Raw genomic sequence first — 109,445 nt, forward strand, 5'->3', positions numbered from 1 at the left:
GGCGAAGGCGAGGTGGACCACCCGTTCGCGCCACTCGGGGCGCTGCTCCAGGAGCGTGCGGTACGCCAGCAGCCCGCGCACGATGTTCTTGGACAGCTCCGTGCGGTCCACGCGGACGATCGTCTTGCGGTCGGGACCGATCTGCTCCCGCAGCGCCGCCATCCGCTCGTCCACGTCCGCCCGCCGCGACCGCTCCCGCAGGAAGTCCGCGTCCGCGCCCAGCCCGTGCACGCCCAGGTACGTCCGCCGCCGCTGGTGGCCCGGGATGCGGTACTCGAAGCTCGGCTCCTGGTCCCGGGGCCAGTACGCCATCCCGTCGTAGTGGCCGAGCACCACCTGGCAGCAGTCCTGGAAGGCGCGCCGCCACCGCGAGGTGAGGAAGCCGAGGCGGTCCGCGCCGAGCATGCCGAGCAGCAGCTCCTCGGCGATGTCGTCGGGCAGCATCCGGAAGTACTCCGGCGGCGCCCACGGCGTGTGCGAGAAGTGCCCGATCCGCAGGTCGGGACGGAGCTCGCGCAGCATGCCGGGGGCGAGCGCCAGGTGGTAGTCCTGGATGATCACCGTCGCGCCCCGGTCCGCCTCCGCCGCCAGCGCCGCCGCGAAGGCCCGGTTGTAGAGCCGGTACGCGTCCCACTGGCGCCGGAACTCCGCGTCGTACACGGGCTCCAGCGGCGTCTGGTACAGCATGTGGTGCACGAACCACAGCACGGAGTTCGCGATGCCGTTGTACGCCGCCGCGTGCGTCGCCGCGTCGATGTCGAGCATCCGCACGCCGGGCTCGCTGATCCCGCGCCGCACCGCCTCGCGGTCGCCGTCGCTCAGCGCGGCGCACACCCACAGCGCCCCCGCGTCCGGACCGATCGCGGACAGGCCCGACACGAGCCCGCCCCCGCCGCGCCGGGCGTCGAGCGTGCCGTCCGCACGCGGCACGTAGCTGACCGGACCTCTGTTCGAAGCAACGAGAATCTGGGGCGCCATGGAGACGAACCTAGCCCGTAGCCGAAACGCTCAAACGTACGCCCGTCACGCCACGCGCCGCCGCCGTGTGTACTCCGCCACACTCGCCATCGGAGGCCGTTCCTCCGTGTCCACCGCGTGCGTCCGCGGCACGAACCCCGCCTCGCCCCGGTCGAACTGCGTCAGCCGCGGCCGCACCAGGTGCCCCCGCGACAGCCGCAGCTGCGCCGTCCGGTAGATCGCCGCCGCCATCCGCCCCAGCGCCCGGTCGTCCTGGTGCCGGTGCTTGCGCACCCCCACGTCCACCTGGGCGAGGGCGTCGAGCCCCACCGTGTGCAGCGCGTCCACCAGCAGGCCCAGTTCCACCCCGTACCCCACCGGGAACGGGAGCCGCTCCAGCAGCGAGCGCCGCGCCGCGTACTCGCCGCCCAGCGGCTGGACGAACCCGGCCAGCTGCGGCCAGTGCAGGTTCAGCAGCGGCCGCGCCACCAGCTCCGTCACCCGCCCGCCCTGGCCCGGGGAGCCCTGGCCTGCGGGGCCCGCCATCGGCCGGTCGTACATCGCCTTCACGAAGTGCACGGACGAGTTCGTCAGCAGCGGCCCGACGATCCCCGACACGAAGTCCGCCGAGAAGTCGATCAGGTCGGAGTCGACGAAGCACACGATGTCGCCGCTCGTCACGAGCAGCGACCGCCACAGCACCTCGCCCTTGCCGGGCAGCGCCGGTATCCGGGGGAGTATCGCGTCCCGGTGCTCCACCCGCGCCCCGGCCGCGCGCGCCACCTCCGCCGTACGGTCGGTCGAGCCCGAGTCGATCACCACCAGCTCGTCCACCAGCGGCACGGCCCTCGACATCAGCTCGCGGCGGATCACGGTGACGATCTCGCCGACCGTCGCCTCCTCGTTGAGCGCCGGCAGCACCACGCTCACGGTCGTCCCGCCTTTCGCCGCGAGCAGCTGGTCGAGCGGTCGCTCCGAAACGGACCAGGACCGCCGGTCCAGCCAGCGCTCCACCTCTTCCAGCACGTGATCTCCATCTCGCGTATCGGACGACCATCTCAAGCGTCCAGGGGTTCGGTTACAGTCTTGAACAACGCGGACGGCCGACACATGTCGGGTCCCCCGCGCACACAATCGAATACCGCTCATCCAGAGGGGCAGAGGGATACGGCCCGTTGAAGCCCCGGCAACCCTCCAGTCGGCACTCGCACATCTGCGCAACGCGAGGCCCCGGCTAGGGAAGGTGCCAAATCCGTCTCATGGCGAAGTGCGCCATGAGGAAGATGAGGAGAAAGGGCCTCGCCTCCATGGCTGTACAGACTGTCTCCCCCTCGGACGCCGCTCCCGGCACCGCCGCCGACACCAGCAAGAACGTCGACCTCGGGCCCGCGTCCGCCCTCTCCTGTCGCGAATGCGGCGAGCGCTTCGCCCTCGGCCCCATCTTCGCCTGCGAGCACTGTTTCGGGCCGCTCGAGATCGCGTACGACCTGCCGAGCGGCGACCCCGAGGCCCTGCGCAAGCGCATCGAGGCCGGGCCCGCCAACATCTGGCGGTACGCACCGCTGCTGCCCGTCCCCGCCGACGTCGCGGACAAGCCGAACCTGAACCCGGGCTGGACCAAGCTCGTCCAGGCCGACAACCTCGCCCGCGAGCTCGGCGTCGAGCCCGGCAAGCTCTTCGTCAAGGACGACTCCGGCAACCCGACGCACTCCTTCAAGGACCGCGTCGTCGCCCAGGCCCTGGAGGCCGCCCGCGCCTTCGGCTTCACCACCCTGTCCTGCTCCTCCACCGGCAACCTGGCGGGCGCGGTCGGCGCCGCCGCCGCCCGGGCCGGCTTCCGCTCCTGCGTGTTCATCCCGCACGACCTGGAGCAGGGCAAGGTCGTCATGGCCGCCGTGTACGGCGGAGAGCTCGTCGGCATCGAGGGCAACTACGACGACGTCAACCGCTTCTGCTCCGAGCTCATCGGCGACCCGCTCGGCGAGGGCTGGGGCTTCGTGAACGTCAACCTCCGCCCGTACTACGCCGAGGGCTCGAAGACGCTCGCGTACGAGATCTGCGAGCAGCTCGGCTGGAAGCTGCCGGACCAGATCGTCATCCCGATCGCCTCCGGCTCGCAGCTGACGAAGATCGACAAGGGTCTGCAGGAGCTCATCAAGCTGGGCCTGGTCGAGGACAAGCCGTACAAGATCTTCGGCGCCCAGGCGGAGGGCTGCTCCCCGGTGTCGGCGGCCTTCAAGGCCGGTCACGACGTCGTACGGCCCCAGAAGCCGAACACCATCGCCAAGTCGCTCGCCATCGGCAACCCCGCCGACGGCCCGTACGTCCTGGACATCGCCCGCCGCACGGGCGGCGCGGTCGAGGACGTCGACGACGAGCAGGTGGTCGACGCGATCAAGCTGCTGGCCCGTACGGAGGGCATCTTCGCCGAGACGGCGGGCGGTGTGACCGTGGGCGTGACGAAGAAGCTGGTCGAGGCCGGTCGGCTCGACCCGTCCCTGACCACGGTCGTGCTCAACACGGGCGACGGCCTGAAGACCCTCGACGCCGTGGCCGACACCTCGCAGGCGACCGCCGTCATCCGCCCGAGCCTGGACGCGTTCCGCGACGCGGGCCTGGCCTGACCGCCCCCCACTCCGTACCGGGCTCGTACCGCTCGTACTGAAAGGCATCACGACATGAGCGTCAACGTGCGCATCCCCACCATCCTCCGCACGTACACGGGCGGCCAGGCCGAGGTGAAGGCGGAGGGCGCGACCCTCGCCGAGGTCATCGAGTCGCTGGAGAAGAACCACCCGGGCATCGCCGCCCGCGTCCTGGACGACCAGGGCAAGCTGCGCCGCTTCGTCAACGTGTACGTCAACGACGACGACGTCCGCTTCGAGCAGGGTCTGGAGACCGCCACGCCGGACGGCGCGGGCGTGTCGATCATTCCCGCCGTGGCCGGCGGCTGCTAGTTCGCTGATAGCGCTTTCCGGAATTGCCCCCTCCGCACGCTGTGCGCAGGGGGCATTTCTGCATGGTTGAGCGCGGTAGAGTTGGGGAAGCCCCCGCCGCCGGTCATGTCACGCGCATATGAATTCACGCCCCGGCGCGACAAGATGCAGTCAAAGTACCCGTGCCTGATGCGCCGAATGTGCGCTTTGCCGGGCCCGACTTGCCCGGGGTTCTGGCGAATTCCGCCTAATTTTCCGTTCACGCGTGCTCGGAATTCTCGTCCGATTGACCTGTTGCAGACGGCAGTTGGACAGATACATTCAGCGGCGGTCGACGCGTTCCGGCGCACGCCCGTTCCTGTCAGCGGGTGAGGTCTGACCCGGGTCCGCGAAGTGCGGTCCTGTGCAAGGGCCAGTAATAGGGGAGTTAGGCATGGCTCAGGGCACCGTCAAGTGGTTCAACGCGGAGAAGGGGTACGGCTTCATCGCGGTCGACGGTGGTGCGGATGTATTCGTCCACTACAGCGCGATCCAGATGGACGGCTACCGCACCCTGGAAGAAGGTCAGCGAGTCGAGTTCGAGATCTCGCAGGGCCAGAAGGGTCCGCAGGCGGACATGGTCAAGCTCGCCGGCTAGTAGCAGGCGCGATTCGGCCAGCGACTTTCACAGTGGTGCCGAGGGGCCCGCATCCGCACAGGATGCGGGCCCCTCGCGCGTGCGCGTACGCGCACACGCGTAGTGGATCGAAGGCTCCCGATCCACGGGAGGAGCTTGCACTCGCAGGGGTCGAGTGCTAATCATTGGCGTTAGCACTCTGAAGGTGAGAGTGACAACGAAGGACCGAGTCGGTGAGGTCCGCAGGCCGGTGGGGCAAGGAACCACAGGGGCATGCAGGCCGTCCGTCGCGGGCGCCAGCGCGGTCCGGAGCATCCACCCCAGTCCGGGAGGACCACTTCACATGGCCAAGATCATCGCGTTCGACGAGGAGGCACGGCGCGGCCTCGAGCGCGGCATGAACCAGCTCGCCGACGCCGTCAAGGTGACCCTGGGCCCCAAGGGTCGCAACGTCGTCCTCGAGAAGAAGTGGGGCGCCCCCACGATCACCAACGATGGTGTTTCCATCGCCAAGGAGATCGAGCTCGAGGACCCGTACGAGAAGATCGGCGCCGAGCTGGTCAAGGAAGTCGCCAAGAAGACGGACGACGTCGCCGGTGACGGCACGACCACCGCGACCGTCCTCGCCCAGGCGCTCGTCCGCGAGGGTCTGCGCAACGTCGCCGCCGGCGCCAACCCGATGGCGCTGAAGCGCGGCATCGAGAAGGCCGTCGAGGCCGTCTCCGGTGCGCTGCTCGACCAGGCGAAGGAGGTCGAGACGAAGGAGCAGATCGCCTCCACCGCCTCCATCTCCGCCGCCGACACCCAGATCGGCGAGCTCATCGCCGAGGCCATGGACAAGGTCGGCAAGGAAGGCGTCATCACCGTCGAGGAGTCCCAGACCTTCGGTCTGGAGCTGGAGCTCACCGAGGGTATGCGCTTCGACAAGGGCTACATCTCGGCGTACTTCGCCACCGACATGGAGCGTATGGAGGCCTCGCTCGAGGACCCGTACATCCTGATCGTCAACTCCAAGATCTCCTCCGTGAAGGACCTCCTCCCGCTGCTGGAGAAGGTCATGCAGTCGGGCAAGCCGCTGCTGATCATCGCCGAGGACGTCGAGGGCGAGGCCCTGTCGACGCTGGTCGTCAACAAGATCCGCGGCACCTTCAAGTCCGTCGCCGTCAAGGCCCCGGGCTTCGGCGACCGCCGCAAGGCCATGCTGAACGACATCGCCATCCTCACCGGCGGCACGGTCATCTCCGAGGAGGTCGGCCTCAAGCTGGAGAACGCCGGTCTCGACCTGCTGGGCCGCGCCCGCAAGGTGGTCATCACCAAGGACGAGACCACGATCGTCGACGGTGCCGGTGACAGCGAGCAGGTCCAGGGCCGCGTCAACCAGATCCGCGCCGAGATCGAGAACTCCGACTCGGACTACGACCGCGAGAAGCTCCAGGAGCGCCTCGCGAAGCTGGCCGGCGGCGTGGCCGTCATCAAGGCCGGTGCCGCGACCGAGGTCGAGCTCAAGGAGCGCAAGCACCGCATCGAGGACGCCGTTCGCAACGCGAAGGCGGCCGTCGAGGAGGGCATCGTCGCCGGCGGTGGCGTGGCCCTGATCCAGGCCTCCTCCGTCTTCGAGAAGCTGGAGCTCGAGGGCGACGAGGCCACCGGTGCCAACATCGTGCGCCTGGCCCTGGAGGCCCCGCTGAAGCAGATCGCCGTCAACGGTGGTCTCGAGGGCGGCGTCATCGTCGAGAAGGTGCGCAACCTTCCCGTCGGCCACGGCCTGAACGCCGCGACCGGTGAGTACGTCGACATGATCGCCGAGGGCATCATCGACCCCGCCAAGGTGACCCGCTCTGCCCTGCAGAACGCGGCCTCCATCGCGGCGCTGTTCCTCACCACCGAGGCCGTCGTCGCCGACAAGCCGGAGAAGGCGTCCGCCCCGGCCGGTGGCGGCATGCCGGGCGGTGACATGGACTTCTGATCCCTTCGCGGATCGGTAAGCCCGGTTACGGAACCGAGGGCGGCACTCCCAGCAGTGGGGGTGCCGCCCTCGGGCGTTCTGCCGCACCGTCGTGTGCCTGGAGGTGCCGATGACCCGCACCATGATCGACCTGGAGATCCTCTTCAGAGGCGTCCATCCCAGATCTGCTCATCGCGGCCACGGCCGAGCGTCACGGGGTCACGGTGCTGCACTACGACGGGGACTTCGACCACATCGCTGCCATCACGGGCCAGCCGGTGAAGTGGGTGGTCGAGCGCGGCTCCGTGCCATAGGCAGGTGAGGGCTCGACTTCGGCGCGAGTGCGTACGACGCCGTAATGGCCCGCGCCCACGACAAATGATCAGTACGTTCGGTCGAGGATCACTACCGGGATATCGCGGCTGGTCGCCTCCTGGTAGCCCTGGTACGACGGAACGGCCGCCACCATGAGCGCCCACAGCCGCGGTTTCTCCTCGGGCGTGGCGGTCCTCGCGGCCGCGGGGAAGGTTTCCGCGCCGATCTGGACGGTGACGTTCGGGTTGGCGGTCAGGTTGAGGTACCAGGCCGGGTGCTGATCGGCTCCGGCGTTGGAAGCGGCGACGATGTAGCGGTCCTCGCCATCCCGCACGTAGACCAGGGCCGTGCGGCGCAGCTTTCCGGACTTGCGGCCGCGGGTCGTCAGGAGCAGGTCGTTCATGCCTGGTCTGGCTTGGCCGTTCGTCTCGAGGTAGTGGCGGATGTGCTGTGCCACCCACTCGTTCGGGCTGTCGGTGATTTCCTCCTGCCTGTCCATCAGCCGGCCTCGACGCCGACGTGCGTGCGGTGATGCCGCGGATCGTCGATCTCGTCGAGCAACGCGATCGCGAAGTCGGCGTAGGAGATACGGCTGCTGACCTCGGCCGGCGCCGTCCGGTACCTGCCGGTGCGGGCACCGCCGTGGTCGAAGTCGCCCGCCGGGCTGAGGACCAGCCAGTCCAATCCAGAGGTCCCAGAGGCCACGGTGCGCAGCACGTCCGTGCCTGCCGCGTGTCCCAGGAAGAAGGCACGGTAGTCCTGGGGATAGCCAGGCGTGTCCATGAGGAGGGCTCCGGAGGCGGTCTCCAGCACCGAGGCGAGGCCAACCCCGACCAGTCGGTTCACGTCGGCTTCCGCCAGGCCGTCGAGGAGGGCACGCGATGCGTGGGCGAAGAAGGCTTCGGGCTGCGCGGCGGCATCGTAGACCGCGCTGATCGCGGCATCGTGTCCGACGGACAGCCGGGCGACGCTGGGGGCATCGGTGACATCGCCCGCGACGGTCCGTACGCCGTCCACAGCCCGCAGATCGGGGTACTTGGCCGGGTCACGCACGACCGCGGTGACCTGGTGGCCACGGCCGCGGGCCTCTGCGACGGCGGCCCGACCGGCCCTGCCGCCGGCGCCGAAGATGATGATCTGGCTCATGGCTTCCCCTCGAACATCTACGGGCCGGGCCTGAACGCCGACCGCTTCCCCGGACGATAGAAAAGGCCCTGGTTACCAAGGAGATACCGGCTACTGTGTGGCGGTGCCTGAGCCACTGGATCCCGACATGTTCGACCCGGTCTGCCCATCCGACCTCTCACCGATCCGCTTCGGTGACAAATGGTCAGGGATGATCATCCGCTGCCTCGAACAGGGACCCCGCCGGTTCTCGGAGCTGCGGATCCCGCTGCACGGCATCACGGCCAAAGTGCTGACGCAGTCGCTCCGTACGCTGGAGCGTGACGGCCTCGTCACACGCACGGTCCACGCCGAGCCGGTGCGCCGGGTCGCATACGACCTGACCCCGCTCGGCCGCAGCCTCCTCGTCCCGATGGCCGCAGCCTGCACCTGGGCGGCGGAGCACTGGGACGAGCTCATCGACGCACGGGAAGCGGCCTCGCCGCTTGGCAATACCGGCTAGGGCCCCGCTCTCGGTGCCCAGGTGCGTCTCTGGGTCAACGGCGTGGACGTGGTGAGGCAGGCGGGGGGGCGTGGGCCTCTCGCGGCGGAAGCGCTGCCCGTCAGGCTCCCCAGTCCGTTGCGGGCGACGTCCGAGCCGCGCCGGGTGGAGCTGGGCGAGCCGGAGTGCACCGGGGGTGCTGTGGTTTCCTCTCCGTGGTCGTGCAGCGCATAGGCGATGTCGTCCAGTGGTCGGACTGGCAGGTGCCCCATGGTGAGGTCCGACCGCTGGAATTCGACTTCGACGCGAGTGCGTACGACGTACCCGTACGCAGTCATGGAGGTCGGTTCGTACGCCATGACGGGCGGCTCGCCCGCGCTACCTGGATCCGGTCCGGCGCGCCACGCGGTGGCGGAGGTAGACGACCCCTGAGGTGAAGGTGCGGGTCTCGACGAGTTCGAGATCCACCCGGCGCTCGTGCCGGGGGAAGAACGGGATGCCACCACCGACCAGCACCGGGTAGACCATGGCCCGGTACTCGTCGATCAGTCCCAGTGCGGCCGCCTCGGCGGCGAGGGTCGCGCCGCCGATCGCGATCTCGCCCTCTCCCGGCTCGGCCCGCAGCCGCTTGATCTCGTCCTCCAGGCCACCGGAGGCCAGGCGGGCACAGCCCTCGACCGCCGACAGCGTGGTGGAGAACACCACCTTCGGCAGCGGCTTCCAGAGCGCGGTCCACTCGCGCATGGCGTCGTCGAGCGTGGGGTCCTGGTCGGCCGTCTCCCAGTACAGCATCGTCTCGTACAGCCGCCGTCCCAGCAGGTGGACGTCGACCTGGCGGATGTCGTCGATCCAGAAGCGGAAGACCTCCGCGTCGGGAGCCGTCCAGTTGAAGTCGCCGTCCGGCCCGACGATGTAGCCGTCGAGCGAGACGCCCATCGAATAGGTCACGCTGCGCATCAGGAGTCCTCCTCAGCCCGCGTAGTCCTTGAGCTTCTCGGTTGCGAGCGTGATGGCGACGGGGTCGGGCAGTTCGACGGTGTCGCCGTACTTGTAGGTGACCTGCTTCTGATACGTGCCGTGTGCCGGTTCGCTGTGCACGACGAGGGTGTCGGAGTCGCGGTCGATGAGGAGGAAGACCGGGATGTCCGCCTGGGCGTATCCGGCTCCCTTCTCTTTCCGGTCCCGGAGGTCGGTGTCGGAGTCGTACGAGGTGATCTCGACGGTCATGAGGACGCCTGACGAGTCCGCCCATTCACCATGTCCGGCGAAGTGCTCCACGGGGGCGAGGGCGCCGTCGGGCCTGGCTCGTCCCTTCCGGTATCCCTCGACCACGAGGCCCTGCTCGGGATGGAGGTCCAGGTCCGGGCGGTGGTGCATGCACTGCCGGAGGAGCCACATGAAGATTGATCCGTGGTCGCCGTCGGGCACGGGCTTGACCTTCAGCTTTCCGTTGACGAATTCGAGCGTGACGGTTTCCGGGGCTCGGCGGGCGAGCTCCTCGAACTCCTCGACGGACATCTGCGGGCGCTCTGCGGTGCCAGGGGTCATGGTGTCGCCTCCTCCCCTACAGAGTGCCCCGCCTCTGGTGCGGCTGAGCTGAACTGTCATGCATGGCTCCTTTCGGGTCGCAGACCGGCCGCCGCCTTCGCCGCCGCCGCGCGGGCGTGGACCTCGGCCGGGGGCAGGGTCGTGCGGGGGCGCGGTACCGCCTCGCCTCGGCAGGGGCCGCATTCGCCGTCGCGGAGGGCCTCCGGGCGGGCCGGGTCGCCGCAGCGGGCGCACTCCAGGATGCGGAGCGGTGGGCGGTACGGCTCCGTCCGGGGCGGCGGGATCTTTGTCGTCAGGCGGGTCCGGGCCAGGGCGAGCGGGCGGTGGACGACCTCCGGGAGCCCGGCCGTCAGGGCGATCCGGACCTGCTGCTCGGTCGCCCCGCGCTCGAACCACTCGTTCACCAGCGGCGCCAGCACCGAGCACTCCACGGCGGACAGCGACATCATCGGCGCCTCGCGCCCCAGCGCCGCCAGCAGGACGTACGCGCGCGACAGCTTCTGCCGCGGCGGCTTGTCCTCCGGTACGTCTCCCCGCTGGAACGCCGCCCACCACTCGTCGTCCCGCGCCGTCCGGGACCACCACGTCCGCGTCACCCACTGCTGGGGGCCATCGCCCAGCGTGTGCTCCCGCCCCCGGCGCAGGTGGCCCGCGCGGACCAGGTTGTTCAGCGCCGTCCGCAGCGCGCACTGCCCGTACGCCGGGAGCACCTTCGCCAGCGTCTTCACGGAGATGTCCGCGCCGTCCGTCAACCTGTCGATGTACCCGGCGATGGACGCCTCGCGCGGCGGCAGATGCGCGAAGTCACTGCTCGTCGGCGGTTTCTGGCCAGGCGCGGAACGCTTGCCGTAGCCGGGGCTCGCGAGGGGGTGCGCGGCAACACTAAGCTCTTCGTCATCCATGGGATCGCTCGATTCGATCTCGATGGCTAGACCCCCGCAGGTGTTGCTAGCACCTCGCGGGGGTTGTTCGTTATGCGGGCACGCTAGAGCGTCGCCACGCTGCGTGGCAAATCGCATGCGGAGGGTCAACGCACCGGGTGGGTGGGCGGGTTCAAAGCCAGACCCATAGACCCAATCCTGTGAAGAAAGCTCGGACCTCGCGGCTCAAGCCTCGGGCCTACGCTGGAGATATGGCCGTCGACGTCCTGACGGAGATCGTGATCGACGCGCCGTGCGACCTGGTCGCCGCGTACGCCGCCGATCCCTCGAACGCGCCCGAGTGGTACGCCAACATCGTCTCTGTTGAATGGCAGACGCCGCCGCCCTCTGCGGCCGTCGAGGTCGGCTCCCGCGTCACCTTCATCGCGCGCTTCCTCGGACGGCGCTGGGTCTACACGTACGAGATCGTCGCGTACGAGCCCGAACGGCGCCTCGTCATGCGGGCCACCGAGGGCCCGTACGACATGGAGACCACCTACACCTGGGAGCCGTACGGCTCCGAAGGCACCCGCACCCGCATGACCCTGCGCAATCGCGGCGGCCCGGGCCACCGCTTCGCCGAGCCCGCGGTGCGGTACGCGAACCGCAAGGACCTGCGGAACCTGAAGGCGTTGTTGGAGTGGCGGATGGACCCCGACGCCTGACGGCCGGCCTCGGGGCCCTCCGCTTACTGCTTGAGGTCCGCCACGAAGGCCGACCAGGCCGCCGCCCGGAACACGAGCTTCGGGCCGTGCGGGTTCTTGGAGTCGCGGACGGGGACGAGGTCGGGGTTGTCGTCGGCGACTTCGAGGCAGTCACCGCCGCTGGGACCGCTGTAGCTGGACTTGCGCCACTCAAGGGTGTCGATCTTCATGGGCGTAATCCTCCGCCACTGATTCGATCAGGGCCAGGGATTCATTGGGTGACAGTGCGCTGGCCCCAACCAGATCGTAGGTCAGTTCGTGGTGTCGGACAGTGGCCGGGTCGTCTTCCAATCGGCCAGTGCCCAGCGCCTGGAGATAGGCGAGCGGCGGGGCATCGTCGAAGGACATCAGCTTGAGGGCTCCTTCGATCGCCATGTGCCCGCCTGCGGAGAACGGAAGTACCTGCACGATGATCCGGTGGCGCCGCGCGAACTCCGCGACGTAACGAAGGGCTTCCGCCATCACCGCGGGGCCGCCCACCTCGCGGCGGAGCACCGCTTCGTCCAAGACGGTCCAGAACACCGGCTTTGTTGGATCACCGAGCACGTGGGCGCGTTCGAGTCGGACTTGGGTCAGGTGGTCGATGGCGTCTTCGGTGGCGGTGGGGCGTCCGCCACGGAACACCGCCCTCGCGTACGCCTCCGTCTGCAACAACCCCGGAATCAGCTGTGGCGCGTACTCCTTGATCGCCACCGCGATCGCTTCCGCCTCCGCCGCCTCCGCGAAGTGGTCCGGGTACTTCGACTTGCTCGGGGCGCCGCAGTTGCGGACGAAGAAGCCGTTCGTCTTCAGGATCTCGTCGAGGCGGACCGCCATCTCCGGCTGGATCCGGCGGATGCCCAGCTCCAGCTGGCCGATGAACGATCCGCTCACGAAGAGCAACTCACCCAGCGAGTCCTGGCTGTGACCTGCGGCTTCGCGCAGGTGGCGCAGCTCCTTGCCGATGAGTGCGCGGGGCGAGGAGAACGGATCCAGATCCTTCGGACGGGGCATGTGTCAACTCCCGTTAGCACAGATGGGGTTGTTGGGCCCCATATATGTTCAGGCTAGCCCCAAGTCGACCACTCTGTGTACAGAAGCCGAATACACAGCGTGGAGGTGGCAGGTCATGGAGTTGCGATCGGCGGAGCGGCTGCGGGCGGCCGAGGAAGTGGTGGACCAGCTGCGGAGCGAGCTGCGGGGACTGGGGGTGGTGCTGCCGTCCCTGGGGGTGGACCCGGTCACCGCGTCGAGTGAGGCGCCGTACCCGCTGGTGGATCTGGGGCGCTGCAACCTCGATGCGGCGATGAGGCTGGTCGCCGTTCTCCACGAGGTGCGCCGGTGAAGGCGGGGGAGTACGTGATCGACGGCCGGAGCGGGCGCGTCGGTCAGGTGATGGGCCACGTCGGCGGTTACGTACAGCTGCGTCCGCCGGGAGGGGGCCGGGAGTGGGACTGTCCGCCCGAGGTGCTGAGCCCGGCGCCGCCGAGAGAGGTGCTGAGAGAGCGGGTGCGGCAGCTCAACCGGCAGTGGAGACTGGCGCCTTAGGTCTCAGCGGCGGGCGCTGGCCGCGCGGCTGCGGTTGCGGGAGCGGCGCTTGAGCGCTCGACGTTCGTCCTCGCTCAGGCCGCCCCATACGCCGCTCTCCTGGCCGTTGTCCATCGCCCACTGCAGGCACGGTTCGCGTACCGGGCAGCCGTGGCAGATGGACTTGGCGGCTTGGGTCTGGAGCATGGCCGGCCCGCTGGTCCCGATCGGGAAGAACAGGTCGGGGTCTTCGTGCCGGCAGGCCGCGGCGGTACGCCAGTTGTCCATCAGGGTCTCCCTGAGAGTGTCGTTGAGAGTTCGTCGGGGGTTTCTCTTCGGGTGACCGCCCTCCTGCCGCTGAAACGGCAGACTCGATTCCTCTTCTCCACTTCTTTTCTTCTCATCGGACTCTCATCGCGGGCTTAAGCCTTCATCACCCGCGGTTCTTACGTTCGTTGGCATGTTCTTCACTTACCTCCGGCGCGAGGTGCGCCGCCGAAGGAAGGCGGCGCTCGTCGTCGCCTCCGGACTGGCGCTCGGGATCGCGCTGGTGATCGTCGTGAGCGCGGTCGCCGCCGGGATGAACCAGGCCCAGGGCAAGGTCCTTCAGTCCCTGTACGGGCTCGGGACCGACATGACCGTCACCAAGGCCGCCGCTCCGCCGGGGGAGGGGGACACGGTACGGAAGCCGCGGTTCGAGTTCGACGCCGGGGACGAGCGGCAGAGCCGGGACGTCGTCATGGTGCAGGGGCTCGAGACCCTGGCGTCTTCGGTGGTCGCGCAGGTCGGGAAGCAGGATGGGGTCGCGGAGGCCGTCGGCGGGTTGAGCCTGCGCGTGATGAAGGTGGACGGCGAGTTCAAGCGGGGTGAGATTCGGCCCGAGGGACCGCCCGGAGGCGCGGGCGGCGGTGGTGGTGCCGGGGGCGGCAAGGTGCAGGGCGGCGGGGCGGCGTTCGGCGTCGACTCGTACAGCGTGTACGGCACCGACGTGGCGCACTTGGGGCTCGGGCCGCTGACGTCCTCGAAGATAACCTCCGGGCGGACGTTCATGGCGAGCGAGGCGAACTCCAAGGTCGCCGTCGTCGACTCGGCGTACGCCAAGGAGCAGAAGCTCGGCGTGGGTGGGAAGCTCACGGTCTCCGGGACGGCGTACGGCGTCATCGGGATAGCGACCGCCGACAGCGGCGACGCCGCCGCCAACGTCTACCTGCCGCTCGCGCAGGCGCAGAGCCTCGCGGACGCCAAGGACAAGGTGACGACCGTGTACGTCCGGGCGGCCGACTCGCAGCGGATCGAGGAGGTCAAGGGCACGATCCAGCAGAACATCCCGGGGACGACGGTGACGACCTCCGCCGACCTCGCGAACACGGTCTCCGGGTCGCTGTCCACCGCCTCCGACCTGGCCTCGGGCGTGGGCACATGGCTCTCGGCGGTCGTGCTGGCGGCGGCGTTCCTGGTGGCGGGGCTGCTGACGTCGTCGGCGGTGAGCAGGCGGGTGCGGGAGTTCGGCACGTTGAAGGCGCTGGGGTGGCGGAGCGGCCGGGTGACGCGGCAGGTCGTCGGCGAGGCGCTGGTGCACGGGCTGATAGGCGGCGTGCTCGGCATCGGCGTGGGGCTGGCCGGGGCGTGGGCGATCACGGCGTTCGGGCCGACGCTCACGGCGGAGCTCGGCGCGGTGGGCGCGGGGCGCGGGCCCGGGCCCCTGCGCGGTGAGGCGGGCACGCGGGCGCTCGACATCGCGCTCACCGCTCCCGTGTCGGCCGCGACCGTGGCGCTCGCCGTCGGCCTCGCCGTCGCGGGCGGGCTCGTCGCGGGCGCGTTCGGCGGGTGGCGCGCGGCCCGGCTGCGGCCGGCGGACGCCTTGCGCCGCGTCGCGTAACCGCACCACCTTCCTTACGTTCGACTGGAGTTGACAGTAGATGTACGAGCTCAGGGGCGTCACCAAGCGGTACCGGCGCGGCAAGGAGACCGTTCAGGCGCTGGACGGTGTGGACCTGGTCATCGAGGACGGCGGGCGGCTGGTCATCCAGGGGCCGACGGGCGGCGGCAAGTCCACGCTGTTGCAGATGCTCGGCGGCCTGGACCGGCCGACGGAGGGCAGTGTGGTGCTGGACGGCATCGACCTGGCCACGCTGCCGGAGGCGCGGCTGACGCGCGTGCGGGCGGAGAAGATCGGGTTCGTGTTCCAGAGCTTCAACCTCGTGCCGACGCTCACGGCGCAGGAGAACGTGGAGACCGCGCTCGTCCCGCTGCCCGGCCTGCGGGCCCGCGAGCGGCGCGAGCGGGCGGCGGAGGCGCTGGCGTCCGTGGGGCTCGGGGAGCGGCGCGGACACCTGCCCGGGGAGCTGTCGGGCGGGCAGCAGCAGCGCGTGGCCATAGCGCGGGCACTGGTGAAGCGGCCCGCGGTGCTGCTCGCGGACGAGCCGACCGGCAATCTCGACGAGTCGACGCGCGACGAGATCATGGACGTCCTGGAAGGGCTGTGGGAGGAGAACGGCCTGACCTTCGTGATGGTCACCCACGACACGGCACTGGCGCGGCGGGCGCCGAGGGTCGCGACGATCAGGAAGGGGCGCGTGGCGATCAGGGAGCAGGTGGTGGGGAAGGCACCGTAAGCGGGCGCCACCTGGGGCAGGATAGGTGGCAACGGCGAAGGGGGAGGCGTGTCGATGGCCGACGACATCGAGTTGACCGAGGCGGTACGAGCGCTGCGGGACGAGCTGGCTGCCGCCGCGGTGGCGGCGGACGGCGAACGGATCCGGTTCGAAGTCGACGACATCACCCTGGAGTTCGAGGTTGAGCTCCGGCGGGATGCCAAGGCCAAGGCGGGCTTCAAGGCGTGGGTGGTCTCGGGCGACCTGGAAGGCAGCGCCGGGAAGCGGCGGACCCAGCGGGTCTCTCTGACCTTGAAGGCCAAGGACGTGACGACGGGCGGGTCAGTGCGCATCGGCAACGACAGGGAAGCCGACCTGAGCGCCTTCGAGCCGGCTCCGGGCGGGCGGTCGCACGGATAAGGCGGGGGACCTGTCGTGATCCTGAAGCAGCGGCGTATCGCCCTGGTGGACGCGGGGGCGCGGGGCAGTGGGTTCCTGCTGACCGGTCGGCTCGTGCTGACCGCAGCCCATGTCCTCAAGGAGGGGGCGCAGCCAAAGGCCGGGGTGCCCGGAGGCACGGGACTCCAGCGCTGCGAGGTGGTCTGGTCACGCGACGACGACCGGTGCGACGCCGCTCTGCTCCTCGCCGAGGCCGACCTGGTCGACGCGGAGACCGCGGCTTCCTTGCCCGCCGTGGTGTGGGGCCGGGTGACCACCCTGGACCCCCGCCCGGGCTGCCAGGCCATCGGATACCCGGACGCCGCGTGGGCCGGTGGCCGACCCGATACGGAGCAGCTCGTCGGCACCCTCAAACCGGGCAGCTCCCTGCTCCGCGGGCGATACGTCCTGGACAACGTCCACGGTGCTCCGGCCCCGGGGGACGGCCCCTCGCCCTGGAGCGGCATGTCGGGCGCCGCGCTGTTCGTGGACGGGGTGCTGGTGGGGGTCGCCTCCGGGGACCCGGTCGCCTGGGGTCACGGGCGGGTGGAGGCGGTGCCCGCCCACGTCCTCGTCGATGACGCGGGGTTCATGGCCGCCCTGCGGCGGTATACGGGGCGGCCGCCCGCGGTCGCGACGATCGCGGGCTCGGGGGCGGGCGACGACGGGCGCGCCGACGGCGGTGACGCCTTCGGGTGGGGCGGTGTGGACGCCGCCGACCCGGCCGGGTTCGGCGTCCACCGGCTGCTCGAAGCGGCGGGTCTGCCGGACCACATCGACTACGTCCCCCGTGACTGCGACGAGGAGCTCGACGCCAGGATCGGCCGGCTCGCCCGTACCGGGGGGATGCTGCTGGTGACCGGCGACTCGGCGGCGGGCAAGACGCGGGCGCTCTTCGAGGCCATGCGGCGCACGCTCGCGGGCTGGTCGATCTGCCATCCCGACCCGGATGCGCCGCTGACCGGGCTCGCCGCCTCGGTGGCACAACGGGGCGACGGAGGCCATGTCCTGTGGTTGGACGACCTCCAGATGTACCTGCGACCCGACGGGCTCACGCCACGGCTGCTGCAGGAGCTCACGGAGCTGGGGTGCGTCGTCCTGGCCACGATGCGCTCCGAGTTCTACCGGCCGCTGGTGAGGACCGGCTCCGCGCGGCAGGGCGCAGCGGACGTGGGGACGCAGCACAGTGCCGCCCGGGTCGTCCGCGCGAGCAGTCACCTGCTCCTCCAGCGGACGTGGACCGAGCCGGAGCGCACGCGGGCGCGGAAGGCCGCGGCCGACCCGCGCATGGCGGAGGCCCTCGCCGCCGACGCCGTACACGGCGTGGCCGAGTACCTGGCGGCAGGCCCGCAGACCTGGAACCTGTGGAAGGAGGCCGCGCAGGCGAACGCCAACCCGCGCGGGGCCGCGCTCGTCGCCGCGGCCGTGGACCTCGCGCGGACCGGGCTGCGCAGCGCCGTCGACAAGAGCGTCCTCGAAACCCTGCACGGCCACTACCTCGACGCGCTCGGCGGCGCGGCGCTGCGGCCCGAACCGCTGGAGGAGGCCTGGGAGTGGGCCACCGAGGTGCTGCTCGGCGTGACCAGCCCGCTGATCCCCGCCCGCGAGGGTCGGTGGCGGCCCTTCGACTACCTGGTCTCCGCCACGGCGCGTACCTCCTCCATCGAGGAGCTGCCCGAGGAGACCTGGCGGGTGGCCGTGACCCTGGTCGGGGACGCGGACTGGGACATCATGTCGCTGGCGGCGCAGGCGGCCGCCCGCGTCGACGTGGCCATCGACCTGCTGATCCCCCGGGCCGAAGCGGGGAACGTGGACGCGATGGTCAACCTGGGCGGCGCGCTGCTGCGCGCCGACAGGCGTACGGAAGCGGAACGCTGGTGGGTCGAGGCGGCCGGGCGTGGCGACGGGATGGCCGCGCACAACGTCGGTTGCCTAGAGGTGGAGGGCGGCAACCTGACAGGGGCCCGCGGTTGGTTCCTGCGCGCGGTGGAACGGGGGGTGACGGAGTCCTTCGGGGCGCTCGGCCGCGTGGCCGAGCTCATGGGCGAAGAGCAGGAAGCGGTCGAATGGTGGCGGAAGGGGAGCGAGCTCGGAGACGCGGGCAGCGCCCTCAGCTATTCGGACGTCCTGCGCCGGGACTGGAACCACGCCGAGTCCCTCGACGCGCTGCGCGTGGCGGCGGAGGCCGGGATGCCGTACGCGGCCCTCTCGTACGCCGGTGTGCTGCTGTGCCGGGATGAGGTGGACCAGGCGAACGCGTTCCTCGGTCGCGCGTATGCCGGTGCGCGCCGCGACGCCATGCTGTTGGGCGACCAGACCGGGATGCTCGTTGCCTCCGTGGTGGCGATGGCGCTCGGTGATCTGGAAACCGGCCGGGACTGGGAGCGCAGGGCGGCGGACGCGGGAAGCCTTGTGGACTGGACCGTCCTCGAACGGGAGGGGACGGAACGCGGGCTGCGGGCCGTGGCGGTGGACCAGGGCACTCTGGAGAGGCTGGGCGACAGCGGGGTGCGCTCGGTGATGGCGCACCTGTGGGCGAAGGACTGCATGGACTGCGGCCACCCGCTGGGAGAGGGAGTGCCGGCATTGTGTGTCGACGAGGCCATGGCGGGACTCACCTTCGCGAAGATCTTCCACTTCGGCATGTGCCGCTTTCCGCGGTGGAACGACTCCGGCCTGGTGAACCTCATCTCGGGAAGCGGTGCCTCGTGGTGGTCGGAGGCGGTGATGATCGGGGACCGGCCGGAGGACCAGCACGTCGTCATGGTGGTGAACCCGTCCGCCGAGTATCTCCATCTCGAACCCGAGGACCGCGGATCCCGCCGGTGGCGTGTGGCGGGGCCGGTGACCGCCGGGGCGGACACCGTGCTCAAGCCGCTGAACGCACCCGGGGCGATGGACGCGCGCGGGCGTCTCACCGTCGAGATGCGAGGCGCGCCGAGGGCCGCGCGGCTCGTGGACGACGGGCTCCTCGTCCAGGTGGGCCTGGATACCTGGGGGGTTGGTCTGCCGCCGGCATTCGAGCAGTGCGTTCGTCGGCGCGGCGGGTTTCTCCTCGTGGTGACGTCCGGACTCGGGCCCCCGCCTCATGACAACTCCGACATCGAAGCGGCGCTGGAGGCCGTCGGCACGCTCGCGGGATGGATCTCCCTGGTCACGTGAGCACGTGCTTGCCGAGGCCGAAGAAGTAAGTGGCGAGGAAGCCGGTGACGTAACCGGTGAGGAGGCCGGCCGTGTAGATGGCGACCGTGGTGAGCGCGGCCGGGCCCTGGTCGCCGTTGAGCAGCGGGAACAGCGCCCAGCCGGAGGGGCCGATGGCCGTCGAGCCGACCTTGGCGCCGAGCATGCCGCACAGACCGACGACACCGCCGCCGAAGGCGCCGCCGACGCAGGCGGTGATGAAGGGGCGGCCGAGGGGGAGGGAGACGCCGTAGATGAGGGGTTCGCCGACGCCGAGGAGGCCCGCGGGCATCGCGGACTTGATGGTGCGTCGGAGGTCGGTGCGGTGGCGCAACCGTACGTACACGGCCGCTGCCGCGCCGACCTGGCCCGCGCCCGCCATGGCGAGGATGGGGAGCAGGACGGTGTAGCCCTGCTGCTCGATGAGGGTGGTGTGGATGGGGATGAGGGCCTGGTGCAGGCCGAGCATGACGAGCGGGAGGAACAGGCCCCCGAGGACGAATCCGGCGGCGGCGCCCGCGTGGGTGAGGAGCCAGTCCGCGAAGGTGCCGATGGCGTTGGAGACCGCGCCCGCGAGCAGCATCAGGCCGAAGAGGGTGACGAGACCGGCGACGAGGACGGTGAGGGTGGGGGTGATGAGGACGTCGAGGGCCTCGGGGACGCGGCGGCGGCACCACTTCTCGACGCGGGTGGCCAGCAGCGCGGCGGCGAGGGCGCCGAGGACGCCGCCCTGGCCCGGGGCGAGGGCGTGGCCGAGGACGTGGACGTTCGCGACGCCCGCGTACACGATGATCGCCGCGACCGCGCCGCCGAGGACCGGGGTGCCGCCGAACTCCTTGGCGGTGTTGATGCCGACGAAGACGGCGATCAGCGCCATGAAGCCGGAGGCGATGGCGGCGAGGGCGGGGGTGAGGGCGGGGAGCAGGCGGAGGTTGATGAGGAGGCCGTTGAGGCCGGCGATGATGCCGCAGCCGATGAGGGCGGGGATGAGGGGAACGAAGATGGCGGCGACGCGGCGGAGGAGCAGCTTGAGGGGCGTGGCGTTCCTCGCCTTCTGCGCCTCCTTGATCGCGGTGCCCCGGGCCTGGACGAGGAGGGCCTCGAACTCGGGGGTGACGCGGGCGACGGTGCCGGGGCCGAGCACGATCTGGTAGCTGTCGCCGTCCTCGACGACGCCGAGGACGGCGGGGTGCTTCCTGATCTCCGCGTCCTGGACGGGGGCGCGGTCGCGGAGCGTGAGGCGGAGGCGGGTCATGCAGTGGGCGACGGAGGTGATGTTGGTGGCGCCGCCGAGGAGGGGGAGCAGAGCCTCGGCCGTGGTGCGGGGGCTGGCGGGTGCGGTCATGCGCGGATGGTGCCAACTCGGTCGGCGTTCGCACGGCGGCTGCACGCCGGGGGTGGGTTGCGCCCACCCGTTCCGCCCCTAGGAATGGGCGTCGAGCGCCGCGCGGAGGTGGCCGTCCGTCTCCTTCAGCAGGCGGACCGCCGTCTCCGCGTCGACGTCCGCCAGGAGGGTCAGGATCGCGGGCTTCACCTCGCCGTCCGTGGCCGCGAGGGCCGCGTCGATGGCGGGGGCCGGGGCGCCGGTCGCGAGGGCGACGATGCGGTGGGAGCGGGCGCGGAGCTTGGCGTTGGAGGCGCGGACGTCGACCATGAGGTTTCCGTACGTCTTGCCCAGGCGGATCATCGTGATCGTCGAGATCATGTTGAGGACGAGCTTCTGTGCCGTGCCCGCCTTCAGGCGGGTCGAGCCCGTCACGAACTCCGGGCCCACGACGACCTCGATGGCGTGGTCGGCGGCGGCCGCGAGCGCGCTGCCCGGGTTGCAGGAGAGGCCGATCGTCAGGGCCCCCGCCGTACGGGCGTGTTCGACCGCGCCGACGGCGTACGGCGTACGGCCGGAGGCGGAGACGCCGACCACCGTGTCGTCGGCGCGCAGCTCCAGGGCCGCGAGGTCCTCGGCGGCCAGGTCCTTGGAGTCCTCGGCGCCCTCGACCGCCTCCGTCATCGCCGCACGGCCGCCCGCGATGAGGCCGACGACCTGGCCGGGGGCGGTGTTGAAGGTGGGCGGGCACTCGCTGGCGTCCAGCACGCCGAGGCGGCCGGCCGTGCCCGCGCCCGCGTAGATCAGGCGGCCGCCGTGGGCCATGCGGGCGGCGGTGGCGTCGATGGCGGCGGCGATCCGGGGGAGCTGCGTGGCGACGGCGGTCGGGACGGACTGGTCCTCGGCGTTCATCAGGCGGGCGATCTCGGCGGTGGGGAGCCGGTCGACGTCCGCGAGGTCGGGGCGGAAGGCTTCCGTGGTGAGGGTGGCGAGTTCGGAGGGGTTCATCTGATCGTGCTCTGCTCTTTCAGCGGGTGCGGGGGGTGTGGCGGTGGGCGAGCGCCTCGTACGACGCGGCGAGAGCGGGGGCGGCCGTCTCGTACGTGCGCTGTGTGACGCCCGTGAAGAGGCAGTCCACGACGAGCAGTTGGCTCGTGCGCGACGACATGGCGGCCGGGCGCAGCTCGCTCTCGCGGGCCGTCGAGGTGGTGAGTATGTGGTCGGCGTACTGCGAGACCGGTCCGTCCGGGCGGCCGGTGATGGCGACGGTCGTCGCGCCGTGGTCGAAGGCGACGCGGAGCGGTTCTATGACGTCGCCGGTGGAGCCCGAATGGGTGATGGCGATGGCGACGTCACCGGAACGGAGCTGGACGGCGTTGGTGACGGCGAGGTGCGGGTCACTGTGCGCGTGGGCGACGAGCCCGATGCGCAGCAGCTTCTGCGCCAGGTCCTGGGCGACGAGGCCGGAGGCGCCGACGCCGTAGATGTCGGTGCGGCGGGCGGCGGCCAGCGCGGTGACGGCGGCGCCGAGCTGGACGGTGTCGAGGCCCGCGGCGGTGTCGGCGAGGGTCTGCTGCTCGTCGTACGCGAGCTTCGCGACGACGTCCGCGAGGGGGTCGTCGACCGCGATGTCGGCGGTGACGGACGGGGCCCGGCCGGACTGCTGCTGGGCGGCGAGGCCGGCGAGCGCGAGGCGCAGGTCGCGGTAGCCGGGGTAGCCGAGCAGGCGGGCGGTGCGGACGACGGTGGCCTCGCTGGTGCCGGTGAGCTCGGCGAGGCCGGTGACCGTGAGGGCGGCGCAGCCGGCGGGGTCGGAGGCGACGGCTTCGGCGACGCGCTGCATGGAGCGCGTCATGGAGGGGGCGAGGGTGCGGACTTTGGCGGCGAGCGCGGCGGGGGCGGGGGCGGCCGCCGCGGTGCTGGTGGGGGCCGTGGGGACGGCGGCGGTGAAAGTTTCCTTCACATGGCTGGTCACCTTGTGAAAGGTATTTTCACTGTCTGAGGTCGTCAACCCTTCCCCACCCGGTGGCCGGTGGGGCTTCAGGGGCGACAATGGCTCCATGAACGCGCTAGACCCCCTTGAGCAGGCCCTGCACGCCGCCCGCGCGCGGGTCCTCGCCGACCTCGTCGCGCGGGAGGTCGCCCAGGCCGAGGTCGTCTCGCTCGTCGAGGACTCGGTGACGCACCGCCGCTGGTGGGTCGAGCAGTGGCCCGAGGGCGTCGGCTATCTCGCCGGGCTCGTCGCCCAGGACGTCCAGGACGCGCTGCTGGAGCGGTACGGCCGCTGGCCGCTGTGCCCGGTCTGCGACGCGGGCGACCCGCACGCACTGGACGTCGAGCCGGAGCTGGGCCCCGACCCGCACTGGGTCTGCGCCAAGGCGGGCGTGGTGGTGGCGCCCGTGGGCGGCCTCACGTGACGGTCTACATCGACCCGCCGAACTGGCCGGGCCATGGCCGCATGTGGTCCCACATGATCAGCGACGTCTCCTACGACGAGCTGCACGCCTTCGCCGAGAAGATCGGCGCCCCGCGCCGTGCCTTCGACCGCGACCACTACGACGTCCCGTCGTCGCGGTACGCGGACGCGGTCGCGGCCGGCGCGGTCGAGATCGGCTCCCGGGAGGTCGTACGCCTCCTCAGGAAGTCGGGCCTGCGACGTCCGAAGCGGCACTCGGGGTCGGGGACGGGCTGACGGCGCGGTCCGCGCGGTCGCCGACGGCGGGTCGGCGGGTGCGCTACGGCCCTTCGGTGTTCCCGTCGTCCGGTACGACTGAGACGATCGCGGCAGTCGGCGGTGCGGGGTGCGGCAGGTGAACGTAGGTCACGGATAGCGCCGGGACGTCGGCGCGCGCCTCGATACGCGTCACCCAGACCTCCGCGTGATCGCCGAGAACGCGCACGCGACGGCCGAGCGTAGGCGTCTGCTCCAGTTCGGCACGGAGTTCCTCGACGGCGGCCGCCGCCCCAGGGCCGAGCTGCTCGACACGCTTCCGGGCCGCGTGCGTCACCTCGACGATGACCGCTTCGCTGCTGTCGCTCAACGGTCGCCTTCCCGCTTCAGCGCGAGAGCCAGGTCCACGCCCTCGGCGAGAGCGTCCTCGAATCCGGGGTCGCAGCGTGTCAGCACGTGCCCCCGGTACGCGGCGATGATCGCGGAGACCTCACGCAGGTCGGTGTAGTCGACGCGGTCCAGGGTCGCGGCGAGCTCCGCCTCCATGCGCGCCAAGTCGCCGGGAAAGCCGAGCCCGGCGGCGAGCGCGGCCCGCACCTCGCCGAGGGTCCGCATGGGGGGCGGCTCCGCCGGTGCCACCGGCTGGATGGGGTTCTCGCTCACGACGCCGATTCCTTCCCTCGTCCGTCTCGGCCTCTGCCCATGACGCTACCCGGTTCAGGTGAACCAGCCCTCCGCTTCGTGGCACATGCCGAGCTCGGAGGCTGCCAGGGCCACCTCGCGAAGGGGCTTGGCGACGGTCATGGCGACGAGGGCGAGGGTGGGGAGGGAGACCCGGACGCCCGTTGGGGCCCTGGTGGCAAGGCTCAGTGGACGGAAACGTTCGCGCTCTCCACCTGCCCCTTCGCGCCCGTGACCAGGCGGGACGAGGACGTACGGCCGTGGAGGCGCAGGGCCACGGCGACCGTGGCCAGGGCCAGGAGGGTCATCGCCGCGCCCGCCCAGGCCGGGGAGGCGAAGCCCAGGCCCGCGTCGATGACCGTGCCGCCGAGCCAGGGGCCGCCGGTGTTGCCGAGGTTGAAGGCCGCCGTCGTCGTGGCGCCCGCCAGGGTGGGGGCCGCGCCCGCGACGTTGAACATGCGGGCGTTCAGCGCCGGGGCCGTATAGAAGGCCGAGACGCCCAGGAGGAAGGAGAGCGTGATCACGGCGACCGGGCTGGAGGCGAAGAGCGCGAGCGCCACCAGGAAGACCGTCGACGCCGCGATGCCGCTCAGCAGCACGCCGAAGAGGTGCGCGTCGGCGACGCGGCCGCCGATCGTCGTCCCCACCAGCGCGCCGACGCCGAAGAGCGCCAGCACCGTCGGCACCCAGCCCGCGTCGAGTCCGGCGACGTCCGTCAGCAGCGGGGCGAGGTAGGAGAAGGCGCAGAACACGCCGCCTGCGGCGAGCGCGGTGATCGCCACCGCCAGCCAGACGTGGCGGTCGCGGTAGATGGCCAGCTCCCGGCGCAGCCGGGGCCGCACCTCGGGGCGCGGGATGCGCGGGATGAGCGTCACCACGCCGACCAGCGCGATCGCGGACGCCAGGGCCACCGCCCAGAACGCCGACCGCCAGCCCAGGTGCTCGCCGAGGAAGGCGCCCGCCGGGACGCCCAGGACGTTCGCGATCGACAGACCGCCGATCATCACGGCCATCGCCCGGGCGCGCGCCCCGAACGGCACCGTCGCGATCGCGACCGCCGCGCCCACCGCCCAGAACCCGGCGCAGGCGAGCGCGCTGATCACGCGGGACGCGAAGAGCACGCCGTACGAGGGCGCCAGCGCGCCGGCGACCTGGCCGAGGCCGAACACCGTGATCAGCGTGACCAGCGTCGTCTTGCGCGGCAGCCGCAGCGTGGCCACCGCCAGCAGCGGCGCGCCGATCACCATGCCGATCGCGAACGCCGAGATCAGCAGGCCGGCGCGCGGAATGGACACGTCCATGTCGGCGGCGATCGGCGGCAGCAGCCCCGACAGCATGAACTCGCTCGTACCGAGCGCGAAGACGGACAGGCCGAGGATGTAGACGGCCAGGGGCATGCGGGTGCGGTCGGTGCCGGCGGTGCGGTCGTCGGTATGAGGCGGCATGACAGGGACCAACACCTGTCACGTGGCTTACATTCCTGTCTCCAGCAGCGAGAGCTCCGTCGTCAGGTTCTGCCGCGCCCGCTCCTCCCACTCCCGGCGGCCGTGCGGCGTGCGGAAGAGGTGCGGCAGGCCGAGTAGCTGCCGCAGGACCGCCGCGCGGCCCTCGCGGAAGGCGTCGTCGGGGACGAAGCCGTACTCCTCGCGGACCGCCGCCGCGTACGCCGCGTACCGCTCCGGGTCGGCGGCGAGGATCGCGAGGTCGGCGTCGCAGAGGACCTCGCCGTTGCGGTCGCCCTCGGCCGGGTCGTGGGTGATCGTCAGGCGGACGAGCCGGGCGACCTCGCGCGTACGGGCCTCGTCGATGTCGAGCTCCGGCAGGGCGCGCTCGGCGAGGCGGGCGCTGCGCTCCTCGTTGGTGGAGCGCTCCGGGAGGTAGACGGCGTCGTGGAACCAGGCGGCGAGGCGGACGAGATCGGGGTCGTCGGCGTACGCGGCCAGCTCGTCGATCCGGTCGAGCACCGCGATCAGGTGGTCGGTGGTGTGGTAGCGGCGGTGCGGCTCGGCCCAGCGGGCGAGGAGGTTCGCCGCGTAGCGGTTGGGCGACGTCATGCAGTCGTCGGTGTCGCGGGCAACGTGGACGGCCAGCGTCCAGCGCATGAGCAGGTCGTCGTGGGCCGGGTGGCGGGGCGTGGAGGGTGCGGCCATGAAGTCATTGTGCCGGGGCGCCGCCGGGCGGTTGCCGTGGAGGGCCATGGGCGGTTTGCTGGGGCCATGACCGACGTACGTGATCCAGAGCTGCCCGGGCTGTTGCTGCGTACCGAGCGTGACGCCCTGATCCCCTTCCTCCGCAAGCTTCCTGACGAGGCGTTCGCCGTCCGCACCTGCTGTCCCGGTTGGACGGTACGGCATGTGCTCGCGCACTGCGCGGCGGCGCTCACGCGGGTCGTGGAGGACCGGTTCGAGGAGGGCGTCTTCAGCCCCGAGGCCAACGACCGGGACATCGAGGAGCGCGCCGGGCTGGCGAACGCCGAGATCGTCGACGAGCTGGAGCGCGGCATGACCGACGCGGGGCCGGTCATCGCGAAGGCGGCCGACGGGCGGCTCGACGGGATCGCCCTCGGGGAGTGGGTGCACGCCGGTGACGTACGCGAGGCCCTCGGTGAGCCGGGGGCGTACGCGGGCGCGAGTCTCGCCCCGGCGCTGGACCTGCTCGCCGCGGTGACCCGCGCCCGCGCCACGCCGCCGCTCCACGCGGACCTCGACGACCTGGACGAGCCGGTGCTGCTGGGCGCGGCGACGGGTGAGCACCCGCCGGCGCGGTACATCGGGCCCGCATCCACGCTCATCCGGCTGTACGCGGCGCGGCCCCTGACGGGTACGCGCTACGACCTGGCGGGGGTGCGGGAAGCGGAGTTGGCGCTGTTCGGCTAGGGGCCTGGAGTCAGGCGGCTCAGCGGACGCGGACGAAGACGTCCGTCTCCGCGTTGGTGTCGCCCGGTACGAGGTCCGTGGCGTACGACGTGAAGGAGACCGTCCGGCCGTCCGCGCTGACGTCGACCGCGTCGCCCTTGTGCGCGGTGCCCGTACCGTCGGCGCGGCTGACGAGGTGCGTGGTCCCCGTCTGGAGGTCGTGGACGAAGGCGTCGAACTCCGCGCCCGTGTCCAGCGGATCCAGGCCCTTCATGGTGGACGAGAAGACGGCGTAGCGGCCGTCCGGGCTGATCACGGGGAAGCGGGAGCCCGGCACCCAGATCTCGGCGGGCGGCTGCCCGGAGCGGCCGTCGCTCGCCACGCTCACGCGGGTCGTGGTTTGCGCCTGGCGGTCGCGGACGAAGACATCCGAGAAGGTGTCGGTGTCGCCGGGCACGAGCCCCTGCGTGCCGGAGCTGAAGTACACGTACCGCCCGTCGGCGCTGATCGCCGTGTCGGTCGCCCCGCTCGCCTGTCGGCCGTCGTTGCCCCGGCTCACGATCTCGGTGGTGCCGGTCTGGCGGTCGTGGACGAAGACGTCGTTCCCGGTGCCGTTGGTGTCGTCCGCCACGATGTCGGTGCGGTGCGACTCGAAGGCGATGTGGCGGGCGCCGGTGCCGAGGGTGACGCCGTAGACGTCGTCCCGCCAGGGGCCCACCCGGGTGAGGGTGCCGGACTGGAGGTCGTACAGGTGGATGCCGCCGGCCGCGTACCCGGCGTAACGGCTGTCGGGGCTGAACGACACGGAGAAGAGGGAGAAGTCGGGCACGGTGCCCGTGATCTTCCGGGTGGTGCGGGTCTGGCGGTCGCGTATGAAGAAGTCGTCCTTGCCGTTCGTGTCGCCCGCCACCAGGTCGGCGGCGGCGGACTTGAACGCGACGTACCGGCCGTCGGGGCTGATCTCCGGGTCGTACGCGGGGGTCTTCGACTGGCCGCCGGACGGCGTCAGGTTGAGGCGCTCGACCGTGCCGGTCTGGCGGTCGCGGACGAAGACGTCGGTGATGCCGTTCGTGTCGCCCGGCACGAGGTCGGCCGAGTGGGAGACGAGCGTGACGTACCGCCCGTCGGCGCTCATCGAGCCGCCGAGCGAGCCCTTCGCGGCCTGCGCGCCGGTGCTGGTGAGGGTCACGCGCTCCGTGCGGCCCGTGGGCCAGTCGGCGGCGGCGGGAGGCGCCGTGGCCGTGGCGAAGGCGACGACAGCCAGGGCCGTCGTCGCCGCGTACCGTAAATTCCGTCTCATCGAGCTCATCGAGATTCGCTCCCAGGGTGGGTGGGGACGTGGTCCGTCCCCCTGGTGAGCATTGAAGGTCAACTTCGGTGCGTACGGGCCTCGGACCTGGCCAAGTAGAGCCAGGTCCGAGTCCCGTTACGAGTCCCGTTACGACGCGGCCTTGAAGCCGCGCAGCCGCAGGCTGTTGCCGACGACGAAGACCGAGGAGAAGGCCATGGCCGCTCCGGCGATCATCGGGTTGAGCAGGCCGGCGGCGGCGAGGGGCAGGGCCGCGACGTTGTAGGCGAAGGCCCAGAAGAGGTTCGAGCGGATCGTGCCGAGGGTCTTGCGGGAGAGGCGGATCGCGTCCGCCGCCGCCCGCAGGTCGCCGCGTACGAGGGTGAGGTCGCCCGCCTCGATGGCGGCGTCCGTGCCCGTGCCCATGGCGAGCCCCAGGTCGGCCTGGGCGAGGGCGGCCGCGTCGTTGACGCCGTCGCCGACCATGGCCACCGAACGGCCCTCCGCCTGGAGGCGCTTGACCACCTCGACCTTGTCCTCCGGCATGACCTCGGCGATCACCTCGTCGATGCCGACCTCGGCGGCGACGGCCTCCGCGACCGCGCGGTTGTCGCCGGTGAGCAGGATCGGGGTCAGACCCAGCGCGCGCAGGCGGCGGATCGCCTCCGGGCTGGTCTCCTTGACCGCGTCCGCGACCTCCAGGACCGCGCGCGCCTCGCCGTCCCACGCCACGGCGATGGCCGTGCGGCCGGCCGCCTCCGCCGCCTCCTTCGCCCGCTTCAGCCCGGCGGGGAGGGCGAGGGACCACTCGGCGAGCAGCTGCTCGCGCCCGACCAGGACCGCGTGGCCCTCGACGATGCCCTGGACGCCGAGACCGGGGACGTTCGCGAAGTCCTCGGGCGCCGGGAGGGCGCCCACCTTGGCGGCGGCTCCGGCGGCGACCGCCTGGGCGATCGGGTGCTCGGAGGCGTGCTCCAGCGCGCCCGCCAGCCGCAGCACGTCCCGCTCGTCGGTGCCCTCGGCGGTGTGGGCGGCCAGGAGCGTCATCTTTCCGGTGGTCACGGTGCCGGTCTTGTCCAGGACGATGGTGTCCACCGTGCGGGTCGTCTCCAGGACCTCCGGGCCCTTGATGAGGATGCCGAGCTGGGCGCCCCGGCCCGTACCGACCAGCAGGGCCGTCGGGGTCGCGAGGCCCAGGGCGCACGGGCAGGCGATGATCAGTACGGCCACGGCGGCGGTGAAGGCGGCCGTGAGGCCGGCGCCGTTGCCGAGCCAGAAGCCGAGCGTGGCGAGCGCGAGACCGATGACGACCGGGACGAAGACCGCCGAGACGCGGTCGGCGAGGCGCTGCGCGGCGGCCTTGCCGTTCTGCGCGTCCTCCACGAGCCGGGCCATCCGCGCCAGCTGGGTGTCGGCGCCGACGCGCGTGGCCTCGACGACGAGCCGGCCGCCGGCGTTGATCGTCGCGCCCGTGACGGTGTCGCCGACGCCGACCTCGACCGGGACGGACTCGCCGGTCAGCATCGACGCGTCGACGGCGGAGGAGCCCTCCACGACCGTGCCGTCCGTGGCGATCTTCTCGCCGGGCCGGACCAGGAAGCGGTCGCCGACCTGGAGTTCGGCGGTCGGGATGAGGGTCTCGCGGCCGTCGCGCAGGACCGTGACCTCCTTCGCGCCCAGCTCCAGCAGGGCCTTCAGCGCCGCGCCCGCCCTGCGCTTGGAGCGGGCCTCGAAGTAGCGCCCGGCGAGGATGAAGGCGGTGACCCCGGCGGCGGCCTCCAGGTAGATGTTCCCGGCGCCGTCGCTGCGGGCGATGGTGAGCTCGAAGGCGTGGGTCATGCCGGGCGTCCCGGCCGTACCGAAGAACAGCGCCCACAGCGACCACAGGAACGCCGCCGACGTGCCGACGGAGATCAGCGTGTCCATCGTCGCCGCGCCGTGCCGCGCGTTCTTCCAGGCGGCGCGGTGGAAGGGCCAGGCGGCGTACGTGACGACGGGCGCGGCGAGGGTGAGCGAGAGCCACTGCCAGTACTCGATCTGGAGGGCCGGGACCATCGCCATCGCGATGACGGGGACGGAGAGGGCGACGGCCGTGAGCAGGCGCTGGCGCAGCGGGCGCAGCTCTTCCCCGTCTTCCGGCTCGGCCGGGCGGTTCGGTGCGTGGGCCGGCGGGGGCGGCGCCGGCTCGTGCGCGGTGTAGCCGGTGGCCTCGACGGTGGCGATGAGGTCCTGGACGGAGACGTCCTCGCCCCGGTAGGTGACCTTCGCCTTCTCGGTGGCGTAGTTGACGGTCGCCTCGACGCCGTCCATGCGGTTGAGCTTCTTCTCGATGCGGGCGGCGCAGGAGGCGCAGGTCATGCCGCCGATGGCGAGCTCGATGTGGGCCGTGGTCGTGGCCGTCGTCGTGGTGGGGGTGCTCATGCCGCTGCCGCTCCTTGTCGTGGGCCTACCTCGTGGAGAGATACCCCTGGGGGGTACTTGCTCTGCGACTCCATGTATACCGGGGGCGGGTATGGGTCCGCAAGTGTCGTCGCACCTTGACTTCATACCCCCAGGGGGTATCTAGTGGGTGGTGTCACGCAGGTCTCGGACCCGTACCAAGGAGTCGGTCATGCACACCGGAGTGAAGATCACCGCCTTCGCGGCGGCACTCGCCGCGACGTTCGGCACGGCGTACGGCGTCGGCAAGGGCGTCGACCCGGTCGTCGGCCCGGTCGTCGCGCCCGCCGCCCATGGGGGACACGCGGCGGCCCCCGACGCCGCAGCGGCGGCGTCCGGGCCCGGCGGGCTCCAGGTCTCCGAAGCCGGGTACACCCTCGCCCTGGAGCCGTCGGCGCTCACCGCGGGCGCGCCCGGCGAGCTGCGCTTCGCGATCACGGACGCGCACGGCCGCAAGGTCACCGCGTACGAGCGCGAACACGGCAAGGAGCTCCACCTCATCCTCGCCTCGCGCGACCTGACCGTGTACCGGCACCTCCACCCGGCGCGCGGGGCCGACGGCACCTGGTCGGCGCCGGTCGAGCTGCCGAAGGCCGGCGACTACCGCGCCTTCGCCGACTTCACGCCCGCGGGGCCCGCCGGGGCCAAGGGCCTCACCCTCGGGGCGGACCTCGCGGTCGCGGGGGCGTACCGCCCGGCGGCGCTCCCCGCGCCGAGCCGGGTCGCCGAGGTCGACGGCTACCGCGTCGAGCTGCGCGGGACCCCCGTACCGGGGCGCCCGAGCGAGCTGACGCTGCGCGTCACCCGGGACGGCGCGCCGGTGACGGACCTCCAGCCCTACCTGGGTGCGTACGGGCACCTCGTCGCGCTGCGCGCCGGGGACCTCGCATACCTCCACGTCCACCCGCACGAGGGGCCGGCCGGGCCGGAGGTGTCGTTCACGGCGACGGCGCCGAGCTCGGGCGCGTACCGCCTCTTCCTCGACTTCCGGCACGAGGGGAAAGTCCGTACGGCTGCTTTCACCGTGCACGCGCATTAGGCTGGTCAATGGACTAGACCTGTCTGCCGGAGCATCGAGGAATGGAGTCCCAGTGAGCGTGAGCAACCGTGCACTCCTGGAGGTGATCGCGCTCGACGCGGACGACGCGATCGCCGCCCAGGCGGGCGGGGCGGACCGCCTCGAACTGGTCACCGACATGGCCGCGGACGGGCTCACCCCGTCCCGCGAGACCTACGGCCGCATCCGCGCCGCCGTGGACATCCCGCTGCGCGTGATGCTGCGCCTCGCGGACGGCTTCGCGGCGGGCGACGTCGACGCGCTGGTGCGGGTGGCGCGCGAGATGCGCGCGGAGGGCGCGGACGAGTTCGTCCTGGGCTTCCTGGACGCCGCCGGGCACGTGGACCTCGTCACCGTCGAACGGCTGGTCGCGGAGCTGGAGGGATGCCGGTGGACCTTCCACCGCGCGCTCGACCGGGCCGCCGACCGCGACGCCGCGCGCAAGCAGCTCGCGGACCTGCCGGGCCTCGACACCTACCTGACCGCCGGCTCGGCGGCGGGCGTCGACGAGGGCCTGCCGACGCTGCTCGCCGAAGCGGCGGCGGCCCGGCGCGACGAGCCCGGGTACGCGCCGACGCTCCTGGTGGGCGGGGGCCTGCGGCTGGAGCACGTACCGGAGCTGCTGGTCGGCGGGGTGACGGGCTTTCACATTGGCGGGGCGGCGCGACCGGCGGGGTGGTCGGGCCCGGTGTCGCCGACGGCGGTACGGGAGTGGCGTGCGGCGCTGGACGCGGGGGCGTAAGGGGCTTCCGGCTCCGGGGATCGCCCGGGGGCTGGGCCCCCGGACGGCCGGGTGGCCCGGTCAGTCCGCCAACTGCTCCGGCAGCTCCGCCGCGTGCACCACCGTCAGGCCCGAGACCGCACGGGTCAGGGAGACGTATAGGCGGCGCAGGCCCGTGCGCTCGTCGGGTTCGGCGTCGACGATGGCCGAGGGCTCGTCGAGGACGACGTAGTCGTACTCGAGGCCCTTCGCCAGCGAGGCCGGGACCAGGGTGAGGCGGGAGTCGGGGGTGGTCTCCTCGCCGGGGGCGAGGCAGGAGAGGCCCGCCTCGGCGAGGGCGCGGGCCAGCGGTTCGAGGCGGGCGTCCGCCGCGATGAGGCCGACCGAGCCCTCGTGCTCCAGGGCGGAGAGGCACGCCGACACGACCGCCGGCGTCGCGTCCGGCACGCGCCGGATCTCCAGGGAGCCCGGCGCCTCACGGACCGACCGGACCTCCGCGAGGCCCGGCGCGATGTGCGGCAGGAGCCGTGACGCGTACGCGATCACCTCGCGGGGCACGCGGAAGCCGGCCGTCAGCTCCTCCACCGCGGCGTCGGGTTTCCCGAGGTGCCGCAGGGCGTCCGCCCAGCTCGCCGTCGCCCACGGCGTCGTGCCCTGCGCGAGGTCGCCGAGGACCGTCGCGGAGCCCGTCGTGCAGCGGCGCCCGACCGCGCGGTACTGCATGGGCGACAGGTCCTGGGCCTCGTCGAGCACCACGTGGCCCAGGGAGTGCGTGCGCTCCACGAGGTCGGCGGCCTCGTCGACGAGGACCGCGTCCGCCGCCGACCACTGCGCGGACTTCACCGAACGCGGCGGCTTCGGCCACAGGACGGCCTTCTGCTCCTCGGCGGACAGCAGCCCGTCCGCGTGCGCGGCGAGGAAGTCCGCGTCGGACAGCAGCCGGTGCACGAGCTTCGCCGGCTCGACGACCGGCCACACCTCCTTGACCGCGGCCTTGACGGCGGCGTTGCGCGCCACCGCGTTCTGCACGCGGTCGTCGGGGGCCTCGCCGGCCTGTTCCATCCGGACCAGCACCGCGTGCGCGATCCGCTGCGGGAGGGCCTCGCGGGCCGCGCCGTAACGGATGTCGCGGTCGAGCAGCTCCCGCACCATCTCCTCGAGTTCGTACGCGGGGACGCGCCAGCGCCGGGAGCCCCGTACGACCATCAGCGGCTCCGTCGGCAGCGTGACGTGCGCGTACAGTGCCCGCCGCAGCACCTCCGCCATCCGGGCGTCGCCCTTCACCACGGCGGCCGCGGCGTCGTCGGCGCCCCGCACCTCCACGCGCGTGCCGACCAGGTCGTCGACGGTCGTCTGCCGCACCTCCAGCTCGCCGAGCGCGGGCAGCACCTGCTCGATGTAGTGGAGGAAGGAGCGGTTCGGGCCGATGACGAGCGTCCCCGTACGGGCGAGCCGCTCCCGGTGCGCGTACAGCAGGTACGCCACCCGGTGCAGACCGACCGCCGTCTTGCCCGTCCCCGGACCGCCCTGCACGCACACCGTGCCGCCGAGCCCGGACCGCACGATCTCGTCCTGCTCCGGCTGGATCGTCGCCACGATGTCCCGCATCGGGCCGACGCGCGGGCGCTCGATCTCCGCCTGGAGCAGCTTCGACGTGCGCTCGGCCTCGTCGGGGTCGGAGAGGTGCTCGTCCTCGTACGCCGTGAGCTCGCCGCCCGTGTAACCGAAGCGGCGCCGCAGCGCCACGTCCTGCGGGTCCTTCTTCGACGCCCGGTAGAACGGCTGCGACACCGGCGCACGCCAGTCGACGACCATCGGGTCGCCGTCCCCGTCGTGGACGTGCCGCCGCCCGATGTAGAAGCGCTGCCCCTCCTGGGTGCCGGGCAGGTAGTCCAGCCGCCCGAAGAACAGCGGGGTGTGCGCGAGGTCCGCCAGCGCCTTGATGCGCTGCTCGATCTGCGCCTCCAGGACGGCGGCGTTGACCCAGTTCGCGGTCACGTCGGTGATGTCGAGCGCCTCGACGTCCTCGCGCATGGCGCGCAGGGCGGCGCGGGAGGCGGCGAGGTGGGCCCGTTCGCGGGCGAGCGGGTCGGGGGAGTCGGGCGGGGCGGTGGGCATGGCGGAGCCTCCGTCGGTCGTACGGGTGGGTCGGCGGGGCCGTCCGGTTGCCGACCGGACGGAGGCGCTCCACGAAGGGGAGGCGGGCAAGGCGGAGGAGTCTAACCACCGGCGGGGCGGCCCTCCACCGAATTACGAGCCGCCCAGCCGCTGGCCGTCCTACGACCCGTAGGGGATGCCGGGCGATGCCCTATGCCTGGAGTCGTACGCGGGCGGCGGCCCGGTTCGCTCTGCGGACCGATGTGCCGCCCGCGCAGGGGAAGGATCCTGGACGCATGACCACCATCACGTACGTCCAAGACGTCCCCGGCCGCCTCGGCAACGCCCTGCGCGCGATCAGGGTCTTCGCCGCGGCGGCTTTCGAGATCGTCCTCCTCGGCGCGTACGCCGAGGGGGCGGAAGCGGCGGGCGTCAGGCGTCGCTGAGGTCGGCGTCCGGGTCCACGTCGCCCGCGTCCCGGCTCCGCAGCAGCTCGTCGGAGTCGACGATCCGGTACGCGTAGCCCTGCTCCGCGAGGAACCGCTGCCGGTGGGCCGCGAAGTCCTGGTCGACGGTGTCCCGGGCGACCACCGAGTAGAAGGTGGCCTTGTGCCCGTCGGCCTTCGGCCGCAGCACCCGGCCCAGGCGCTGTGCCTCCTCCTGGCGGGAGCCGAAGGTGCCGGACACCTGGATGGCGACCGTCGCCTCCGGCAGGTCGATGGAGAAGTTCGCGACCTTCGACACCACCAGCACGCTCAGCTCGCCGTTCCGGAACGCGTCGAAGAGCTTCTCGCGCTGCGCGTTCGACGTCTCGCCCTTGATGACCGGCGCGTCCAGGTGCTCGCCCAGCTCGTCCAGCTGGTCGATGTACTGGCCGATGACCAGCGTCTGCTGGCCCCGGTGCTTCTCGACCAGCGCCTCCGTCACCTTCCGCTTCGTCGCCGTCGTCGCGCAGAAGCGGTACTTCTCCTCCGTCTCGGCGGTCGCGTACGCCAGCCGCTCCGCGTCGGTGAGGTTGACGCGCACCTCGACGCAGTCGGCGGGCGCGATGTAGCCCTGCGCCTCGATCTCCTTCCACGGCGCGTCGAACCGCTTGGGCCCGATCAGCGAGAAGACGTCCGACTCGCGCCCGTCCTCGCGTACGAGGGTCGCCGTCAGACCGAGGCGGCGGCGCGCCTGGAGGTCGGCGGTGAACTTGAACACGGGCGCGGGCAGCAGGTGCACCTCGTCGTAGACGATCAGGCCCCAGTCGCGGGAGTCGAAGAGCTCCAGGTGGGGGTAGATGCCCTTCCGCTTCGTCGTCAGCACCTGGTACGTGGCGATGGTGACCGGCCGGATCTCCTTGCGGGTCCCGCTGTACTCGCCGATCTCGTCCTCGGTGAGGGAGGTCCGCTTCACCAGCTCGTGCTTCCACTGGCGCGCCGAGACCGTGTTCGTGACCAGGATCAGGGTCGTCGCCTTGGCCTGCGCCATGGCCCCGGCCCCGACGAGCGTCTTGCCCGCGCCGCACGGCAGCACGACGACACCCGAGCCGCCGTGCCAGAAGCCCTCGACGGCCTGCTTCTGGTACGGGCGCAGCGCCCAGCCGTTCTCGTCCAGGTCGATGCGGTGCGCCTCGCCGTCCACGTAACCGGCGTGGTCCTCGGCGGGCCACCCCAGCTTCAGCAGCGTCTGCTTGATCTGCCCGCGCTCGGAGGGGTGCACGGCGACCGTGTCGGGGTCGATGCGGTCCCCGACCAGCGGCTGGACCTTCTTGGACCGGAGGATCTCCTCCAGGACCGGACGGTCGGTGGTGGTCAGCACGAGCCCGTGCGTGGGGTGCTTGACCAGCGTCAGCCGCCCGTAGCGGGCCATCGTCTCGGCGACGTCCACGAGCAGCGCGTGCGGCACGGGGTAGCGGGAGTACTCGACGAGCGCGTCCACGACCTGCTCGGCGTCGTGCCCGGCGGCCCGGGCGTTCCACAGGCCGAGCGGCGTGACGCGGTAGGTGTGGATGTGCTCGGGGGCCCGCTCCAGCTCCGCGAACGGCGCGATGGCACGGCGGCAGGCGTCGGCCTGCTCGTGGTCGACTTCGAGCAGGAGTGTCTTGTCGCTCTGGACGATCAGTGGTCCGTTCACGTACGTACATCCCTTCGCACGGGCCAAACATCCAGTGTGCCTCATGCGGGAGCGATCACTTCTGGCCCTGGGGGAGGCGCAGGCCGGCTCCGATCCGCCTGCGTACCCGATCGGCAAGATCAAGCGCGTCGGTGGCCCCCTCCGTGTCACCGGTTTGGTGGTACATCTCGGCGGCGACCTCCAGGTTCTCCAGAGCCTCGGTGTTGTGGCCCTGCTGGAGCAGGGTGACCGCGAGCCCGGTGAACTCGGCGGCCAGAGCATGATCGTCCTTGCTCTCGAGAAATGCCTCCAAAGCGAGGGTGTGCAGCCGCACGGCCTTCCTCCCCTTGCCCTGTTCCCTGCGTATGACGGCCATGTTCCCCAGGACCATCGCCTCGCCACGGCGGTCCCTCAGGCGTCGGAAGGTGTCCAGTGCCTCCTGCTGCGCGGTGAGGGCCGCATCGAAATCTCCGACGGCGGTCAGCGTGCCGGCGAAGTTGGACAGCTCGACCGCCCGCTCATGGGGGAGGAGCAGGCCGTCGGGCATGTCCAGGGCGTGCCTGTGCAGCTTCAGGGCCTGCTTGGCCTTGCCTGCGCTACGTGTCACCTTGGCGAGGCTGCCCAGAGTCTGGGAGTAGAGACGCAGGTCGCCCTGTCTCCGGAAGGTCTTCACGGCCTTGCGCAGGGCCTGGGACGCCTCCTCCACACGGCCCAGCTCGATCAGCGTCTCCCCTGTGTTGCTGAGGGCCTGGGCTGCTCCGCGCCGGTCACTGGCGCGCTTGAACAACTGCGCGGCTTCGGTGTGGGCCGCCACGGCTTCCTCGAACCTGCGCTGCTCGTGGAGCGAGAGGCCGAGGTTGTTCAGCGCGGAGGCCAGGACCCGCCGCTTCTTCAGCCTTCGGCCGATCTTGATGGCCTTGGAGTGCGCGCGGACGGATGCGCGCAGCTTGCGCATGTCTCGCAGCACGACACCAAGGGAGCTCAGCAGGGAGGCCTCGCCGAAACCGTCCTCGCGCCGCCGGCTCGACCGGATGCCCGCCGTCAGGACCAGCCGGGCGTCCTCCAGGTAGCGCATTTCCACCAGGAAGGTGGAGATGGGCATCGCCAGGGCCGCGCACATCAGATCGTCATCGGCACGGTGAGCCCATAGGGCGGCCACGACCAGGCTGTGCCGCTCTGCCTCCAGCCATCGCAGTGCGGCGGCACGATCGGGGAAGGCGGACGTGGCCGTGGGGCTCGGTGCCGAGGAAGCGAAGAGCCTTTCACATGCCAGCGTGCTCCTCTCGTGGAAGTGGATGAGCAGCCGCACAAGGCCTTCGCCCCCGGAGTCGTCGCTTTCGAGGAGCTGCGCGTGGGAGTAGAGGCGTACGAGATCGTGCTGCCGCCAGCGGCCGTAGGGCTCTCGCGACTCGACCAGATGCCGGCGGGCCAAGGCCTGCAAGAGCCGGTCGGTCACCCCGGCGTCCTCGCCGTACAGCTGGGCAGCGGCCTCGGTGGAGAAGTCCGGCCCAGGGCTCAGCGACACCAGCCGGAAGAGGCTGGCCTGTTCTTCGGTGAGTCTCCGGTAGGAGAGCTCGAACGCTGCGGTCACGGCTCGCTCCTCCCGGCTCAGCAAGGGAAGCAGGGAGTGCGCGTCCTGGAGGTCCCGCCGGAGGTGGGACAGAGGCCGGCTCGGTACGTCCACGAGGAGGGACGCCAGGATGCGCAGGGCCAGAGGCAGACCGCCGCACAGTCCGACGAGCCGGTCTGCCTCGCCTGCCTCGGCCGCGACTCGCGCGTCCTCGGGCAGAGCCGCATGGAGGGCACCGTCCAGCAGCTCCCGGCCGTCCTCGGTGGGCAGCTCGCGCAGGGTCAGCGTCAGGGCGTCGAGTTCCGCCAGGGAGTGGCGGGAGGTGAGCAAAGTGGCCGTGTCCGGGTCGCTCGGCAGGAGCAGGCGGATCCTGTCGGTCGGAGGTACGTCGTCCAGGACGACCAGGACCCGCCGACCGGCGCCGGCGAGTGCGACCAGCGCGGAGCGGTAGATACGGGCGCGATCCTCGATCCCGGGCGGAATGTGTTCCGGGGGGATCCCGAGCGCCCGCAGCATGGTGCCGAGTGCCCGTTTCGGTGAGACCCTGCGCGCCGCCGCATCATGGCCATGCAGATCTACGTGGAGGACCCCACCAGGGAACCAGCCCTCTTCCCGCAACGCGCGGTGTGCGGCCTGGAGAACGAGCTCCGTCTTGCCCATCCCTGCGAGCCCGGCCACCGCCACGGCGGCAGCGGCCGTCTTGTCGGCCGAGTCCGGGGCCAGCGCCGCGAGGATGCGGTCCAGCTCGGTCCGGCGCCCCGAGAAGCCCGGCGACTGCCGGGGGAGTCCGGCGAGAGCGGGGTCGGGGCGGTCCGGGAGCGTCAGGTTGACGGTCCGCCCCTGGACCACGAAGCCGAAAAAGACTCCCCCGCTGATGTGGTTCTCGGTTGTCTCGCTCATTCCGAGGCCTGCCGGTGGCGAGCGACGGCCCTGCCGAAGGCGAGCACCTCGGCGGTGGTGAACGTACTCCTGTTCTCCTCGGTGACCACGTACCCGACCTCGCGCCAGGCGTGGAGGAACGCGGGGTCGATGCCCATGTCGGCCGCCCGCTCCGCCATGTCCAGCAGCACGCCGTCGAAGTGCTCCTTGGTGACGGGAGTGGGTTCGTCGGCGTCGGGGTCGAAGAACAACGGGTCGCCCGGCCCCGGGTCGCGGCCGAACTTCTCCCGGAAGGCCTTCAGCTGGCCCTTCATGGCCTTCTTCATCTTCTGCGCGTGCGGGCTGTCGGGCGAGACGCGGATCACGGAACTGCCGTCCGCGTTCCAGAGGCGCTCGACGGGCTGGTCGAACCGGCGGTGCGTGGCCGCCGTCCCCCCGGACTTCTTGCGGATCTTGTGCAGCACCGCCTCGCGTACGGCCTCACGGCGCTCGGCCCATCGCTCGTCCGCCTCGTCCTGCACGTCGTCCGTGCCGTCGGTGCTGTCGGCCGCCTCTTCCAGCAGGGCGGCACTCTCGCGGGCGGCGGACCCCAGGCGCATTCTGGCGAGCGTGCCCGCCCAGTCCAGGAGGTCCGGGGTGATCTCCTTCTCCCGTGTGGACACCTCGGTCATGCCCAGCTCGAACGCCAGGCGCGGCAGAGCGAGACCCGGAGAACCGGTCCACAGCAGGGCTTCCGAGGGGATCGGCTCGGTGAACGCGGGTACGGCGAGGAGATGCCCGAGAGTCTCGGCGACGGACAACTCCCGCTCGGGGGCGACCAGGAGAATGTCGAGCACCGGCACCAGCGGCGACGCCTCGTCCAGGGACAGGGCCCACGCCCAGGCGTGCGCACCCATATCCTCCAGAAGCTCACCGGGCTTCGCCAGGAGCGCCGTGTACAAGGCAGGCAGCAGCAGTCCGGATTCCTTCTTCACCGGCAACCCGGCGTCGTGGAACCGGCGCAGTCCGTCGCGGAGGATCACCAGAGGCGTGTCCTCGCCCCACCACTGCTTCCCGGCGTCCTTCCAGAACCGCTTGACCTGCTCCTTCGCGTCCGCCGGCGGGTCGGGGAGCGGCAGATGGAGAGAGGGACCAAGGACCGCGCGGGATCCCTGGAGGGCCGCCTCGGGCAGCAGCCGCCGGGGCAGGCGGCGCTGGTCGAGCCCGGCCGCTTCGAGTCGGCCTGCGAGCGCCAGCATCAGATGCCCGTCGTCCACCGGGAGCCCCAGCTCCTCGCTCGCCGCGACAGCCTCGCGGACGAAGCGCTGGATGCCCTTGCCGTGCACGGTGCCGCGCAGGAGGCGCAGCCACGCCTCACGCGCGTTGGCGAACTGGAACTCGTTCTCGACGTTCTTGGGCCAGATCGTTCCCAGGAACAAGGCGTCCAGGGGATCGATCTCCTGGTACCAGTGTGGATCGGTCCCTTCCTGCTGCGCGTGTCCCAGGGCCGCGTACCCCCACGCGTAGGCCCCGGCCAGGCTGAGGTTCCCCGGTTGGTTCGACCGCATCAGCCGCCCGAGCGCCTCCTCGCCGAGCGCCTGCGGGTCTCCGTTACGGTCCACGGCTCCGGGTGAACTCGGCGACGCCTCCCGCCGTGCCCGCTCTCCCCGCTTTTTCCTCGATGCCTTGCCCATGTGCCCCTCCCAGGCACAGAGGATGACGCATTGAACCGGACTCGACCCCGGTATCCCGGAAACCCGTTGAGTACGGGCGCTGTGACGGATGAGTACGGGCGCGGGTGGGGCGGACGGGGCCGGGGCGGTGGGATGGAGTCATGCGATCAGCCCAGCGCAACCAGCCGAAGCCGAACCCCTTCCCGCCGCACCTGCTCCCCGTCGTGCCGGTCCCTCCGCCGCCGCGCGCTCCGTACGACCGGCACTGGTGGGTGCCGCCGCTGGCGTCCACGGTGCTCGCCGTGGTGCTGCTGGTCGTGTGCTCGGCTCCACTGCGGGAGGACGGGGAGTGGAACCCCTTCGCCGTCGGCTACCTGGTGCCGCTGGGGATGGTGGCGAGGAGCTGGTTCCTCGACCGGACCACGGCCGGGCGGGGAGCGCGGATCGGGCTGGGCGCGGCCGGGTGCCTGATCACCGCGACGTACGTGATGTTCCTGACCCCCCTGGCGCTGATCGTCTTCTTCGTCATGCTGCTCACGGGCAACGTGACGGCGTGAGCGGTCAGAGCATGATGCTCTGGATCAGGGGGCCCTCGATCTGGAGGTCGCTCAGCGGGCCGCTGATCGGCGGGAGGACCGTGCCGACGGCGACGGTGAGGGTGAGGGTGAGGAAGACGGTCACGGCCGTCAGGGTGAGGGTGAGGCGGCGGATCACGGCGGGTCCTTTCACCGGGGACAGCGGGGACAGCGGACGGGCCCGCACCGGGATGGAGTCGGTGGGGCCCGGCCGCACGGGTCGGGGTGGTCAGACGACGCCGAGGGCGCTCGCGAAGTCGATGGTGATCGCGGCGGCGGGGGCGGAGAGGGCGGAGAGGAAGGCGGCGGTGGTGAGCAGGACCGTGGTGACGCGACGCATAGGACTACCTCTTTTTCCTTGGTGCCTGATTCCCGTGATGGCTGGGGCATGTGACCGGGAACGCCCCCTGGCTGCCCGTGCCACGCCGAGGGGATGCGGCAAGTCCCCCGGGGGTGCGGATTCGCTCACCCCGGAGTGGTAATCCGACCAGCGCGGCGCATGATCGCCGCCGGGCCGCTCAAACGGTCAGAGCTGGTCGTCCGCCACTTCCGCCACACCCGTGATGCGGTGCAACGGGTACGTGCGGACTTCGTCCGCCGTGTGGTCGTACGCCGTGACGAAGCCGCCCTCGACCCGCACCGGGGCGATGACGCGCTGGCTGGCGGCGCCGTCGGCGTTGACGTAACCGATCCAGACGGCGGAGCCGGTGAGGGCGGCGGCCTGGACGGTGGCGAGGGTCTCGGCGGCGGACGTGCGGGGCAGCTTGCCGCCGCGCCGCTCCTGGTCGCCGTCCTGGTCCCCGGTGTCCTTGCGCACCACCGACGACGCCTGGTCCCCGGCGCGGATGGCCCGTACGGCCGCGCCGAGCAGGGTGGCGTCCGGCACCGGGGGGCCGTCCGGGACGGGGGCCGGAGGTGTCCGGGGCGGGGTGCGGCGGGCGTGGGCGCGGGTGACCAGCACGTCTCCCTCCGCCGACTCGGCGGCCGGCGCGAAGCCCATGGACCGCAGGCCCTCCAGCAGCGCCGCCGGATCGGCCTGCGCGGCCAGCACGGTGGGCGCGAGGCGCCGCAGCCGCAGGGACGCCGACCGCTTGTCGGCGAGGATCTCGCCGAGGACGGCGTCGTCGTCGCAGCGCACGTACGCAGAGGCGGCGCCGACGCGCAGGTGGCCGTGGCGGCGGGCGACGTCGTCGATGAGGTACGCGAGCGGCTGCGGCACCGGCGTGCGGGAGTGCGCGGCGAGGAAGGCGTGCAGGTCGGCCGCCGCCTGCCCGGAGTCCAGCGCGCGGCGCACGGAGGCGGGCGTGAAGCGGTACACGGTGGCGCCGCCCTTGGACTCGACGTCCGCGACCACGGCGAGCATCTCGGCGAGCGGCCGCTGGAGGGGCCCGGGGGCCACGGCGGTCAGGTCCGCCTGGAGCAGCACGTGGTCGACGGGCTCGGGCAGCAGCGGCGCGAGCAGCGCGGCGGCCCGCACGGCCCCGGCGGCGGCCTCCGCGACGGACGTCCCGCCCTCCGCGACGGGCATCCCGCCCTCCGCCGCACCTCGCGACTCGGGAGACGGGGCCTCGGGCAGCAGCGCGCGGCCGTGCGTGGACAGCGCGCCCCGGCCCGTCACGCCCAGCGTCTCCGCCTCCGCCAGGGTCCACCGCGCGAGGCGGGCGCGCAGGTCCGACCCGGACGTGGCGGCACCGCGCAGCGGGCGTTCCCAGCGCAGGCGGGCCAGCAGGGTGTCCGCGTCCGGGGACGCCCCGGCCGGGAGCTCCGCCAGCAGCGCCAGGACCCGGCGGCGCACCTCCGGGGCCGCGCCCCGGTCCAGGTCGGGGCCGAGCGCCGAGAGCGTACGGCCCTTGGCGTCCTGGCCGCCGACCAGGCCCGGCGTGCGGGTCGCGGGCAGCCACGCCGCCAGCAGCCGCCCCCAGCGCTCCGGGGACGGCAGCTCCAGCCACTCGTCGAACGCGGGCGTCGGCGCGTACCGTTCGTCCGCCTCGCCGTCGGAGGCGATGAGCCCGGCCGCGTACGCGAGCTCCACCCAGAAGGCGGCCACCGGCTCCGACACGTCCAGCGCGACGGCCGTCCGCTTCAGGTCCCGTACCGAGAGGCCGCCCGCGCGCAGCACGGCCGGACCGCCTTCGTTCCACTCCTTCAGCAGCTCCTCTACGGTCGCCAGCGCCGTGTACGCCTGGCCCGCCGCCGTGTTGTCCACAACCTGTGGACGGTGTTCGACGGCCGGCGCGACCACCGGCGGCACCGGCTCCGGCGTCCGGTGCGCCCGACCCCCGCGCAGATGCAGCGCCGCCTCGCGCGGCAGCACCACCGTGCGCGCGGTCGCCGGCAGCAGCAGCCCGCGCTCCCGCAGCCACCGCACCGGTGGCGCCGGGTGCGGCGTGACCTCGCCGTACGGCGGCCCCCACACCAGGCGGTCCAGCACCGCCAGCGCCTCCATCGGAGCCGTGTCCAGCAGCGCCCCCATCCGGTCCCGGTCGGTGAACAACGCCGTCAACGCCGCCACCGCGGACACCGGATCGTGTGTCGTCGGCAGGCCGGCCGCCGCGAGGATCTCCTGGAGCCGCCCCGGGGACATCCCCGCCGTCGCCTCCGCGACCGTCGGGCCGAGCCCGGTGGGCGACGCGTGCTGCGACGACGGCGCGAGCAACTCCCGCGCCGTGCGCACCAGTCGCAGCCGCTCGTCGTCGCCCCACACCAGCGCCTGGGCGCGCAGCACCCCGACCGCGCCCGGCAGCGCCGCCTCGACGGCGGGATCGCCCTCGTCGCCCGCCATGAGGGCGAGCAGGACGGAGTACGGCGCCGGGTCCGGCGCCACCGCCAGCGCCTCCGCCGTCTGCAGCGCGAACCGGTCCAGCCGCTCCAGCGCGCGGACGACCGAGGCGCGCGTACCGGCGCGCGTGGCGAGCTGGGTCAGGTCGTTCGGTACGGGCACGAGCAGATCCGGCCGAGCGCGCAGCAGCACGGCCAGACCCTCGTCACCGCGCGCGCGGAGCGCCTCCGCGAGGGTGCGCGGAGCCGCCGTGACGCCCTTGCCTTCGTTGCCATCGGTCCCCATCCGCACCACGTTAGCCCCTGCGCGCACGCTAACGTCGGGACGTGGGGATCGAGAGCGACCAACTGGTCTTCGACTACCTGAGCCGGGTCGGTGACCTGGCCCAGCGGCAACAGCTGCCCTCCCAGGCGCGGATGAGGCTCGTGGCGTCGCTGCGCGGCGAGATCGAGCAGCGGCGGGCGAAGAGCGACGGCCCGGAGGCGGTGCGGCGGATTCTGACGCGCCTCGGCACGCCGGACGAGGTGGTGGCGGCGGCGTCCTCGGGGCAGCTGTCGGTGCCGCCGCAGCGGACGGCGGCCGCGCCGGAGCCTTCGGGGAGTCCGCACCTGGCGGGCATGGACGAGGTCGGGTCCGGCGACGTCCAGCCGGACTGGTGGCGCGTGGAGGACGTGCCGGCGGGCTTCCACGGCGGGGTCGAGATCCCGGAGATGCTGAAGCCCCCGCCCGCCGAGGCCCCTGGGGCTCCGGAGGCGCCAGATGCTCACGGGGCCACTGAGACCACGGAAGCCCCCGCGAAGGGCCGCCGCTTCCCGCGCCTGCGCCGCCGTACGCCCCCGGCAGCGGCACCCGCCCCCGAGGCCGTACCGGCGCCCGCGCCCGCACCGGCCCGACTCCGCAACCCGTTCCTGCTGCTCGCCGCCGTGCTCCTCCTCGCGGGCGCGGCCCTCGGCTCCTGGTACCCGCTCGCGGGCGGCTGGCTCCTCGCGTACGGCTCGCGCCGCCTGAGCCGTACGGAGGCGAAGTGGGCGGTCATGGGACTGCCGGGCGTGGTCGCGGCGGGCGCGGTGGTGTGGCTGTGGGGGCGGACGGAGCGCCGCTGGGGCGATCCGATCGCGCAGGGGGCGATGGCGGAGGCCGTGTCGGAGACGTGGCCCTGGGTGGTGCGGGGCGCGGCCCTCGCGTCGGCCCTCTTCCTGATCTGGCGCTCCCGCCGCGCCTGACCCGGCCCCGCGCGCCGGGTGGCCGGAAGCAGCCGCCCGGCACAATGGCCCCCATGCCCTCAGACGCGCACGCCCCGCTCACCGTCGGCTTCGACCTCGACATGACGCTGATCGACTCCCGTCCCGGCATCCACGCCGCCTACCGGGCGCTCTCCGCCGAGACCGGCGTGTGGATAGACGCCGACCTGGCCGTCACCCGCCTCGGGCCGCCGCTCGAACAGGAGCTGGCGCACTGGTTCCCGGCCGACCGGATCCAGGAGATGGGGGACCGCTACCGCGCGCTCTACCCCGCGTACGCGATCGAGCCGACGCGCGCGATGCCGGGCGCGAGGGATGCGATTCAAGCCGTTCGCGCGGCGGGCGGCCGGGCCGTCGTCGTGACCGCCAAGCACGAGCCGAACGCCAAGCTCCACCTCTCCCACCTCGGCATCGAGCCCGACGCGGTCGTCGGCTGGCTGTGGGCCGAGGCCAAGGCGGAGGCGCTGCGCGAACACGGCGCGAGCGTGTACGTCGGCGACCACACCGGCGACGTGCGCGGCGCGCGCACGGCGGGTGCGCTCGCCGTCTCCGTACCCACCGGTCCCTGCGACGCCGAGGAGCTGCGGGCGGTCGGCGCGGACGTCGTCCTGGACGACCTGACGGCGTTTCCTGCCTGGTGGGAGGCTTACAGGGCGGGCTTGGCCGCCGAGTCCGCGGCCGACCTCGCCTGACGGCGCTGCGCCGCGATCGAGCACAGCACCCCTGCCGCGGCGAGGGCGAACCCGACGCCCATCAGCATGCACACGGCGTACGCGACGGGCGGGAACGGGTCCGTGCCCAGGAAGAGGGGCGCCACCGTGACCAGGGTGGCGATGGCGCCGACGATGAAGACGATGCCGCCGGTGCGGACGAGGCCGTCACCGGGGGCGGCGCTGCTCGCAGGGGTTTCACTACGCATTCGGCCAGGGTAGTTCCCCGGCCGGAGGAACAAACCAGAGACGTCTTGTCACCCTGCCCAGGACCATTAGCCTTGGTCATGGCGGGTCGAGCGACCCGCTGTAGTGCTATCCAGAGCCATTTCGTGGCGTCAGACATCGAGTACGAGGACGAGGACAGACGTGCCTACCGGCAAGGTCAAGTGGTTCAACAGCGAGAAGGGCTTCGGCTTTCTCTCCCGCGACGACGGCGGCGACGTCTTCGTGCACTCGTCGGTGCTCCCTGCCGGGGTGGACGCCCTCAAGCCCGGCCAGCGCGTGGAATTCGGCGTCGTCGCAGGTCAGCGCGGTGACCAGGCGCTTTCGGTGATCGTCCTGGACCCGACCCCGTCGGTCGCGGCCGCGCAGCGTCGCAAGCCGGACGAGCTGGCGTCCATCGTCCAGGACCTGACGACGCTCCTGGAGAACATCACCCCGATGCTGGAGCGGGGCCGCTACCCCGACAAGGTCCACGGCAAGAAGATCGCGGGCCTGCTGCGGGCGGTCGCCGACCAACTCGACGTCTGAGCTTTTCCGCGGCCCTCGCACCGCTTCGCGGGCTTCGGGCCGCTGCGCCGGCCTCCGGCCGTCGACGTGGGGTGAAGGTCAGACGAACGTGAGCGCGTCCGGGCCGAGGGGCGGCACCAGCCCCTCGGCCGCCGCGCGGGTGAGCAGGCCCCGCACCGCCGCGTAGCCGTCCTCGCCGAGGCCGGCCGTGAACTCGTTGACGTACAGGCCGATGTGCTGATCGGCCACCGCCGGGTCCATCTCCTGGGCGTGCTCGAGTACGTACGCACGCGACGCCCCGGGGTCGTCCCAGGCCATCCGGACCGAGGCCCGCGCCGACTCGGCGAGCAGCTCCAGGGTCTCCGCGCCCAGGGAGCGCTTGGCGATGATCGCGCCCAGCGGGATGGGCAGGCCCGTCGTGGACTCCCAGTGCTCGCCCATGTCGGCGAGGCGGTGGAGACCGTAGTTCTGGTACGTGAAGCGGGCCTCGTGGATGACGAGCCCCGCGTCGACCTTGCCGTCCCGCACGGCCGGCATGATCTCGTGGAACGGCATCACCACGACCTCGCCGACCCCGCCGGGGACGACGTCCGCCGCCCAGAGGCGGAACAGCAGGTACGCCGTCGAGCGCTCGCTCGGCACCGCGACCGTCTTGCCCGCGAGGTCCGTCCCCGGCTCACGCGTGAGCACCAGCGGGCCGCAGCCCCGGCCCAGCGCGCCGCCGCACGGCAGCAGGGCGTACTCCTCCAGCACCCACGGCAGCACCGCGTACGACACCTTCAGGACGTCGAGCTCGCCGCGCTCGGCCATGCCGTTGGTGACGTCGATGTCGGCGAAGGTCACGTCCAGCGGGGGCGCGCCCGGGACGAGGCCGTGGGCCCAGGCGTGGAAGACGAAGGTGTCGTTCGGGCAGGGCGAATACGCGATCCTCACAGGTCCTCCAGGAAGACAGTGGTGCCGAGCAGTTCGAACGCGTACCGCAGGGAGTCCATCGCCCGGCCGATCTGCCAGGCGGCGCGGTCGCGCGGGCCGACGGTGTTGGAGACGGCGCGGAGCTCGACGACGGGCACGCCGTGCGCGGCGGCCGCCTCGGCGACGCCGAAGCCCTCCATGGCCTCCGCGCCGGCCCCCGGGTGGCGGGCGGCCAGCTCGGCGGTGCGCTCGGCGGTGCCGGTCACCGTCGACACGGTGAGGACGGGCGCGACGACGTGCCGCTGCCCGCCCGCGCGCAGGGCGGCGGCCATGCGCGCGGTCAGCCCGGCGGGCGGCAGATGCGTGGAGCGGCCGAAGCCGAGCTCGTCGAGGGTGAGGTAGCCGTCGGGCGTGTCGGCCCCCAGGTCGGCGGCGACGATCGCGTCGGAGACGACGACGGCCCCGAGTGGCGCGTGCGGCGCGAAGCCGCCGCCGATTCCGGCGGAGACGACGAGGTCGTACGCGTACGGGGCCGAGGCCAGGGCGCTGGTGGCCCCCACGGCGGCGGCCGCGGGCCCGACCCCGGCGGCCACGACGTCCACGGCGGCGTCAGCGGAGGCCGCGGGTGAGCCTCCGGGCGCCGGGACGCCGTACAGGCCGCCCCGCCGCCAAGGGGACACCGCGTGGCCCGACGGCAGGCGGCGCGGCGGGCCCGCCGGGGCGAAGCCCGCCAGGCCGCGGGTGACGGCCTCGGCCTCGGCCGGGACCGCCGTCACGACGAGGACGCGCAACGTCAGGACGTGGCCTTCTTCAGCTCGAAGTGCCAGATGCCCGTCAGCTTCTTGCCGGTCGTCTCGACGATGCTGATCTGCGCGGTGTTGGACATCTCGCCGGTCTGGCTCGACAGGAAGGCGTTCGCCGGAATCGTCCGGTACGTCTTCTTGAAGGGCTCCTGCTCGGCCTGCTGGCCGCCGATGAAGAGCGTCCAGCCGTTCTCGGCGATCTCCGGGTCCACGCCGAAGCGGATCCGGTCGTCCAGAGCGACCTCGATGGTCTTGCCGGACTTCTTGTCCAGGCACTTCTGGATCTCCGACTCCTTGATCGGCTTCCCGTCGTTGTAGCAGGTCGCCTCGGCGTGCACGGAGTCGGACCCGACCGTCACGGTCGCGAGCGGGGTCGGCTTTTCGCCGCAGGCGGAGAGGACGAGGAGTCCCGCGGAGACGGCACCGAGAGCGACGCCGGCCCGGCGGGCCCTACCGGAAATGAACGCAACGGTCATGGCTCGAAGGCTATACGCCACCCCGCATCACGCCACGCGGGGGTGCGGCGTGCCGCCGTGCCGGGCGGCCGAGAGCAGGCCCCGCACCGTGATCAGCGCCCCGGCCGCGAGGATCGCCGCGGCGACGGACATGCCCAGGGAGCCGTTCAGCGGCAGGGCGATGCCGATGGCGCCGCCCACCACCCACGCCATCTGCAGCAGCGTCTCGGACCGGGCGAACGCCGAGGTCCGCACCACCTCGGGCACGTCCCGCTGGATCATCGCGTCGAGCGACAGCTTCGACAGGGCCTGCGACAGGCCGGCGATCGCGCCGAGGACCGCCACCGCCACGCCGCCGAAGAAGACCGCGGCGACGATCGCCGCCGACAGTGCGAGCGTCAGCATGGTGGCGACGATCACTTCGGGCGCGCGGGCCCGCAGCCACGCGCCGATCGCGGTGCCGCAGGCGTTGCCGACCCCGGCCGCGACGCCGACGATGCCGAGCGAGACGGCCGCGCTCTGCCCGGACAGCGGGTGCTCGCGCAGCAGGAAGGCGAGGAAGAAGATCAGGAAGCCGGAGAGGGCGCGGTGCGCGGCGTTCGCCTGGAGGCCGTGCAGGACGGACGGCCCGACCGTGCGCAGGCTGGGCTTGCGCTCCCCGTGGGTCAAAATGTGCGCCTTGCGCTCGCCGCGCGCCGAGTCCACCTTGTGCGGCATCGACATCGCCAGGAACGTTCCTCCGACGAAGAGCACGCACGCCCCGTACAGCGGCCACTGCGGACCGATGAACTGGAGCCCGGCGCCGATGGGCGCGGCGACACCCGTCGCCAGCAGGCCCGCCAGCGTGACGCGCGAGTTCGCCTTCACGAGCGAGAAGCCCGGTGGGAGGAGCCGTGGGACGACGGCGCTGCGGACGACTCCGTACGCCTTCGAGGCCACGAGCACGCCGAGCGCCGCCGGATAGAGCTCCAGGTCGCCGGTGGCGACCGCGCCGGAGATGGCGAGGGCGAGCACCACGCGGGTGAGCATCGCGCCCGCCATGGCGGCGCGGCGGCCGTGCGGGATGCGGTCGAGGAGCGGGCCGATGACGGGGGCGAGGAGCGTGAAGGGCGCCATGGTGATGGCGAGGTACAGCGCGACGCGGCCGCGGGCCTCGTCGGTCGGCACGGAGAAGAAGACGGTGGAGGCGAGCGCGACGGTGATCATGACGTCACCGGCGCCGTTGAGCGCGTGCAGCTCGATCAGCTTGCCGAGGCCCGATTCGCCCGCGCCCTGCGCGTGCGTGGCCCGGCGGATGCCGCGCGCGGTGCCCGTGAAGGGCAGGTGCATGGCACGGCCGATCCGCCCGGCCGCCCGGCGGAGCGGCCCGGCACCGTCGGACGCGTCGGAGGACGACCTCGCGGCTGCCACCCCGTCATAGTGCCCCACGTGCCACATCGATGAACCGGTATGACGGCTACTTGGGGCGGGCAGGTGGGCGGCGGGCGGCGGAGGGGGTAGCGTGCGTAGCGCGCCACCGGCGGCTGTTCTCGGCCGCGCGCCTCTTCGGCATCCCGCAGAATGGATGACGATAGGTGTGCCCGGGAAACGGAAACGTCGGGCGCGGACGTCGATGCGGTCCTCCGGTCCGCTCCGCCCGCTGCCCAACATCGCGACTCGGCCGGCGCATCTGTGAGACGGCGTAGGAGAGAAGCGAGACCTGTGAGTGCTGCGACGACGCGAAGCCGTACTGCGCGTACCCCCGCCCCGGACCGGCTGTGCGCGGAGGCGGTAGACCTCGCCAGGGAGGCGGCCGAGGAGGTCGCCGCCCCGGGCGTCGTCGGGGAGCACGCCGGCGTGGTCGCGGAAGGTGACCGGGTCGTCACGCACTTCTTCGAAAGTCATGAACCCGGTTACCGCGGCTGGCGGTGGGCCGTCACGGTCACCCGCGCCTCCCGCGCCAAGAACGTCACCCTCGACGAGGTGGCGCTGCTGCCGGGCTCGGACGCCCTCCTCGCCCCCGAGTGGGTGCCGTGGAGCGAGCGCCTGCGGCCCGGGGACCTCGGGCCCGGCGACCTGCTGCCCACGGAGCAGGACGACCTGCGCCTGGAGCCCGGCTACACCGGCGAGGACGAGCCGCCGCCGAACTCCCCGGTCTCCGAGGAGGTCGCGGAGCTGGCCGCCGCCGAGGACGCCGATTTCGTCTCCCGTACGCCCTCGCGGGGCGCCATCGCGGCCGTCGCCGAGGAGCTCGGCATGCGCCGGGCGCGCGTGCTGTCGCGGTACGGGCTCCACGTCGCGGCCGACCGCTGGGAGGAGTCCTTCGGGGCGAAGACCCCGATGGCCCAGGCCGCTCCCGCCTCCTGTGCGAGCTGCGGCTTCCTGGTGCCGCTGGGCGGTTCGCTGCGGCTGGCGTTCGGCGTCTGCGCCAACGAGTTCTCCCCGGCCGACGGGCGCGTGGTGTCCCTCGGGTACGGCTGCGGCGGGCACTCCGAGGCCGCGGTCATGCCGAAGCCGCCGCGCCCCGCGCCGCCGGTCCTCGACTCGATGGGCGCCGACGCCTTCCCGCTGCGCCCGGCCCACGACCAGGGCTCCGTCCCGGCGACCTCGCCGGACGCCGCCTCGGAGGACCTGGGCCACAGCTAGAGGCCGAGGCCAAGAGGATTCCCCTCGCTCTCACGCGGTACCTTCGGGCCCCGTACAGGCACAGTCCACGAGAGCGGAGCACGACGTGAGCGTGAGGGCCATGGCGACCGAAGGAGCGGCCGACCCGTTCGGGACCGCCCGGTTGCGGCGCGGGGTGCTCGACGCCTGGGGCGCCGCGCCCGCGCGGTTCCGGGAGGACGCGAACGCCGAGGAGGACCTGGCGCTCGGGGGCTACCGGGACCGCCTGGTGGTCGAGCTCGCGCAGAACGCCGCCGACGCCGCCGCCCGCGCGGGCGTCCCGGGCCGCCTGCGGCTGACGCTGCACCCGGCGGACCCGGCCGGCGACGGCCGCGCGGTGCTGGTCGCCGCGAACACCGGCGCGCCCCTGGACGCGACGGGCGTCGAGTCGCTGTCCACCCTGCGCGCCTCCGCCAAGCGGGAGGGCCACGAGAGCGCGGTCGGCCGCTTCGGCGTGGGCTTCGCCGCGGTGCTCGCGGTGAGCGACGAGCCCGCGGTGGTGGGCCGCCACGGCGGTGTGCGCTGGTCGCTGCGCGAGGCGCGCGTGATGGCGGCCGACGCCGCCAAGGCCAGCCCGGGCCTCGGCGACGAGCTGCGCCGCCGCGACGGCCACGTGCCGCTGCTGCGCCTGCCGCTGCCCGCCGAGGGCACCGCACCCGACGGCTACGACACCGTGGTGATCCTGCCGCTGCGGGACGCGGCCGCCGTGGACCTGGTCGAGCGGCTGCTCGCGGGCGTCGACGACGCGCTGCTGCTGACGCTCCCGGGCCTCACCGAGGTGGTCGTGGAGACGCCGGGCGGCAGCCGCGTCCTGACCCGTACGCGGCGGGACGGCTACACGCACATCGAGGACAGCGCGAGCGGGACGCACCGCTGGCGGACCGTCAGCCGGCAGGGCGCCATCGCGCCCGACCTGCTGAAGGACCGGCCCGTCGAGGAGCGGCTGCGGCCCCACTGGTCCCTCACCTGGGCCGTGCCCGTGGACGAGGAGGGCGCGCCCGTCCGCCCCCGCACCGCGCCCGTCGTGCACGCGCCGACGCCGACCGACGAGCCGCTGGGCATCCCCGCGCTGCTCATCGCCTCCTTCCCGCTGGACACCACGCGCCGCCACCCCGCGCCGGGGCCGCTGACCGACTTCCTGGTGCGGCGGGCGGCCGAGGCGTACGCCGAACTGCTCGCCGACTGGCGGCCCGTGTCGACGGGGACGATCGACCTCGTGCCGGGCCCGCTCGGCAAGGGCGTCCTGGACGGCGCGATCCGGGGCGCGGTGCTGGAGCTGCTGCCGCGCGTCGCGTTCCTCGCGCCCGCCGCGCCGCCCTCCGACGACGACGACCGGATCGCGCTGCGCCCGTTCGAGGCGGAGGTCGTGGAGGGTGCGGGCGCCGAGACCGTACGCGTCCTGGCGGAGGTTCTGCCGACGCTGCTGCCGGCCGGCCTGGAGCGCCGTACCGAGCTGCGCGCGCTGGGCGTGGCGCGGCTGCCGCTGGGCGAGGCGATCGACCGGCTGGCGGGCGTGGAGCGGGCGCCGGAGTGGTGGCACCGGCTGTACGAGTCCCTCGCGGGCGTGGACCCGGACCGGCTGACGGGCCTGCCGGTGCCGCTGGTCGGCGGGCGGACGGCGATCGGGCCGCGCCAGGTGCTGCTGCCGCTGCCGGACACCCCGGTCGACCTGACGCGCCTGGGCCTGAAGGTGGCGCACCCCGACGCCGCGCACCCCGTCCTGGAGAAGCTCGGCGCGGTGGCGGCGACGCCCCGCGCGGTGCTGACCACGCCTCAGGTGCGGGCGGCCGTGGCGGCGTCGCTGGATGCCGAGGACGTCTGGGACGAGGAAGCAGGCCTGGACGCGGACGAGCTCGCGGACGCCGTCCTCGCGCTCGTACGGGAAGCGGGCCTGGAGCCCGGCGACGAGCCGTGGCTGGGCGCCCTGGCGCTGCCGGACGAGGACGGCGAGCTCGCGCCCGCGAGCGAACTGGTCCTGCCGGGCAGCCCCTTCGCCTCGGTCATGAGCGAGGACGAACTGGCCCTGGTCGACGCGGAGCTGGCGGAGCGCTGGGGCGAACAGCCGCTCGCCGCCTGCGGGGTGCTGGCGAACTTCGCGCTCGTCCGCGCCACGGACGTCGTGCTCGACCCGGACGAAGTGGAGCCCCGCGAGGGCGACTTCCCCGAGCCGGACGACGTCGGTCTCCTCGACGCCGTCGACGTGTGGTGCGAGGACGTCCTGGACCGGCTGCCGGACACGCCCGTGCCGCCGGTGGCGACCGAGATCGTGGCCGTACGGGACCTGGACCTGGTCGACGACGACGCCTGGCCGCAGGCCCTCGCGCTGCTCGCCCAGCCGCCGCTGCGGGACGCGCTCACCCAGCGGGTGCGGATCCTGCTGCCGGACGGCACGACCGAGACCGTCCGCTCCTACACGGCGTGGTGGCTGCGCGGCCACCCGGTGCTCGACGGCCGCCGCCCGGCCGGACTCCGGGCCGCCGGGGCCGACCCGCTGCTGGAGGGCCTGTACGACGCGGTCGACACGACCGGCTTCCAGGACGCGCAGGTGCTGCGCGCCCTCGGCGTACGGACCTCGGTCGCGGCGCTGCTGGAGGAGCCGGGCGGCGCGGCCGAGCTGCTGGCGCGCCTCGCGGACCCGGAGCGCGAGGTGGGCGCGGCGCAGCTGCACGGCCTGTACACCGCGCTCGCGGACCTCGACCCTGAGCAGGTGTCGCTGCTCCCGGACGAGCTGCGCGCCGTGGTCGACGGCGAGGTGCGGGTGGTGGACGCGACGGAGGCGCTCGTCGCGGACGCGCCCGACCTGCTGCCGCTCGCCGGGGGCCGGGCGCTGCTGCCGGTGGCCCCGTCGCGGGCGGCGGAGCTGGCGGAGCTGTTCCAGGTGCGGCGGCTGAGCGAGGCCGTGGACGCCGAGGTGACGTCGGAGGGCGAGGTCCACGACGTACCGGAGTCCGTGCACGCCCTGCTCGGGGCGGGCACCCCGGAGGCGTACGTCGAGCACGAGGAGCTGCGCGCCGGGGGAGTGGAGCTGGACTGGCTCCGGACCCCGGACGGCACGGTCCACGCGTCCACGCTGGAGGGCGTGGCGGCGGGCCTGGCGTGGGCGGCGGGCCAGTGGCCGCGCCGCTTCGAGGTGGCGGCGCTGCTGGAGGACCCGTCGCGCACGGAGGAGCTGGCCCGGGACCGCTGGTTCGACTAGGCCTCTTGCGGCGGCCGGCTCTCGTCGGCCGCCGGGACCTTCCGTGACACCCAACGCCACGCCAGCTCCAGCACCGCCGCGCCGAGCGCGGCGATGGCGACGGCCGCCCACGGCATCGTCGTGCCCACGAGCTTGAGGGCGAAGAAGTCCTGGAGCCAGGGCACGACGAGGACGACGAGGAAGCCGAGGCCCATCGTCGCCACCAGGCCCACGCGCCACCAGGTGTAGGGGCGGGCGATGATCGCCAGCACCCACAGGGACACCAGGAAGAGGGTGAGCGTCGCCACGCTGGTCTCGGCGGCGAGCGCGCCGTCCCCGCTGTAGTGGGTGCGGGCCAGCAGGTAGGTGGTGAAGGTGGTGGCGGCGGCGACGAGGCCGGCGGGGATCGCGTACCGCATGACGCGGCGTACGAAGTGCGGCTTGGCCCGCTCCTTGTTGGGCGCGAGGGCCAGGAAGAAGGCCGGGACGCCGATGGTGAGGGTGGACAGCAGCGTCAGGTGGCGGGGCAGGAAGGGGTACTCCACCTGCGAGCACACCACCAGGATGGCCAGCAGCACCGAGTAGACGGTCTTCGTCAGGAAGAGCGTGGCGACGCGCGTGATGTTGCCGATGACCCGCCGCCCCTCGGCGACGACGGACGGCAGGGTGGCGAAGCTGTTGTTGAGCAGCACGATCTGCGCGACGGCTTTCGTGGCCTCGGAGCCGGAGCCCATGGAGACGCCGATGTCGGCGTCCTTGAGGGCGAGGACGTCGTTGACGCCGTCGCCGGTCATCGCGACCGTGTGCCCGTGCGACTGGAGCGCCCCGACCATGTCGCGCTTCTGCCGGGGGGTGACCCGCCCGAAGACGGCCCCTTCGTCCAGGGCCGTCGCCATCTCCGCCCGCTCGGCGGGCAGGCGGCGCGCGTCGACGGCGCGGTCGGCGCCGGGCATGCCGAGCTTCGCGGCGACGGCGCCGACGGAGACGGCGTTGTCGCCGGAGATGACCTTGGCGGCGACCTTCTGGTCGGCGAAGTAGGCCAGGGTGTCGGCCGCGTCGGGCCGCAGCCGCTGTTCCAGGACGACGAGGGCGGCGGCGCGGGCGGTGGCGGCGACCTCGGGGTCGTCCAGGGCGGCGGTGACGCGGGCGAGGAGCAGGACCCGCAGGCCCTGGGCGTTGAGGTCCTCGATCGCGTCCAGGACGGGGTCGCCGTCGGGGAGCAGCACGTCGGGCGCGCCGAGCAGCCAGCTGCTGGTGCCGTCCGGCTCCTGGAAGGCGGCGCCGCTGTACTTGCGGGCGGAGGAGAAGGGCAGCGCCTGGGTGCAGGTCCACCCGCTGTCGGGATAGGCGTTGACGATCGCCTGGAGGGAGGCGTTCGGGCGCGGGTCGGAGGCGCCGAGCGCGCCGAGCACCTCGCGGACGTACGTCTCGTCACAGCCGTTGAGCATCCGCAGCTCGGTGACGTCCATGCCGCCCTCGGTCAGCGTGCCGGTCTTGTCCAGGCAGACGACGTCCACGCGCGCGAGCCCCTCGATGGCAGGCAGCTCCTGGACGAGGCACTGTTTGCGCCCGAGCCGGATGACCCCGATGGCGAAGGCGACGGACGTCAGCAGCACCAGCCCCTCCGGCACCATCGGCACGATGCCGCCGACCGTCCGGGCCACGGACTCCTTGAGGTCGGTGTCCTTGACGACGAGCTGGCTGATGACGAGCCCGATGGCGGTCGGGACCATCATCCACGTCACGTACTTCAGGATCGTGGAGATGCCGCTGCGCAGCTCGGAGTGGACGAGCGTGAAGCGGGACGCCTCCTCGGCCAGCTGCGCCGCGTACGCCTCGCGCCCCACCTTCGTGGCGGTGAACGCCCCGCCGCCCGCGACGACGAAGCTGCCGGACATGACCTGGTCGCCGGGCTTCTTCACGACGGGGTCGGCCTCGCCGGTCAGCAGCGACTCGTCGATCTCCAGGCTGTCGGCCTCGGCGACCACGCCGTCGACGACGACCTTGTCGCCGGGGCCCAGCTCGACGCAGTCGCCGAGCACGATCTCGGAGGTGGACAGCCGCGCCGCGACCCCGTCGCGCCGGACGGTGGGCTTGGCCTCGCCGATGACGGCGAGCCCGTCGAGGGTCTTCTTGGCGCGCAGCTCCTGGACGATGCCGATGCCGGTGTTGGCGAGGATGACGAAGCCGAAGAGGCTGTCCTGGATCGGCGCGACGACCAGCATGATCACCCACAGCACGCCGATGATGGCGTTGAAGCGGGTGAAGACGTTGGCGCGGACGATGTCGGCGGCGGAGCGCGAGGAGCGTACGGGTACGTCGTTGACCTCGCCCCGCGCGACCCGCTCGGCCACTTCGGCGGCGGTCAGCCCCTCGGGCCGGTGCCGCACGGGTGGCGCCACCGGGTGGACGGGGTCGAGCTCCGCCCCCGCGTCGATGACGGGGGACCCCGGCTCGGGACCGTCGGTATCGATCTTCGCCCGCTGCGTCATGTCTTCGACGGTACGGCGGGAGGCGGGCGTTCACCCGCCGAACGCGGTCAGGAGCCGGACGGCTCCCGGTCCGTGTCCTGGGCCCGCGCGCGCTTGATCGCGGCGTCGCGCTTGCGGACGTACCAGATGCCGATCAGCCCGAGGCCGCCGCCCGCGAGGCAGGTCCACACCCACCAGGTGAGGTCGCGGTCGGCGAACCAGCCGTAGAAGGGGACCTGGACGAGGAAGAGGACGAACCAGAGGATCGTGCCGCCGGTGATCGTGCCGACGACGGGCCCCTCCAGGGGCTCCGGTGCCTCGTGCTTGGGGGTCCACTTCGCCATGCGGCGAGTCTATGCGGAGTCCCGAAGGGACTCCCGAGGGGCAGCGGCGTCCCAGTCGGCGGACACATCTACGCGCGGAGATACCGATCTTCGCATGATGCATTCATACTGAAACGGCTTATGCCTGACTGGTTTCTTTCGTGTGAATGAACGAATACGACCGGTCAACCCCCCTTCCCGCCCCCCGCACCCTGAGGTTTCGCATGCCCTCCTCGGTCACCGCTCCGGTGGACACCGGCGCCACGCCACCGTCCCCGCAGCAGCCGATCAGCGGCCTGGACCGCTTCTTCAAGATCACCGAGCGCGGCTCCACGGTCGCCCGGGAGGTACGCGGCGGATTCGCGACCTTCTTCGCGATGGCGTACATCATCGTGCTGAACCCGATCATCCTCGGCAGCGCCAAGGACATGTACGGTCACCAGCTCGACAGCGGCCAGCTCGTCACCGCCACCGTCCTGACCGCCGCGCTCTCGACGCTCCTCATGGGCGTGATCGGCAACGTCCCCATCGCCCTCGCCGCCGGTCTCGGCGTCAACACCGTCGTCGCCCTCCAGCTCGCGCCCCGCATGTCGTGGCCGGACGCGATGGGCATGGTGGTCCTGGCCGGCATCGTCGTGATGCTGCTGGTCGCGACGGGTCTGCGCGAGCGCGTGATGAACGCCGTGCCGGTCGGCCTGCGCAAGGGCATCGCCATCGGCATCGGCCTGTTCATCATGCTGATCGGCCTGGTGGACTCGGGCTTCGTCTCCCGCATCCCGGACGCCGCCCACACCACCGTCCCGCTCCAGCTCGGGTCGAGCGGTCACCTCAGCGGCTGGCCGGTCCTCATCTTCGTGCTCGGCGCCCTGCTCACCCTCGCGCTGATCATCCGCAAGGTGCCCGGCGCCATCCTCATCTCGATCGTCGTCATGACGATCGTCGCGATGGTGGTCAACGCCGTCGCCACCATCCCCTCCTGGGGCCTGACCACCCCGACGTGGCCGGGCAACCCGGTCGCCACGCCCGACTTCGGGCTGGTCGGCGAGGTCAGCCTGTTCGGCGGCTTCGAGAAGGTCGGCCTGCTCACCGGCTGCCTGTTCGTCTTCACCGTCCTCCTCTCCTGCTTCTTCGACGCCATGGGCACGATCCTCGGCGTCGGCGACGAGGCCAAGCTGATCGACAAGGACGGCAACTTCCCCGGCATCAACAAGGTGCTGCTCGTCGACGGCCTCGCCGTCGCCTCCGGCGGCGCCACCTCCTCCTCCGCCACCACCTGCTTCGTGGAGTCCACGGCGGGCGTCGGCGAGGGGGCCCGTACCGGCCTCGCCTCGGTCGTCACGGGCGCGCTGTTCTCGGTGGCGCTGTTCCTCACGCCGCTCGCCACGATGGTCCCGTCCCAGGCGGCCACCCCGGCCCTGCTGGCGGTCGGCTTCCTGATCCTGGCCGGGTCGGTGAAGGACATCGACTGGAGCGACTTCACCATCGCCGTGCCGGCCTTCCTGGCGATGCTGATGATGCCGTTCACGTACTCGATCACCAACGGCATCGGCATCGGCTTCATCGCCTTCAGCGTGCTGCGGCTGGCGGCCGGGCGCGGCCGGGAGGTCCCGGTGGCGATGTACGTCGTGTCGGCGGTCTTCGTCTTCTACTACGCGATGCCGTCCCTCGGCCTGACCTGAGCCGTCGGGTGAGGCGCTTCACGTAAGGCCGTAGAACCTCTCCGTCTCGTCGACCGCCGCCTGAAAGCGTTCGTCGAAATCCTCGCGAATGAGCGTCCGGACCACATAGTCCTGGACGCTCATTCCGCTTCTCGCCGCGTGCTGCCTGACCCGGTCGAGCAGCTCCCCATCTATGCGCAGACTGAGCACCGTCGAAGCCATGCCGGTCAGGGTGACCGTCCCGCGCGCCCGCTCGCGTCGCTTTCCGGAAATCTCTCACCCGTTCGGGTGAAGCGCTGGTCTTTAGTCAGAGTAATGAGTTATGCTAAGGAACATGCCTGACCTCTCCCACGGCGACCCCGCTGACACAGCCGCCGTGAACTCGCTCCGCTCGGCCGTCATGCGGCTGGGCCGACGCCTGAAGCACCAGCGCGTCGACGAATCGCTGAGCCCCACCGAGATGTCGGTCCTCGGCACCCTCGCCCGCTGCGGCTCGGCCACCCCCGGTGAGCTGGCCCGCAAGGAGCACGTCCAGCCGCCGTCCATGACGCGCATCGTGGCGCTGCTCGAAGCCAAGGGACTGGTCCGGCTGGAGCCGCACCCCGACGACCGCCGCCAGAAGGTCGTCAGCTCGACCGAGACGGCCGAGGCCATGCTCGAGGAGTCCCGCCGCAAGCGGAACGCCTGGCTGGCCTCGCTCGCCGAGGGGCTCGACGAGGACGAGTGGGCGAAGCTGCGCGCGGCGGCGCCCGTGCTGGAGAAGCTCGCGCACCTGTAAGCACACCGCATCGAGGAGGCGAACCTTTGAGTACGGGAAACGGAGCAGACTCCGCACCCGCACGCATATCCACCCCTACGCATGAGAAGTCGACCTTCGCCTCCCTGAAGGTCCGCAACTACCGGCTCTTCTTCACCGGGGCCATCGTCTCCAACACCGGCACCTGGATGGCCCGCATCACCCAGGACTGGCTGGTGCTCAGCCTCACCGGCTCGGCCGCCGCCGTCGGCATCACCACGGCGCTGCAGTTCCTGCCGATGCTGCTCTTCGGCCTGTACGGCGGCGTCATCGCCGACCGCTACCCCAAGCGGCACCTGCTGCTGGCCTGCCAGGTGGCGCTCGGCCTGTGCGGTCTGGCCCTCGCGGTCCTGACCCTCTCCGGGCACGTCCAGGTCTGGCACGTGTACCTGATCGCGTTCCTGCTCGGCATGGTCTCGGTCGTCGACACCCCGGCCCGCCAGTCCTTCGTCTCCGAGCTGGTCGGCCCGGACCAGCTGCGCAACGCCGTCAGCCTGAACTCCGCGAACTTCCAGTCGGCGCGGCTCGTCGGCCCCGCCGTCGCGGGCGCGCTGATCGCCTCCATCGGCAGCGGCTGGGCGTTCCTCGTCAACGCCCTGTCCTTCCTCGCCCCGCTCACCGCGCTGCTGCTGATGCGCACCGGCGAGCTGTACAAGTCCGCGCGCGCCCCGCGCGGCAAGGGCCAGCTGCGGGAGGGCCTGCGGTACGTCGCCGGGCGCCCGGAACTGATCTGGCCCATCGCGCTCGTCGGCTTCGTCGGCACCTTCGGCTTCAACTTCCCGATCTGGCTCACCGCCTTCGCGGACGGCGTCTTCCACGTCGGACCGGGGACGTACGGCCTGCTCAACACCCTGATCGCGGTCGGCTCGCTGGTCGGCGCCCTGCTGTCCGCCCGGCGCGGCACCTCGCGGCTGCGGCTGCTGGTCGGCGCGGCCATCGCCTTCGGCGCCCTGGAGATCGCCGCGGCGCTCGCCCCGGCCTTCTGGCTGTTCGCCCTGCTGATGGTCCCCATCGGCATGCTGGGCCTCACGGTGAACGTCACCGCGAACTCGTCGGTCCAGATGGCGACGGACCCCGTCATGCGGGGCCGCGTGATGAGCCTCTACATGATGGTGTTCGTCGGCGGTACGCCGGTGGGCGCGCCCCTCGTCGGCTGGATCACCGACACCTACGGCGCCCGCGTGGGCTTCGCCACCGGCGGCGCGGTCTCCCTGGCCGCGGCGGCGGTCATCGGGCTGGTGCTGGTCCGGGCGGTCGGGCTGCGGCTGCAGCTGGACATGCGGCGGGGGCACCCGCACGTGCGGTTCGTGCCGCGCGAGCAGCTGGCGACGGCGGCGTAACGCCTGCGGGTACGGCCCCGGGGCGCACCTCGTACGCCCCGGGCGTCACACCCGTCACACCCGTCGCGCCAGCACCTGGCCCGGCCAGTCGCCCACCGAGAAGGTCTCCGTCGGCGTGAAGCCCTGGCGCTCGTAGTACCGCACCAGCCGCCCCTCGCTGCCCGCGAAGCAGTCCACCCGCAGCAGCGAGACCCCCTGCCGACGGGTCTCCTCCACCGCGTGCGCCAGCAGCGCGCCGCCCACGCCGCGCCCGTGGTGCCGCCCCGCGGTGGCGAGGCTGCGGACGAACACCTCGGGCTCGTCGGCGGGCGGGACATGCGCCCCGGGGACCGGTGCGAGAGTCATCGTCCCGGCGGGCACGCCGTCGATCTCGGCGATCCAGGGCGAGCACTCGGTGACGTACGCGCGGACCACCTCCACGGCCTTCGGCCGGGCCGAATACGGCTCGGTCCCCCACTGCGCCGTGATGCCGCGCGCGTTCAGCCAGACGACGGCGCTGTCCAGGATGGCGAGCATCGCGGGGATGTCGTCCGCGCCGGCCTTCCTGATGGTTATGGGCATGTCCATGGCCCGAGAATAGAGGCGCGCGATCATGCCAGACTCGCGTCATGAGGCTTTTCGCTGCCGTGCTGCCGCCTCCCGCGGCCGTCGACGAACTCGCCACCGAGGTCCGACGCCTGAAGACCCTCCCCGGCGCGGACGACCTGCGCTGGACCGGCCGAGAGGGCTGGCACTTCACCCTCGCGTTCATGGGCGAGGTGGACGAGCGCCTCCTGCCGGAGCTGCGCGGCCGCCTCGCCCGCGCCGCCCACCGCACCGCGCCCTTCCCCCTGCGCCTCCACGGCGGCGGCCGGTTCGGGCGCCGCACCCTGTGGGCGGGCGCGGCGGGAGCGCTCGACGACATCCGGCTGCTGGCCGAGCGCACGGACGCGGCGGCCCGCCGTACCGGCATCGCGATGGAGGAGCACCGCGCCTACCACGCCCACCTGACGCTGGCCCGGGGCCGTACGCAGACCGTCGACCTGCGCCCGTACGTCGACGAGCTCCAGCACTTCGAGGGCGCGCGGTGGCAGGCCGGCGAGCTCGTCCTGGTCCGCAGCAACCTCGCCGCGAAGGGCGAGCCCGGCGGCCCACCGCGCTACGAGACGGTGGGCGCCTGGCCGCTGGGCACGTAGCCCTGCGGGCGGTCCTGCCCCGGCGGGCGGTTACGCTCGAAGCGTGGACCCCAAAACCCGAAACCGGATCATGGCCGGTGTGCTCGTACTGATGTTCCTGATCATCGCGGCGGCGTCGGTCGTGTGACCCCCGCCGCCGCGTCCGTCTACGCCTACGCCTACGCCTACGCCTACCAGGCGAAGGCCTCCGGCGACGGCCCGGTCCCCGGGAAGATCGCGTCCAGTCCCGTGAGCACCTCGTCCGAGAGGTCCAGCTCGACCGCCCGCAGCGCGGACTCCAACTGCTCGGCGGTGCGCGGCCCGACGATCGGTCCGGTCACCCCGGGCCGGGTCAGCAGCCAGGCGAGCGCTACCTCGCCGGGTGCGAGGCCGTGCTTGTCGAGGAGGTTCTCGTACGCCTGGACCTGCTCGCGTACGGCGCTGTTGGCGAGCGCGTCGGCGGAACGGCCCTGGGCGCGGCGCGCCGTACCCTCCGCCTCCTTCTTGATCACGCCGCCGAGCAGCCCGCCGTGCAGCGGGGACCACGGGATGACGCCGAGGCCGTAGTCCTGGGCGGCGGGGATGACCTCCATCTCGGCGCGGCGCTCGGCGAGGTTGTAGAGGCACTGCTCACTGACGAGCCCGACCATGCCGCGGCGCGCGGCGCTCTCGTTCGCCTGGGCGATCTTGTAGCCGGGGAAGTTGCTGGAACCGGCGTAGAGGACCTTGCCCTGCTGGATCAGTACGTCGATGGCCTGCCAGATCTCCTCGAACGGCGTCTGCCGGTCGATGTGGTGGAACTGGTAGAGGTCGATGTAGTCGGTGTTGAGGCGCTTCAGGCTGGCCTCGACGGCCCGCCGGATGTTGACGGCGGAGAGCCGGTCGTGGTTGGGCCACACGTCCCCGGTGCCGCCCATGGGCCCGTACACCTTGGTGGCGAGCACGACCTTGTCGCGACGGCCGGCCGCCTTGGAGAACCAGGACCCGACGATCTCCTCGGTACGGCCCCTGTTGTCGCTCCCGCCGTAGACGTTGGCGGTGTCGAAGAAGTTGATCCCCGCGCCGAGCGCGGCGTCCATGATGGCGTGACTGCCGGCCTCGTCGGTCTGCGGTCCGAAGTTCATGGTGCCGAGGACGATGCGACTGACCTTGAGTCCGGTGCGTCCGAGCTGCGTGTACTTCATGGACGTACAGCCAACGCCTTGGAGCGCGCTCGAAGCAAGGGAGTTGTCAGTCGCGGGAGAACTCCGAGGTGTCGAGCACGACCCCGGCCGGCGTGTCGGTCAGATCGATCGCCTCACCGAAGTCGAAGCGGGCGTCCACCGTGTACTCCTCGCCCTTGGGGTGGGTGTGGAGGACGCAGCGCCCGGTGTAGGGGTCCACGATCAGGTACGCGGGCACCTTGGCGGCGGCGTAGGCGCTCTTCTTGGGCCCGTAGTCGTTCATGCCGGTGCTGCGGGAGATGACCTCGGCGACGAACTCGACGTCCTCGTAGTGCCAGAGGCCCTTCTCGTTCTTGGCGGCGTCGGCGGCGATGAGGGTCACGTCGGTCGCGAAGCCGTTGAGGTGGCCGGGGTAGTCGATGCGGACGTCGGACTTCACCCGCTTTCTCGGGTGCTTGGTTCGAAGCTGGTCGTAGATGTCCGCGATGATGTCCCAGTGGGTGTCCCGCTGCGGCGACATGAAGATGTGCCCCCCGACGATCTCGGCCTTGTATCCCTCGGGGACGCCCATCCGCTCGAGCGCCTCGAACATCTCGTCGAGGGTCCGCTCGTCGTTGCTGTCGGCCATGTCGATCCTGTCGGTGTCTACGACGGTCATCGTGGCGCTCCTCCCCGCTGCCGCGTGAGCGCATGCAGCCGCGCAGAACAACGATAGACACGGTGCCCGCGACACGCGCGTGGCGAGGACGCGCCACGGGCGCCCGTGTCAGCTGTCCGGGCGGTCGGTCCGACGAAGCCAGCCGGTGACGCTGTTCTCGTACGGCTTCCGCTGGGTGCGGGGCAGCGGGACCTCGGTGAGTGCGCCGTCGTAGAGCATCCACAGCCCGAAGCAGTCGTCGTCCTCGTCGCGAACCAGGACCTGGACGGAGTGCGGGTCCGGCCACGGCAGCGCTTCCAAGTGCGGCAGCAGACCGCGCCAGTTGAGACGGATGAACTGGATCACCCAGGCGTAGCACTCTTCCGAAGGGCTGGTCTCGCCCGCGAAGACGGAGTCGTCGACGCGCGTGAAGCACTGGTGCCACTCACGGTTCGGGTCGGGCCGGGTCAGCGGCTCCATGACCTGCTCGGCGTTCGCGCCAGCACGATGACCTCGGCGTATCTGCTCATGCCGGGACTATTCAGCTGCCGGGACGGGTGGTGGACCCGGGTGCCCACCCCGTTACCGGTGCCTCTAGTAGTCCATGGCCACCACGGCGTACATGCAGGCCACAGCTGCGACGACGGCGAGCGAGACCAAGGTGAGCAGCGCGCAGCCCAGTCCTCCCACCGTCCCCGCGATCATCGCCCAGCCGAACCGGGCCGAACGCTCGGCCCGTTGGACGGCGTCGTGGTACTCGCTGTCGTCGTACCAGTCGCGATCGGGCATGGTCACCTCCGGCCGCAGCGTAGACCACGGCCGTTTCCTCCCTGGCAGCGCTAGGGGTGCCAGAAGCGCCCGCCCGTGTTGTGGATGAAGCGCTGGAGCACCTTCATGGTGGTTAGGTACTCCTGGTCGGAGATGCCCGCGTGCCGTTCGGCCCAGAGGTCGTCCTGGAGGGCGGCGACCTTGGCGTAGAAGGCGCTGCCTTCCGGGGTGAGAGCGAGGCGGCCATCGGGGTCCTCGGTGATCCAGCCCTGGGTGATGGTGGTGTCGATCTCCGCCTCCATGGCTGCCGCGCCCGTGTCCAGGTAGTCCCGGAGGAGGCGGGAGACCTCGGTGCGGGTCTTGGGGGTGTCGGCGCGGGCGACCTGGGCGAGGATCCACCACTGGGGCTGTGTGGTGCCGATCTCGGCGAGGGCGGCGCGGATGCGGGTGACGACGGCCTTGTAGGCGGCCCAACTCCAGTAGCCGATCGGCTGCTTGATGAGGTCGGCGTCGCTGTGCGTGTACTGCATGGCTGGTCCCTCCGCTGTCGTGTGTGCTGGGTCGACACGGACGACCGTAGAAGCTCAACCTTGCTTGAGGTCAAGGCCGAGGGTGGTGACGCACTGCCCGCCCGTGCTCGCTCACACGGCGGCCGCGAAGCCCAGCAGGTACGTCAGCGCGAAGACGAACGGCACCCACTGCTCGACGTGCGTCAGCGGCAAGTACTTGCGCCAGTCCTTGCCCTCCCCCAGGGCCTGCCACTCCGCCCGGGAGTACGCGTACGCCGGTAAGCGCTCCTCGAAGGCGCCGATCACCGCGTACTTCGCCGCGTTGAGCAGGCGGTACGAGCGGATGATGACGAACCAGCCGACGCACTGGGCGAACAGGATCGCCAGCCCGCCCAGCAGTGCCCAGAGCGGCGCGTGGGGGAGGCCCTCGCCGCCCAGGCCGGTCAGGGTCGCGGCGATGACGCTGTTGAGGGAGAGGAAGAAGGTGTTGGTGAGGTTCCGGCGGGAGCTGGTGCGGTCGGCCATCTCCACGCACAGCTTGTACTGCTCCAGGACGGCGGCCCGGTACGCCTCGCTTCCAGGCTCCTGGCCGGGCGCGTAATCGGCGGGACGGACGGTGCTGTTCCAAAGCGCTTCCCCGATGTCGGTCATGCCCTCATCATGTGGCCGCGGGCGGGCCGCTGTCAGGACCGCCCGCCGCCCGCCGCAGCACCGGACGCAGGGCCCGCTTGAAGCGGCGGTACGCCTGGTAGTTGGGCCCGCCGTGCACCTCGTCCAGGCGGACGAACGTCGGCTCACCGGTGGCCGCGAAGTAGATCACCCCTTTGACGCCGAGGCGCCCGTGCCGCTGCGGGAAGTCCGGCTTGGGCGGGTGGTCGGGCAGCTCCAGCGGCGTCCCGCGCTCCCGGAAGGCGCCGCGGAACGCCTCGTACTCCTCCGGCTCCAGCGGTACGAGCAGGACGAGCCGCTCCGGAGGCAGCAGCCGCGCCGCCTGGACCAGCTCCCACATGGTCCCGGGGCCCGGGCCGAGCGCCAGGACGACGAGACGGGCCCGCCGCATCAGCTCGAGCACCGGCTCCTGCCAGGCGTCGAGCGGGAGGTACATGCGCCGGGCTCCGACCTCGGGCAGCGGCTCACCGGGGCGGCCGACGGCCACCATGGGCGCGACCTTCCGCTCCAGCACGGCGGCGAGCTGCTCCTCCTCGCTGTACGAGGACAGCGTCAGGTCGCCCAGCATGCCGCCGATGCCCGGAGTGGCGTTGATGTCGCCGCGGCGCCGCTCGGGGTCGTCCGTGAACGACCTGAGGTACAGGACGAACGGCTCGTCCGCGACCTCGGCCGGTGAGCCGATGATCCTGGCGAAGTGGCGACGGCTCATCCGCTTGAGCTTCTGTCCGCTGTAGTAGATCGTCCCGCCGAGGAGCGTGACAAGCGTGGGCAGCAGGTGCCCGGTCAGCGCCGAGTCGCCCGCGATGAACTCCATGAACCGTGAAAGCGCGGGAGGCAGGAGCCCGTTCGGGTGGCCGTCACGGAAGATGCTCGCGTCCTCGTCCTCCAGGACGCTCCGCCACACCGTGAAGCCGGTCAGGGCCGTGAGGCCTCCGACGATCTGTAACAGCCACGCACCGACGCGCTGCGCCGCCCCCTTCAACCGGGACTGCTCCATGGCTTCTCTCCCTCCGGAGCAGTTGTCCGAGGGCGCGCGGGCGCGTGTGACTCCCAGTGTCGGAGAACCTGCCGTCGTCGCCAAGAGGGCCGAAACCGGTTTCCGGTTCCGCTGTGCGGACGTACGGCGAAAGAGAGCGCCCCGGTGTTCGCACTCGTCATCCGTCTCGGCGGCCGTGGCCACCGCAGCTGCGGTCAGCACCGCGCCGCCGCGAAGCAGCCCGATGACGGCGACGGCCGCGCAGGCGCGGCGCAGAGGAGTCCTCAGGGGTCTTCCCCGTGGCGGTGCACGTCGTGATCACCCGGGAGGGGTTTGGGGAAGCGCGCCCGCGCACTGACGGGTCGCACTTCCCCATGCGGTTCCATGCGGCCGGCGTCAGGCCTTGTCGCCGTACGGGAAGGCGTGCACGGACTTGCCGCTCTTGTCGTGCAGGCGGGCGACGTCACCCTGGTTGTTCCAGATGGCCTTGTTGAATCCGTAGGTGTAGCCGCCCCATTCGGGGTGGTTCTCATTGGTGTAGACGCGGATGCGGTGGCCCGGCTGGACGGTGGCGCCTGCGGGGAAGGTGAAGTTCTGCCCGGCGTCGTCGGCGCCCAGCTTCCACCCGGAGATGTCGGCGGGCTCGGTGCCGCGGTTGAGGAACTCGACGTACTCGTCCGCCTGGGCCTTGCCCGTGCCCTTGAACCGTACGTCGGTGATCACCAGGTCCGGCTTGGCGGGCAGGCGGGAGAAGAGGGCGACGACGTCGGCGGTGTTGGAGCCGCCCTCGTCGCTCACGAACCGACGGACGATCTGGCCGTCCTGCTTGAAGCCGCTGATCATCACCTTGTACTCGGCCCCGTCGACCTTGACCGTCTCCGGTGAGATGAAGGAGGGCAGGTCCACCAGGTCGGGGTTGTGGTCGCCGTCCGTTTCGTTGTGATGGAAACGGAAGCTGAGGTCGCTCGTGGTTCCGTCGTCGAAGACGATGTTGACCTTGAGGTCGACGTCGAACTCGTTGACGCCGTTGCCGTCGAGCCAGCCGTTGTGGTGGGTGAAGGTGCCGAGAGTGAACTCGGTTCCGTCCAGCCGGGCTTCCGTCGTGCCGCCCTCGAAGGAGTAGCCGCTCTTGTTTCCGGAAGGCCCGCTCCACTTGATCTGGTCGGTGCCCTCGTCGTAGAGGTAATAGCCGTCCGCGCCGATGGCCTTCGGCCAGACTCCCTTGGTGGTGATGGTGAACATGGGTGCGCCTTTCGCTCGTGTGCGGAAGATCGGTGCGGGTCAGGCCTTGTCGCCGTAGGGCTTGGTGGTCCATTCGTGACCGCTGGGGTCGTTGAGGCGGGCGACGTCGCCCTGGTTGTTCCAGATGGCGCGGTTGGTGCCGTACGAGTAGCCGCCGTGTTCGGGGTGGTCCTCGTTGGTGTAGACGCGGATGGTCTGGCCGGGCTCCAGACGTGCGCCTTGGGGGAAGGCGAAGTCCTGGCCGGAGTCGTCCGCGCCGAGGGTCCAGCCGGAGAGGTCGGCGGCGGCCGTGCCCCGGTTGGTGATCTCGACGTACTCGTCGGCCTGCGCCTTGCCGGTCCCCTGGTAGTTGACGTGGGTGATGACCACGTCGGGGATACGGGTGGTGACCTGGCCGTGCTGCTTGTCGGAGACGTTCGCGTGGTCCGGAGAGACGATCTGCGAGGTGACCGTGACCTGGCCCCGGGCGTGCCGGTCGAGCTTCCCGCAGACGGTGATCGTGGCGCTGCCGCCGACGGGGAGGTTCAGGGGCTGGCGCAGGGTGCCGCCCGAGACGGACCCGGAGCCGGCGGTGGTGCCGCCGTGCGTCTTCACCTTCAGGGTCGGGTTGGTGATCTCCGCCGGGAACTGCCCCTCGACGACGGCGTTCGGGGTGTCGTTGGGCCCGTCGTTGCGGACGGTGATGGTGTAGCAGACCTTGCTGCCCGCCTGGGCCTGCTCGGGGCCCGCCATGTCGAGAGGCATGCTGGAGGGCAGAGCGATCTTCAGGCGGCGGATGCGGTGGGCCTGCGTCGCGTCGCCGGTGCTGGCGGCGATGCCCAGTTTCAGGGTCTCGGGCAGGGGAGCCTGGCCTTCGCCCTGGATCGGGAAGGCGTCGATGACGGCCGTGCCGTTGGGGTCGTCCTTGGAGGACAGCCGCACGGTGAGCTTGTTGTCGACGATGGCGATCTGGACGTGGGCCTTGTCGTCCCAGGTGGCGCTGAAACCGCCGGGAACGGGCTTGCCGGTGAGCCAGTTGAAGCCGTCCCAGCCATCGCCCGAGCCGCGGACGCCCACCATGTTGGTGCTGTCCACGGGAGTTCCGGGACCGGCCAGGGACCCGCCGAAGTTCCCGTAGGTGTCGAAGCCGATACCGACGTACCCCTTCGTCACGCCCGCTGCCTGGCTGTTGGTGTTGCGGACTGCGGAGTAGCCCAGGCCGGCTCCGAACCCGCCCGGCCCGGTGGTGACCGATCCGTCGATGAGGAAGACGGAGAACCCGTCACCGGCGGCGTTGCCGCCGCTGTGCTCGGTGGAGTAGTCGAAGTCGATGGCGACACCCTCCGACGAGGGGAAAGCCTGGTCCAGCAGTGCGGCGCCGGACTCGGCGTACTCGTCGGGCGTGAGCTGGAGCGCGCCGTTGAGGACGGCGGTGGGGTGGATCTTCCAGTTCGGGTTGTCGGTGGTCCCGTTCATGAAGGTTTCGCTGATCGGGAAAACACCGGAAATCGCGGGCTTTTCAGGCTTGGTCTGGGTGGCCACGAGAACCCGCCTCCTACTTCTGCTTCTTGCTGGTGCTGGTGGCCTTCTTGGCCTGCTTCGTGCCGGCCGGCCCCGTCCGTGCCACCGACACGGCCCGGATCTGCGAAAGCTTCAGCTTGTCGCCGGGAAGGTCCTTGCCGGGGCCGAGCTCCTGCTTCTTTCCGGTGCGGTCGGCGTTCTCCCAGAACGTGACCGTGAACTCCTTGGTGCGGTTGCCCGATCCCATGAACTCGCCGAGCTCGCCGTCGACGGTCAGGACCTGGCCGTCCTCCGGCTGGTCGATGAGGATTTCGCGGGTCGTGTAAATCCTCCACGACTCCCAGTCGCTGGTGTCCATGTTCTGGGGGAGAGCGGGACCACTCTCTGAGTAGGTCATGCTTTTCGCCTTCACGGCGATGTGGTCTTCCCCGAACTGTGGTCCGACGAGGTAGCTCTCCCCGGTTCCATCCCGGTTCTCCCAGAAGGTGAGCCACCAGTCCGTCCCGTTTCGCACGCTCGTGATGACGCCCGGGGCGTCGAGGGGAACAGCGGTGTCGAACGTCGGTCGCTCGATTTCCTCTTCCTCTTCCTCTTCGTCGTCCAAGGCCCATTCCTCCCTGAAGTCCCAGGTGACGGAGATGGGGGAGGGCTTCGGCTGCTCGACCCCTGCCGGCTTCTCGCGGGAGACCGTCATGGCCCGGAAGGTGGTGAGAGTGCCGTCGCGGCTTACGACTTCTTCCTGCGGGTCGTAGACCAGCTTCCTGCCCGTGCCGTCCGCGTTCTCCCACAGGGTGACCCAGAAGGTTTCCGAGCGGTTGCGGACGTGGGTCAGCGCAACGCCCTCACAGTCGAGCGGGTAGAGCTTGGTGTCCTCCGACTGCCGGAATGTCCATTCCCGCTGGTAGTAGAGATGGCGGCCGGCCGCGCTCTTTTCGGCCTTACCGCCCTTGGGCGCCGAGAAGGTGATGCTCTTGGTGTTCAGTTCCAGGTAGGTTTCCTGATCATCCGCGTCGCAGGTGCGGTGGGCCCCGCTTCCGTCCTCGTTGTCCCAGAAGGTGGCGTCCAGCTCGGTGTGGTTGGTGATGAACGTGACGACTCCGGGCCCGGTGGCGGGGTACACCTTGCCCGGCTCCGGGGAGTGGATCCTGCCTTCGAATTCGATCTCGATGTCGGGAGGCGGCGCGGGTGCCCAGGCCGGACGCGTACGGGAGATCGTCACGGCCCGGCAGGGGTCGGCGTTGCTGGGGTCGTGGCCGTTCGGTCCGACGAGGAGGTGGTCTCCCTTGCGGTTGACCTGCTCCCAGGCGGTGACCCAGTACTCGGAGCCGTTGGTGACGCCGTTGATGTCGAAACCTGCCGGGATCTTGTAGGTCAGTTCGTCTTCCGACCCGTCGACCTCGGCGGGGTCGATGACGAGCTCCCGGTAGACGCACACGCGCGGCTCTTCGAACCGGTCGGACGGCTTACCCGTCACGGTCACGCTCTTCGCCTCGCCGGACACCTTGTGTGCGTCGGCCTCCGGCTTGACGACGCGTTCCTTTCCCGTGCCGTCCTCTTTGTCCCAGAGGTGGATGGTGTAGCCCGTGTAGTTGTCGACGGTCTTCACGGTGCCCACGCCATCGCATGGGTAGACCTTTCCGGGCCGAGGGTCCTCGATCTCCCGGCGCAATCCGATGGTGATTGCCTTGGTCGTGGTTTTGGGCATGGGCGTCCTCGCCTTTTGCTGGGGATCTGGCGTGGTGGAGGGCGGGTGACCTCACCGCGAAGACCGGTCTGGTCACTCTCCGTCTCCGCACCTCACCATGGGTATCCGAAGCGTGAGGCGCCATTCCGCGCTGAACGGGTGAGCCGGGTGCATATGCCGCAGATCTCAATGCGCCGGTGTGCGCCCCCACCGGCTGTGCCATCCCGGTGCGCCCCGGTCTCAGGCGTCACCGGCTGCGCGCGGAAAAGTAAGGGGAGTACGCCCCCGCAATTCGCGGGCGTACTCCCCTTCGCCCTCCAGGGCCTGGACCAGGCGCGCCTTGGTCACGTTCGCCGCCGGTCCCATCGTGAGGGCGCTACGCGGTGAGGCGCGTGTTCGGGACCTCTCCGGGCTTACTGGACGTCCTCCAGGAACACAGCCCAGGCGGCGGGCGAGAGGCTGAGGGCGGGGCGGGTGGTGTCCTTGGAGTCGCGGACGTGGATGGTGTGGGGGCAGGCGGCGACCTCGACGCAGTTGCCGCCTTGCTCGCTGCTGTAGCTGGACTTGGTCCAGGCGATGGCGACCTCGACGCAGTCGCCGCCCTGACCGCTGCTGTAGCTGGACTTGAACCAGTTGAGGTCGCTGCTCATAGCTTTCGTGCCACCTGTTCGATGAGTTCGGCCGAGTCGATCGGGTTGAGGGCTTGCGCTCGCAAGACGCCATACCGTGCGAACGCGTCCCCGAGGTCTGGCTGTTCGCTCAGAAAGTACCGTCCGCTCAGGCCCTCGACATAGACGAGCTGGCTTTGACGTTTGGCCGTTTCCAGCAGGATGAACGGACCGCTCAGGCCGGCGTGGACCTCCGGATACTCCGGCATCACCTGGATCTGCACGTTGCGCAAGCGTCCGATTTCGAGGATGTGGAGCAGGTTCTCCTTGAGCACTTCTGCTCCCCCGATGGGCTTCGTCAGCGCCGCCTTCTCCAGGACGAAGCTGACCAGGGCAGTTGGCTTGCGGTGGAACAGTTGCTGCCGGGCGAGCCTGGCGGCCACCATCACGTCGACCTCGTGGTCCTCGAATGGCGGGTTGGCGCAGCCGAAGACCGCTCGCGCGTACGCCTCGGTCTGGAGCAGGCCTGGGATCAGGTGGTTCTCGTACGAATGGACGCCCGCCGCCTTCGCCTCCTCCTCCAGGTAATCCTCGAACCACGCCGCCACCCCACTCGCCTTCACCTCCTTCGCCACCTCGATCAGTGCACCTTGTGCACCCAAGAACTCATCTGCCAGATCAACGAAGTTGCCCCTCGGGCGCCGCTCCCCGCGCTCGATCATGGCCACCTGCGACTTGGAGTAGCCGGTGTGCCGGCCCAGCGCCTCCAGCGAGACCTTCGCCCGCTCCCGGTAGAAGCGGAGCAGCCTGCCGAACGCCTTCGCGGCGCCCGGAGTGCCGTTGTTCCCGATGTTCACGTGCGTCCTCCGCGCATGCACAGCTCCCCACAGAGCGCCTGTGGTGCTGGTCACAGTAGAACCGCACCGCCAAGCTGGCCGCATGAATCAGCGCAATTCGCTTGACAGGGTGCCTTCTTGGGTACCTGCCTCCGGGCACGCCCTGCGGCACGCGGGCATTCACTTCGACGCCGTACGCATCGGCGGGATGCTCGGCGAGGAGGTCGCGTACGAGCTCATGCAGTTCACCGGCTTCGCGGCGGGCCCCATCGTCCGGGAGCTGGCCGGGGGGCAGAACCTCTACTTCCTTCTGCCGCCGCAGACGGCACGCGCGTACGCCTGGCCGGCGGGGGCGGGGGCGAGGGCGCTGAGCCGGAGCGGGCGCGAGTCGGCGTTCGTCGGGGTGCCCGCGCTCGACGGGCTGACGTGGCCGCTGGACTGGCGGTCGCGGCCGACGGCGGAGGCGCCGTTCGTGGAGCCGGAGTTGCTGCACGAGACGGTGGTCCGCGCGGTCGCGGGCACGGTCGCTTAAGGGTGCCATGCCCCGGAGGGACAGGGTGTGAAAGTGCCCCGGTCCAGAGGCGGTACCTCCCGGCCGGGGCCACTTGCGGCGGTCAGGGGTGGATCGTCACACGGGGTCGAGGATGACGTTGAAGGACGTTTGGTGCCCGTCGCGCTTGACCACGAGGGACACCGGGTTGCCGGCCAGCTTGCCCTGGAGGGCGGCGGTCTCCTCCTTCTTCAGGGCGGTGGGCTTGCCGTCGACCTTGATGATGACGTCGCCGACCATGAGGCCGGACTTCGCGGTGCTGCTGCCGGATTCCACGGATTCCACTTTCAGCCCCTGGCCGAAGTCCTGGTGGTACTTGGCGGCGATCCTGCCCTGCTTGGCGGTCATACGGTCTGTCTCCTCGAATGTCTCGACTTCCGGCGGTGAGATCCCGGCTCGTCCGCTGGGGCGGTCGGCCGGGCACCTCGCCTCGGACGGGTCGATGGCTTCCCCGTCGGGGGTGTGGGAAGCCCGGGCAGGGGGTCGGCGTCACCCCGTCGGGGCACGGCGCGTCGGAGCGCAGAGGGCGCACATGCGCGTCGCGGATGTGCCTCCCGCCTACCCGTTCGGCAGGTGTCGGGACCTCCGCATGGCCGCCGCTTATTGGTTTGCCACCGTCCGGCCCGGCCGGATAGGAACCTCGCATGCTTCGAGGCAGCAAAGTCGGGCTCAGGGCCCGGTACGAGGAAGACATCCCGGTCCTGCGGACAGAGCTGTACGACGACGTGGTCGGCGCCTCGCGCGCCGAAGGCGTGCCGTGGCGGCCGATCACGCCAGGCTCGAACGATCCGCGGCTCGTGGTGGACGACAAACAACAGGGGAGCGTCCCGTTCTCCGTGGTGGAGCTGGACGGCGGCACGCTGGTCGGCACCGCGACGCTGTGGGGCATCGACAACCACCACCGGTCCGCGCACATCGGGCTGGGGATGCTGCCGTCCTGCCGCGGCAAGGGATACGGCACCGACGTGGTCGCGGTGCTGTGCCACTACGGGTTCGTCGTGCGCGGCCTGCGGCGGTTGCAGATCGAGACGCTGGCGGACAACACCGCGATGCTGCGCTCCGCCGAGCGCAACGGCTTCGTCCGCGAGGGCGTGCTGCGCTCCTCGCACTGGGCGATGGGCGAGTTCCTGGACGAGGTGGTGCTCGGACTCCTCGCCGAGGAGTGGAAGCCGGACGTGAAGGGCTAGGTTCCGCTCGCCCGGTCACCCGTGTAAAAGATCTTGGAAGAGATTCGTCGTCGGATGTCGAGGACCCGCTCCCCGCTCCGACCAAGGGGTGACAGCGCGCCGACGGGGCGCGCGGGACGGGGAGGACACCCGAGATGAAGTACGTCGCGATGATCTACGGCAACCAGGCCAAGTGGGACTCCTTCCCGGCCGAGGCGTGGCCGGAGGCGATCGCCAAGCAGGAGGCGTTCAACGCGAAGTACCGCGCAAGCGGGGAGCTGCTGGGGGCGTACGGGCTGGCCGACGCGGCCAACGCGCAGCTGGTGCGGCGTGGCGAGGGCGGGGTTCCGGCGGTCACGGACGGGCCGTACCTGGAGACGAAGGAGTACCTCGCCAGCTTCTACATGCTGGACTGCGACAGCCTGGAGCGGGCGCAGGAGATCGCGGCGGACATGCCGTTCGCGGATGTGGAGCCGGTGGAGCTGTGGCCGGTGCTGCACGAGTCCACGGCTTCGGCGGACGTGTGAGCACCGCGCACCACGCGGTCGAGGACCTGCTGCGCGAGCTGGCGCCGCAGGTCCTCGGCGCGCTCGTACGGCGGTACGGCGTCTTCGACGCGTGCGAGGACGCCGTGCAGGAGGCGCTGCTGGCAGCGGCGGTGCAGTGGCCGGAGGCGGGGGTTCCGGACAGTCCGCGCGGCTGGCTGGTGACCGTCGCCTCGCGGAAGCTGGTCGACCAGGTACGCAGCGAGGGCGCCCGGCGGCGCCGCGAGGAGACCCTCGCGCTGGCCACGCCGCAGGCGGAGCTGCTGAGCCGTGCCGCCGACGACGTACCGGCCGGGGACCGGGACGATTCGCTGGCGCTGCTGTTCCTGTGCTGCCATCCGGCGCTGTCGTCGGCCAGCCGCATCGCGCTGACGCTGCGCGCGGTCGGCGGGCTGACCACGGCGCAGATCGCGGCGGCGTTCCTGGTTCCCGAGGCGACGATGGCGCAGCGCGTCAGCCGCGCCAAGCAGGCTGTCAAGGCGGCCGGGGTCGCCTCGCTCGTGATGCCGGAGGGGGCCGAGTTCGCCGCCCGGCTGGGCGAGGTGCGGCACGTGCTGTACCTCGTCTTCAACGAGGGCTACACCGCCACCGGCGGCGCCGACCTGACCGTGCCCGAGCTGTCCACGGAGGCGATCCGGCTCACCCGGCTGCTGCACCGGCTGGTGCCCGAGGACGCCGAGACGGCCGGGTTGCTGGCGCTGATGCTGCTGACGGACGCGCGGCGCCCCGCCCGTACCGGGCCGTCCGGGGAACTGGTGCCGCTGGCGGAGCAGGACCGGGGCCGGTGGGACCGGGGGCTCATCGAGGAGGGCGTCCGCCTGATCAGCCGGACCCTGCCGCGCGGGCGGGTCGGCCCGTACCAACTGCAGGCCGCCATCGCGGCGGTGCACGACGAGGCCGTGGACACCGACGCGACCGACTGGCCGCAGATCCTCGCGCTGTACGAGCTGCTGGAGCGGTTCGGGCCCAACCCGGTGGTGACGCTGAACCGCGCGGTCGCCGTCGCCATGGTCCACGGCCCGGGCGCCGGGCTCGACCTGCTGGCGGAGCTGGAGGCCGACGGCCGCTTGGCCCGCCACCACCGGCTGTACGCGACGCGGGCGCACCTGCTGGAGCTGCTCGGCGACCAGGAGTCCGCGGCGGTCGCGTACCGCGAGGCCGCGCGCCGGACGACGAGCGGGCCGGAGCGGCGGCACCTCACGGGCCGGGCGCAGCGGATGGACGGGCACCCACGGGACACGTTTTGAAGGCCCTCGAAAAGCTGTCGGGCGTGATGCCCGCTCCGTAAGACTCTTCCCTGCCGGGCGAGGCCCCGGGTGGTCGCTCGCACGAGTGCACCACCGGCTTCGCCGTTCTGACAGGAACATGTCATTCAGGGAGCCAGGATCATGCGGAGAACGCTCGTCACCGTGGTCTGCTCGACCGGGGCCCTGCTCGTCCTGGTCGGCGGTGCGGCGCAAGCCGCCCGGGAAACCGTGTCCACGTCCGTGTCCACGTCCTCGTCCGCGTCCACGTCCACGCCCGTGTCCCACCGGTCCGACGGCGCCACAGCGGAGTCGCAGTGGGACGGCGGCTGAGCCGGAACCGCCGTCGTCGGCCGTCGGCGGCGGTGCTGTCCGGGATCGCGCTGCTGCTCGCCCTCACCGGATGCTCCGCGGAGCGATCGCCGGCCGGCGCGGCGGAGGGACCGGCGCCCCGTCCAGCGGCGGGCACACCGACCGGACCGGTGGCACCGCCCGCCGGCGCCGCGCGGCGGAACCTGCTGTACGACGCCGAGCAGGAGCTGCAGCGCAGGTGCATGGCGGCAGCCGGCTTCCGGTTCTGGGCCACGCCCGAGAACCCGCTGCCGGAAGCGCGTGAGTTCCCGTACGTCGTCGACGACGAGCGGTGGGCCGAGCGGTACGGCCACGGCAGCGGCTTCGCGCCCCGGATCCAGCGGCTCCGCCGGCAGGACCCCAACCAGGTCTACCTGCGCGGCCTGACCGCCGACCGCCGTCAGGCGGCCGTGGCCGCCCTCAACGGCCCCCGTGAGGGCGAGGAGCTGCGGGCCGAGCTTCCGGGCGGCGTCGTCGTGGCCCACAGCGCCCGGGGCTGCCGGGCGGAGGCGTGGCGGACGCTGTACGGAGACGCGGGCGAGTGGTACGCCGCGAACACCCTCGTCGGCAACCTCGACGGACTCAGGCGGCTGCGCGTGACCGCCGACCCGCGGTACGCCACGGCCGTACGAGCGTGGTCGGCGTGCATGCGCGCGCACGGCTTCGCGTACGAGGACCCGCTGGAGGCCAGGGCCGCTTCCCTCGGCCGGAAGAACGCCCCCGACCGGGCGCTGGAGGTCCGCGCGGCGGTCCAGGAAGCCCGGTGCGCCCACAGCAGCGGCCTGGCCGCCGTCGCGCGGCGCCTGGACCGCGACCACGACCGGGAGCTGCGCCGCGAACACCGCGCCGCCGTGGAGCGGGTGGAGCGCCTGCGGGCCGCCGCGCTGCCGCGCGCCCGTGCCGTACTGGGCCGCTGACCAGCGGTCCACCCCGACTCCCGCGCCCGGCCGGCGCGGGCCGTACACCCCTGCACCGACACAACCGAGGAGACCCCGTGTCCAAGAACCGCGTCACATTCCTGCTGACCACAGCGCTGGCCGTCGCCACGGTCGGCCTCGCCCCCGCGGTCGCGCACGCCGAGGCGGCTCCCGCCTCCGGCGTCACGGCGGCGGCGGCCGACGGCAACCTGTACGCCTGGGAGCACGCCTACGAAGGCGGTCGAGTGGTCTCCTGGTCCGGCGACAGCTCGGACTGGGCCGACCGGGACATGCGCAACAAGGCATCCTCCGTGTTCAACAACGGTTACGCGGGGGCCTACGACGACGTGCTGCTCTACTGGGACGTCAACCACGGAGGAGCCTCGTTCCGCCTGTGCAACGGCAGCCGGCTGCGCTACATGCCGTACGACTTCTTCAACCACAACGGGGCGGGCGGCGGCGAGACCCTGAACGACAACGTCGCCTCGCACCGGTGGACCAACGCCTGCTGATCCGCGCACCCAGCGCGTTCCCCGACCGGTGAGGGAACCGGCCCCGTCGCTCCGTGCGGCGGGGTTCCGGTCGTGTTCCCCTCGTCATCCGGCCAACCGCCGGTTCCCGGCCGGGCTTTGGCCTAGGCTTCCGGCCGACCGGGCCCACGGCTGGGCCAGGGACGCATCGGGGGATGAGGATGTCCAAGAATCCGACCGTTCCCGTCGGCCGCCTGGAGGACATGCGCCTCTCCGTGGGCCGCCAGCCCGGGACGACCCTGTACTCCGTCCTCTCGAACACCTTCGGCGGCGGCGCCCACGGGATGCCGCGGGAATGGCGCCGCCTGGTCCGCGAGGCCGCACCCCCCGCCACCGCGGCGACGCTGCGGACGCTGCTCACCGCAGGGCACCCCTGGGCGCCCGACTCCCTCGCCCTGGCCGCGGCCGTCGGCACCGGCGCCACCGCGTCGGTCGCCGACGAGCTGGACGCCATCGATGCCGACACGCTGACCGGTGAGCTGGAGCAGCGCTTCGGCGACGCGGTCCCCACCGCCTGGCAGCGGGTGGCCGACCGCCCCCGGGAGTTCCTCACCGGCTACCGGACGCTGGCCCTCGCCGTCTGGGACGCCTTCACTCCCCTGTGGGACCGGGCAGCCGACCTGCTGGACCGCGAAGCGGAACGCATCGGGGTCGCCTCCGTCACCGGCGTCCTCGGCACCGTCGTCAACGACCTCGGCGACCACGTCGGTTACGCCGACGGCATGCTCCGCCTGCCGCACCCTGGTCCGCGGCCGACCACCGGTGCGGAGCCGACCACCGGCCCGGTGCGGCGCCGGCTCGTACTCCTCCCGCTGGCGTCCGGATACGACGCCTGCACCTACAGCGCCGAGCATCCGGACCTGATCTGGATCGGCTACCCGCTCCCGGGCCTCGGCCGACTCACCCACCCGTCCGCCGACCGCCGCGCCCCGGCCGCAGAGGACCGGCTCAGCCTCGTGCTCGGCCCGGTCCGTGCCGCGCTCCTGCGCCACGCCCGCCTGCGCCCCTCCGTGTCGGAGGCGGCCCAGCACGCCCACATCACGGTCAGTACGGCCACGTACCACTGCGACCGGCTCGCCCGGTCGGGCCTGCTGCGGCGCCTGCGCCACGGGCGGGAAGTACGCCTGCGCCTCTCGGAGGACGGCGCCGCGCTGCTCGACCTCCTGGCCTGAGACAGCGGAACCCGGACCCGCGTGCGGCGCTCGCATCGGAACGCAGGTCGGGCTCACGTACGGTTCGGCTCACGTACGGTCGGCTCATGAAGATGACCGCAGACGAAGCACGAGTGCCCGGCGCGGCGGCCGGCACCGTGGTCTACCGGCTGGCGCGGCCCGAGGACGACGAGGCCCTGGCGGAGCTCGACGGGTCGTTCACGACGGACTCCGTCTTCGAAGTGACCGTCACCGAAGAGGGATTCGGCATCCGCCGGACACCGCTGGCGGAGCCCCTGCACAAGGTGTTCCCGGACGAGGACGACGCCGAGGACGACGACGGCGACGGCGACCCCGAGCTGAGCCGGACGGTGGTCGCCTGCGACGGGGACGAGCTGTGCGGGTTCGTGGAGACCTCCTTCGACCCGTGGAACGCGCGGCTGACCATCCGCGACATCGAGGTCGCGCCCGCGTGGCGGGGAAGAGGCGTGGGCCGCACCCTGATGGACCACGCCGTCGACTTCGCGAGGGAGTGCGGAGCGGGGCACCTGTGGCTCGAAGTCAGCAACATCAACGCTCCCGCCATCCGCGCCTACCTCGCGATGGGCTTCACCTTCTGCGGGCTGGACACCACGCTGTACGACGGGACGCAGTCGGCCGGTGAACAGGCGCTCTTCATGGCCCGCCGGGTGTCGTGATCGCGCCGGACGGCGGGTGGCCGGGGAACACGGGAGGCGGGCGCGTCGTTGACCCGGGGCCGACCGCTTCGAACAGCCAACCGAGGGAGTGCTGTGCCCGAAACCGTGCCCGCCGCCACCACCATGACCACACTCCCGCCGCTCCCGCCGCTCACCGCCCAGGCGGAGCGCCTGATCGAGCTCGGGGTGCACGAGCTCGCGGGGATGTCCGCCGGGGAACTGCGCGCCTTCGCCGAAGACGCCCACCGTGTGGGCGGCGACGGTGACGTCCTGCTGGCCGTCCACCCGAGCCGCGTCCCCGCCTCGGCCCTCGCGCCGCTGCTCCGCCGCGCGGACAAGCCCGGGTTCGTCGTCGTCGACATGCCCGACGTCGACGACTTCGCCCCGCTCGACACCGTCGAGCTGCCCGACGCCCCGCTCTACCTCGTCACCGCCCCGGACCGGGGCGACGACATGGCCAACTGGAGCCCGGAGGAGGCCCTGCCCGCCCTCACCGCGAAGGACCGCACGCCGCTGGTGCTGACCGAGGGCATCCACTGGGTGCTCCAGCAGCCCGAGGCCCTGGAGCGCAACCACTGCTTCATGACCATCGGGTCGCGGCTGCGCAAGGCCAACGGCACCTTCGACGCCCGCACCCCGGCCATCTGGATCAGCAACGGCACGGGCCGCGACGGGCGCGAGCGGCGCGACGCCCCGAAGGTGGGCTGGTGCTGGTGGGGCAACCGCCACACCTGGCTGGGCTTCGGCTCGACCACCGGCCGCAGGGCCTCGTAGAGCCGGTCAGCGGACGACGTCGAAGACCTGCTTCTGCAGGCCGTTGGCGTACGCCTCGTGCTCGACCAGCTTCAGCTTCTGGACGTCCTTGTCGGTGGTGCTGAAGAGGCGCTTGCCCGCGCCGAGGAGGAGCGGGAAGACGAGCAGGTGGTAGCGGTCGATCAGGCCCGCGTCCGACAGGGCGTGGTTCAGGGTCGCGCTGCCGTGGACGATGATCGGGCCGCCCTCGGTCTGCTTGAGGGCGGCCACGTCGTCGACGGAGCGCAGGATCGTCGTCTCGCCCCAGTGGGGGACCAGGGCGTCCTCGGTGAGGGTGGTGGAGACGACGTACTTCGGCATCGCCTTGTAGTCGGCGAAGTCCTCCATGTCGGGCCACACCGCGCTGAACGCCTCGTAGCTGGTCCGGCCCAGCAGCATCGCGGTGGCCTCCTTCTGCTCGCGGCCCTTGATGTCGAAGGCTTCGGGCAGGAAGTCGACGTGCTTGAAGGTCCAGCCGGAGTTCCGGTAACCCGGCTCGCCGCCCGGGGCTTCCACGACGCCGTCGAGGGAGACGAAGGCGGTGCTGATCAGGGTGCGCATGGCGGGAACCTCCGGTGTTCCGTGTTGGTCTCGGCTATTCGACCGTCGCTCACGGCGGAAGTCATCGGTGGTGGGGCCCCGACGCGGGGAGACGCGCGTCACATCCCTTCATGTCACAACCGGCCCCGTCCGTCTCGTCCCAGAGGTGTATCCGCCAGCAACGGCCAAGGAGCGCACCATGGAAGCCCGCCTGCCCCTCTTCTCGAGCCCGGTCGCCGCCACGTTCGTCAAGCACCTCGCCACGGCGGGCAAGGTCCTGGAGGACTCGACCGTGCCCGCCTCGACCCAGCACCTCATCACGCTCCGCGCGAGCCAGATCAACGGCTGCGGTTTCTGCGTCGACATGCACACCAAGGACGCCGTCCACGCCGGGGAGGACCCGCTGCGCCTCAACCTGGTCGCGGCCTGGCGGGAGGCCACGGTCTTCACCGACGCCGAGCGCGCCGCGCTGGAGCTGGTGGAGCAGGGCACGCGCATCGCGGACGCGGCCGGTGGCGTCACGGACGAGGCGTGGGCGAACGCCGCCAAGCACTACGACGAGGAGCAGCTCGCCGTGCTGGTGTCGACCATCGCCCTCATCAACGCCTTCAACCGCCTGAACGTCATCGTCCGGAACCCCGCCGGCGACTACCAGCCCGGGCAGTTCGGGTAGTCGGCCCGGCCCGTGGTGGGCCGTCCTCCCCTACCCTGAGGCCTTCGAACTGCTGGACCAGGGGTGGGGATCCGTATGGCGACGCGCACGACCGAGGACTCGGTACCAGGGGGATGGGCGCGGGTGATCGCGCTCGTGGCGGTGATCGCCGTGCCGCTCGGGCTCCTGGGGGGTCTCGCCTCCTGGATCGCCTCCTCGCTGGGCTACATGCCCGGCGACTCCATGGAGCGCGTCTGGAACACCCCGTACGACCGCCCGGCCGACGCGCACGGCAACGCCGCCTGGCTCGTCGGCGACACCGTCGTCCGCAGCCGCTACGACGCCGTCACCGCCTTCGACGCCGGGTCGGGGAAGCGGCGCTGGGAGTACAACCCGCCCAGGACGGCGGACATCTGCGCGACCAGCCGCGCCGTGTCCGACTTCGTCGCGATGATCGTCCAGGGTGAGGCGGGGAAGAGCGAGGGCTGCGCCACCGCCGCCGCGATCGACCTGCGGAACGGACGCGAGCTGTGGCGGACCGGGGCGGGCACCGTCGCCGTGGGCGGCGGTCTCGCGGTGCTCGGCGACCCCGGTAAGCGTGCCGTGCGCGCCTTCGACCTGCGTACCGGCGCCGCGCGTTGGACCGTCACCGTGCCGAAGGGATGCTCCCCGCGCCAGGTGGACGCCACGGCCCGGCAGGTGCTCGCGGTGCTCACCTGCGACGAGGTGAAGCTCGCCGCTTTCGACCCGGCCGACGGCAATGCGCGGTGGACGGTGCCCCTCGGTGACCGGCGCGCCATCGGCGCGGACGCGTCCGTGGATTTCGTCTCCGCCGAACCGACGGTCCTCGCCGTCATGACGCCGGAGCCGCACGGCATGAACTCCTTTCTCTCCTTCGGGCAGGACGGCCGCCGGCAGGCGCTGATCGAGTCGGTCGGCGAGAACACCGCCATCCCGGTCAACAACCCGGAGTTGGTGGCCGTCGACGGCGGGAAGCTGTTCGCCGCCTTCGGGGACCAGCTCGTCGCCTTCGACCTGGCGAGCGGGGACGCCGTGTGGCGGGAGGCCATGGCCGGCGGCTTCGACGAGGTCACGGCCCTGCACGCCGGCGACGGCCGGGTGACGGCGCTGGTACGCGAAAGGCGGGGCCACGACCAGCTGTACGTCCACGACGCGGCCAACGGCGAGGAGAGGGACCACCGCACCTTCAACCGCGACGCGGACGACGGCAACGCGAAGCTGGCGGACCTCTTCATCTACAAGGACCTGCTGATCGCCGTCCGCTCGGGCGACGGCGTACGGCCTTTCTCGGCGTACCGGCGCTGGTGACCGGAGGCACCAGGGGCGCCCGGAACCGGACCTGTTCCGCCCCGCTCGGCGGCTGGCTAGGATCGCGCGCATGGCCCTGATCACGAGCGACGTCGAGCGGTTCGAGGCTGCCAGGCCCCGGCTGGAGGCCATCGCCTACCGGCTGCTCGGGTCGGCGAGCGAGGCGGAGGACGCCGTCCAGGAAACGTTCCTGCGCTGGCAGGCGGCCGACGTCGAGCGGATCGAGGTGCCCGAGGCCTGGCTGACGAAGGTCCTCACCAACCTCTGCCTCAACCTGCTCACTTCGGCGCGCGCCCGGCGCGAGACGTACGTGGGGCAGTGGCTTCCCGAGCCGCTGCTCGCCGGGGACCCGATGCTCGGCCCGGCCGACACCGCCGAGCAGCGCGAGTCGGTGTCGTACGCCGTCCTCGTCCTGCTGGAGCGCCTGTCGCCGGGCGAGCGGGCGGTGTACGTGCTGCGGGAGGCCTTCGACTACCCGCACCGGGAGATCGCCGCGATCCTCGACATCACCGAGGCGGCCAGCCAGCAGACCTACCACCGGGCCAAGAAGCACGTCGCGGCAGGCAAGGCGCGTACCGAGATCGACGAGGCCGCCGCCCGGAGGATCATCGAGGAGTTCCTGGCCGCGGCGACCAGCGGCCGTACCGAGCCGCTCGTCCGCCTGCTCACCCAGGACGCCGTCTCGGTCGGCGACGGCGGCGGGAAGGTCCCGGCGCGCGCGAAGGCCTTCGAGGGCGCGATCGCGGTCGCGAAGTTCCTGCGCGGCCTGTTCAAGCCCAGCGAGGCCAAGCGGGCCTACGTCGGCGGTGCGCCCGAGATCTACGCCTCGACCGCCAACGGCGAGCCCGCCATCGTGGCGGTCGTGGACGGCCGGGTCGTCGGGGTCACCTGCCTGGAGGTCACCCCGGAGGGCATCGTCGCGCTCCGCAGCCAGGTCAACCCCGACAAGCTCGTCCGCGCGACCGAGCAGTGGGCCGCCGCGCACCAGGGGGAGGCCCCGCTCGTCACCCTCTGAGGACCCTCCGGCCCGATGTGACGTGCTTCACATCCTGATCCTGTCAGGAAACTCCGGGCTGCCCGGTTCAAGGGGCGAAACCGCGCACCACAGCGGCGGAACCCTCGCAGAACCTCGCAGAACCTCGCAGAACCTCGCAGAACCTCGCAGACAGGAGCAGGCCCATGCAGCACCGCATCGTCGTCCTCGGAGCCGGCTACACCGGAGCCGTCGCGGCCGGCCGCATCGCCCGGCGGCTGCACCGCGAGGACGTCAGCATCACCCTCGTGAACGCCGAGCCCGACTTCGTCGAGCGCGTCCGGCTGCACCAGCTCGCGGTCGGCCAGGATCTCAAGCCCCGGCCGTTCCGCGAGATGTTCGCGGGTACGGGCGTGGAGCTGAAGCTCGCGAAGGTCACCGCCGTGGACGTGGACCACAAGACGGTGACGGTCGCCGCCGCGAACGGTCCCGGGCGGCAGGAGCGCGAGGAACTCGCGTACGACACGCTGGTCTACGCCCTCGGCAGCGGCTGGAACGACGGGGGCGTGCCCGGCATCGCCGCACACGCCCACGACATCTCCAGCCGCCCCGGCGCCCTGCGCCTGCGCGACCGCCTGGCCGCCCTGGGCGCCGGACGGCCCGTGGTCGTGGTCGGCGGCGGCCTGACCGGCCTGGAGGCCGCGACCGAGATCGCCGAGTCCCGCCCCGACCTCGACGTCGCCCTGGCGACCCACGGCGCCCTCGGCGACTGGCTCTCGGAGAAGGGCCGCGCGCACCTGCGGAAGGTGGTGGACCGGCTCGGCATCACGGTCCACGAACACGCCGCGGTCACCGCCGTGGCGGCGGACGGCGTGACGACGGCCGACGGCCGGACCATCCCCTCCGCCGCCACGGTCTGGGCCACCGGCTTCGCCGTCCACCCGATCGCCCGGGCCACCACCCTGGAGCTCACCGACGGCGGCCAGATCGTGGTCGACTCCACGATGCGCTCGGTCTCCCACCCGGACGTGTACGCCGTGGGCGACGCGGCGATGGCCATCGGCCCGAACGGCAAGCCGCTGCGCATGTCCTGCGCCTCGGGCGTCCCCATGGCCTGGCAGGCCGCCGACGCCGTCGCCGCCCGGCTCGCCGGCACCAAGGTCCCCCGCGTCTCCATCCGCTACTTCCAGCAGTGCGTCTCCCTCGGCCGCAAGGAGGGCCTGATCCAGTTCGTCACCGCCGACGACCGGGCCAAGGACGGCGCCCTGACGGGCCGCGTGGCCGCCCTCTACAAGGAGCTGATCTGCAAGGGGGCCGCCTGGGGCGTCGCCAACCCGACCGCGGGCCTGCCCACCCGGCGCCGCCGCGTCGTACGGCTCCCCGGGTCATCCGCTGCCGCCGCACCCGCTTCCGCAGCCACTGCCGCCGCCCCCACCACCGCAGCTTGAGGCCGCACCCGCGGCGCCGTCACCCGGAGAGCCCCAGTCGGCGGCGGCGCCGCACCAGGGCGCGAGGGTGCCGCTGACGGCGGCGCCGGCCCCCTGACCGTACGGGCTCTGCCGCGCCTTCCAGGTCTCGGGCGTGACCAGGGCCAGCAGCTCGGGCTCCTGGGAGGCGGCGAGGCCGTCGAGGGCGACGGCAGTGGTGGACGGGCGGTCGCACGTGGCGCGCAGGGTGTTGAGCGTCCACCGGACGCGGTACGGCACCCGCGCCGCGACCGGCTTGAGCAGCCGGAGGGCGAGGACGGCCGCGGCGGACAGCGCGAAGCCCGCCCACCAGAAGGCGGACGGGCCGGTGGCGACGTCGACGGCGGACAGGGCGCCCGGCAGGGGCGCCGACCACCACAGCAGGCTGCGCGACCGGCGCTGGGACCGGCGCAGGGCGGGACCTATGACCAGGCCCTCCGCCTCCAGGGCGTCGCCGATGGACTGCACCGCGCGGCTCGTGGACGCGCGGGCCACCAGCTTGCCGAGGCGCTCGGTGCGGGAGACGCCCGCCGCGTGGACGAGGGCTGCCTCGATCGAAGCGGGCGCGTACACGTCGTCGTGGACGGTGACCGTGCCGTCGTCGGAGACGGACAGCCGGCCCTCCCGCTTCATGCGGAACAGCAGCGTCGTCACCACCCGGCGCGGCCCGCCCGCCAGGAAGGCGAGCTCCTCGGCGGACAGGTTCTCGCGGACCCGCCCGCCGCCGTCCATCGCCCTCGCGATCCTCGCCGCGACGGCAAGGCGGTAGCCGACCGCCGTGCCCACGACGATCAGTGCCAGCACATGGAACATCGCCGTCCCCCGTTCCCCGTACGGGAGTTGTCCCCGGGGTGGGAGATCGGGAAGCTCAGCGGCTGCGGGCCGCCCTGCGGAACTGCCGGCGGCGGCGGGCGGTGGCGGCCAGCGGGACGGCGATCGCCGCCTGAATCAGCCACAGCGTGAAGAGGAAGCCCCAGTCCGGGTCCGCCGTTTGCGACGAGGCGAACTCGTCGGCCGTACCCGTCAGCGTGACCAGCCCCCACAGCACCGACAGCACGCCGAACAGCCACAGCTTGGACGTCGAGCCCCGCTCACCGGCGGAGGCCGGTTCCGTGCGGCGGGGCTGGGGCTGCGGGATGCGGTCGGGGGAGCGCGCCGGCATCGGGACGACCACGTGCTGCGGGACCGCCGCGTCGATCGGGGCGAGCGCGTCGGGCGTCAGCTCGTACAGCGTCGGCTCGACGGCGACGCTCATGCCGTCGAAGCCGATGAGGCTCCGGCCACCGTCGGCGTGGACGAGCATGGCCGCGCACTGGTCGTAACGCACGCTGGCCCGGTTTCCGGGCGAGACCAGGCTGACGCCCTCGGCGCCCACGATCAGCGCCGCGCGGGAGTCGGTGCGGTAGGCGTGGCGGCGGCCCGGGAGCACCTCGGCCGACTGCGACGGCGCCTCGTGGAACCCGGCCCAGTCGGCGCCCCGGTCGCCGGGCACCTTCAGCAGGGCGTTCGCCCACACCTCCTGGGCGACGGCGTGCAGGTCGGCGGGGGTGAGGGCGTCCAGCTCGGCGAGGTACGCGTCGTCGCCGGGCAGCGGGTGGCCGGTCAGCAGCCCGAGGGCGTACGCGGGCAGCTGGGCGGCGGCGAGGTCGGGGACCTCGTACATCTTGCGGCGGGCGGCGCGTGCGGAGGCGAAGTCGGTCTCGTCGACGCGCCCGGCGCGCAGGGCGGCGAGGACGTCGATGAAGCCGCCGATGACCGCGTCCTGCTTCTGCGGGAGCGCGTCCGCGAGCGCCGTGATCGTCGCGAAGTCGGCGTCCCGGGGCGTGTAGTCGCTGTCGGCGGTGTACGACAGGCCGCCCTTCTGGCGCAGCTCGCGGAAGAGCGCCTTGCCGAGCACGTCCGAGAAGACGGCGGCGGCGGTCGAGCGGCGGACCACGGCGTCGAGGACGACGGCACCGTCGTCGCCGTGGAAGTAGGCGGGGGTGTGGGGGAGGGCGGACGTCACGGCCGGCATGGGGTGGCGGGGGCCGGACGGCAGGCGCAGGTCCAGCTCCGCGTCCAGGCCCTCGGGCAGGTCCCCGGACGGGCTGTCGCACGCGATCCAGAGGACGGCGTTCTCGCGGGTGAAGCGGGTGGCCGCCCAGTGGCGTATCGCGGAGGCGTCGAGCCGGGGCAGGCCCAGTTCCCGGTACGAGGTGAGGCCGTGGCCCTGGGCGCCGTAACGCCACAGGGGGAGGTCGGAGTGCGGGCCGGTGCCGCGCCCGGCGGCCTCGGTGCGGAGGATCTCCTTCTCCGTCTCCAGCCGCTCCACGGGCAGGTCGCGCAGGGCCGCGCAGACGTCATTGAGGTACGCGACGATCTCGGAGCGGTCGCCGGTGACGTGGAAGTGGGTGTGGGTGGCGTCGGTGGTGCCGTTGTAGTGGTGCGGGCCGGCGCCGTCGATGCCGTGGCGGTGCAGGGCCAGGTGCTCGACGAGGTGCGTGATGCCGCGCGTGGCGAGCGTCTCGTCGGCGCTGCCGACGCGGAAGAGCAGACCGGCGGAGGCCGGGCCGGGGCGGTGCGCGAAGACCGTGCGTACGCCGTCGATCACGGTCTCGCGTATGCCGGCGACGGGGCTGCCGGTGCCCTGGCCGCCCTGGCTCGTCGGACCCATCGGGCTCATCGGATTCATCGGATCAGCCCTTTGCCAGTGCGTGCTTGCGGTGCCGGAGGAACGCGGCCGCCGGGTCGTCGTCGAGGTAGTCCCACGGGTGCCGGGTCGCGGCGTCGCCGAGGGCGCGGAAGTGCGGGGCGGCCTCCGCGTAGTGGCCGCCCAGGGAGAGGGCGGCGGCGAAGAAGCCGTGGGCGGAGATCCAGTGGAAGCCCGGGCGGTAGTGCGGGTGCAGTACGGAGTGGGCGGCCGCGGCCGTCAGCTCGTCGCGGACCGCGGGCTGGGCCATCCAGCGCCCGCCCTCGCGGGGCGAGAGGTCGAGCCACTTCTCCAGGTGCGCCTCGGCGACCAGGGTGGCGCTGTGCCCGCCGGGCGGGGCGGCGGCCGCGCACTCCTTGGCGAAGCCGAAGGCGGCCTCCCAGGAGCCGCCCCACTTCGGGCACAGCAGCTGGAGCAGCTGCGTCTGCGCCGGGTAGTGGTGGGGGTGGTGCTCGGCGAGCCGGTCGTAGCGGCGGCGGGTCTCGCTGGGGCCGAGCTCCAGGCCGCGGGCGGTGATCAGGCGCAGGTACCAGCCGAGGGCGTAGTCGGGGTACTCGGCGCAGACCTCGATGAGCAGCCCCTCGGCGCGGCGCAGCCAGGCGTGGAACTGGTCGAACTGCTCGGGCGTGACGTGCTGGGCGCGGGCGCTGGAGCGGATGCCCCAGCCGATGCGGATGCGGCGGTCGGCGAGGAGGCAGCGGGCGAGCGGGTCGCCGGGGTGGTCGGCGACGGCCTGCTCCAGGAACGCCTCGCAGCCGTCGAGGCCGCCGACGTACGAGCAGGCGTAGGCGCGCTCGTCCTCGTGGGTGAGGCCGGCGAAGAAGCGGGCGACGGCCGGCCAGTCGCGCTCCACCACGGCGGTGCGGAGGGTGACGAGGACGGGCATGGTGACGTGCGCGTCGAAGCATGGGCGCGCCGAGAAGACCGATGACGCGGAGTTGAGCACGGAGATCTGTTCCCCCCAAGGAACGCGCACGCGGGGTGGTGCGCACAGTGGTCCCGGAGGGTAGCAGTCCGCTTCTGCGGTGGCTCTACCCGGTGCTGCCGCTACCTGCCCTTGGACGCGTACGGGCCGCCGATGTCCCACGCCTGGTGCATCGCCGCCGCGAAGGCCGCCGCCAGCTTGTGTTCGCCGGAGGGGCCGGGGTGGGTGCCGTCGTACGTGTCGTAGTGGAGGTCGTACGCCTCCGGGGGCGACGCCAGGAGCAGCGGCGAGCCCGGCTGGTCGAGGTCGGCGACCGTCTTCGCGAGCAGCTCGTTGAAGCGGGCGCACTCGGCGGCGAAGTCGGGTTCGTCGCGGGCGCGGACGTTCGGGATGACGGGGAGGAGCACGGCGCGGACGCGGGGGTTCGCGGCGCGGGCCTCCTGGAGGAAGGCGCGGGTGTTCTCGGCGGTCTGGTCGCTGTTCGTGTAGAAGCCGAGGTCGATCAGGCCGAGGGCGACGAGCAGGACGTCCGCCTTCGTGGAGGCGACGGCCTGGCGGATGAGGGGCGCCATGTGGAGCCAGCCCTCGCCCCAGCCGGCCAGGTGCCGCCGGGCCCGGGCGGGGAAGTCGGGGTCGGCGTACGCGTGCGAGACGGGCGCGTCGGCGGAGGTGTCGTACAGCTCGGTGCGCGGGCCGACGATGGCGTACGGGCCGCCGAAGGTGGCGTTGAGGTGCTGCCACATGCGGTAGCGCCAGGTGTAGTCGCCGGCGCGTCCGATGGTTTGGCTGTCGCCGACGAACATGAAACGCATACGGCCATCATCCCCGACCGGGCCCCCGGTCGGGGAGCGCCGGGGCGATGTGACCATGGACACTGGGGCGTATGGCTGCGATGGCTTTGTTGCGTACTGCTCGGGGGGCCTCGGCCCTGCTGGCGGCGGGTGTCCTGGTGGCGGGTGCCCTGGGGGCCGCCGCCGGTCCGGCGGTGGCGGACGACGGCGGGTTCACCATCGAGGACCCGCGGATCACCGAGTCCAGCGGGCTCGCGGCCAGCCGCGCCCACCCGGGCGTCTACTGGACGCACAACGACCAGGACGGGCCGCGCGTCTTCGCCGTCGACGGGCGCACCGGCCGGACGGTCGCCACGGTCACCCTGCGCGGGATCGGCACCCCGCGCGACATGGAGGCCGTCTCGGTCGGCCCGGACGGAGCCGTGTACGTCGGGGACATCGGGGACAACCTCAACGGCACCTGGGACCACGTCTGGATCTACCGCTTCCCCGAGCCGAAGGAGCTCGGCGACCGGACGGTCGACGCCACGCAGTACACCGTCCGGTACGCCGACGGGCCGCGCGACGCCGAGGCGCTGATGGTGCACCCGAAGACGGGCCGCGTGTACATCGCGTCGAAGAACGAGGACGGCGGCGGCCTGTACGAAGGGCCCGCGCGGCTCTCCGCGGCCGGCGCCAACGTCTTCCGGCGCGTCGGCGAGGTGCCGTGGGTGACGGACGGCGCCTTCTCGCCGGACGGGACGGAGCTGGTGCTGCGGAGCTACTTCAGCGCGCGGGCGTACGCGTGGGAGGGCAGGGGCCGGCTGGGGGAGGAGAAGCGGGTGTCCGCGCCGTTGCAGCGGCAGTCGGAGTCGGTGACGTACACGCTGGACGGGAAGGCTCTGATGATCGGGTCGGAGGGGGTGGGGAGCGAGGTCGTCCGGGTGCCGGTGGAACGGGATCCTGGGCCCGGCCAGACGCGGACGCCGGCTCCCGGCTCCCCTTCGGACGGCGGGGGCTCGGCGGACGGCGGCTCGGGCGGCGGCGCGTCCGGAGACGGCGGGAACGCCACGCTGGGCGCGCTCGTGCTGGGCGCGATCGCGGTGGGTGCCTTCTGGCTGCGGCGCGGGCGAGGGCGGCGTCCGCGCGGGTAGGGTTGCCCGCCCGCCGGGCCCGCTAGGGCCGCCCGTCCGCCGGGGCCGGTCAGGACACGAGAGGCTGCTCCTCCAGCTCGGTCAGCTTCACGGTGCACAGGCCGCCGCGCTCGGTCTTCACGTCGGTGACCTTGAGCTGGGTGCCGGGCGCGAGGATGTACTCCTCCTCCCCGGTGAAGGCCGAGAAGCTGCGGATGCCCACGGCCCGGACGGGCCGCACCTCGAAGAGCGTCCGCTTGCCGCGGCTGCCGAGGAACGACCGGGCCACGCCCAGCTCGGACGTGCACGAGGACACGCCCCACCAGGTCACGGTCCGCCCGAGCGGGTACTGCGCCCGCAGGTCCAGGGCCACGCCGCGCCACAGCGGCTCGGTGCGGGTCGGGAGCCCCGACACCGCCGAGAACAGCAGGCGCAGGTAGGGGAGGTACGGGACGAGCTTGGACCGGTCGGGGGTGCGCAGGATGGCGTTGATCTCGCGGTAGAACGCCGACTCGCAGGTGTAGAGGTAGAGGGCGGCGATGGCGTCGGCGGAGAGGCCGCCGTCCGCTTCGTCCGCCCGCCGCTTGCCGAATTCGTGGGACAGCCGGACGTGCCGGTCCAGGCCGGACAGCAGCCGGGCGACCGGGGCGACGGCGTCGCGGAAGTCCATGAGCGGGGTGTCGAACACGCCGGTGATGGCGGGGAGGACGAGACCCTCGTCCTTCACGCTGGTGAGGCGGTCCAGATAGAGCTGGTGCAGCTCCATGGTGGAGGCGATGAACGCGCCCATGCGCGCGGAGACGTCGTCGGTGGCGTCGCCGTTGTCGCCGCTGTCCCCGTCGGCCGTCCCGCCGGCCTCCCCCGCCGCGGGCTTGTTCCAGCCCGTGCTCGGCAGCCAGTCGATCGGGTCGGCGCCGAGTGAGGCCAGGGCGTCATTCACGGTCGCGAAGTGGTCGCCTTCGCAGAAGAGGTCGCCCTGCGCCGCCGGGTTGGCGTGGTCGATGTGGCGGACGTCGACGTCGGGGTACTTCTCCTGGAGGCGGAGGACGATCTTCTTCAGGTTGCGGGCGTGAGCGCCCCACCAGGCGAAGACGACACCGCGGTCCTCCTCGGCGGCGTCCTGCTTGGCCTTGAGGATCTCCTCGACGATCCGCTCGGCGACCGGCCGCCAGAAGGCCGTGTGCCGGTCGGGCCCCGTCGACCGGTCGCCGCTGGCGGTGAGCGCGGCGTTCAGCAGCAGGACGCCCTGCGTGAGCATGGCCTGGAACCACTCCGGCGGCTGGACGGTGTCCTGCTTCTTCAGCAGCGCGCGGATGTCGGCGATCGGCGTCTTCTTGGGGATGCCGTACTTCCACATCGCGGCCGCCTTGATGATGCAGCGGATGCTGACGACCCTGCCGAACTGGCTGTCCGCCCAGTCGTGGAAGGTGTTGTCGAACATGGCGATGCCGGTCGCGCTCTCCGGCCGCGGGTACGGGTTCTGGCCGAAGACGACCACCTTCCACTTGTGCGGCGGGTGGGGCTTGAGCGCCTGGAAGGTCAGTTCGCGTACGGGAACGACTTCGGGGCTGCGGCCGGGGCCGATGAAGCCGGCCGCGTCGGGCTGTGCCTCGATGACGGGCTTCAGCAGCGGGAGCCACGGCTCACCGCCGCCCTGGAACAGCTCGGCGAGGGCGAGCGGGTCGTTCGGGTCGGGGGTGGAGGGGGTGGCCGGGGTGTGGGCGTCGCTCATGGTGAAGGGCTCCGAATCGTCGGGTCGCGAAACTGGAGCGGGACGCTAACACCGGGCAGTGACAGCGGGACGTTGGTGATGAACCGTCACGCACCCGTGCACAAGGGCCGGTTGTCAGTGGCGGCCACTAGCGTCGTGGGCAGTGGAAGTTCCGTCGCTCGATGGGGGAGTGGAAGATGACCGTGAACCGAGTGCAGGCGCCGCTCAGGGTCGTGCTGACCGACGTCAACGCGGCTGTGGTGGAGGCGTGGCGGGCGGCGTTCGCCGACACGCCCGAGGTCGAGATCCGCAAGGGCTCGATCCTCGACGAGCAGGTCGACGCGTGGGTGAGCCCGACCAACTCCCGGGGCCTGATGGACGGCGGGGTCGACGCCGTCGTCAAGCGGCACCTGGGAGCGGGCATCCAGCTGCGCGTGCAGCGGGCGATCCGCGACCGGTTCGCGGGGAGGATGCCGGTGGGCAGCGCGGTGTGTGTTCCGTCCGGGGCGGTGAACCCCAGGTTCCTGATCTCGACGCCGACGATGGAGAAGTCCGCGCAGAACGTGAGCGAGACCCTGAACGTGGCGCTCGCGTGCGCCGCCGCGTTCCAGGCGGTCCACCGGCAGAACGCGCAGGCGCCGGGCAGCATCGGGTCCGTGGCACTGGTCGGCATGGGCGCCCGGACCGGCAAGGTGCCGGCGCGGGTGTGCGCCAACCTGATGTGGACGGGCTACACGCTCTTCCACGACTACCGGTTCGAGGACGACGACGACCTGCGTGCCACGATCACCGCGCAGCTCGACGACATAGAGAAGGCGCCCGTCGAGAAGCGGGTGCGCATCGCGCCGCCCCAGCGCTCGGCGTCCCGCCGCTGACCGCCAGTCTCCGTCCTCAGTGGGTCGTGTCCAGCCGGGGCTTCCGCTTCACGTCGGTCAGCTTCACGTCCTCCGTCTCGGGGGCGCCGAACGTCTCCACGATCACTCCGCTGCCGGTGCCGGTGACCTCCAGGGCTTCGTGGCCGCCCATGAAGCGCAGGTCGACCCGCACCCGGGGAGCGCCCCCGTGGTCCGGCATGCGGTGCACCCGCGAGGCGGGGTAGTCGAGGGCGATCAGCTTCGTGCGCATCGCGTCGTAGTCGGTCGTCCTCGTGTTGAACGCCTTGCCGACGCGGTCCGCGTGCTGGTCGGCGAAGCACTGCTCGACCTCGGTCAGGGGCACCTCGACCGGCGCGGGCTTGCGGGCACCGGGGGCGGGGCTCGGCGGCTCGGGGGCGTCGGAGGGAAGGGGAACGGGGACGTCCTCGGCGTCGCCCGGTACGGGCGGGGGCGTCTCGCCCGGCCCGTGGATCCGGGTGGGCTCCTCCTCCAGCACCAGCCCGTCGGGCACGGGCACGTCGCCACCGCCCTTGTCACCGGGGGCGTCCGGCGAGCAGGCCTGGAGGGTCTGGCCCACCAAGTCGATGAACCGCATCTCCGGATCTCTGTGGCCGGACAAGTCACTTGGGGAGGTGCTCGGCACGGCGCGCGCCGAGGCTGCGCCGCCTGCGGGGGCTGCCGGGCCGGTGGCGGCCTTCTGGGTGCCGCAAGCGGACAGGACGAGGCAGCCCAGCGCGGCCACCAGCACGGACTTCGGGAGGGATATCGATCGCATGCAGGCATCATGGGGATGCCGGTCGTCTCAGGGCATGAGTACGCGTACTCACCCGCTGCTGAGCCTCAACTGCCGTGCCCCGTAACGGCGGTGGCCGCGTCGTCCGGCGGCGCGCCCTGCCGACTGGTGCGCGCGGCCACCAGGGCCTCGAAGCCCGCCAGCAGGGCGCGCAGGCCGAAGCCGAAGTGGTCGACGTCGTGCGCGAAGGTGCCCTCCGAGAGGGCGGCGATCAGGGGGTAGTCCCCGCTCTCCATGGCGCGGACCAGGAAGGGGCCCTGGCGCGTCCAGAACTCCTCGTCGCTGACGCCGGTCTCCTTGGCGGCCTCCACCGCGTGTGCCTCCATGCGCGCGATACCGGCGGCGAAGCTCTGGACGGTGATGATCACCGAGAGGGTCTCGGGGTCGCTCAGCCCCATGCCCTTCAGGCCGCGCAGGGCCCGTTCGAACCCCCGCAGGGCGCTCGGGCCGAGGACCGTACGCGCCTGGTTGACCTTCAGCAGCCACGGGTGGCGGCGGTAGAGGTCGATCTGCTCCCGGGCCAGGAACTCCACGGCGGCGCGCCAGTCGGCGGGCGGCGGAGCGGGGGAGTCGAGGGCGTCGCCCAGGACGTGGTCGAGCATCAGGTCGAGCAGCTCCGCCTTGCCGGGGACGTACCGGTACAGCGACATCGTGCCGGCGCCGAGCTCCGTGGACAGGCGGCGCATCGAGACGGCGTCGAGTCCCTCCGCGTCGGCGACCTCGACCGCGGCGGTGACGATCCGGTCGAGGGTCAGGCCCCGCTTCGGCCCCCGCGCGCCCCGCACGGGCGGCTCGCCGGTGCCCCAGAGCAGCTCCAGGCTGCGGGTGATGTCGCCGCTGCCGGTCGTCGCCGTGGCCGCGCCGGTGCTCTTCTCGCTGCTCATGGGGCCAGCGTAATTGCCCTCGGTGTCCCGCTCGGGCGTCCCGCTTTTCTCGGTGCGACAAAACTGGGTACGGTGTACGCTCCGTTGGGTACGGTGTACTCAGTTTCGCGGCGGGGAGGGTGTCATGGACGACTGGGCGGTACGGGCCGAGGGCCTGGAGAAGCGGTACGGGGAGAAGAGGGCACTGGACGGCTTCGACCTCGCCGTCCGCCCCGGCACCGTGCACGGCCTCCTCGGGCCGAACGGCGCGGGCAAGACCACGGCGGTACGGGTGCTGGCCACGCTGCGCCGCTTCGACGGCGGGCGCGCCGAGGTCGCCGGGGTCGACGTGGGCCGCGACCCCCGGCGCGTACGGAGCCTGATCGGGCTCACCGGCCAGTACGCCGCCGTGGACGAGGTCCTCACGGGACGGCAGAACCTCGAGATGTTCGGGCGGCTGTTCCACCTGGGCGGGCGGCGGGCCCGGCAGCGCGCCGCGGAGCTGCTGGAGCGGTTCGGCCTGACCGAGGCCGCCGACAAGGGCGTCGAGGGCTACAGCGGCGGCATGCGCAGGCGCCTGGACCTGGCGGCCTCGATGATCCTGGCGCCGCGCGTGCTGTTCCTGGACGAGCCGACGACCGGGCTCGACCCGCGCGGGCGCGGCGAGGTGTGGGAGGCGGTACGCGACCTGGTCGCGGGCGGTACGACCGTCCTGCTGACCACGCAGTACCTGGAGGAGGCCGACAAGCTCGCCTCGCGGATCACCGTCATCGACCGCGGCCGCGCCATCGCTGACGACACCCCCGAGGCGCTCAAGCGCCAGGTCGGCGGCGACCGCATCGAGGTGGTGGCCGTGGACGCGGCCGACCTCCCGCGGGTCGCCAAGACGGTCGCCCGGGTGTGCGCGGGCGAGCCCCGCGTCGACGACCTGGAGCGGCGCGTCCACGCGCCCGTCGCCGACGGGGTCGCGGCGCTCACCGAGGTGGCGAGGGCGCTGCAGGACGAGGCGGTCGCGGTCGAGGACATCGGGCTGCGCAGGCCGAGTCTGGACGACGTGTTCCTGCGCCTGACCGGAGAGGTGGTCTCCGCATGAGCGCCGACGTGAGCACCGGCACGAGCAGCGCGCTGGAACCGATCGCCGGGCGCGGGCGTGCCTTCTGGGCGGTCGCCGACTGCTGGAACGTCGTACGCCGCCAGCTGACCCACTATCAGCGCAAACCCGTCTACATCGCCTGGCAGCTCGGCTTCCCGATCCTGTCCGTCCTGCTCTACGGATACGTCTTCGGCGGCGCGATGAAGCCGCCGGGCGGCGGCGGGGCCGCGGACTACCGGGACTTCCTGATGCCGGGCATGTTCGTGATGACGATGGCCTTCGGCTTCATCAACACCGCGACGGCCGTGGTCACCGACGCCAACAAGGGCGTCATCGACCGGTTCCGCTCCATGCCCATGGCCCCGTCGGCGGTGGTCACCGGGCGCGGCGTGACCGATCTGATCGTGGCGTGCGCCGAGTTGGCCATCCTGGCGACGACGGCGTTCGCGATGGGGTGGCGCTCGGACGGCGGGATCCTCGGGACGGTGGCCGGCTTCGGGCTGCTGCTGCTCCTGCGCTACTGCCTGACCTGGGTCGGCATCTGGCTCGGGCTGCTGGTGCCCAACCCGGAGGCGGCCGGCGGGCTGTTCGCGGTGGCGTTCCCGCTCACCATGATCTCCAGCGTGTTCGTCCAGCCCGGGACCATGCCCGACTGGCTGGGCACGCTCGCCGCCTGGAACCCGCTCTCCTCGACGGCGGCGGCCACGCGGGAGCTGTTCGGCAACCCGGTAGGCGGCGACGGGAGCTGGATCCAGGAGAACGCGACGCTCATGGCGGTGGTGTGGCCGCTGGTGATCACGGCGGTCTTCCTGCCGCTGGCGGTACGGCGGTTCCAGAACCTGAGCCGCTGACGGGGAAGGGGCGGGCCCGCGGAGGGGACGCGGGCCCGCCCGGCCTGGGGCGGTCTACCTCGGGCGGCCTACCTGGGGCACTGCTTCCAGGCCAGGTGGTAGACCGTCTTGATGTCGCCGTCCGTCGAGTCCATGGCGATGAAGCTGTTGGTCTTCGTCGGGTCCGAGGTGCCCGCGCTCACCCGCAGCTCGGTGTTGATGTTGAAGTTCCGCTTCTCGCCGCAGGGCGCCCACACCAGCTGCGCCCAGTCGGTGGTGTCGGTCGCCTGCCAGTTGTCGGCGTACGGGCCCTTGTACGGGTGGGACCTGGCCACGGTGCTGGGTGAGCCCTGGAAGTAGTACGACGCCTTCTGGACCGCCGAGGCGCCCGCCGCGAGGCTGGCGTAGCCGCGGTAGTCGGCGCTGGCGACGGCGTAGGTGAAGCCCTGCGGGACGTGGACGACCAGGTTGAGCTGACAGTTCTTGCGGAAGTCGGTCGGCTCGGCGCCCACGCCCACCTGGGCGAGGTAGTCGCTGTACGTGACGGTGAAGGCGGTGTTGTCGGGGGCGACGGCGACGGCTGCGGTGCCCAGCGGGCAGCCGGAGCCGTTGACGGTCGCGATCTCGATCACGATCTTGTCGGGCGGGGCGACGATGGCCCGCGTCGTGGCGGCGGAGGCGCCGGGGGAGAGGGTTATGGAGGCCACTAAGGCCGCGGCCGCGCCGCCGACGGCGGTCGCGCGTGCTGCTCTGGACATGGTTCTCCGATCGGTTGCCTTCGGTCGAAGTGGGGGGTCCAACCGTGGATGGGTGTGCGCATGCCAATCCGCGCGTTACGGATGGTAGGGATGGGCTCCCGGGGCCGATAGAGCGGTTATCGGCCGCACGCGAAGGGCCCGGCGCGTTCCCGCGCCGGGCCCTTCTTACGTACGCAGTTACGTACGGAGTTGCGTACGGAACGTCTCGGTCAGAGCTTCTCGATGACGTAGTCGACGCACTTCGTCAGCGCCTCGACGTCCGACGGCTCGACGGCCGGGAACATCGCGATGCGCAGCTGGTTGCGCCCCAGCTTCCGGTACGGCTCGGTGTCGACGATGCCGTTGGCGCGCAGCACCTTGGCGACCGCCGCGGCGTCGACCTCGTCGGAGAAGTCGATGGTGCCGATGACCTGCGAGCGCTTCGCCGGGTCGGAGACGAACGGAGCCGCGTACTTGGACTCCTCCGCCCAGCCGTAGAGCGCGCGGGCGGAGGCGGCGGTGCGGCCCGTCGACCACTCCAGGCCGCCCTGGCCGTTGATCCACTTCAGCTGCTCGTTCAGCAGGAAGAGGGTGGCGAGGGCGGGGGTGTTGTACGTCTGGTTCTTCAGCGAGTTGTCGATCGCCGTCGGCAGCGAGAAGAACTCCGGCACGTGCCGGCCCGACGCGTGCACCCGCTGCGCGCGCTCCAGCGCGGCCGGGGAGAACACGCCGATCCACAGGCCGCCGTCGGAGGCGAAGGACTTCTGCGGCGCGAAGTAGTAGACGTCCGACTCGGTGATGTCGACCGGCAGGCCGCCCGCGCCGGAGGTCGCGTCGACGAGGACCAGCGCGCCCTCGTCGGCGCCCTCGACCCGCTTGATCGGGGCGGCGACACCGGTGGAGGTCTCGTTGTGCGTGAACGCGTACACGTCGACGCCCGCCTCGGCCCGCGGCTCGGGGTGCGTGCCCGGGTCGGAGGAGATCACGGTCGGCTCCTCCAGCCACGGCGCCAGCTTGGCCGCCTTCGCGAACTTGGAGGAGAACTCGCCGAAGGAGAGGTGCTGCGACTTCGACTCGATGAGCCCGTGGGTCGCGATGTCCCAGAAGGCGGTGGAGCCGCCGTTGCCCAGGATCACCTCGTAACCGTCGGGCAGCGAGAAGAGGGCGCGTACGCCCTCGCGGACCTCGCCGACCAGGTTCTTGACCGGGGCCTGGCGGTGCGACGTACCGAGGAGGGACGTGCCGGTGGCGGCCAGGGCGTCCAGCGCCTCCGTACGCACCTTGGAGGGGCCCGCGCCGAAACGGCCGTCGGCGGGCTTGATGTCGGTGGGAATCTGGATCTCAGCCACGGCCGGAGCCTAGCCGCTGACGGACACGGCGGAACGCCGTGTCCGTCGGATGAGACACGAAAATGAGACGCCCGGACGGCGCCTGGACGGCTTCTGGACGGGAGGCGGGTGCCTCAGGCGAGCCGCACCGGCAGCTCGAAGAGATCGTTCTGCGTGAGCACCGGCTTGTTGCGCAGGTCGGACGCCGGCACGGCGAGCGTCAGCCCCGGGAAGCGCGCGTACAGCGCGGGCAGCGCCACTCCCGCCTCCAGCCGCGACAGGGCGGCACCGGGGCACACGTGCGGGCCGTGCCCGAAGGAGATGTGCCGGATGGGGGAGCGGGTGATGTCGAAGACGCCCGCCGTGGGGCCGTGCTGCTTCTCGTCGCGGCCGATGGCCCCGTACGACACGATCAGCGCCTCACCGGCGGGCAGGGTCCGCACGTCGGCCCCCGTGCCGACCTCGACGTCCTCCGTGGCGAACCGGATCAGGACGTGCGAGGTGGGGGTGGAGAAGCGCAGGGTCTCCTCGATGACGGCGTCCCAGCCGACCTGACCAGAACGGACGAGTTCGAGCTGCTCCGGGTGGGTGGAGAGGTTCACCACGGCGTTGACGATGAGCGAGATCGTCGTCTCGTGGCCGGCCGCCACCATCAGCTGGAGCGTGGAGACGATCTCCTCGTCGGTGAGGTGGTCGCCGTCCTCGGAGGCGGCGATCAGCGCGCTCGTGAGGTCGTCGCCCGGCTCGGCGCGGCGCGCGGCCACCACCTTCGCCATCATCCCGGCCAGCTCGCCGAGGGTCGCCACGACCTCCTCCGGCGGCGTCTGCGTCGAGAAGAACTTCTCGAAGAGGACCTTCAGCCGCGGATGGTCCGCCGGGTCGATGCCCATCAGGTCGCTGATGACGTACATGGGCAGCGGGTACGCGAACGCCGCCTTGAGGTCCACCGTCCCGCCCGGCTTCCCGTGGGCCGCGAGCTCGTCCAGCAGGCCGTTCGTCAGCTCGGTGATGCGCTCCCGCATCCGCTCCACGCGGCGCGGGGTGAGCGCCTGCGCGACCAGGGCGCGCAGCCGCCGGTGGTCCTCGCCGTCGACGGTGAGCATCGAGCGGCCGGGGTTGGCGAGGCCGATCAGCGGCCAGTCCGGCGGTATCTCGCCGCGCTGCCAGGCGCCCCAGACGTTGATGTCCTTGACGAGCCGCTTGTCGGTGAGGAGCTCGCGCGCCTCCGCGTGGTGCGTGACCGCCCACACGGGCACGCCGCCCGGCAGGACGACCCGGGCCAGCGGACCGGCGGCGCGCAGCAGGGCGCTCTCGCCGTCGAGGTCGGTGACGAAGGGGTCCAAGTGCAGGGGTTCAGCAGTCACGGAGTGCCTCCGAGAGCGGGGGTCGGGGTGAAGGTCACGGGCAGCTCGGTCAGGCCGCGCAGCCACGGCGAGGGCCGGCGGGTGAGCGACTCGGCCGGTACGGCGAGGTCGAGGTCGGGCAGCCGGTCCAGCAGCACCTCGATCGCGGTACGGGCGATGACCTCGGCGATCTCCTGCGCCGGGAAGGGGCAGCGGTGCTCGCCGTGCCCGAAGGAGAAGTGCGCGCCGTTGCCGCCGGTGAGGGCGGAGTTGTCGATGTGCACCTGCGGGTCGGCGTTCGCGGCGGCCAGGCCCAGCAGGACCAGGTCGCCGGCCTTGACGGACCGGCCGCCCAGGCGGGTGTCGCGGGAGGCCCAGCGGCCGGCCACGTTCTGGGTGGGGGTGTCGGCCCACAGCACCTCGTTCATGGCCTCGGCGACGCTGTGCCGGCCGCCGGAGAGGGAGGCCGCGAACCGGTCGTCGGTCAGCATCAGGCGCAGCGAGTTGCCGATCCAGTCGGCGGTCGGCTGGTGCCCGGCCGCCATCATCACCATCAGGTCCTGGGCGATCTCCTCGGCCGTGAAGCCGGACGGGTCGGCCAGCATGCGCGACGCCACGTCGTCGCCGGGTTGCGCCCGCTTGGCGGCGAGCAGCGCGGACATCGCCTCGGCCAGGTGCCGCTGGCCCGCCAGGGCCCGCTCGCGGCCGTCGATCATGTCGTTGAGGGCGGTGACGAGCCCGGGGCCCTGGTCGTCGGGCACGCCGTAGATCTTCACCAGGACGCGTACGGGCAGGAGCATGGCGTACCGGCCGATGATGTCGGTCTCGCCCGTGCCGCAGAACGCGTCGATGAGGCCGTCCGCGTACTCCTCGGCGTACCGGCGCAGGGTGAAGGGGTCGACGGACTCCAGCGCGTGGCCGACCATCGCGGCGCGCTGCCGGTGGCGTTCGCCGACGGTGTAGAGGATGGACGGCTGGTTCCGGCCGATCATGGGCAGCAGGGGCCAGTCGGCGGGGACGCGGTCCCACTGGTTCCACAGTGCCGAGTCGCGGCTGAAGAGGACGGGGTCACCGGTGACGCGGTGCAGCTCGCGGTAGTCGAGCACCAGCCAGGCCGGGATGTCGCCGTCGAGGAGGACGGGGGCGACGGAGCCGTGGTCGCGGCGCAGCTCGCGGTAGAGGCGGGCGGGGTCGGTCTGGAAGCGGGGCCCGGAGAGCGGGACGGGCGCGGGAGCGGGAGCGGTGGTCATCTGCGTTCCAGGTGGAGGGTGCGGAGGTGCTCGACGAGGTTGATCAGGACGTACTTGCTGGAGGAGCGGTCGCGCGCGTCACACTCCACCAGCGGTACGTGGTCGGCGAGATCGAGCGCCTCGCGGATCTGCGCCTCGGTGTGGACCGGGCCGCCGAAGTCGTTGCAGGCGACGATGAACGGCGTGCCGTGGTGCTCCAGGCGGTCGATCGCGTACCAGGAGTCGGCGAGGCGGCGGGTGTCGACCAGGACGACGGCGCCGAGGGTGCCGGAGAAGAGCCGGTCCCACAGGAACCAGAAGCGCTCCTGGCCGGGGGCGCCGAAGAGGTACAGGACGTTGTGGGCGTCGAGCGTGATGCGGCCGAAGTCGAACGCCACGGTCGTGGACCGCTTGGCGCCGACGGCGGAGACGTCGTCGACGGGCTCGCCCGCGCGGGTCATCGTCTCCTCGGTGTCGAGGGGCCGGATCTCGCTGACGGAGCGGACGAGGGTGGTCTTGCCGACACCGATACCGCCGACGATGACGATCTTCAGGCCGTTGTCGGCGGTGTCGCGCAAGGGCGCCCGTTGCGAGGCGTCAGAGGAAGCGTCAGAGGTTGCGGAGTCCAACGAGCACCTGCTCCAGGATGTCGGGGTCGGGGAGGGCGTACGCGGACGAGGACGCCGCCGCCGAGGTGCGCGGGTGGCGGGCGCTGATCCGTCCCGTACCGAGCAGGTCGGCGAGCAGGATGCGGACGATGCTCACCGGCAGGGCGAGTTCGGCGGCGACCTCGACGACCGCCGTGGGGCGGCGGCACATGCGCAGGATGGCGGCGTGCTCGGACTGCATGCCGGGCACCGGCTCGGACTCGGCGACCACGAGGGTCACCAGGTCGAACGGCGAGTCCGGCCCGGAGCGGGCGCGGCCGCCGGTGAGGGTGTACAGCCGGTCCGGCGACTCGTCCCTGTGGCTGCCCGGACTCACGGGGTGCGGGGCTCGGCGCGCAGGTGCTCGCCGAGCTGCTCGACCAGCTCGCTCATGGCGTGCCCGACCAAGCCGACGTCGGCGTCCTCGGCGGCGACCACGGCGAGGTGCGCGCCCTCGCCCGCCTCGACGATCAGCAGGACGCCGCCGTAGAACTCCGCCATCGCGGACCGTACGCCGCCGCTCCCGTCGCCGAACTCGACGGACGCGCCGTGCGACAGGGACTGGATGCCGGCCGCGATGGCGGCCAGGTGGTCGGCCTGGTCGACGGAGAGCTCGGGGGTACGGCACAGCTTGAGGCCGTCGCGGGACAGGACGAGGGCGTGGCGGGCTCCGGGTGTGCGCTCGAGGAGGCCCTCCAGCAGCCAGTTGAGCTTCTCGTCGGTCGTGGCAGTGGTCATTCGGGGGTGCCTTCCGTGGTGGTGCGTACCGCTTGGCGGAAGCTGTGGAAGCGGGTGGCGGCGGCCGCGTCGGCCGGGCGGGGGGCGGCGGGTTCCGTGGCCGCCGGGGCCGCCTTGGCCGGCGGGGCGGCGGACCGTGCGGCGGCGAGGGTACGGCCGCGGCGGCGCTTGGGCAGGCCGCTCTCGCCGAGCTCGGGGGCGGCGGGCTCGGTCCCGGTCCGCGCGGTCTGCGCTGTCTGCGCGTTCTGCGCGGTGTTGCGGGGCGCCGGGTCCTGGACGCGTACGTGCGTGATCAGCTCCTGCGGAACCGTCACCACCACGCCGGTGCCGCCGCGCGCGGAGGGCCGGAAGGAGACGGTCAGGCCGTGCTTGCGGGCGAGCCGGCCGACGACGGCGAGGCCGAGCCGCGTCCCGGACAGGCCGCTCAGGTCGGTGTGGTCCGTGCTGACGGCGTGCTCGGCGCGGCGCAGTTGCACCTCGCTCATCACCAGGCCGCTGTCCTCGACGGAGACGACGAGACCGGTCGGGACCTCCTCGACGTACACGTGTACTTCGGCGGTGGGTGGCGAGAAGGTGACGGCGTTGTCGAGGAGTTCGGCGAGGGCGTGCATGACGCCCTCGGCGGCGTGGCCGGCGATCGCCGCGTTCGTGGTGGAGTGGAGCCGTACGCGCTGGTAGCCGCCGATCCGGCCCATGGCGCCGCGCAGGATGGACTCCATGACGATCGGCTTCGCCCAGCGGCGGCCCGAGCGGGCGCCGGTGAGGACGGCCAGGGAGTCGGCGAGGCGTCCGGCCTGCGCGGTGCGGTGGTCGAGGTGGAGCAGGTCGGCGAGGACGTCCTCGTCGGTGTGCCGGTGCTCCATCTCGCGCAGGTCGGCGAGCATGCTCGTGGCGAGGGCCTGCATGCGCCCGGCGGCGTTGGCGCAGGCGGCCACGGCGGCGGCCCGGTTCCGCTCACTGCGCCGGGCCTCCTCGCAGGCGCGGTCTGCTTCTGCGCGGGCGGCCTCCGCCTCGGCACGTGCGCGGTCGGCTTCCTCCCGCGCCCGGTCCGCATCCTCCCGGGCGCGGTCCACGGCTCCGCGGGCGCGGTCGGCCTCGGCGGCGAGCGCCGTGTTGTCCGTACGCGGCCGGCGCCTGGCGCCGAGGGTGTACGCGGCCGTCGCCAGCACGGCGGCCGCGGCCGGGCCCCACACCAGCGGAGCCCGTACCGGGCGGAGGAGGGAAAGGCGCACGTCGTCAGTCCTCGGGGCGGGGGCGGGGCGGGGTCCGGGGTGCCGCGGAGCGGCAAATTCCTGGTCACTATAGGAGAGTTGACGATCAGTTGGGAAAGGTCCGTTGAGGATTTCTTTCATCGCCCATGCGCTTCGTGATCGCGGGCCGGGGAGAGGCGAGGCATCCTGACCCCATGAGCGACCGGCGGCACAAGGACCTGTCAGGCGCACTGCGCGCCGCCCTGCGCGGGGACGTGGACTTCGGGACCGCGGCCCGCGCGCTGCACACCATGGACGCGTCCAACTACCGCCGCGTCCCGCTCGGCGTCGTCGCGCCCCGCGACGCGGCGGACGTGGCGGCCGCGCTGGAGGTGTGCCGGACGCACGGCGTGCCCGTCGTCCCGCGCGGCGCCGGGACGTCGACCGCCGGGCAGGCCACCGGGACCGGGGTGGTGCTGGACCTCACCCGCCACATGCGGGGCATCCTCGCGGTGGACCCGGAGGCGCGCACGGCGGTGGTGCAGCCGGGCGTGGTCCTGGACGAGCTGCGCGCGGCGGTACGCCCGTACGGCCTGACCTTCGGGCCCGACCCGTCGACACACAGCCGCTGCACCCTCGGCGGAATGATCGGCAACAACGCCTGCGGTGCCCACTCGGTGGCCTGGGGGACCACCGCCGACAACGTCCGCGCCCTGTCGGTCGTGACGTACGGCGGCGGCGCCGAACGGCGCCTGGGGCACGGCTGGGACGGCGCGCCGGACGGGCTGGCGGAGCTGGTCGGCGGGAACCTGGCGGCGATCCGTACGGGCTTTCCGCCCGGCCTGCCGCGCCGCATCTCCGGTTACGCCCTCGACGCCCTCCTCCCCGAGCGTGGCACCGACCTCGCCCGCGCCTTCTGCGGCAGCGAGGGGACCCTGGGGGTGGTGACCGAGGCGACCGTACGGCTGGTCAAGTCACCGCCGGCGCGGGCGCTGGCCGTCCTCGGGTACGCCGACGAGAGCGCGGCCGCCGAGGCGGCGTCCGGCCTGCTGCCGCACGGGCCGCTCACGGTCGAGGGCATGGCGGAGGACCTGGTCCGGGACCCGGCCGCGCGCACCTCGCTGCCCCGGGGCGGCGCGTGGCTCTTCGTCGAGACGGGTGGCGCGACCCCGGCGGAGGCCTGGGCGAACGCCGAGGCGCTGGTGCGCGCCGCCGACGCCGTGGACGCCCGTGTCGTCACCGACCCGGCCGCCCAGCGCACCCTGTGGCGGGTGCGCGAGGACGCCGCCGGCACCGCCACGCGCACCCCCGAGGGCGCCGAGGCGTGGCCCGGCTGGGAGGACTGCGCCGTACCGCCCGCGCGCCTCGGCCCGTACCTGCGCGACTTCCGCGCGCTGCTCGCCGCCCACGGCCTGCGCGGCACGCCGTACGGCCACTTCGGCGAGGGCTGCGTCCACGCCCGTATCGACTTCGACCTGGTGTCGGCGGAGGGCGTACGGCGCTTCCGGCGGTTCTCGGAGGAGCTCGCCGGCCTCGTCGTCGCGCACGGCGGGTCCCTCTCCGGCGAGCACGGCGACGGGCAGGCGCGCGCGGAGCTGCTGCCGAGGATGTACGGGGACGAACTGACGGACCTCTTCGGCCGGTTCAAGGACCTGTGGGACCCGGACGGCGGCATGAACCCGGGCATGCTCGCCCGGCCCGCCCGCCTCGACGAGAACCTCCGCTTCGACGTCCTGCCGCGCGAGCCCGTCGACGTGGCCTTCGGCTACCCGCAGGACGGCGGCGACTTCGCCACCGCCGTACGGCGCTGCGTCGGCGTCGCCAAGTGCCGGGTGGCGGGGCCGCACCAGGGCGCCGGCGTGATGTGCCCGTCGTTCCGCGCGACCGGCGAGGAGGAGCACTCCACGCGCGGGCGCGCCCGGCTGCTGCACGAGATGCTGGCGGGCGAGGTGGTGCGCGACGGCTGGCGCTCACCGGAGGTGCGCGAGGCGCTCGACCTGTGCCTGTCGTGCAAGGGGTGCCGCAGCGACTGCCCGGTGGGTGTCGACATGGCGACGTACAAGGCGGAGTTCCTGCACCACCACTACGCGGGACGGCTCCGCCCCGCCGCCCACTACACGATGGGCGGGCTCCCACAGTGGCTCCGCCTGGCCGCGCCCTTCGCCCGGCCGCTGAACACCGCCGCGCGGGTGCGCCCGCTGGCGGCGGTGGCGAAGCGGCTGGCGGGCATCGCGCCGGAGCGGGACCTCCCGCGGCTGGCGCCGCAGACGTTCACGCGCTGGTTCCGGCGCCGCGGGACCGGGGCCGGCGACCTCCTCCTGTGGCCCGACACCTTCACCAACCACCTCTCGCCCTCCGTGGGCCGCGCGGCCGTCGCGGTCCTGGAGTCGGCGGGCCTGAACCCGGCCCTCCCGCCCGGCCGGGTCTGCTGCGGCCTGACGTACGTCTCCACGGGCCGGCTCGACCGGGCCCGTACGGTCATGCGCCGCACGCTCGACACCATGGAGCCCCTCGCGGGCAAGCCGGTGGTCGTCCTCGAACCGAGCTGCGCCGCCGCCCTGCGGACCGACCTGCCGGAGCTCCTCCCCGACGACCCGCGCGCCCGCCGCCTGGCCGACTCCGTACGCACCTTCGCCCAGGCCCTGGAGGAGTACGCCCCCGACTGGCGCCCCCCGCGCCTGGACCGCCCGGTCGCGGGCCAGACCCACTGCCACCAGCACGCGGTCCTCGGCGACGCCGCCGAACGCCGCCTGCGCGCACGCGCGGGCCTGACGGGCACCCTCGCAGGCGGCTGCTGCGGCCTCGCCGGCAACTTCGGCTTCGAACGCGGCCACTACGCCGTCTCCCTGGCCTGCGCCGAGGACCAGCTCCTCCCCGCCGTCCGCGCCGCCGCCCCCGGCACCGAACTCCTCGCGGACGGCTTCTCCTGCCGCACGCAGCTGGACCAGCTGGCGGGGCGGCGGGGGAGGCACCTGGCGGAGGTGCTGGCGGAGGGGCTGGGGAGCTGAAGCCCCCGCTTACGGTGGAGAAAGGGAAACCCACGTTTTGGTGCAGTGTGTTTGACTAGGGGTGCAACCTGATGCACTTGTCGAAGAGAAAGAAGTCGAGGTTCCCCCGGTGAACGACACCGCACGCCCGGACGCGGCGGTCGCCGACGCCTCCGCCGTCGCGCTGCCCGAGGTCTCCGCCGCGCACCCCGACCGGGCCCCCGGGAGGCGCGCCGCGCTCGGGCCGGTCGCGCTGGTGGTCGCGGGCGGGCTGTCCGTGCAGTTCGGGGCCGCCGTCGCCGTGCTGCTCATGCCGCGTGCCGGGGCCATCGGGGTCGTCACGCTGCGGCTGCTGCTGTCCGCCGTCGTCCTGCTCCTGGTCTGCCGGCCCCGGCTGCGCGGGTACCGGCGCGCCGACTGGGGCACGGTCGTCGCCTTCGGCGCCGCCATGGCCGCGATGAACGTCCTCTTCTACCTGTCCATCGACCGCATCCCGCTGGGCGCCGCCGTCACCCTGGAGGTGCTCGGGCCGCTCGTGCTGTCGGTGGTCGCCTCGCGGAGGCTGGTCAGCGTCGTCTGGGCCGGGCTCGCGCTGGCCGGAGTGGTGCTGCTGAGCGGTGGCGGATTCGACCGGCTGGACCCGCTGGGCGCGGCGTTCGCGCTGGCGGCGGGGGCCATGTGGGCCGCGTACATCCTCTTCAGCGCGCGTACCGGACGGCGCTTCCCGCAGGCCGACGGGCTGGCACTGGCGATGGCCGTGGGTGCGGTGCTGACGCTGCCGCTCGGCATCGCCGAGGCCGGGAGCAAGCTCCTCGTGCCGTCGACCATCGGCCTGGGCCTCGCGGTCGCGCTGATGTCGTCCGTCCTGCCGTACACCCTCGAACTGCTGGCGCTGCGCCGCCTGCCCGCGCCGACGTTCGCGATCCTGATGAGCCTGGAGCCGGCGATCGCCGCGACCGCCGGGTTCCTGGTGCTGAGCCAGGCCATGTCCCTCACCGACGCGCTGGCGATCGCGCTGGTCGTCGCGGCGAGCATGGGGGCCGTGCGGTCGCAGGCCCGCCGGGGCGCCCGTAAAAAGTAAAGCAAGCACGCTTGCTTGTTTCTCCGGGCGCTGCCATGCTCCGGGGCACGCACCGCGTTTTCCGTGCCCGTGTCCCGGAGGGAGCGCACCGTGTCCCACGCCTTGCTGGACGATCTACGCGACGAGAGCGAGGAGCTCGACCGGCTGCTCGCGCAGCTGGAACCGGACCGGTGGGCCACGCCCACCCCCGCGCCCCGCTGGACCGTCGCCCACCAGATCGCGCACCTCGCGTGGACCGACGCCGCGGCCCTGCTCGCCGCCACCGACCCGGAGGCGTTCGCGGCGCATGTCGAAAAGGCGCTCAAGGCGCCCGACACCTTCGTCGACGAGGGGGCGGAGGAGGGGGCGGCCGGGCCCCCGTACGAGCTGCTCGCCCGCTGGCGGGAGGGGCGCGAGCGCCTCCAGCACGCGCTGCGCACCGCGCCCCCCGGCGCCCGCTTCCCCTGGTACGGGCCGCCCATGAGCGCCGGGTCCATGGCAACCGCCCGCCTGATGGAGACCTGGGCGCACGGCCAGGACGTCGCCGACGCCCTCGGAGCCGTACGGGAACCGACCGCGCGCCTGCGGCACGTCGCCTGGATCGGCGTACGCGCCCGGGACTACGCCTACGCCGTACGCGGGCTG

At 72.2% G+C, this 109,445-nt stretch carries 111 protein-coding genes, 1 pseudogene and 1 riboswitch (2 of these 113 cut by a window edge); of the genes and pseudogenes, 49 read left to right on the top strand and 63 right to left on the bottom strand.

Going from position 1 to position 109,445, the window contains the following annotated elements; all coding sequences use genetic code 11:
* A protein-coding gene (locus ACIRNI_RS06910; protein WP_403549002.1) for a trehalose-6-phosphate synthase crosses the window boundary here: on the bottom strand, window positions 1-978 show its 5' portion. It extends 471 nt beyond the left edge of the window; 978 of the gene's 1,449 nt are visible here — the first part of the coding sequence; its start codon is at window positions 976-978; the stop codon falls past the left edge of the window.
* A 45-nt stretch (window positions 979-1,023) separates the two neighbouring features.
* Window positions 1,024-1,983: a glucosyl-3-phosphoglycerate synthase gene (locus tag ACIRNI_RS06915; protein WP_403549004.1), complete on the bottom strand. Its 960-nt coding sequence runs from the start codon at window positions 1,981-1,983 to the stop codon at window positions 1,024-1,026.
* 116 nt (window positions 1,984-2,099) lie between these two features.
* Window positions 2,100-2,247: riboswitch (SAM riboswitch) on the top strand.
* Here ACIRNI_RS06915 and thrC point away from each other — a divergent pair.
* The 5 genes and pseudogenes from thrC to ACIRNI_RS06940 all read left to right on the top strand — a co-directional run.
* Complete coding sequence (gene thrC, locus ACIRNI_RS06920; protein WP_403549857.1) at window positions 2,241-3,581, top strand: threonine synthase; 1,341 nt, start codon at window positions 2,241-2,243, stop codon at window positions 3,579-3,581. (Overlaps the previous riboswitch by 7 nt.)
* 54 nt (window positions 3,582-3,635) lie before the next feature.
* Complete coding sequence (locus ACIRNI_RS06925) at window positions 3,636-3,914, top strand: ubiquitin-like small modifier protein 1 (RefSeq protein ID WP_403549006.1); 279 nt, start codon at window positions 3,636-3,638, stop codon at window positions 3,912-3,914.
* 412 nt (window positions 3,915-4,326) lie between these two features.
* Entirely contained in the window at window positions 4,327-4,530 is a 204-nt protein-coding gene (locus ACIRNI_RS06930; protein WP_031073244.1) for a cold-shock protein, read from the top strand.
* A 322-nt stretch (window positions 4,531-4,852) separates the two neighbouring features.
* Complete coding sequence (gene groL / locus ACIRNI_RS06935; protein ID WP_355355581.1) at window positions 4,853-6,475, top strand: chaperonin GroEL; 1,623 nt, start codon at window positions 4,853-4,855, stop codon at window positions 6,473-6,475.
* A 152-nt stretch (window positions 6,476-6,627) separates the two neighbouring features.
* Window positions 6,628-6,768: pseudogene (locus ACIRNI_RS06940) on the top strand (PIN domain-containing protein); the annotation flags it as partial.
* 68 nt (window positions 6,769-6,836) lie between these two features.
* Here the strand turns inward: ACIRNI_RS06940 and ACIRNI_RS06945 are convergent.
* Window positions 6,837-7,268: a nitroreductase family deazaflavin-dependent oxidoreductase gene (locus ACIRNI_RS06945; RefSeq protein WP_403549008.1), complete on the bottom strand. Its 432-nt coding sequence runs from the start codon at window positions 7,266-7,268 to the stop codon at window positions 6,837-6,839.
* Window positions 7,268-7,915 (bottom strand): NAD(P)-dependent oxidoreductase, encoded by a 648-nt coding sequence (locus tag ACIRNI_RS06950; protein WP_403549009.1) that lies wholly within the window; start codon window positions 7,913-7,915, stop codon window positions 7,268-7,270. The genes ACIRNI_RS06945 and ACIRNI_RS06950 overlap by 1 nt, the downstream gene beginning before the upstream one ends.
* Window positions 7,916-8,018: 103 nt before the next feature.
* On the opposite strand from ACIRNI_RS06950, the gene ACIRNI_RS06955 reads away from it, so the two are divergent.
* Window positions 8,019-8,396: a winged helix-turn-helix transcriptional regulator gene (locus ACIRNI_RS06955; RefSeq protein ID WP_403549011.1), complete on the top strand. Its 378-nt coding sequence runs from the start codon at window positions 8,019-8,021 to the stop codon at window positions 8,394-8,396.
* Between the two features lie 357 nt (window positions 8,397-8,753).
* Here the strand turns inward: ACIRNI_RS06955 and ACIRNI_RS06960 are convergent, their stop codons facing one another.
* Genes ACIRNI_RS06960 through ACIRNI_RS06970 form a run of 3 tightly spaced genes read right to left on the bottom strand, consistent with a single transcriptional unit; the run spans window position 8,754 to window position 10,825 of the window.
* Complete coding sequence (locus tag ACIRNI_RS06960) at window positions 8,754-9,332, bottom strand: dihydrofolate reductase family protein (protein WP_403549013.1); 579 nt, start codon at window positions 9,330-9,332, stop codon at window positions 8,754-8,756.
* 12 nt (window positions 9,333-9,344) lie between these two features.
* The gene (locus tag ACIRNI_RS06965) at window positions 9,345-9,923 is read right to left on the bottom strand and encodes a Uma2 family endonuclease (protein ID WP_403549015.1); all 579 of its coding nucleotides are present in this window, start codon (window positions 9,921-9,923) and stop codon (window positions 9,345-9,347) included.
* A 56-nt stretch (window positions 9,924-9,979) separates the two neighbouring features.
* Entirely contained in the window at window positions 9,980-10,825 is an 846-nt protein-coding gene (locus ACIRNI_RS06970) for a hypothetical protein (protein ID WP_355355565.1), read from the bottom strand.
* 230 nt (window positions 10,826-11,055) lie between these two features.
* On the opposite strand from ACIRNI_RS06970, the gene ACIRNI_RS06975 reads away from it, so the two are divergent.
* Window positions 11,056-11,508 (top strand): SRPBCC family protein, encoded by a 453-nt coding sequence (locus ACIRNI_RS06975; RefSeq protein WP_356643656.1) that lies wholly within the window; start codon window positions 11,056-11,058, stop codon window positions 11,506-11,508.
* A gap of 23 nt (window positions 11,509-11,531) precedes the next feature.
* Here ACIRNI_RS06975 and ACIRNI_RS06980 read toward each other — a convergent pair whose 3' ends face one another.
* Window positions 11,532-11,717 carry a DUF397 domain-containing protein gene (locus ACIRNI_RS06980; protein WP_403549017.1) on the bottom strand — a complete coding sequence of 62 codons (186 nt, stop codon included), beginning with the start codon at window positions 11,715-11,717 and terminating at the stop codon, window positions 11,532-11,534.
* On the bottom strand, window positions 11,698-12,540 hold the full coding sequence (locus tag ACIRNI_RS06985) for a helix-turn-helix domain-containing protein (protein WP_403549019.1): 843 nt from the start codon (window positions 12,538-12,540) through the stop codon (window positions 11,698-11,700). Before ACIRNI_RS06985 ends, ACIRNI_RS06980 begins: the two co-directional genes overlap by 20 nt.
* Window positions 12,541-12,655: 115 nt before the next feature.
* Between ACIRNI_RS06985 and ACIRNI_RS06990 the strand changes: the two genes are divergently transcribed.
* Window positions 12,656-12,871, top strand: a complete 216-nt coding sequence (locus ACIRNI_RS06990; protein WP_403549021.1) for a hypothetical protein — start codon at window positions 12,656-12,658, stop codon at window positions 12,869-12,871.
* 206 nt (window positions 12,872-13,077) lie between these two features.
* On the opposite strand, the gene ACIRNI_RS06995 is transcribed toward ACIRNI_RS06990, so the two are convergent.
* Window positions 13,078-13,341 (bottom strand): WhiB family transcriptional regulator, encoded by a 264-nt coding sequence (locus ACIRNI_RS06995; protein WP_403549023.1) that lies wholly within the window; start codon window positions 13,339-13,341, stop codon window positions 13,078-13,080.
* Between the two features lie 172 nt (window positions 13,342-13,513).
* Here ACIRNI_RS06995 and ACIRNI_RS07000 point away from each other — a divergent pair, with 172 nt between their 5' ends.
* Genes ACIRNI_RS07000 through ACIRNI_RS07015 form a run of 4 tightly spaced genes read left to right on the top strand, consistent with a single transcriptional unit; the run spans window position 13,514 to window position 19,247 of the window.
* A complete protein-coding gene (locus ACIRNI_RS07000; protein ID WP_403549026.1) occupies window positions 13,514-14,932 on the top strand; it encodes an ABC transporter permease in 1,419 nt (472 codons plus the stop codon).
* Between the two features lie 40 nt (window positions 14,933-14,972).
* Window positions 14,973-15,668 carry an ABC transporter ATP-binding protein gene (locus ACIRNI_RS07005; RefSeq protein ID WP_403549028.1) on the top strand — a complete coding sequence of 232 codons (696 nt, stop codon included), beginning with the start codon at window positions 14,973-14,975 and terminating at the stop codon, window positions 15,666-15,668.
* A 54-nt stretch (window positions 15,669-15,722) separates the two neighbouring features.
* On the top strand, window positions 15,723-16,067 hold the full coding sequence (locus ACIRNI_RS07010; RefSeq protein ID WP_403549029.1) for a trypco2 family protein: 345 nt from the start codon (window positions 15,723-15,725) through the stop codon (window positions 16,065-16,067).
* A 15-nt stretch (window positions 16,068-16,082) separates the two neighbouring features.
* The gene (locus ACIRNI_RS07015; protein WP_403549031.1) at window positions 16,083-19,247 is read left to right on the top strand and encodes a trypsin-like peptidase domain-containing protein; all 3,165 of its coding nucleotides are present in this window, start codon (window positions 16,083-16,085) and stop codon (window positions 19,245-19,247) included.
* On the opposite strand, the gene ACIRNI_RS07020 is transcribed toward ACIRNI_RS07015, so the two are convergent.
* From ACIRNI_RS07020 to ACIRNI_RS07030, 3 genes are all read right to left on the bottom strand, one after another.
* Complete coding sequence (locus tag ACIRNI_RS07020) at window positions 19,240-20,610, bottom strand: PTS transporter subunit EIIC (protein WP_403549032.1); 1,371 nt, start codon at window positions 20,608-20,610, stop codon at window positions 19,240-19,242. The genes ACIRNI_RS07015 and ACIRNI_RS07020 overlap by 8 nt on opposite strands.
* A gap of 78 nt (window positions 20,611-20,688) precedes the next feature.
* Window positions 20,689-21,597: an N-acetylmuramic acid 6-phosphate etherase gene (gene murQ / locus ACIRNI_RS07025; RefSeq protein ID WP_403549034.1), complete on the bottom strand. Its 909-nt coding sequence runs from the start codon at window positions 21,595-21,597 to the stop codon at window positions 20,689-20,691.
* Between the two features lie 19 nt (window positions 21,598-21,616).
* A complete protein-coding gene (locus ACIRNI_RS07030; RefSeq protein WP_403549036.1) occupies window positions 21,617-22,564 on the bottom strand; it encodes a MurR/RpiR family transcriptional regulator in 948 nt (315 codons plus the stop codon).
* Between the two features lie 85 nt (window positions 22,565-22,649).
* Here ACIRNI_RS07030 and ACIRNI_RS07035 point away from each other — a divergent pair, with 85 nt between their 5' ends.
* Together ACIRNI_RS07035 and ACIRNI_RS07040 are read left to right on the top strand one after the other, a co-directional pair.
* Window positions 22,650-23,006, top strand: coding sequence for a hypothetical protein (locus ACIRNI_RS07035; protein ID WP_355355545.1), 357 nt, complete (start codon window positions 22,650-22,652; stop codon window positions 23,004-23,006).
* Window positions 23,003-23,281: a DUF4031 domain-containing protein gene (locus ACIRNI_RS07040; RefSeq protein WP_403549038.1), complete on the top strand. Its 279-nt coding sequence runs from the start codon at window positions 23,003-23,005 to the stop codon at window positions 23,279-23,281. The genes ACIRNI_RS07035 and ACIRNI_RS07040 overlap by 4 nt, the downstream gene beginning before the upstream one ends.
* Window positions 23,282-23,324: 43 nt before the next feature.
* Here ACIRNI_RS07040 and ACIRNI_RS07045 read toward each other — a convergent pair whose 3' ends face one another.
* The 4 genes from ACIRNI_RS07045 to ACIRNI_RS07060 all read right to left on the bottom strand — a co-directional run bounded on the left by ACIRNI_RS07045 (window position 23,325) and on the right by ACIRNI_RS07060 (window position 26,091).
* On the bottom strand, window positions 23,325-23,630 hold the full coding sequence (locus ACIRNI_RS07045) for a hypothetical protein (protein WP_403549040.1): 306 nt from the start codon (window positions 23,628-23,630) through the stop codon (window positions 23,325-23,327).
* Window positions 23,627-23,923, bottom strand: coding sequence for a hypothetical protein (locus ACIRNI_RS07050; protein ID WP_355355539.1), 297 nt, complete (start codon window positions 23,921-23,923; stop codon window positions 23,627-23,629). The genes ACIRNI_RS07045 and ACIRNI_RS07050 overlap by 4 nt, the downstream gene beginning before the upstream one ends.
* Window positions 23,924-24,126: 203 nt before the next feature.
* The gene (locus ACIRNI_RS07055) at window positions 24,127-25,338 is read right to left on the bottom strand and encodes a Cmx/CmrA family chloramphenicol efflux MFS transporter (protein ID WP_403549859.1); all 1,212 of its coding nucleotides are present in this window, start codon (window positions 25,336-25,338) and stop codon (window positions 24,127-24,129) included.
* Between the two features lie 75 nt (window positions 25,339-25,413).
* On the bottom strand, window positions 25,414-26,091 hold the full coding sequence (locus tag ACIRNI_RS07060) for a hypothetical protein (protein WP_403549042.1): 678 nt from the start codon (window positions 26,089-26,091) through the stop codon (window positions 25,414-25,416).
* A 66-nt stretch (window positions 26,092-26,157) separates the two neighbouring features.
* Here ACIRNI_RS07060 and ACIRNI_RS07065 point away from each other — a divergent pair, with 66 nt between their 5' ends.
* A complete protein-coding gene (locus ACIRNI_RS07065) occupies window positions 26,158-26,817 on the top strand; it encodes a maleylpyruvate isomerase family mycothiol-dependent enzyme (protein ID WP_403549044.1) in 660 nt (219 codons plus the stop codon).
* Window positions 26,818-26,836: 19 nt separating this feature from the next.
* Here the strand turns inward: ACIRNI_RS07065 and ACIRNI_RS07070 are convergent, their stop codons facing one another.
* Together ACIRNI_RS07070 and ACIRNI_RS07075 are read right to left on the bottom strand one after the other, a co-directional pair.
* Entirely contained in the window at window positions 26,837-28,096 is a 1,260-nt protein-coding gene (locus ACIRNI_RS07070) for a TolB family protein (RefSeq protein ID WP_403549046.1), read from the bottom strand.
* Between the two features lie 138 nt (window positions 28,097-28,234).
* Window positions 28,235-30,505 (bottom strand): heavy metal translocating P-type ATPase, encoded by a 2,271-nt coding sequence (locus ACIRNI_RS07075; protein WP_403549048.1) that lies wholly within the window; start codon window positions 30,503-30,505, stop codon window positions 28,235-28,237.
* A 190-nt stretch (window positions 30,506-30,695) separates the two neighbouring features.
* On the opposite strand from ACIRNI_RS07075, the gene ACIRNI_RS07080 reads away from it, so the two are divergent.
* Complete coding sequence (locus ACIRNI_RS07080) at window positions 30,696-31,562, top strand: hypothetical protein (RefSeq protein ID WP_403549050.1); 867 nt, start codon at window positions 30,696-30,698, stop codon at window positions 31,560-31,562.
* Between the two features lie 58 nt (window positions 31,563-31,620).
* Window positions 31,621-32,322, top strand: a complete 702-nt coding sequence (locus ACIRNI_RS07085) for a copper homeostasis protein CutC (RefSeq protein WP_403549051.1) — start codon at window positions 31,621-31,623, stop codon at window positions 32,320-32,322.
* 60 nt (window positions 32,323-32,382) lie between these two features.
* Here ACIRNI_RS07085 and ACIRNI_RS07090 read toward each other — a convergent pair whose 3' ends face one another.
* Entirely contained in the window at window positions 32,383-34,419 is a 2,037-nt protein-coding gene (locus ACIRNI_RS07090) for a HelD family protein (RefSeq protein WP_403549053.1), read from the bottom strand.
* Between the two features lie 275 nt (window positions 34,420-34,694).
* Here ACIRNI_RS07090 and ACIRNI_RS07095 point away from each other — a divergent pair, with 275 nt between their 5' ends.
* Window positions 34,695-34,844: a hypothetical protein gene (locus ACIRNI_RS07095; protein WP_403549055.1), complete on the top strand. Its 150-nt coding sequence runs from the start codon at window positions 34,695-34,697 to the stop codon at window positions 34,842-34,844.
* Here the strand turns inward: ACIRNI_RS07095 and ACIRNI_RS07100 are convergent.
* Genes ACIRNI_RS07100 through ACIRNI_RS07110 form a run of 3 tightly spaced genes read right to left on the bottom strand, consistent with a single transcriptional unit; the run spans window position 34,831 to window position 40,545 of the window.
* Complete coding sequence (locus tag ACIRNI_RS07100) at window positions 34,831-36,516, bottom strand: DNA repair helicase XPB (protein ID WP_403549057.1); 1,686 nt, start codon at window positions 36,514-36,516, stop codon at window positions 34,831-34,833. The genes ACIRNI_RS07095 and ACIRNI_RS07100 overlap by 14 nt on opposite strands.
* Before the next feature lie 55 nt (window positions 36,517-36,571).
* Complete coding sequence (locus tag ACIRNI_RS07105) at window positions 36,572-38,965, bottom strand: tetratricopeptide repeat protein (RefSeq protein WP_403549059.1); 2,394 nt, start codon at window positions 38,963-38,965, stop codon at window positions 36,572-36,574.
* Entirely contained in the window at window positions 38,962-40,545 is a 1,584-nt protein-coding gene (locus tag ACIRNI_RS07110; protein ID WP_403549061.1) for a hypothetical protein, read from the bottom strand. Before ACIRNI_RS07110 ends, ACIRNI_RS07105 begins: the two co-directional genes overlap by 4 nt.
* 212 nt (window positions 40,546-40,757) lie before the next feature.
* Here ACIRNI_RS07110 and ACIRNI_RS07115 point away from each other — a divergent pair, with 212 nt between their 5' ends.
* Window positions 40,758-41,153, top strand: coding sequence for a hypothetical protein (locus ACIRNI_RS07115; protein ID WP_403549062.1), 396 nt, complete (start codon window positions 40,758-40,760; stop codon window positions 41,151-41,153).
* 4 nt (window positions 41,154-41,157) lie between these two features.
* Here the strand turns inward: ACIRNI_RS07115 and ACIRNI_RS07120 are convergent, their stop codons facing one another.
* Together ACIRNI_RS07120 and ACIRNI_RS07125 are read right to left on the bottom strand one after the other, a co-directional pair.
* Complete coding sequence (locus ACIRNI_RS07120; protein WP_403549064.1) at window positions 41,158-41,310, bottom strand: hypothetical protein; 153 nt, start codon at window positions 41,308-41,310, stop codon at window positions 41,158-41,160.
* Window positions 41,311-41,697: 387 nt separating this feature from the next.
* Window positions 41,698-44,235, bottom strand: a complete 2,538-nt coding sequence (locus tag ACIRNI_RS07125) for a helicase C-terminal domain-containing protein (protein ID WP_403549066.1) — start codon at window positions 44,233-44,235, stop codon at window positions 41,698-41,700.
* A 41-nt stretch (window positions 44,236-44,276) separates the two neighbouring features.
* Between ACIRNI_RS07125 and ACIRNI_RS07130 the strand changes: the two genes are divergently transcribed.
* Together ACIRNI_RS07130 and ACIRNI_RS07135 are read left to right on the top strand one after the other, a co-directional pair.
* Entirely contained in the window at window positions 44,277-45,173 is an 897-nt protein-coding gene (locus ACIRNI_RS07130; RefSeq protein ID WP_403549068.1) for a hypothetical protein, read from the top strand.
* Window positions 45,174-45,217: 44 nt separating this feature from the next.
* Window positions 45,218-45,883: an HAD family hydrolase gene (locus ACIRNI_RS07135; protein ID WP_403549070.1), complete on the top strand. Its 666-nt coding sequence runs from the start codon at window positions 45,218-45,220 to the stop codon at window positions 45,881-45,883.
* Here ACIRNI_RS07135 and ACIRNI_RS07140 read toward each other — a convergent pair.
* Entirely contained in the window at window positions 45,838-46,110 is a 273-nt protein-coding gene (locus ACIRNI_RS07140) for a hypothetical protein (RefSeq protein WP_403549071.1), read from the bottom strand. The genes ACIRNI_RS07135 and ACIRNI_RS07140 overlap by 46 nt on opposite strands.
* Window positions 46,111-46,270: 160 nt before the next feature.
* Between ACIRNI_RS07140 and ACIRNI_RS07145 the strand changes: the two genes are divergently transcribed.
* Entirely contained in the window at window positions 46,271-46,654 is a 384-nt protein-coding gene (locus ACIRNI_RS07145; protein ID WP_355355507.1) for a cold-shock protein, read from the top strand.
* A gap of 78 nt (window positions 46,655-46,732) precedes the next feature.
* Here ACIRNI_RS07145 and ACIRNI_RS07150 read toward each other — a convergent pair whose 3' ends face one another.
* The 4 genes from ACIRNI_RS07150 to ACIRNI_RS07165 are packed head-to-tail and all read right to left on the bottom strand — an operon-like array spanning window position 46,733 to window position 50,240.
* Window positions 46,733-47,560, bottom strand: a complete 828-nt coding sequence (locus tag ACIRNI_RS07150; protein ID WP_403549861.1) for a 1,4-dihydroxy-6-naphthoate synthase — start codon at window positions 47,558-47,560, stop codon at window positions 46,733-46,735.
* 2 nt (window positions 47,561-47,562) lie between these two features.
* Window positions 47,563-48,336, bottom strand: a complete 774-nt coding sequence (locus ACIRNI_RS07155; protein ID WP_403549073.1) for a futalosine hydrolase — start codon at window positions 48,334-48,336, stop codon at window positions 47,563-47,565.
* A gap of 2 nt (window positions 48,337-48,338) precedes the next feature.
* Window positions 48,339-48,824, bottom strand: a complete 486-nt coding sequence (locus ACIRNI_RS07160) for a DUF2771 domain-containing protein (RefSeq protein WP_355355503.1) — start codon at window positions 48,822-48,824, stop codon at window positions 48,339-48,341.
* A 27-nt stretch (window positions 48,825-48,851) separates the two neighbouring features.
* Entirely contained in the window at window positions 48,852-50,240 is a 1,389-nt protein-coding gene (locus tag ACIRNI_RS07165; protein WP_403549075.1) for an MFS transporter, read from the bottom strand.
* A gap of 264 nt (window positions 50,241-50,504) precedes the next feature.
* On the opposite strand from ACIRNI_RS07165, the gene ACIRNI_RS07170 reads away from it, so the two are divergent.
* Window positions 50,505-51,428, top strand: coding sequence for a DUF3027 domain-containing protein (locus ACIRNI_RS07170; RefSeq protein ID WP_403549077.1), 924 nt, complete (start codon window positions 50,505-50,507; stop codon window positions 51,426-51,428).
* 100 nt (window positions 51,429-51,528) lie between these two features.
* Window positions 51,529-54,642 (top strand): sacsin N-terminal ATP-binding-like domain-containing protein, encoded by a 3,114-nt coding sequence (locus ACIRNI_RS07175; RefSeq protein ID WP_403549079.1) that lies wholly within the window; start codon window positions 51,529-51,531, stop codon window positions 54,640-54,642.
* On the opposite strand, the gene ACIRNI_RS07180 is transcribed toward ACIRNI_RS07175, so the two are convergent.
* Both ACIRNI_RS07180 and ACIRNI_RS07185 read right to left on the bottom strand, forming a co-directional pair.
* A complete protein-coding gene (locus ACIRNI_RS07180; RefSeq protein WP_403549081.1) occupies window positions 54,639-57,113 on the bottom strand; it encodes an HAD-IC family P-type ATPase in 2,475 nt (824 codons plus the stop codon). The two genes, ACIRNI_RS07175 and ACIRNI_RS07180, sit on opposite strands and share 4 nt — an antisense overlap.
* A gap of 47 nt (window positions 57,114-57,160) precedes the next feature.
* Window positions 57,161-57,436 carry a DUF2530 domain-containing protein gene (locus ACIRNI_RS07185; protein WP_403549083.1) on the bottom strand — a complete coding sequence of 92 codons (276 nt, stop codon included), beginning with the start codon at window positions 57,434-57,436 and terminating at the stop codon, window positions 57,161-57,163.
* 203 nt (window positions 57,437-57,639) lie between these two features.
* Between ACIRNI_RS07185 and ACIRNI_RS07190 the strand changes: the two genes are divergently transcribed.
* Window positions 57,640-59,094, top strand: coding sequence for an NCS2 family permease (locus tag ACIRNI_RS07190; protein ID WP_403549085.1), 1,455 nt, complete (start codon window positions 57,640-57,642; stop codon window positions 59,092-59,094).
* Window positions 59,095-59,112: 18 nt separating this feature from the next.
* Here ACIRNI_RS07190 and ACIRNI_RS07195 read toward each other — a convergent pair whose 3' ends face one another.
* Window positions 59,113-59,295 carry a ribbon-helix-helix protein, CopG family gene (locus ACIRNI_RS07195; protein ID WP_355355490.1) on the bottom strand — a complete coding sequence of 61 codons (183 nt, stop codon included), beginning with the start codon at window positions 59,293-59,295 and terminating at the stop codon, window positions 59,113-59,115.
* Window positions 59,296-59,407: 112 nt separating this feature from the next.
* Between ACIRNI_RS07195 and ACIRNI_RS07200 the strand changes: the two genes are divergently transcribed.
* Together ACIRNI_RS07200 and ACIRNI_RS07205 are read left to right on the top strand one after the other, a co-directional pair.
* Entirely contained in the window at window positions 59,408-59,851 is a 444-nt protein-coding gene (locus ACIRNI_RS07200; RefSeq protein ID WP_403549087.1) for a MarR family winged helix-turn-helix transcriptional regulator, read from the top strand.
* A 26-nt stretch (window positions 59,852-59,877) separates the two neighbouring features.
* A complete protein-coding gene (locus ACIRNI_RS07205) occupies window positions 59,878-61,209 on the top strand; it encodes an MFS transporter (protein WP_403549089.1) in 1,332 nt (443 codons plus the stop codon).
* Between the two features lie 54 nt (window positions 61,210-61,263).
* Here ACIRNI_RS07205 and ACIRNI_RS07210 read toward each other — a convergent pair whose 3' ends face one another.
* Complete coding sequence (locus tag ACIRNI_RS07210; RefSeq protein ID WP_403549863.1) at window positions 61,264-61,770, bottom strand: GNAT family N-acetyltransferase; 507 nt, start codon at window positions 61,768-61,770, stop codon at window positions 61,264-61,266.
* A 47-nt stretch (window positions 61,771-61,817) separates the two neighbouring features.
* Between ACIRNI_RS07210 and thpR the strand changes: the two genes are divergently transcribed.
* The gene (thpR, locus tag ACIRNI_RS07215) at window positions 61,818-62,384 is read left to right on the top strand and encodes an RNA 2',3'-cyclic phosphodiesterase (RefSeq protein WP_403549091.1); all 567 of its coding nucleotides are present in this window, start codon (window positions 61,818-61,820) and stop codon (window positions 62,382-62,384) included.
* 170 nt (window positions 62,385-62,554) lie between these two features.
* On the opposite strand, the gene ACIRNI_RS07220 is transcribed toward thpR, so the two are convergent.
* From ACIRNI_RS07220 to ACIRNI_RS07275, 12 genes are all read right to left on the bottom strand, one after another.
* Window positions 62,555-63,547, bottom strand: coding sequence for an aldo/keto reductase (locus tag ACIRNI_RS07220; RefSeq protein ID WP_403549093.1), 993 nt, complete (start codon window positions 63,545-63,547; stop codon window positions 62,555-62,557).
* 46 nt (window positions 63,548-63,593) lie between these two features.
* Entirely contained in the window at window positions 63,594-64,184 is a 591-nt protein-coding gene (locus ACIRNI_RS07225) for a Uma2 family endonuclease (RefSeq protein ID WP_403549095.1), read from the bottom strand.
* A gap of 108 nt (window positions 64,185-64,292) precedes the next feature.
* Window positions 64,293-64,643 (bottom strand): hypothetical protein, encoded by a 351-nt coding sequence (locus tag ACIRNI_RS07230; RefSeq protein WP_403549097.1) that lies wholly within the window; start codon window positions 64,641-64,643, stop codon window positions 64,293-64,295.
* Between the two features lie 114 nt (window positions 64,644-64,757).
* Window positions 64,758-64,952, bottom strand: coding sequence for a hypothetical protein (locus tag ACIRNI_RS07235; RefSeq protein WP_403549099.1), 195 nt, complete (start codon window positions 64,950-64,952; stop codon window positions 64,758-64,760).
* Between the two features lie 50 nt (window positions 64,953-65,002).
* A complete protein-coding gene (locus ACIRNI_RS07240) occupies window positions 65,003-65,461 on the bottom strand; it encodes a MarR family winged helix-turn-helix transcriptional regulator (protein ID WP_403549101.1) in 459 nt (152 codons plus the stop codon).
* A gap of 111 nt (window positions 65,462-65,572) precedes the next feature.
* Window positions 65,573-66,091 (bottom strand): hypothetical protein, encoded by a 519-nt coding sequence (locus ACIRNI_RS07245; protein WP_403549103.1) that lies wholly within the window; start codon window positions 66,089-66,091, stop codon window positions 65,573-65,575.
* 7 nt (window positions 66,092-66,098) lie between these two features.
* Window positions 66,099-67,106: a hypothetical protein gene (locus tag ACIRNI_RS07250; protein WP_403549105.1), complete on the bottom strand. Its 1,008-nt coding sequence runs from the start codon at window positions 67,104-67,106 to the stop codon at window positions 66,099-66,101.
* Between the two features lie 375 nt (window positions 67,107-67,481).
* On the bottom strand, window positions 67,482-68,327 hold the full coding sequence (locus ACIRNI_RS07255; RefSeq protein ID WP_403549107.1) for a choice-of-anchor K domain-containing protein: 846 nt from the start codon (window positions 68,325-68,327) through the stop codon (window positions 67,482-67,484).
* Between the two features lie 39 nt (window positions 68,328-68,366).
* A complete protein-coding gene (locus ACIRNI_RS07260) occupies window positions 68,367-69,782 on the bottom strand; it encodes a lamin tail domain-containing protein (protein WP_403549109.1) in 1,416 nt (471 codons plus the stop codon).
* 79 nt (window positions 69,783-69,861) lie between these two features.
* Window positions 69,862-71,532, bottom strand: a complete 1,671-nt coding sequence (locus tag ACIRNI_RS07265) for a hypothetical protein (protein WP_403549111.1) — start codon at window positions 71,530-71,532, stop codon at window positions 69,862-69,864.
* A 392-nt stretch (window positions 71,533-71,924) separates the two neighbouring features.
* Complete coding sequence (locus tag ACIRNI_RS07270; protein WP_403549113.1) at window positions 71,925-72,161, bottom strand: DUF397 domain-containing protein; 237 nt, start codon at window positions 72,159-72,161, stop codon at window positions 71,925-71,927.
* Entirely contained in the window at window positions 72,158-72,976 is an 819-nt protein-coding gene (locus ACIRNI_RS07275) for a helix-turn-helix domain-containing protein (protein ID WP_403549115.1), read from the bottom strand. The genes ACIRNI_RS07270 and ACIRNI_RS07275 overlap by 4 nt, the downstream gene beginning before the upstream one ends.
* A gap of 82 nt (window positions 72,977-73,058) precedes the next feature.
* Between ACIRNI_RS07275 and ACIRNI_RS07280 the strand changes: the two genes are divergently transcribed.
* Complete coding sequence (locus ACIRNI_RS07280; RefSeq protein ID WP_403549117.1) at window positions 73,059-73,487, top strand: hypothetical protein; 429 nt, start codon at window positions 73,059-73,061, stop codon at window positions 73,485-73,487.
* Between the two features lie 96 nt (window positions 73,488-73,583).
* On the opposite strand, the gene ACIRNI_RS07285 is transcribed toward ACIRNI_RS07280, so the two are convergent.
* On the bottom strand, window positions 73,584-73,853 hold the full coding sequence (locus tag ACIRNI_RS07285; protein WP_403549119.1) for a PDZ domain-containing protein: 270 nt from the start codon (window positions 73,851-73,853) through the stop codon (window positions 73,584-73,586).
* Between the two features lie 296 nt (window positions 73,854-74,149).
* On the opposite strand from ACIRNI_RS07285, the gene ACIRNI_RS07290 reads away from it, so the two are divergent.
* The 9 genes from ACIRNI_RS07290 to ACIRNI_RS07330 all read left to right on the top strand — a co-directional run bounded on the left by ACIRNI_RS07290 (window position 74,150) and on the right by ACIRNI_RS07330 (window position 80,881).
* Window positions 74,150-74,692, top strand: coding sequence for a GNAT family N-acetyltransferase (locus tag ACIRNI_RS07290; protein ID WP_403549120.1), 543 nt, complete (start codon window positions 74,150-74,152; stop codon window positions 74,690-74,692).
* 134 nt (window positions 74,693-74,826) lie between these two features.
* Window positions 74,827-75,198: a YciI family protein gene (locus tag ACIRNI_RS07295; protein WP_356645659.1), complete on the top strand. Its 372-nt coding sequence runs from the start codon at window positions 74,827-74,829 to the stop codon at window positions 75,196-75,198.
* Window positions 75,195-76,463, top strand: coding sequence for an RNA polymerase sigma factor (locus tag ACIRNI_RS07300; RefSeq protein ID WP_403549122.1), 1,269 nt, complete (start codon window positions 75,195-75,197; stop codon window positions 76,461-76,463). The genes ACIRNI_RS07295 and ACIRNI_RS07300 overlap by 4 nt, the downstream gene beginning before the upstream one ends.
* A gap of 141 nt (window positions 76,464-76,604) precedes the next feature.
* On the top strand, window positions 76,605-76,793 hold the full coding sequence (locus ACIRNI_RS07305; RefSeq protein ID WP_403549124.1) for a hypothetical protein: 189 nt from the start codon (window positions 76,605-76,607) through the stop codon (window positions 76,791-76,793).
* Entirely contained in the window at window positions 76,778-77,728 is a 951-nt protein-coding gene (locus ACIRNI_RS07310) for a hypothetical protein (protein ID WP_403549126.1), read from the top strand. Before ACIRNI_RS07305 ends, ACIRNI_RS07310 begins: the two co-directional genes overlap by 16 nt.
* A 77-nt stretch (window positions 77,729-77,805) precedes the next feature.
* Window positions 77,806-78,240 carry a peptidase inhibitor family I36 protein gene (locus tag ACIRNI_RS07315; protein WP_403549128.1) on the top strand — a complete coding sequence of 145 codons (435 nt, stop codon included), beginning with the start codon at window positions 77,806-77,808 and terminating at the stop codon, window positions 78,238-78,240.
* A 179-nt stretch (window positions 78,241-78,419) separates the two neighbouring features.
* Complete coding sequence (locus tag ACIRNI_RS07320; RefSeq protein ID WP_403549130.1) at window positions 78,420-79,430, top strand: hypothetical protein; 1,011 nt, start codon at window positions 78,420-78,422, stop codon at window positions 79,428-79,430.
* Window positions 79,431-79,516: 86 nt separating this feature from the next.
* Entirely contained in the window at window positions 79,517-80,107 is a 591-nt protein-coding gene (locus ACIRNI_RS07325) for a GNAT family N-acetyltransferase (RefSeq protein WP_403549132.1), read from the top strand.
* Window positions 80,108-80,230: 123 nt separating this feature from the next.
* Window positions 80,231-80,881, top strand: a complete 651-nt coding sequence (locus ACIRNI_RS07330; RefSeq protein ID WP_403549865.1) for a DUF5701 family protein — start codon at window positions 80,231-80,233, stop codon at window positions 80,879-80,881.
* 6 nt (window positions 80,882-80,887) lie between these two features.
* Here ACIRNI_RS07330 and ACIRNI_RS07335 read toward each other — a convergent pair whose 3' ends face one another.
* A complete protein-coding gene (locus tag ACIRNI_RS07335; RefSeq protein ID WP_403549134.1) occupies window positions 80,888-81,460 on the bottom strand; it encodes a dihydrofolate reductase family protein in 573 nt (190 codons plus the stop codon).
* Between the two features lie 178 nt (window positions 81,461-81,638).
* On the opposite strand from ACIRNI_RS07335, the gene ACIRNI_RS07340 reads away from it, so the two are divergent.
* The 4 genes from ACIRNI_RS07340 to ACIRNI_RS07355 all read left to right on the top strand — a co-directional run bounded on the left by ACIRNI_RS07340 (window position 81,639) and on the right by ACIRNI_RS07355 (window position 85,841).
* On the top strand, window positions 81,639-82,112 hold the full coding sequence (locus ACIRNI_RS07340; protein WP_403549136.1) for a carboxymuconolactone decarboxylase family protein: 474 nt from the start codon (window positions 81,639-81,641) through the stop codon (window positions 82,110-82,112).
* A 75-nt stretch (window positions 82,113-82,187) separates the two neighbouring features.
* Window positions 82,188-83,420 (top strand): PQQ-binding-like beta-propeller repeat protein, encoded by a 1,233-nt coding sequence (locus tag ACIRNI_RS07345; protein WP_403549138.1) that lies wholly within the window; start codon window positions 82,188-82,190, stop codon window positions 83,418-83,420.
* A 70-nt stretch (window positions 83,421-83,490) separates the two neighbouring features.
* Complete coding sequence (gene sigJ / locus ACIRNI_RS07350; RefSeq protein WP_403549140.1) at window positions 83,491-84,435, top strand: RNA polymerase sigma factor SigJ; 945 nt, start codon at window positions 83,491-83,493, stop codon at window positions 84,433-84,435.
* 164 nt (window positions 84,436-84,599) lie between these two features.
* Window positions 84,600-85,841, top strand: coding sequence for an NAD(P)/FAD-dependent oxidoreductase (locus ACIRNI_RS07355; RefSeq protein WP_403549142.1), 1,242 nt, complete (start codon window positions 84,600-84,602; stop codon window positions 85,839-85,841).
* Here the strand turns inward: ACIRNI_RS07355 and ACIRNI_RS07360 are convergent.
* The 4 genes from ACIRNI_RS07360 to ACIRNI_RS07375 form a co-directional block, all read right to left on the bottom strand.
* Window positions 85,779-86,672, bottom strand: a complete 894-nt coding sequence (locus tag ACIRNI_RS07360) for a TIGR04222 domain-containing membrane protein (RefSeq protein ID WP_403549144.1) — start codon at window positions 86,670-86,672, stop codon at window positions 85,779-85,781. The two genes, ACIRNI_RS07355 and ACIRNI_RS07360, sit on opposite strands and share 63 nt — an antisense overlap.
* A 55-nt stretch (window positions 86,673-86,727) precedes the next feature.
* The gene (locus tag ACIRNI_RS07365; protein WP_403549146.1) at window positions 86,728-88,521 is read right to left on the bottom strand and encodes a M16 family metallopeptidase; all 1,794 of its coding nucleotides are present in this window, start codon (window positions 88,519-88,521) and stop codon (window positions 86,728-86,730) included.
* A 13-nt stretch (window positions 88,522-88,534) separates the two neighbouring features.
* Complete coding sequence (locus ACIRNI_RS07370) at window positions 88,535-89,494, bottom strand: hypothetical protein (RefSeq protein WP_403549148.1); 960 nt, start codon at window positions 89,492-89,494, stop codon at window positions 88,535-88,537.
* Between the two features lie 101 nt (window positions 89,495-89,595).
* On the bottom strand, window positions 89,596-90,285 hold the full coding sequence (locus ACIRNI_RS07375; RefSeq protein WP_403549149.1) for a GDSL-type esterase/lipase family protein: 690 nt from the start codon (window positions 90,283-90,285) through the stop codon (window positions 89,596-89,598).
* 80 nt (window positions 90,286-90,365) lie between these two features.
* Between ACIRNI_RS07375 and ACIRNI_RS07380 the strand changes: the two genes are divergently transcribed.
* Window positions 90,366-91,397 (top strand): WD40 repeat domain-containing protein, encoded by a 1,032-nt coding sequence (locus ACIRNI_RS07380; protein WP_403549867.1) that lies wholly within the window; start codon window positions 90,366-90,368, stop codon window positions 91,395-91,397.
* Window positions 91,398-91,446: 49 nt separating this feature from the next.
* Here the strand turns inward: ACIRNI_RS07380 and ACIRNI_RS07385 are convergent, their stop codons facing one another.
* Window positions 91,447-93,108, bottom strand: coding sequence for an ADP-ribosyltransferase domain-containing protein (locus ACIRNI_RS07385; RefSeq protein WP_403549151.1), 1,662 nt, complete (start codon window positions 93,106-93,108; stop codon window positions 91,447-91,449).
* Between the two features lie 176 nt (window positions 93,109-93,284).
* Between ACIRNI_RS07385 and ACIRNI_RS07390 the strand changes: the two genes are divergently transcribed.
* A complete protein-coding gene (locus ACIRNI_RS07390) occupies window positions 93,285-93,962 on the top strand; it encodes a macro domain-containing protein (RefSeq protein WP_403549153.1) in 678 nt (225 codons plus the stop codon).
* Window positions 93,963-93,978: 16 nt separating this feature from the next.
* Here the strand turns inward: ACIRNI_RS07390 and ACIRNI_RS07395 are convergent, their stop codons facing one another.
* Window positions 93,979-94,737 carry an SPOR domain-containing protein gene (locus ACIRNI_RS07395; protein ID WP_403549155.1) on the bottom strand — a complete coding sequence of 253 codons (759 nt, stop codon included), beginning with the start codon at window positions 94,735-94,737 and terminating at the stop codon, window positions 93,979-93,981.
* A 65-nt stretch (window positions 94,738-94,802) separates the two neighbouring features.
* On the bottom strand, window positions 94,803-95,639 hold the full coding sequence (locus ACIRNI_RS07400; protein WP_403549157.1) for a TetR/AcrR family transcriptional regulator: 837 nt from the start codon (window positions 95,637-95,639) through the stop codon (window positions 94,803-94,805).
* Window positions 95,640-95,763: 124 nt separating this feature from the next.
* Here ACIRNI_RS07400 and ACIRNI_RS07405 point away from each other — a divergent pair, with 124 nt between their 5' ends.
* On the top strand, window positions 95,764-96,711 hold the full coding sequence (locus tag ACIRNI_RS07405) for an ATP-binding cassette domain-containing protein (RefSeq protein ID WP_403549159.1): 948 nt from the start codon (window positions 95,764-95,766) through the stop codon (window positions 96,709-96,711).
* On the top strand, window positions 96,708-97,562 hold the full coding sequence (locus ACIRNI_RS07410) for an ABC transporter permease (protein ID WP_403549161.1): 855 nt from the start codon (window positions 96,708-96,710) through the stop codon (window positions 97,560-97,562). The genes ACIRNI_RS07405 and ACIRNI_RS07410 overlap by 4 nt, the downstream gene beginning before the upstream one ends.
* 68 nt (window positions 97,563-97,630) lie before the next feature.
* Here ACIRNI_RS07410 and ACIRNI_RS07415 read toward each other — a convergent pair whose 3' ends face one another.
* From ACIRNI_RS07415 to ACIRNI_RS07450, 8 genes are all read right to left on the bottom strand, one after another.
* Window positions 97,631-98,299 carry a DUF4360 domain-containing protein gene (locus ACIRNI_RS07415; RefSeq protein ID WP_403549162.1) on the bottom strand — a complete coding sequence of 223 codons (669 nt, stop codon included), beginning with the start codon at window positions 98,297-98,299 and terminating at the stop codon, window positions 97,631-97,633.
* Between the two features lie 209 nt (window positions 98,300-98,508).
* Window positions 98,509-99,627, bottom strand: coding sequence for a phosphoserine transaminase (serC, locus tag ACIRNI_RS07420; protein ID WP_403549163.1), 1,119 nt, complete (start codon window positions 99,625-99,627; stop codon window positions 98,509-98,511).
* Between the two features lie 113 nt (window positions 99,628-99,740).
* Complete coding sequence (locus ACIRNI_RS07425; protein WP_403549165.1) at window positions 99,741-100,970, bottom strand: cytochrome P450; 1,230 nt, start codon at window positions 100,968-100,970, stop codon at window positions 99,741-99,743.
* The gene (locus tag ACIRNI_RS07430) at window positions 100,967-102,199 is read right to left on the bottom strand and encodes a cytochrome P450 (RefSeq protein ID WP_403549167.1); all 1,233 of its coding nucleotides are present in this window, start codon (window positions 102,197-102,199) and stop codon (window positions 100,967-100,969) included. The genes ACIRNI_RS07425 and ACIRNI_RS07430 overlap by 4 nt, the downstream gene beginning before the upstream one ends.
* Entirely contained in the window at window positions 102,196-102,807 is a 612-nt protein-coding gene (locus ACIRNI_RS07435; protein WP_355355413.1) for an ATP/GTP-binding protein, read from the bottom strand. Before ACIRNI_RS07435 ends, ACIRNI_RS07430 begins: the two co-directional genes overlap by 4 nt.
* Window positions 102,788-103,162 (bottom strand): DUF742 domain-containing protein, encoded by a 375-nt coding sequence (locus tag ACIRNI_RS07440; protein ID WP_403549169.1) that lies wholly within the window; start codon window positions 103,160-103,162, stop codon window positions 102,788-102,790. The genes ACIRNI_RS07435 and ACIRNI_RS07440 overlap by 20 nt, the downstream gene beginning before the upstream one ends.
* Window positions 103,159-103,563: a roadblock/LC7 domain-containing protein gene (locus ACIRNI_RS07445; RefSeq protein ID WP_403549170.1), complete on the bottom strand. Its 405-nt coding sequence runs from the start codon at window positions 103,561-103,563 to the stop codon at window positions 103,159-103,161. Before ACIRNI_RS07445 ends, ACIRNI_RS07440 begins: the two co-directional genes overlap by 4 nt.
* Window positions 103,560-104,795 carry an ATP-binding protein gene (locus ACIRNI_RS07450; protein WP_403549172.1) on the bottom strand — a complete coding sequence of 412 codons (1,236 nt, stop codon included), beginning with the start codon at window positions 104,793-104,795 and terminating at the stop codon, window positions 103,560-103,562. Before ACIRNI_RS07450 ends, ACIRNI_RS07445 begins: the two co-directional genes overlap by 4 nt.
* A 173-nt stretch (window positions 104,796-104,968) precedes the next feature.
* On the opposite strand from ACIRNI_RS07450, the gene ACIRNI_RS07455 reads away from it, so the two are divergent.
* The 3 genes from ACIRNI_RS07455 to ACIRNI_RS07465 form a co-directional block, all read left to right on the top strand.
* Window positions 104,969-107,761, top strand: coding sequence for an FAD-binding and (Fe-S)-binding domain-containing protein (locus tag ACIRNI_RS07455; RefSeq protein WP_403549174.1), 2,793 nt, complete (start codon window positions 104,969-104,971; stop codon window positions 107,759-107,761).
* Between the two features lie 109 nt (window positions 107,762-107,870).
* The gene (locus ACIRNI_RS07460; RefSeq protein ID WP_403549176.1) at window positions 107,871-108,821 is read left to right on the top strand and encodes an EamA family transporter; all 951 of its coding nucleotides are present in this window, start codon (window positions 107,871-107,873) and stop codon (window positions 108,819-108,821) included.
* A gap of 90 nt (window positions 108,822-108,911) precedes the next feature.
* Window positions 108,912-109,445 carry the 5' portion of a TIGR03084 family metal-binding protein gene (locus tag ACIRNI_RS07465; protein ID WP_403549178.1) on the top strand. Its footprint extends 258 nt past the window's final position, so 534 of the gene's 792 nt are visible here — the first part of the coding sequence; the start codon lies at window positions 108,912-108,914; its stop codon lies off the right edge, out of view.

The organism is Streptomyces sp. NPDC093546, from assembly GCF_044765045.1.
Classification (GTDB): Bacteria; Actinomycetota; Actinomycetes; order Streptomycetales; family Streptomycetaceae; genus Streptomyces.

Excerpts from the sequence above, each read along its gene's own strand:
- thrC (WP_403549857.1), top strand. The coding sequence starts at position 2,241 with ATGAGGAGAAAGGGCCTCGCCTCCATGGCTGTACAGACTGTCTCCCCC.
- ACIRNI_RS06925 (WP_403549006.1), top strand. The coding sequence starts at position 3,636 with ATGAGCGTCAACGTGCGCATCCCCACCATCCTCCGCACGTACACGGGC.
- ACIRNI_RS06930 (WP_031073244.1), top strand. The coding sequence starts at position 4,327 with ATGGCTCAGGGCACCGTCAAGTGGTTCAACGCGGAGAAGGGGTACGGC.
- groL (WP_355355581.1), top strand. The coding sequence starts at position 4,853 with ATGGCCAAGATCATCGCGTTCGACGAGGAGGCACGGCGCGGCCTCGAG.
- ACIRNI_RS06945 (WP_403549008.1), bottom strand. The coding sequence starts at position 7,268 with ATGGACAGGCAGGAGGAAATCACCGACAGCCCGAACGAGTGGGTGGCA.
- ACIRNI_RS06950 (WP_403549009.1), bottom strand. The coding sequence starts at position 7,915 with ATGAGCCAGATCATCATCTTCGGCGCCGGCGGCAGGGCCGGTCGGGCC.
- ACIRNI_RS06960 (WP_403549013.1), bottom strand. The coding sequence starts at position 9,332 with ATGCGCAGCGTGACCTATTCGATGGGCGTCTCGCTCGACGGCTACATC.
- ACIRNI_RS06965 (WP_403549015.1), bottom strand. The coding sequence starts at position 9,923 with ATGACCCCTGGCACCGCAGAGCGCCCGCAGATGTCCGTCGAGGAGTTC.
- ACIRNI_RS06970 (WP_355355565.1), bottom strand. The coding sequence starts at position 10,825 with ATGGATGACGAAGAGCTTAGTGTTGCCGCGCACCCCCTCGCGAGCCCC.
- ACIRNI_RS06975 (WP_356643656.1), top strand. The coding sequence starts at position 11,056 with ATGGCCGTCGACGTCCTGACGGAGATCGTGATCGACGCGCCGTGCGAC.
- ACIRNI_RS06980 (WP_403549017.1), bottom strand. The coding sequence starts at position 11,717 with ATGAAGATCGACACCCTTGAGTGGCGCAAGTCCAGCTACAGCGGTCCC.
- ACIRNI_RS06985 (WP_403549019.1), bottom strand. The coding sequence starts at position 12,540 with ATGCCCCGTCCGAAGGATCTGGATCCGTTCTCCTCGCCCCGCGCACTC.
- ACIRNI_RS06990 (WP_403549021.1), top strand. The coding sequence starts at position 12,656 with ATGGAGTTGCGATCGGCGGAGCGGCTGCGGGCGGCCGAGGAAGTGGTG.
- ACIRNI_RS06995 (WP_403549023.1), bottom strand. The coding sequence starts at position 13,341 with ATGGACAACTGGCGTACCGCCGCGGCCTGCCGGCACGAAGACCCCGAC.
- ACIRNI_RS07000 (WP_403549026.1), top strand. The coding sequence starts at position 13,514 with ATGTTCTTCACTTACCTCCGGCGCGAGGTGCGCCGCCGAAGGAAGGCG.
- ACIRNI_RS07005 (WP_403549028.1), top strand. The coding sequence starts at position 14,973 with ATGTACGAGCTCAGGGGCGTCACCAAGCGGTACCGGCGCGGCAAGGAG.
- ACIRNI_RS07010 (WP_403549029.1), top strand. The coding sequence starts at position 15,723 with ATGGCCGACGACATCGAGTTGACCGAGGCGGTACGAGCGCTGCGGGAC.
- ACIRNI_RS07020 (WP_403549032.1), bottom strand. The coding sequence starts at position 20,610 with ATGACCGCACCCGCCAGCCCCCGCACCACGGCCGAGGCTCTGCTCCCC.
- murQ (WP_403549034.1), bottom strand. The coding sequence starts at position 21,597 with ATGAACCCCTCCGAACTCGCCACCCTCACCACGGAAGCCTTCCGCCCC.
- ACIRNI_RS07035 (WP_355355545.1), top strand. The coding sequence starts at position 22,650 with ATGAACGCGCTAGACCCCCTTGAGCAGGCCCTGCACGCCGCCCGCGCG.
- ACIRNI_RS07055 (WP_403549859.1), bottom strand. The coding sequence starts at position 25,338 with ATGCCCCTGGCCGTCTACATCCTCGGCCTGTCCGTCTTCGCGCTCGGT.
- ACIRNI_RS07060 (WP_403549042.1), bottom strand. The coding sequence starts at position 26,091 with ATGGCCGCACCCTCCACGCCCCGCCACCCGGCCCACGACGACCTGCTC.
- ACIRNI_RS07065 (WP_403549044.1), top strand. The coding sequence starts at position 26,158 with ATGACCGACGTACGTGATCCAGAGCTGCCCGGGCTGTTGCTGCGTACC.
- ACIRNI_RS07070 (WP_403549046.1), bottom strand. The coding sequence starts at position 28,096 with ATGAGACGGAATTTACGGTACGCGGCGACGACGGCCCTGGCTGTCGTC.
- ACIRNI_RS07075 (WP_403549048.1), bottom strand. The coding sequence starts at position 30,505 with ATGAGCACCCCCACCACGACGACGGCCACGACCACGGCCCACATCGAG.
- ACIRNI_RS07080 (WP_403549050.1), top strand. The coding sequence starts at position 30,696 with ATGCACACCGGAGTGAAGATCACCGCCTTCGCGGCGGCACTCGCCGCG.
- ACIRNI_RS07090 (WP_403549053.1), bottom strand. The coding sequence starts at position 34,419 with ATGCCCACCGCCCCGCCCGACTCCCCCGACCCGCTCGCCCGCGAACGG.
- ACIRNI_RS07095 (WP_403549055.1), top strand. The coding sequence starts at position 34,695 with ATGACCACCATCACGTACGTCCAAGACGTCCCCGGCCGCCTCGGCAAC.
- ACIRNI_RS07105 (WP_403549059.1), bottom strand. The coding sequence starts at position 38,965 with ATGAGCGAGACAACCGAGAACCACATCAGCGGGGGAGTCTTTTTCGGC.
- ACIRNI_RS07115 (WP_403549062.1), top strand. The coding sequence starts at position 40,758 with ATGCGATCAGCCCAGCGCAACCAGCCGAAGCCGAACCCCTTCCCGCCG.
- ACIRNI_RS07125 (WP_403549066.1), bottom strand. The coding sequence starts at position 44,235 with ATGGGGACCGATGGCAACGAAGGCAAGGGCGTCACGGCGGCTCCGCGC.
- ACIRNI_RS07135 (WP_403549070.1), top strand. The coding sequence starts at position 45,218 with ATGGCCCCCATGCCCTCAGACGCGCACGCCCCGCTCACCGTCGGCTTC.
- ACIRNI_RS07140 (WP_403549071.1), bottom strand. The coding sequence starts at position 46,110 with ATGCGTAGTGAAACCCCTGCGAGCAGCGCCGCCCCCGGTGACGGCCTC.
- ACIRNI_RS07160 (WP_355355503.1), bottom strand. The coding sequence starts at position 48,824 with ATGACCGTTGCGTTCATTTCCGGTAGGGCCCGCCGGGCCGGCGTCGCT.
- ACIRNI_RS07165 (WP_403549075.1), bottom strand. The coding sequence starts at position 50,240 with ATGTGGCACGTGGGGCACTATGACGGGGTGGCAGCCGCGAGGTCGTCC.
- ACIRNI_RS07175 (WP_403549079.1), top strand. The coding sequence starts at position 51,529 with ATGGCGACCGAAGGAGCGGCCGACCCGTTCGGGACCGCCCGGTTGCGG.
- ACIRNI_RS07180 (WP_403549081.1), bottom strand. The coding sequence starts at position 57,113 with ATGACGCAGCGGGCGAAGATCGATACCGACGGTCCCGAGCCGGGGTCC.
- ACIRNI_RS07185 (WP_403549083.1), bottom strand. The coding sequence starts at position 57,436 with ATGGCGAAGTGGACCCCCAAGCACGAGGCACCGGAGCCCCTGGAGGGG.
- ACIRNI_RS07190 (WP_403549085.1), top strand. The coding sequence starts at position 57,640 with ATGCCCTCCTCGGTCACCGCTCCGGTGGACACCGGCGCCACGCCACCG.
- ACIRNI_RS07195 (WP_355355490.1), bottom strand. The coding sequence starts at position 59,295 with ATGGCTTCGACGGTGCTCAGTCTGCGCATAGATGGGGAGCTGCTCGAC.
- ACIRNI_RS07200 (WP_403549087.1), top strand. The coding sequence starts at position 59,408 with ATGCCTGACCTCTCCCACGGCGACCCCGCTGACACAGCCGCCGTGAAC.
- ACIRNI_RS07210 (WP_403549863.1), bottom strand. The coding sequence starts at position 61,770 with ATGCCCATAACCATCAGGAAGGCCGGCGCGGACGACATCCCCGCGATG.
- thpR (WP_403549091.1), top strand. The coding sequence starts at position 61,818 with ATGAGGCTTTTCGCTGCCGTGCTGCCGCCTCCCGCGGCCGTCGACGAA.
- ACIRNI_RS07220 (WP_403549093.1), bottom strand. The coding sequence starts at position 63,547 with ATGAAGTACACGCAGCTCGGACGCACCGGACTCAAGGTCAGTCGCATC.
- ACIRNI_RS07225 (WP_403549095.1), bottom strand. The coding sequence starts at position 64,184 with ATGACCGTCGTAGACACCGACAGGATCGACATGGCCGACAGCAACGAC.
- ACIRNI_RS07230 (WP_403549097.1), bottom strand. The coding sequence starts at position 64,643 with ATGGAGCCGCTGACCCGGCCCGACCCGAACCGTGAGTGGCACCAGTGC.
- ACIRNI_RS07235 (WP_403549099.1), bottom strand. The coding sequence starts at position 64,952 with ATGCCCGATCGCGACTGGTACGACGACAGCGAGTACCACGACGCCGTC.
- ACIRNI_RS07240 (WP_403549101.1), bottom strand. The coding sequence starts at position 65,461 with ATGCAGTACACGCACAGCGACGCCGACCTCATCAAGCAGCCGATCGGC.
- ACIRNI_RS07245 (WP_403549103.1), bottom strand. The coding sequence starts at position 66,091 with ATGACCGACATCGGGGAAGCGCTTTGGAACAGCACCGTCCGTCCCGCC.
- ACIRNI_RS07250 (WP_403549105.1), bottom strand. The coding sequence starts at position 67,106 with ATGGAGCAGTCCCGGTTGAAGGGGGCGGCGCAGCGCGTCGGTGCGTGG.
- ACIRNI_RS07255 (WP_403549107.1), bottom strand. The coding sequence starts at position 68,327 with ATGTTCACCATCACCACCAAGGGAGTCTGGCCGAAGGCCATCGGCGCG.
- ACIRNI_RS07260 (WP_403549109.1), bottom strand. The coding sequence starts at position 69,782 with ATGAACGGGACCACCGACAACCCGAACTGGAAGATCCACCCCACCGCC.
- ACIRNI_RS07265 (WP_403549111.1), bottom strand. The coding sequence starts at position 71,532 with ATGCCCAAAACCACGACCAAGGCAATCACCATCGGATTGCGCCGGGAG.
- ACIRNI_RS07270 (WP_403549113.1), bottom strand. The coding sequence starts at position 72,161 with ATGAGCAGCGACCTCAACTGGTTCAAGTCCAGCTACAGCAGCGGTCAG.
- ACIRNI_RS07280 (WP_403549117.1), top strand. The coding sequence starts at position 73,059 with ATGAATCAGCGCAATTCGCTTGACAGGGTGCCTTCTTGGGTACCTGCC.
- ACIRNI_RS07285 (WP_403549119.1), bottom strand. The coding sequence starts at position 73,853 with ATGACCGCCAAGCAGGGCAGGATCGCCGCCAAGTACCACCAGGACTTC.
- ACIRNI_RS07290 (WP_403549120.1), top strand. The coding sequence starts at position 74,150 with ATGCTTCGAGGCAGCAAAGTCGGGCTCAGGGCCCGGTACGAGGAAGAC.
- ACIRNI_RS07295 (WP_356645659.1), top strand. The coding sequence starts at position 74,827 with ATGAAGTACGTCGCGATGATCTACGGCAACCAGGCCAAGTGGGACTCC.
- ACIRNI_RS07305 (WP_403549124.1), top strand. The coding sequence starts at position 76,605 with ATGCGGAGAACGCTCGTCACCGTGGTCTGCTCGACCGGGGCCCTGCTC.
- ACIRNI_RS07320 (WP_403549130.1), top strand. The coding sequence starts at position 78,420 with ATGTCCAAGAATCCGACCGTTCCCGTCGGCCGCCTGGAGGACATGCGC.
- ACIRNI_RS07325 (WP_403549132.1), top strand. The coding sequence starts at position 79,517 with ATGAAGATGACCGCAGACGAAGCACGAGTGCCCGGCGCGGCGGCCGGC.
- ACIRNI_RS07330 (WP_403549865.1), top strand. The coding sequence starts at position 80,231 with ATGACCACACTCCCGCCGCTCCCGCCGCTCACCGCCCAGGCGGAGCGC.
- ACIRNI_RS07335 (WP_403549134.1), bottom strand. The coding sequence starts at position 81,460 with ATGCGCACCCTGATCAGCACCGCCTTCGTCTCCCTCGACGGCGTCGTG.
- ACIRNI_RS07340 (WP_403549136.1), top strand. The coding sequence starts at position 81,639 with ATGGAAGCCCGCCTGCCCCTCTTCTCGAGCCCGGTCGCCGCCACGTTC.
- ACIRNI_RS07345 (WP_403549138.1), top strand. The coding sequence starts at position 82,188 with ATGGCGACGCGCACGACCGAGGACTCGGTACCAGGGGGATGGGCGCGG.
- sigJ (WP_403549140.1), top strand. The coding sequence starts at position 83,491 with ATGGCCCTGATCACGAGCGACGTCGAGCGGTTCGAGGCTGCCAGGCCC.
- ACIRNI_RS07355 (WP_403549142.1), top strand. The coding sequence starts at position 84,600 with ATGCAGCACCGCATCGTCGTCCTCGGAGCCGGCTACACCGGAGCCGTC.
- ACIRNI_RS07360 (WP_403549144.1), bottom strand. The coding sequence starts at position 86,672 with ATGTTCCATGTGCTGGCACTGATCGTCGTGGGCACGGCGGTCGGCTAC.
- ACIRNI_RS07365 (WP_403549146.1), bottom strand. The coding sequence starts at position 88,521 with ATGAGCCCGATGGGTCCGACGAGCCAGGGCGGCCAGGGCACCGGCAGC.
- ACIRNI_RS07375 (WP_403549149.1), bottom strand. The coding sequence starts at position 90,285 with ATGCGTTTCATGTTCGTCGGCGACAGCCAAACCATCGGACGCGCCGGC.
- ACIRNI_RS07380 (WP_403549867.1), top strand. The coding sequence starts at position 90,366 with ATGGCTTTGTTGCGTACTGCTCGGGGGGCCTCGGCCCTGCTGGCGGCG.
- ACIRNI_RS07385 (WP_403549151.1), bottom strand. The coding sequence starts at position 93,108 with ATGAGCGACGCCCACACCCCGGCCACCCCCTCCACCCCCGACCCGAAC.
- ACIRNI_RS07390 (WP_403549153.1), top strand. The coding sequence starts at position 93,285 with ATGACCGTGAACCGAGTGCAGGCGCCGCTCAGGGTCGTGCTGACCGAC.
- ACIRNI_RS07395 (WP_403549155.1), bottom strand. The coding sequence starts at position 94,737 with ATGCGATCGATATCCCTCCCGAAGTCCGTGCTGGTGGCCGCGCTGGGC.
- ACIRNI_RS07400 (WP_403549157.1), bottom strand. The coding sequence starts at position 95,639 with ATGAGCAGCGAGAAGAGCACCGGCGCGGCCACGGCGACGACCGGCAGC.
- ACIRNI_RS07405 (WP_403549159.1), top strand. The coding sequence starts at position 95,764 with ATGGACGACTGGGCGGTACGGGCCGAGGGCCTGGAGAAGCGGTACGGG.
- ACIRNI_RS07410 (WP_403549161.1), top strand. The coding sequence starts at position 96,708 with ATGAGCGCCGACGTGAGCACCGGCACGAGCAGCGCGCTGGAACCGATC.
- ACIRNI_RS07415 (WP_403549162.1), bottom strand. The coding sequence starts at position 98,299 with ATGTCCAGAGCAGCACGCGCGACCGCCGTCGGCGGCGCGGCCGCGGCC.
- ACIRNI_RS07430 (WP_403549167.1), bottom strand. The coding sequence starts at position 102,199 with ATGACCACCGCTCCCGCTCCCGCGCCCGTCCCGCTCTCCGGGCCCCGC.
- ACIRNI_RS07445 (WP_403549170.1), bottom strand. The coding sequence starts at position 103,563 with ATGACCACTGCCACGACCGACGAGAAGCTCAACTGGCTGCTGGAGGGC.
- ACIRNI_RS07455 (WP_403549174.1), top strand. The coding sequence starts at position 104,969 with ATGAGCGACCGGCGGCACAAGGACCTGTCAGGCGCACTGCGCGCCGCC.